This window comes from Natronomonas amylolytica, assembly GCF_037031205.1.
GTDB classification, from domain to species: Archaea; Halobacteriota; Halobacteria; order Halobacteriales; family Haloarculaceae; genus Natronomonas; species Natronomonas amylolytica.
This window is the reverse complement of sequence record NZ_JAYEZM010000009.1, coordinates 57,672-165,144: the sequence shown is the minus strand read 5'-3', so window position 1 is coordinate 165,144 and position 107,473 is coordinate 57,672. Positions and strand designations below refer to the sequence as shown.

The 107,473-nt window shown below is 54.6% G+C and carries 92 protein-coding genes and 6 pseudogenes (1 of these 98 running past the window's edge); 60 read left to right on the top strand and 38 right to left on the bottom strand.

Annotated elements, in window-relative coordinates; all coding sequences use genetic code 11:
- The 6 genes and pseudogenes from U5914_RS13815 to pdxS form a co-directional block, all read right to left on the bottom strand.
- Nucleotides 1-161: pseudogene (locus U5914_RS13815) on the bottom strand (malate synthase); the annotation flags it as partial.
- A gap of 502 nt (nucleotides 162-663) precedes the next feature.
- A complete protein-coding gene (locus U5914_RS13810) occupies nucleotides 664-1,092 on the bottom strand; it encodes a universal stress protein (RefSeq protein WP_336136332.1) in 429 nt (142 codons plus the stop codon).
- 548 nt (nucleotides 1,093-1,640) lie between these two features.
- Nucleotides 1,641-2,960 (bottom strand): aminotransferase family protein, encoded by a 1,320-nt coding sequence (locus tag U5914_RS13805; RefSeq protein ID WP_336136331.1) that lies wholly within the window; start codon nucleotides 2,958-2,960, stop codon nucleotides 1,641-1,643.
- A 223-nt stretch (nucleotides 2,961-3,183) separates the two neighbouring features.
- Entirely contained in the window at nucleotides 3,184-4,581 is a 1,398-nt protein-coding gene (locus tag U5914_RS13800) for an APC family permease (protein WP_336136330.1), read from the bottom strand.
- A 158-nt stretch (nucleotides 4,582-4,739) separates the two neighbouring features.
- Entirely contained in the window at nucleotides 4,740-5,261 is a 522-nt protein-coding gene (locus U5914_RS13795) for an Lrp/AsnC family transcriptional regulator (RefSeq protein WP_336136329.1), read from the bottom strand.
- A gap of 95 nt (nucleotides 5,262-5,356) precedes the next feature.
- Nucleotides 5,357-6,265, bottom strand: a complete 909-nt coding sequence (pdxS, locus tag U5914_RS13790) for a pyridoxal 5'-phosphate synthase lyase subunit PdxS (protein ID WP_336136328.1) — start codon at nucleotides 6,263-6,265, stop codon at nucleotides 5,357-5,359.
- A 583-nt stretch (nucleotides 6,266-6,848) separates the two neighbouring features.
- Here pdxS and U5914_RS16890 point away from each other — a divergent pair.
- Nucleotides 6,849-7,007, top strand: a complete 159-nt coding sequence (locus U5914_RS16890; RefSeq protein ID WP_418766769.1) for a DUF7331 family protein — start codon at nucleotides 6,849-6,851, stop codon at nucleotides 7,005-7,007.
- A gap of 48 nt (nucleotides 7,008-7,055) precedes the next feature.
- Here U5914_RS16890 and U5914_RS13785 read toward each other — a convergent pair whose 3' ends face one another.
- The 3 genes from U5914_RS13785 to xsc all read right to left on the bottom strand — a co-directional run bounded on the left by U5914_RS13785 (nucleotide 7,056) and on the right by xsc (nucleotide 11,285).
- Entirely contained in the window at nucleotides 7,056-8,339 is a 1,284-nt protein-coding gene (locus tag U5914_RS13785) for an amidohydrolase (protein ID WP_336136327.1), read from the bottom strand.
- Between the two features lie 85 nt (nucleotides 8,340-8,424).
- On the bottom strand, nucleotides 8,425-9,510 hold the full coding sequence (locus U5914_RS13780; protein ID WP_336136326.1) for a phosphotransacetylase: 1,086 nt from the start codon (nucleotides 9,508-9,510) through the stop codon (nucleotides 8,425-8,427).
- Between the two features lie 53 nt (nucleotides 9,511-9,563).
- Entirely contained in the window at nucleotides 9,564-11,285 is a 1,722-nt protein-coding gene (gene xsc, locus U5914_RS13775) for a sulfoacetaldehyde acetyltransferase (protein ID WP_336136325.1), read from the bottom strand.
- Between the two features lie 331 nt (nucleotides 11,286-11,616).
- On the opposite strand from xsc, the gene U5914_RS13770 reads away from it, so the two are divergent.
- Entirely contained in the window at nucleotides 11,617-12,381 is a 765-nt protein-coding gene (locus tag U5914_RS13770) for an IclR family transcriptional regulator (protein WP_336136324.1), read from the top strand.
- Nucleotides 12,382-13,219: 838 nt separating this feature from the next.
- Nucleotides 13,220-14,028 (top strand): annotated as a pseudogene (locus U5914_RS13765) (IS5 family transposase).
- A gap of 134 nt (nucleotides 14,029-14,162) precedes the next feature.
- On the opposite strand, the gene U5914_RS13760 reads toward U5914_RS13765, so the two are convergent.
- Nucleotides 14,163-15,101: a sulfide-dependent adenosine diphosphate thiazole synthase gene (locus tag U5914_RS13760; protein WP_336136323.1), complete on the bottom strand. Its 939-nt coding sequence runs from the start codon at nucleotides 15,099-15,101 to the stop codon at nucleotides 14,163-14,165.
- Nucleotides 15,102-15,379: 278 nt separating this feature from the next.
- A complete protein-coding gene (gene panD / locus U5914_RS13755) occupies nucleotides 15,380-15,724 on the bottom strand; it encodes an aspartate 1-decarboxylase (RefSeq protein ID WP_336136322.1) in 345 nt (114 codons plus the stop codon).
- 248 nt (nucleotides 15,725-15,972) lie between these two features.
- On the opposite strand from panD, the gene thiC reads away from it, so the two are divergent.
- Together thiC and U5914_RS16885 are read left to right on the top strand one after the other, a co-directional pair.
- A complete protein-coding gene (gene thiC, locus U5914_RS13750) occupies nucleotides 15,973-17,409 on the top strand; it encodes a phosphomethylpyrimidine synthase ThiC (protein ID WP_336136321.1) in 1,437 nt (478 codons plus the stop codon).
- 164 nt (nucleotides 17,410-17,573) lie between these two features.
- Nucleotides 17,574-18,109: pseudogene (locus tag U5914_RS16885) on the top strand (bifunctional hydroxymethylpyrimidine kinase/phosphomethylpyrimidine kinase).
- A gap of 322 nt (nucleotides 18,110-18,431) precedes the next feature.
- Here the strand turns inward: U5914_RS16885 and U5914_RS13745 are convergent.
- The 4 genes from U5914_RS13745 to U5914_RS16880 form a co-directional block, all read right to left on the bottom strand.
- Entirely contained in the window at nucleotides 18,432-19,193 is a 762-nt protein-coding gene (locus U5914_RS13745) for a DUF7001 family protein (RefSeq protein WP_418766768.1), read from the bottom strand.
- Between the two features lie 128 nt (nucleotides 19,194-19,321).
- Entirely contained in the window at nucleotides 19,322-20,329 is a 1,008-nt protein-coding gene (locus U5914_RS13740; protein ID WP_336136320.1) for an ornithine cyclodeaminase family protein, read from the bottom strand.
- Between the two features lie 223 nt (nucleotides 20,330-20,552).
- The gene (locus tag U5914_RS13735; protein ID WP_336136319.1) at nucleotides 20,553-21,560 is read right to left on the bottom strand and encodes a YeiH family protein; all 1,008 of its coding nucleotides are present in this window, start codon (nucleotides 21,558-21,560) and stop codon (nucleotides 20,553-20,555) included.
- Nucleotides 21,561-21,893: 333 nt separating this feature from the next.
- On the bottom strand, nucleotides 21,894-22,157 hold the full coding sequence (locus U5914_RS16880; RefSeq protein ID WP_418766770.1) for a HalOD1 output domain-containing protein: 264 nt from the start codon (nucleotides 22,155-22,157) through the stop codon (nucleotides 21,894-21,896).
- 410 nt (nucleotides 22,158-22,567) lie between these two features.
- Here U5914_RS16880 and U5914_RS13730 point away from each other — a divergent pair, with 410 nt between their 5' ends.
- The 5 genes from U5914_RS13730 to U5914_RS13710 all read left to right on the top strand — a co-directional run bounded on the left by U5914_RS13730 (nucleotide 22,568) and on the right by U5914_RS13710 (nucleotide 26,850).
- Entirely contained in the window at nucleotides 22,568-23,347 is a 780-nt protein-coding gene (locus U5914_RS13730; protein WP_336136318.1) for a 2-amino-3,7-dideoxy-D-threo-hept-6-ulosonate synthase, read from the top strand.
- 40 nt (nucleotides 23,348-23,387) lie between these two features.
- On the top strand, nucleotides 23,388-24,626 hold the full coding sequence (locus U5914_RS13725; protein WP_336136317.1) for an NAD(P)/FAD-dependent oxidoreductase: 1,239 nt from the start codon (nucleotides 23,388-23,390) through the stop codon (nucleotides 24,624-24,626).
- A 357-nt stretch (nucleotides 24,627-24,983) separates the two neighbouring features.
- Nucleotides 24,984-25,706, top strand: coding sequence for a bile acid:sodium symporter (locus U5914_RS13720; protein ID WP_336136316.1), 723 nt, complete (start codon nucleotides 24,984-24,986; stop codon nucleotides 25,704-25,706).
- A gap of 70 nt (nucleotides 25,707-25,776) precedes the next feature.
- Nucleotides 25,777-26,565: an HAD family hydrolase gene (locus tag U5914_RS13715; RefSeq protein WP_336136315.1), complete on the top strand. Its 789-nt coding sequence runs from the start codon at nucleotides 25,777-25,779 to the stop codon at nucleotides 26,563-26,565.
- Nucleotides 26,566-26,721: 156 nt separating this feature from the next.
- A complete protein-coding gene (locus tag U5914_RS13710) occupies nucleotides 26,722-26,850 on the top strand; it encodes a hypothetical protein (RefSeq protein ID WP_336136314.1) in 129 nt (42 codons plus the stop codon).
- Between the two features lie 344 nt (nucleotides 26,851-27,194).
- On the opposite strand, the gene U5914_RS13705 is transcribed toward U5914_RS13710, so the two are convergent.
- From U5914_RS13705 to U5914_RS13680, 6 genes are all read right to left on the bottom strand, one after another.
- Entirely contained in the window at nucleotides 27,195-27,467 is a 273-nt protein-coding gene (locus tag U5914_RS13705) for a hypothetical protein (RefSeq protein ID WP_336136313.1), read from the bottom strand.
- A 123-nt stretch (nucleotides 27,468-27,590) separates the two neighbouring features.
- Entirely contained in the window at nucleotides 27,591-29,549 is a 1,959-nt protein-coding gene (locus tag U5914_RS13700) for a TRAP transporter large permease (protein ID WP_336136312.1), read from the bottom strand.
- A gap of 64 nt (nucleotides 29,550-29,613) precedes the next feature.
- Nucleotides 29,614-30,708 (bottom strand): TRAP transporter substrate-binding protein, encoded by a 1,095-nt coding sequence (locus tag U5914_RS13695; RefSeq protein ID WP_336136311.1) that lies wholly within the window; start codon nucleotides 30,706-30,708, stop codon nucleotides 29,614-29,616.
- A 691-nt stretch (nucleotides 30,709-31,399) separates the two neighbouring features.
- On the bottom strand, nucleotides 31,400-32,713 hold the full coding sequence (locus tag U5914_RS13690) for an HPP family protein (protein ID WP_336136310.1): 1,314 nt from the start codon (nucleotides 32,711-32,713) through the stop codon (nucleotides 31,400-31,402).
- A 495-nt stretch (nucleotides 32,714-33,208) separates the two neighbouring features.
- A complete protein-coding gene (gene rdfA / locus U5914_RS13685) occupies nucleotides 33,209-33,505 on the bottom strand; it encodes a rod-determining factor RdfA (protein WP_336136335.1) in 297 nt (98 codons plus the stop codon).
- Between the two features lie 78 nt (nucleotides 33,506-33,583).
- Nucleotides 33,584-33,916, bottom strand: a complete 333-nt coding sequence (locus U5914_RS13680) for a DUF8109 family protein (protein WP_472802069.1) — start codon at nucleotides 33,914-33,916, stop codon at nucleotides 33,584-33,586.
- A gap of 612 nt (nucleotides 33,917-34,528) precedes the next feature.
- Here U5914_RS13680 and U5914_RS13675 point away from each other — a divergent pair.
- The 4 genes and pseudogenes from U5914_RS13675 to U5914_RS16950 form a co-directional block, all read left to right on the top strand.
- Nucleotides 34,529-34,714: pseudogene (locus tag U5914_RS13675) on the top strand (DsrE/DsrF/DrsH-like family protein); the annotation flags it as partial.
- A gap of 202 nt (nucleotides 34,715-34,916) precedes the next feature.
- Nucleotides 34,917-35,197, top strand: a pseudogene (locus U5914_RS13670) (DUF302 domain-containing protein).
- Between the two features lie 201 nt (nucleotides 35,198-35,398).
- Nucleotides 35,399-35,722, top strand: coding sequence for a DUF6788 family protein (locus U5914_RS13665; protein WP_336136307.1), 324 nt, complete (start codon nucleotides 35,399-35,401; stop codon nucleotides 35,720-35,722).
- 118 nt (nucleotides 35,723-35,840) lie between these two features.
- Entirely contained in the window at nucleotides 35,841-35,993 is a 153-nt protein-coding gene (locus U5914_RS16950) for a DUF7837 family putative zinc-binding protein (protein ID WP_472802068.1), read from the top strand.
- Between the two features lie 383 nt (nucleotides 35,994-36,376).
- On the opposite strand, the gene U5914_RS13660 is transcribed toward U5914_RS16950, so the two are convergent.
- The 5 genes and pseudogenes from U5914_RS13660 to U5914_RS13640 all read right to left on the bottom strand — a co-directional run bounded on the left by U5914_RS13660 (nucleotide 36,377) and on the right by U5914_RS13640 (nucleotide 43,035).
- Nucleotides 36,377-37,843 carry an orc1/cdc6 family replication initiation protein gene (locus U5914_RS13660; RefSeq protein ID WP_336136306.1) on the bottom strand — a complete coding sequence of 489 codons (1,467 nt, stop codon included), beginning with the start codon at nucleotides 37,841-37,843 and terminating at the stop codon, nucleotides 36,377-36,379.
- A 798-nt stretch (nucleotides 37,844-38,641) separates the two neighbouring features.
- Nucleotides 38,642-40,806: pseudogene (locus U5914_RS13655) on the bottom strand (type B DNA-directed DNA polymerase).
- Between the two features lie 2 nt (nucleotides 40,807-40,808).
- The gene (locus U5914_RS13650; RefSeq protein WP_336136305.1) at nucleotides 40,809-41,114 is read right to left on the bottom strand and encodes a DUF8156 family protein; all 306 of its coding nucleotides are present in this window, start codon (nucleotides 41,112-41,114) and stop codon (nucleotides 40,809-40,811) included.
- 2 nt (nucleotides 41,115-41,116) lie between these two features.
- Nucleotides 41,117-42,061, bottom strand: coding sequence for a hypothetical protein (locus U5914_RS13645; RefSeq protein WP_418766767.1), 945 nt, complete (start codon nucleotides 42,059-42,061; stop codon nucleotides 41,117-41,119).
- Nucleotides 42,062-42,336: 275 nt separating this feature from the next.
- Nucleotides 42,337-43,035 carry a ribonuclease H-like domain-containing protein gene (locus U5914_RS13640; protein ID WP_336136303.1) on the bottom strand — a complete coding sequence of 233 codons (699 nt, stop codon included), beginning with the start codon at nucleotides 43,033-43,035 and terminating at the stop codon, nucleotides 42,337-42,339.
- 174 nt (nucleotides 43,036-43,209) lie between these two features.
- On the opposite strand from U5914_RS13640, the gene U5914_RS13635 reads away from it, so the two are divergent.
- The 5 genes from U5914_RS13635 to U5914_RS13615 all read left to right on the top strand — a co-directional run bounded on the left by U5914_RS13635 (nucleotide 43,210) and on the right by U5914_RS13615 (nucleotide 46,412).
- On the top strand, nucleotides 43,210-43,947 hold the full coding sequence (locus tag U5914_RS13635) for a hypothetical protein (RefSeq protein ID WP_336136302.1): 738 nt from the start codon (nucleotides 43,210-43,212) through the stop codon (nucleotides 43,945-43,947).
- Between the two features lie 760 nt (nucleotides 43,948-44,707).
- Nucleotides 44,708-45,064 (top strand): DUF8105 family protein, encoded by a 357-nt coding sequence (locus U5914_RS13630; protein WP_336136301.1) that lies wholly within the window; start codon nucleotides 44,708-44,710, stop codon nucleotides 45,062-45,064.
- Nucleotides 45,065-45,066: 2 nt separating this feature from the next.
- Nucleotides 45,067-45,399 (top strand): DUF8158 family protein, encoded by a 333-nt coding sequence (locus U5914_RS13625; RefSeq protein WP_336136300.1) that lies wholly within the window; start codon nucleotides 45,067-45,069, stop codon nucleotides 45,397-45,399.
- Between the two features lie 75 nt (nucleotides 45,400-45,474).
- Complete coding sequence (locus tag U5914_RS13620) at nucleotides 45,475-45,843, top strand: hypothetical protein (protein WP_336136299.1); 369 nt, start codon at nucleotides 45,475-45,477, stop codon at nucleotides 45,841-45,843.
- Entirely contained in the window at nucleotides 45,840-46,412 is a 573-nt protein-coding gene (locus U5914_RS13615) for a hypothetical protein (protein WP_336136298.1), read from the top strand. Before U5914_RS13620 ends, U5914_RS13615 begins: the two co-directional genes overlap by 4 nt.
- Before the next feature lie 85 nt (nucleotides 46,413-46,497).
- Here U5914_RS13615 and U5914_RS13610 read toward each other — a convergent pair whose 3' ends face one another.
- A complete protein-coding gene (locus U5914_RS13610; protein WP_336136297.1) occupies nucleotides 46,498-47,280 on the bottom strand; it encodes an HFX_2341 family transcriptional regulator domain-containing protein in 783 nt (260 codons plus the stop codon).
- A 351-nt stretch (nucleotides 47,281-47,631) separates the two neighbouring features.
- Here U5914_RS13610 and U5914_RS13605 point away from each other — a divergent pair, with 351 nt between their 5' ends.
- Both U5914_RS13605 and U5914_RS13600 read left to right on the top strand, forming a co-directional pair.
- Nucleotides 47,632-48,213: a hypothetical protein gene (locus U5914_RS13605; protein WP_222609067.1), complete on the top strand. Its 582-nt coding sequence runs from the start codon at nucleotides 47,632-47,634 to the stop codon at nucleotides 48,211-48,213.
- A 621-nt stretch (nucleotides 48,214-48,834) separates the two neighbouring features.
- Nucleotides 48,835-49,914, top strand: coding sequence for a transcription initiation factor IIB (locus U5914_RS13600; protein WP_336136296.1), 1,080 nt, complete (start codon nucleotides 48,835-48,837; stop codon nucleotides 49,912-49,914).
- A 157-nt stretch (nucleotides 49,915-50,071) separates the two neighbouring features.
- Here U5914_RS13600 and U5914_RS13595 read toward each other — a convergent pair whose 3' ends face one another.
- A complete protein-coding gene (locus U5914_RS13595; protein ID WP_336136295.1) occupies nucleotides 50,072-50,326 on the bottom strand; it encodes a hypothetical protein in 255 nt (84 codons plus the stop codon).
- A 259-nt stretch (nucleotides 50,327-50,585) separates the two neighbouring features.
- Here U5914_RS13595 and U5914_RS13590 point away from each other — a divergent pair, with 259 nt between their 5' ends.
- Nucleotides 50,586-51,206: a hypothetical protein gene (locus U5914_RS13590; RefSeq protein WP_336136294.1), complete on the top strand. Its 621-nt coding sequence runs from the start codon at nucleotides 50,586-50,588 to the stop codon at nucleotides 51,204-51,206.
- Between the two features lie 69 nt (nucleotides 51,207-51,275).
- Here U5914_RS13590 and U5914_RS13585 read toward each other — a convergent pair whose 3' ends face one another.
- From U5914_RS13585 to U5914_RS13575, 3 genes are all read right to left on the bottom strand, one after another.
- Nucleotides 51,276-52,691, bottom strand: a complete 1,416-nt coding sequence (locus U5914_RS13585; protein WP_336136293.1) for an AlbA family DNA-binding domain-containing protein — start codon at nucleotides 52,689-52,691, stop codon at nucleotides 51,276-51,278.
- Nucleotides 52,692-52,777: 86 nt separating this feature from the next.
- Complete coding sequence (locus tag U5914_RS13580; RefSeq protein ID WP_336136292.1) at nucleotides 52,778-53,005, bottom strand: DUF8139 family protein; 228 nt, start codon at nucleotides 53,003-53,005, stop codon at nucleotides 52,778-52,780.
- A complete protein-coding gene (locus U5914_RS13575) occupies nucleotides 53,002-54,726 on the bottom strand; it encodes a DUF2254 family protein (protein ID WP_336136291.1) in 1,725 nt (574 codons plus the stop codon). The genes U5914_RS13580 and U5914_RS13575 overlap by 4 nt, the downstream gene beginning before the upstream one ends.
- A gap of 177 nt (nucleotides 54,727-54,903) precedes the next feature.
- Here U5914_RS13575 and U5914_RS13570 point away from each other — a divergent pair, with 177 nt between their 5' ends.
- The 19 genes from U5914_RS13570 to U5914_RS13480 all read left to right on the top strand — a co-directional run bounded on the left by U5914_RS13570 (nucleotide 54,904) and on the right by U5914_RS13480 (nucleotide 83,048).
- A complete protein-coding gene (locus U5914_RS13570; RefSeq protein WP_336136290.1) occupies nucleotides 54,904-55,407 on the top strand; it encodes a hypothetical protein in 504 nt (167 codons plus the stop codon).
- Between the two features lie 77 nt (nucleotides 55,408-55,484).
- A complete protein-coding gene (locus U5914_RS13565) occupies nucleotides 55,485-56,570 on the top strand; it encodes a metallophosphoesterase family protein (RefSeq protein WP_336136289.1) in 1,086 nt (361 codons plus the stop codon).
- Complete coding sequence (locus U5914_RS13560) at nucleotides 56,567-58,873, top strand: ATP-binding protein (RefSeq protein ID WP_336136288.1); 2,307 nt, start codon at nucleotides 56,567-56,569, stop codon at nucleotides 58,871-58,873. The genes U5914_RS13565 and U5914_RS13560 overlap by 4 nt, the downstream gene beginning before the upstream one ends.
- A gap of 179 nt (nucleotides 58,874-59,052) precedes the next feature.
- Entirely contained in the window at nucleotides 59,053-60,135 is a 1,083-nt protein-coding gene (locus tag U5914_RS13555; protein ID WP_336136287.1) for a hypothetical protein, read from the top strand.
- A 122-nt stretch (nucleotides 60,136-60,257) separates the two neighbouring features.
- The gene (locus U5914_RS13550) at nucleotides 60,258-60,449 is read left to right on the top strand and encodes a hypothetical protein (RefSeq protein WP_336136286.1); all 192 of its coding nucleotides are present in this window, start codon (nucleotides 60,258-60,260) and stop codon (nucleotides 60,447-60,449) included.
- 3 nt (nucleotides 60,450-60,452) lie between these two features.
- A complete protein-coding gene (locus U5914_RS13545; RefSeq protein ID WP_336136285.1) occupies nucleotides 60,453-64,583 on the top strand; it encodes an Eco57I restriction-modification methylase domain-containing protein in 4,131 nt (1,376 codons plus the stop codon).
- Complete coding sequence (locus U5914_RS13540; protein ID WP_336136284.1) at nucleotides 64,580-65,149, top strand: TATA-box-binding protein; 570 nt, start codon at nucleotides 64,580-64,582, stop codon at nucleotides 65,147-65,149. The genes U5914_RS13545 and U5914_RS13540 overlap by 4 nt, the downstream gene beginning before the upstream one ends.
- 15 nt (nucleotides 65,150-65,164) lie before the next feature.
- Entirely contained in the window at nucleotides 65,165-68,134 is a 2,970-nt protein-coding gene (locus tag U5914_RS13535) for a DEAD/DEAH box helicase (RefSeq protein WP_336136283.1), read from the top strand.
- Nucleotides 68,131-68,679 (top strand): TATA-box-binding protein, encoded by a 549-nt coding sequence (locus U5914_RS13530; RefSeq protein WP_049908458.1) that lies wholly within the window; start codon nucleotides 68,131-68,133, stop codon nucleotides 68,677-68,679. The genes U5914_RS13535 and U5914_RS13530 overlap by 4 nt, the downstream gene beginning before the upstream one ends.
- A 159-nt stretch (nucleotides 68,680-68,838) precedes the next feature.
- The gene (locus U5914_RS13525; RefSeq protein WP_336136282.1) at nucleotides 68,839-69,111 is read left to right on the top strand and encodes a hypothetical protein; all 273 of its coding nucleotides are present in this window, start codon (nucleotides 68,839-68,841) and stop codon (nucleotides 69,109-69,111) included.
- A 239-nt stretch (nucleotides 69,112-69,350) separates the two neighbouring features.
- On the top strand, nucleotides 69,351-72,407 hold the full coding sequence (locus tag U5914_RS13520; protein ID WP_336136281.1) for a PD-(D/E)XK nuclease family protein: 3,057 nt from the start codon (nucleotides 69,351-69,353) through the stop codon (nucleotides 72,405-72,407).
- A complete protein-coding gene (locus U5914_RS13515; RefSeq protein WP_336136280.1) occupies nucleotides 72,400-76,038 on the top strand; it encodes a UvrD-helicase domain-containing protein in 3,639 nt (1,212 codons plus the stop codon). The genes U5914_RS13520 and U5914_RS13515 overlap by 8 nt, the downstream gene beginning before the upstream one ends.
- Before the next feature lie 136 nt (nucleotides 76,039-76,174).
- Nucleotides 76,175-77,113, top strand: a complete 939-nt coding sequence (locus U5914_RS13510; protein ID WP_082687311.1) for a ParA family protein — start codon at nucleotides 76,175-76,177, stop codon at nucleotides 77,111-77,113.
- A complete protein-coding gene (locus U5914_RS13505; RefSeq protein ID WP_059059108.1) occupies nucleotides 77,106-77,507 on the top strand; it encodes a DUF7970 domain-containing protein in 402 nt (133 codons plus the stop codon). Before U5914_RS13510 ends, U5914_RS13505 begins: the two co-directional genes overlap by 8 nt.
- 611 nt (nucleotides 77,508-78,118) lie before the next feature.
- On the top strand, nucleotides 78,119-78,883 hold the full coding sequence (locus tag U5914_RS13500) for an SDR family oxidoreductase (protein WP_059059052.1): 765 nt from the start codon (nucleotides 78,119-78,121) through the stop codon (nucleotides 78,881-78,883).
- A gap of 137 nt (nucleotides 78,884-79,020) precedes the next feature.
- Nucleotides 79,021-79,695: a helix-turn-helix domain-containing protein gene (locus tag U5914_RS13495; protein WP_336136279.1), complete on the top strand. Its 675-nt coding sequence runs from the start codon at nucleotides 79,021-79,023 to the stop codon at nucleotides 79,693-79,695.
- 345 nt (nucleotides 79,696-80,040) lie between these two features.
- The gene (locus tag U5914_RS13490) at nucleotides 80,041-80,805 is read left to right on the top strand and encodes an SDR family NAD(P)-dependent oxidoreductase (protein ID WP_059059056.1); all 765 of its coding nucleotides are present in this window, start codon (nucleotides 80,041-80,043) and stop codon (nucleotides 80,803-80,805) included.
- A 156-nt stretch (nucleotides 80,806-80,961) separates the two neighbouring features.
- The gene (locus U5914_RS13485; protein ID WP_059059058.1) at nucleotides 80,962-82,005 is read left to right on the top strand and encodes a zinc-dependent alcohol dehydrogenase family protein; all 1,044 of its coding nucleotides are present in this window, start codon (nucleotides 80,962-80,964) and stop codon (nucleotides 82,003-82,005) included.
- A 122-nt stretch (nucleotides 82,006-82,127) separates the two neighbouring features.
- Nucleotides 82,128-83,048, top strand: coding sequence for a DUF2255 family protein (locus U5914_RS13480; RefSeq protein ID WP_059059060.1), 921 nt, complete (start codon nucleotides 82,128-82,130; stop codon nucleotides 83,046-83,048).
- A 286-nt stretch (nucleotides 83,049-83,334) separates the two neighbouring features.
- Here the strand turns inward: U5914_RS13480 and U5914_RS13475 are convergent, their stop codons facing one another.
- Entirely contained in the window at nucleotides 83,335-84,045 is a 711-nt protein-coding gene (locus tag U5914_RS13475; RefSeq protein WP_336136278.1) for an aldo/keto reductase, read from the bottom strand.
- Nucleotides 84,046-84,064: 19 nt separating this feature from the next.
- Nucleotides 84,065-84,697 carry an IS6 family transposase gene (locus tag U5914_RS13470; RefSeq protein WP_336136277.1) on the bottom strand — a complete coding sequence of 211 codons (633 nt, stop codon included), beginning with the start codon at nucleotides 84,695-84,697 and terminating at the stop codon, nucleotides 84,065-84,067.
- Nucleotides 84,698-84,828: 131 nt separating this feature from the next.
- Here U5914_RS13470 and U5914_RS13465 point away from each other — a divergent pair, with 131 nt between their 5' ends.
- From U5914_RS13465 to U5914_RS13445, 5 genes are all read left to right on the top strand, one after another.
- A complete protein-coding gene (locus U5914_RS13465) occupies nucleotides 84,829-85,209 on the top strand; it encodes a cupin domain-containing protein (RefSeq protein WP_059059063.1) in 381 nt (126 codons plus the stop codon).
- The gene (locus U5914_RS13460) at nucleotides 85,210-86,187 is read left to right on the top strand and encodes an aldo/keto reductase (protein WP_059059065.1); all 978 of its coding nucleotides are present in this window, start codon (nucleotides 85,210-85,212) and stop codon (nucleotides 86,185-86,187) included.
- Between the two features lie 114 nt (nucleotides 86,188-86,301).
- On the top strand, nucleotides 86,302-87,978 hold the full coding sequence (locus U5914_RS13455) for a transposase (protein WP_059059067.1): 1,677 nt from the start codon (nucleotides 86,302-86,304) through the stop codon (nucleotides 87,976-87,978).
- Between the two features lie 286 nt (nucleotides 87,979-88,264).
- Nucleotides 88,265-88,633: a UPF0175 family protein gene (locus tag U5914_RS13450; protein ID WP_336136276.1), complete on the top strand. Its 369-nt coding sequence runs from the start codon at nucleotides 88,265-88,267 to the stop codon at nucleotides 88,631-88,633.
- Complete coding sequence (locus tag U5914_RS13445; RefSeq protein ID WP_059059071.1) at nucleotides 88,630-89,136, top strand: PIN domain-containing protein; 507 nt, start codon at nucleotides 88,630-88,632, stop codon at nucleotides 89,134-89,136. The genes U5914_RS13450 and U5914_RS13445 overlap by 4 nt, the downstream gene beginning before the upstream one ends.
- Nucleotides 89,137-89,179: 43 nt before the next feature.
- On the opposite strand, the gene U5914_RS13440 is transcribed toward U5914_RS13445, so the two are convergent.
- Nucleotides 89,180-90,235 (bottom strand): transposase, encoded by a 1,056-nt coding sequence (locus U5914_RS13440; protein WP_336136275.1) that lies wholly within the window; start codon nucleotides 90,233-90,235, stop codon nucleotides 89,180-89,182.
- Nucleotides 90,236-90,459: 224 nt separating this feature from the next.
- Between U5914_RS13440 and U5914_RS13435 the strand changes: the two genes are divergently transcribed.
- The 4 genes from U5914_RS13435 (at nucleotide 90,460) to U5914_RS13420 (ending at nucleotide 95,413) form a co-directional block, all read left to right on the top strand.
- Complete coding sequence (locus U5914_RS13435; RefSeq protein WP_082687312.1) at nucleotides 90,460-91,119, top strand: helix-turn-helix domain-containing protein; 660 nt, start codon at nucleotides 90,460-90,462, stop codon at nucleotides 91,117-91,119.
- Between the two features lie 55 nt (nucleotides 91,120-91,174).
- Entirely contained in the window at nucleotides 91,175-92,011 is an 837-nt protein-coding gene (locus U5914_RS13430; RefSeq protein WP_197570667.1) for an oxidoreductase, read from the top strand.
- 47 nt (nucleotides 92,012-92,058) lie between these two features.
- Nucleotides 92,059-93,735, top strand: coding sequence for a transposase (locus tag U5914_RS13425; RefSeq protein WP_336136274.1), 1,677 nt, complete (start codon nucleotides 92,059-92,061; stop codon nucleotides 93,733-93,735).
- 439 nt (nucleotides 93,736-94,174) lie between these two features.
- Nucleotides 94,175-95,413 (top strand): phage integrase SAM-like domain-containing protein, encoded by a 1,239-nt coding sequence (locus tag U5914_RS13420; protein WP_336136273.1) that lies wholly within the window; start codon nucleotides 94,175-94,177, stop codon nucleotides 95,411-95,413.
- A 43-nt stretch (nucleotides 95,414-95,456) separates the two neighbouring features.
- Here U5914_RS13420 and U5914_RS13415 read toward each other — a convergent pair whose 3' ends face one another.
- From U5914_RS13415 to U5914_RS13405, 3 genes are all read right to left on the bottom strand, one after another.
- Nucleotides 95,457-96,680 carry a competence protein CoiA gene (locus U5914_RS13415; RefSeq protein ID WP_336136272.1) on the bottom strand — a complete coding sequence of 408 codons (1,224 nt, stop codon included), beginning with the start codon at nucleotides 96,678-96,680 and terminating at the stop codon, nucleotides 95,457-95,459.
- 68 nt (nucleotides 96,681-96,748) lie between these two features.
- Nucleotides 96,749-97,612 carry a hypothetical protein gene (locus tag U5914_RS13410; protein WP_336136271.1) on the bottom strand — a complete coding sequence of 288 codons (864 nt, stop codon included), beginning with the start codon at nucleotides 97,610-97,612 and terminating at the stop codon, nucleotides 96,749-96,751.
- A gap of 222 nt (nucleotides 97,613-97,834) precedes the next feature.
- Nucleotides 97,835-98,134 (bottom strand): helix-turn-helix transcriptional regulator, encoded by a 300-nt coding sequence (locus U5914_RS13405; protein ID WP_336136334.1) that lies wholly within the window; start codon nucleotides 98,132-98,134, stop codon nucleotides 97,835-97,837.
- Nucleotides 98,135-98,270: 136 nt separating this feature from the next.
- Between U5914_RS13405 and U5914_RS13400 the strand changes: the two genes are divergently transcribed.
- From U5914_RS13400 to U5914_RS13375, 6 genes are all read left to right on the top strand, one after another.
- Complete coding sequence (locus U5914_RS13400) at nucleotides 98,271-98,438, top strand: DNA-binding protein (protein WP_004048632.1); 168 nt, start codon at nucleotides 98,271-98,273, stop codon at nucleotides 98,436-98,438.
- A gap of 75 nt (nucleotides 98,439-98,513) precedes the next feature.
- Nucleotides 98,514-99,566 (top strand): exodeoxyribonuclease VII large subunit, encoded by a 1,053-nt coding sequence (gene xseA / locus U5914_RS13395; protein WP_336136270.1) that lies wholly within the window; start codon nucleotides 98,514-98,516, stop codon nucleotides 99,564-99,566.
- A 2-nt stretch (nucleotides 99,567-99,568) separates the two neighbouring features.
- On the top strand, nucleotides 99,569-99,751 hold the full coding sequence (xseB, locus tag U5914_RS13390) for an exodeoxyribonuclease VII small subunit (RefSeq protein ID WP_059058852.1): 183 nt from the start codon (nucleotides 99,569-99,571) through the stop codon (nucleotides 99,749-99,751).
- A 208-nt stretch (nucleotides 99,752-99,959) separates the two neighbouring features.
- Nucleotides 99,960-100,238, top strand: coding sequence for a hypothetical protein (locus U5914_RS13385; RefSeq protein ID WP_336136269.1), 279 nt, complete (start codon nucleotides 99,960-99,962; stop codon nucleotides 100,236-100,238).
- A gap of 6 nt (nucleotides 100,239-100,244) precedes the next feature.
- Entirely contained in the window at nucleotides 100,245-100,664 is a 420-nt protein-coding gene (locus tag U5914_RS13380; protein ID WP_008364408.1) for a DUF7985 family protein, read from the top strand.
- A 27-nt stretch (nucleotides 100,665-100,691) separates the two neighbouring features.
- Nucleotides 100,692-102,425 carry a DUF8186 domain-containing protein gene (locus tag U5914_RS13375; RefSeq protein ID WP_418766765.1) on the top strand — a complete coding sequence of 578 codons (1,734 nt, stop codon included), beginning with the start codon at nucleotides 100,692-100,694 and terminating at the stop codon, nucleotides 102,423-102,425.
- Between the two features lie 5 nt (nucleotides 102,426-102,430).
- Here U5914_RS13375 and U5914_RS13370 read toward each other — a convergent pair whose 3' ends face one another.
- Entirely contained in the window at nucleotides 102,431-103,723 is a 1,293-nt protein-coding gene (locus U5914_RS13370) for a transposase (protein WP_336136267.1), read from the bottom strand.
- A gap of 256 nt (nucleotides 103,724-103,979) precedes the next feature.
- Here U5914_RS13370 and U5914_RS13365 point away from each other — a divergent pair, with 256 nt between their 5' ends.
- The 4 genes in view from U5914_RS13365 to U5914_RS13350 are tightly spaced (at most 2 nt apart) and all read left to right on the top strand, a layout consistent with a single transcriptional unit that may run on beyond the window.
- A complete protein-coding gene (locus U5914_RS13365) occupies nucleotides 103,980-104,840 on the top strand; it encodes a hypothetical protein (RefSeq protein WP_336136266.1) in 861 nt (286 codons plus the stop codon).
- Between the two features lie 2 nt (nucleotides 104,841-104,842).
- Nucleotides 104,843-105,958 carry a TrbL/VirB6 family protein gene (locus U5914_RS13360; protein WP_336136265.1) on the top strand — a complete coding sequence of 372 codons (1,116 nt, stop codon included), beginning with the start codon at nucleotides 104,843-104,845 and terminating at the stop codon, nucleotides 105,956-105,958.
- A 2-nt stretch (nucleotides 105,959-105,960) separates the two neighbouring features.
- Complete coding sequence (locus tag U5914_RS13355; RefSeq protein ID WP_336136264.1) at nucleotides 105,961-107,082, top strand: TraC-like domain-containing protein; 1,122 nt, start codon at nucleotides 105,961-105,963, stop codon at nucleotides 107,080-107,082.
- Nucleotides 107,066-107,473 carry the 5' portion of a VirB4 family type IV secretion system protein gene (locus U5914_RS13350; RefSeq protein WP_336136263.1) on the top strand. Its footprint extends 1,827 nt past the window's final position, so only the first 408 of its 2,235 coding nucleotides appear in the window; its start codon is at nucleotides 107,066-107,068; its stop codon lies off the right edge, out of view. Before U5914_RS13355 ends, U5914_RS13350 begins: the two co-directional genes overlap by 17 nt.

Sequence of the window (107,473 nt, the reverse complement as noted above, 5' to 3'; positions counted from 1 at the left end):
TCGTTGTCCGGGACCCAGACGTCCGGGGCCTGCATGCCACGGAGTCCGATGGCGCTGCGGAGTTTCTTGGCGGAGTCGTCGACGCCCTTCTCTGCGGTCGGGGTCGTAAAGAACGTGCGCACGAACTGCCGGCCGTGCGTTCGCTTGTCGAGTTCGGTCATGAATCATTTGGAGGGAGAAGCCCACCGTTATTAAGTGCATTTGAATTATTTAGGAAATATAAGAGCATTTATTAGAATCTTAGTCAATATAGGCATAATAGAAGGGACAAAATAAGTGAACAACGCTCGTTTTGCAGCTATAGTCAGTCTGGCCAAGTGATCGAACCAGATTCATGTCCCATATGAACCTAGAAATGTACAAGCAATAATTGCATCAACATCAGTTTTCAATATTCCACGAATGAATTTGATGTACGACGGGAATATTCCGCCTAAAGCAGTTCCAGAATCGAAGGAGAACTTGGTCATTATCCTGTCTCTGAGTGGGCGGGTTCCCGCCACAGCGGTTGTTGATCATACCAGCCGCTTTTTCCAGATCATTCAAGCTCTAATACCTGTTTCAATAGATTCTACATTAAATATCATTTACAGTTTGAGGGCCGACGACTACTGACTTCCTAAGTCGCTACAGACGGACTCCACTAGAGAGTGACTATATCAATCATACCCTAGGTACAGCAACTACCGGCTGATTCGCGTTGAGCAGCACTTCCTGTGAGACACTACCAAAAACAGCTTTGCCGACAGGAGAACGCTTCCGACTACCGACCACGATATAGCGTGCGTTTTGTGTCTGGCTATATTTTATGATTTCTTGTGCGGCTTGGCCCACTAACCCGACTGCATTAGCAGTTACTCCACTCTCTAATAGAGCTTCTTCGACGATCTCGGCCGCGGTTTCCTCGATTTCTGAATGTTGGGTGGTTACATGTCGTTTATCAGAACTGGTACGGTCGAGTTCTTGGTACGCCTGTTCAGTCAATACATGGACAACATCCAAATCATCGTTGAAGACATCAGCGAGGCGCTTTCCTTCTTGAATTACACGAGTCGCATCCCCTGAGCGATCGATGGGTACAACTATAGTCATCTCTCAGTATATTTGGTTTTCCCTATTATATAATTGTTCGCATGATGAAAGTGGTAGACAAGAAGTGTCTATTACACCCATCCCCTATCAAACACAAATCCGCATCGGAGGACGTATAGTTCAATACAAATCCGGATGAAGAAGCCTGTTTGTTGTTCAGTGCCAAAATCGTAAAATTCAATTTATTGATATGTTAGTCGATATCCTTGGTTAGTGGGTTTGTGTATCACTCCTCGCCGTTGTAATTCTTGTAACGTTTCCTCAACTAGCGGTCGATCCATCCCATGGTCTTTTGCACCCTCGATAATCTGCCCTTGTTCAACGGATTTAGTTGGTTCCTCTTGATGACGTAATATTCTGACGAGTATACGCCGTTCTTCAGAACCGATTTCTCTTCTGGCTCGATCCATGCAAGAATAGACATTCCTCCAGGATATAAACCCTAGCGTCTGTTCAAATAACCACCAATGTATACAGATCTACGCTAATATATATTCAACATATTCGAGAGTGTTGAAGATATTCTATACCATATTTTTGCTAGTCTATCAGAACACTTCGTCGATAGCTTCGTCAAGAACACTCACAGCAGTTTCAATATCTGTCTCGTCAGTGCAGAACGGGGGAGCTACCATAATCTGGAACGGAGGTCGGCCCGGTCCAAAGAGTACACCGTTCTCACTCGCCTCCGAAATCACATCCTTCACTGGATTGTTCCCCTCTTCGACACGAGGGTCGAACACCGGGTCGCCAGTTTCCGGATCGATGAACTCGACCGCATAGAGGAACCCTCGTCCCCGAATATCTCCAACCACATCATGATGTTTTAGTTCCTCTAATTGCCCTCGAAGGAATGGTGCTCGCTGGCAGACATTACCGATGAGATCTTCGTATTCCTGAAGAGCTGCAACACCTGCAGCGCAGGCAATCGGATTGCCAGCAAACGTTTGTCCGACATCAATTCCTTCCTCTCGAAGGTGGGTTCCAATTTCGTCGTTGACCAAGACACCGGCAAGCGGAGCGTATGCACTAGTAACTCCTTTTGCGAAGGTAATCATGTCGGGGTCAAGGCCTTCTGTCTGACTACCGAACCAATCACCGCACCGTCCAAACCCAGTAATAACTTCGTCAATAATTAGGAGGATGTCGTACTTGTCGCAGAGCTCTCGGACGCGCTCGAAGTAGCCCGGTGGGGCCGTGAATGCACCACTACTTCCTCCTACGACCTCCGTTACTAGCGCCGCAATGGAGTCAGGACCTTGATTGAGGATGACATACTCTAGGTGGTCGATCGCTTGTTTGGCTAACTGATCGGACGTCCGTGCATCGAACGGACTATCAGCTCCATCGAAGGGGGGGAGGAACTTCGTGCTCCCCGTCGTAGCAGCGTGGTCTTCGACAGCGAGGCGTGTTTCAGGATCACCAGTCATACCTCCGGTGGCGTACGTCGCTCCATGATACGACCGCCACCGCGTCAGTACGGTCGATGCGTCTTGGACTTCTCGCGCAATCTGGAGGGCAGCTTCATTTGATTCACTCCCCGAGATGCTGAAGAAAACATCGTTCAGCGAATTCGGCGCGACATTCGTTAGTTGGTTAGCAAGCTCGGTACGAACGTCATTGTCTTTCGCGGAGGACACGTACTGGATACGGTCAACTTGCGACTTGATCGCTTCGTTAATTCGCTCGTTGCTGTGGCCCGCATTGACACAGTACAGCTGAGAGGTGAAGTCTAAATACTCATTACCGGCTGCATCGTAAACGCGAACCCCATCTCCTTCATCCAAGGACATGGATTCGGTACCCGGTGTGTTCCAATGTGAGATCGCCGCACTCTCAGCGGACGCAATCGGTTCTTGCTCCGACATGGTGCATTGTTCTCACTCACCTACTGTAAAATTGTCGGTTTTTTCCGTTTCAGACTTATGTAAACATCTATAACATGGTCTAAGCTACAACTATCACCCCCTATATTAGAGTTTCCAAGCAGTCTAGACTCCAGTCATATTGGGTTTGGAGACCCCCACTGTACACACCAAGGAACTGCTACACAAGTCAAAAGATAAGTGTGCAATCGCTCGCAGTCAGAGATCAGTCATCAGATTTACTCTGTTGAACAGCAGCTATCTCGATGTTCTCTCCCGAAAGACTGCGCAAAACAGTTCCGAGTAGAACCCACGCACCGATTATTGTCCATTCCTTCAATCCAAGAGCCGAGGGGCCACCAGGGGCGTACAGAAGAATGAAGAACGCAGTAACCACAAGAGAGACCACGCCAAACGTTTTACCGTACGGAATCTTGAATGGACGCTCCATCTCTGGCTCTTGTCGCCGGAGCCGCAGGAACGAGAGTACAACGATGAACCAAGCAATAACGATGCCTAGTGAACCAGCATTAATAACTATATTAATCAATTGCGCGCCGAACCATGGAGCAGCTGCCGAGATGGCACCAGTAAGCAGAATCGCATTAGATGGCGTGTTGTAGTCTGGATGGAGCTTTGCCAGTGACCCAGGGAGCATCCCAGTCTCCGCCATTGCAAAGAGAACCCGACTCGCACCGATAACGAATGCACTCCAGCTTGTGAGAAGTGCTCCGATCCCCGCGACAGTCATCAGTTGGCCAGCCATCTCACTCCCCATAAGAGCACTCATCGCAGCAGCTGCGGGTACAGGACTAGCTCCAAGTACTTCAGCTAATAACGCTTCTCCTGCAGCCCAGATTGTAATCACGTAGAACAATGCGACACATGAGACGACAGCAAGTAGAGTAATCGCGAGCGAGTGCGGTGAGATGTCAGCTTCCTCCGCAGCTTGGGGAACTACGTCGAAGCCTACGAACAACATCGGCACCTGAACAGCAACGACAGTGATTCCTGCAAGACCAACACCACCAAACGGTTCATTAGCTACCGGTTGGCCCTTTGTAAACGCTCCCACAACCATGAGAAACCCAGCTACGCAAATTATCGCGGCAAGAACCATTTGAATCTGGGCAGTAAGGCGAACGCCGCGGTAGTTCATATACGTGATACCAAGTACTCCGAGAAGGCCGATACCAACAAGGGGAGCATACACCGGAGCTCCAGCAAAACTCCAGAGCTGGAGCATATCAAGTCCAGGAATCAAATACGATATTGCGACGCCAAATGCAATTGATTGGAAGGCGATCACTCCAAGATATCCAAGTAATAATGACCAGCTACAAGCAAACGATCCCAACGGTCCGAACGCTCGCATACTGTAGACGTGTTCGCCGCCGACCTTCGGCATGGCAGAGACTAACTCTGCGTAGATCAGGCTGATTAGTGCTACTAGAAATCCACCCACTAGAAAGGCAGTGATCCCTCCCCAAGGCCCTGCAGTATCAACCCAGTATCCCATCTGGATAATCCATCCCCAGCCCACAATTGCTCCGAACCCAATCGCAAACAGTTGACGTTGTGAGAGGACCCCCTCTAATTTTCCATGAGTGCCGTTATCTGCCATGCTACACATACTATCCCTGATTGACTTCAATCCACTGGATTAATCTACTACTGCAATAATTTCCACAATATTAAATACTGCTCCAACTAGAAGCTAATAGAAAAATCTATCTTTAACTCAACGCCGTATTAATGTAAATGTCGATTGACAGTTATCCTCTATGTGTCATCGCGTTCGCTTCCGTCGGAATCCGTGCTCCCATTTATATTTGCCTGCAAGGTATCAAGGGAATACGTGCTGAGGATTCGTGGCTCGTTTTTGATCGTGGTGATTGTATATTTTGATTGCGTCCGCTGAACTTCTTCAATTGCTTCAAAATCACTAATGAGCCGTTCTACTTCTTCCCTATTTGGGATGTGGGCGATAACAACGAAATCTCGCTCTCCCATCGTGAAATGAACTTGGCTTACTCCTTCAATCTCGCTCAGTCGCTCACCAATTTTCTTATGGTAGCCTTCTTTGTATTCTGCGACAACTTCAACAATAATAGTGATTCCAAGACCGAGTTTCTCGAGATCGAGGTCGTAAAGGTCGTTTTTGATAATGCCTCGTTCTCGAAGGTTGTTAAGTCGGTAGTATATCGTTGACTCTGGGATACCCGTCGCTTCATGGATATCGCTTGGGCTGTCAGTTCCCATGTCTGAAATCACCTTCAGAATTTCAAGGTCTGTTTCGTCCATTCTTGTAGTTACTACCAACCGAAGTATAATAAGGTTAATGGAATATATAAGTATATAACTTTAACTCCCAGAAGATCAAAGGAGTTAATGATAATTTAGACGCCACGCCCCTGTAGTTTCTCGTCGTTAGATATCGTTTCATTTGGTTGGCCCTTCATACCTTTACCGACGTTCTTGGCAACATCTTTGAGGGTGGCAGGGTCGTCGTAATTATTGACTGCCTCAACAATGGCCTCACCCATCTGGTTAGGGTCTTCTGCACCAAAGATGCCGGAGCCGACAAAGATGCCGTCACAGCCGAGTTGCATCATGAGCGCAGCATCGGCGGGCGTGGCGATACCACCAGCAGCAAAGTTGACAACCGGTAGCCGGCCCATCTCGGCAGTTTCATGGACCAGTCCACGCGGGGCTTCGTGGTTTCGGGCCCACTCCTCGCGCTCCTCGTAGTTCATACCCGAGAGTTTTCGGATGGATCGTTTAATGTCCCGCTGATGGCTGACAGCTTGGTTTACGTCACCTGTCCCGGCCTCACCCTTCGTCCGAATCATTGCTGCACCCTCATCGATTCGGCGGAGTGCCTCACCGAGGTTGCGGGCCCCACAGACGAAGGGAGCGTCGAAGTGACGCTTGTCAATATGGTAGCGTTCGTCTGCCGGAGTGAGTACTTCACTTTCATCAATCATATCGGCACCCGTGACCTCAAGTATCTGTGCTTCGGTGGTATGGCCGATACGACATTTACCCATAACGGGGATCGAGACTTCATCAATGATCTTTTCAAGCGCGCCGGGATCTGCCATCCGGGCGACACCGCCACGTTTCCGGATGTCTGCAGGAACTGATTCGAGCGACATGACGGCGACCGCACCGGCATCTTCAGCGATTCGTGCCTGCTCAGGGGTAACGACGTCCATGATGACACCACCTTTTTGCATCTTGGCAAACCCACGCTTCACGAGTTCCGTTCCCTGCTGGAGGTCTTCGAGTTCTGTATCCGATGTCATTGAGTATGTCTGGGTTCAGTTATGTGACACCCACATTTAACTTTACCGAATAAGTAGCTTTTAGACCAACTCTATGCACAAAATCCAACATTAATATTAGATATTTGCCATATGATACAATTTTACACAACATATGGGTAGATAGTATTCGAGACCTCTGCTGCATTTATCCAGCAATAACTGCCATGCCATGCTTCTTAGTTGTCTCTATAGCTCAAATATAAAGGTATTATTGTATTTAACAGTCATAGATAGAGTAGAAGTTGGAAAATTTTATTATACTGGGGCACAGAGACCCATGTAAGGACCAAGAAGTAAGGGTCCATCAACGGAGCCGGGACAACATGGAATACACAGAATACGACCGCGATTCGGAAGCAATTGAGCCGCTAGTGCCACACTTCGCTGAATCGACGGAGCAGCCATCTGATAGCTCAAAAGAGATATCGTCGGGGGATGCCCAGAGGCCAGAGCATACCCAGTCATCGCACCTCGAACGGACATCCTATTACACTTGGGATGTAGAAATGATTGCCCCACTCGTACCTGTTCTTTCAGGGCCTCACACGGGCGATGAACGGAGATGAAACCTATGTCAACCACACAAGATAAAGCCACGCCAACGACGCCTGTGGAATGTTTCGCGTCGAAGGATTACGAGGGGTTGGTATTATACAACCCAGATAATCCAGAAGCATGGGTCATAACCGACGAGTCGATTCAGCTTATTAATTGGAAATAAGACGTGATGTTGAAGGATTGTACGGCAACTCTCGTATTCCACTCATAACTATTGACATAAATCTTCACAGCGAGCGATTCTACGTATGGAGTCAGCTACTACGTCAACACCAATACCGATAGCATCCTCGTCAAAATCAAAATGTGCCGTGTGATGGCCAGCAGGGCGCGCCGCCCCGATTCCGAGATAGGTTGCAACCCCTCCTAGTTCCTGAACACGTCTAATGAGGTACGATGCATCTTCGCTGGCCCCGAACTTAGCGCGATTAACCACATCCGAAATCTGATTATGGGATTCAGCAGCATCGACAACGGCGTTTATTGCTGGCTCATCCGCCTTGAATGTCGTTGCTCGGCCATACATATCCCAATCAACAGCTACATCGTGCATTCGCGCGCTGTTATCAAGGATATCTTCAGCGCGATCAAGCATATACTGTAGCGCCGCCTCGGTAGAAGCTCGAACTCCCACTCGCATACGCGTTTCCGAAGCGACGACATTGACGGGGTTAGGGGACCTGACACGACCGATATTAATCCGCGTCGTACCGGATGCATGACGGGAAATCGCATAGAGGTTCTGTATTGCAGTTGTCGCAGCCTGAAGCGCGTTCCGTCCATCTTCAGGTGATCTTCCCGCATGAGTTTCTTCGCCAGTGAATTTTACGTTAAGTTTCGCGTTTGCAAGCGGCCTCTCAAACCCCGCGACGACCTTTCCGGTACCATGTCCCATCCCGATATGTAGTGAAAAGAGAGCGTCGACGCCCTGTAGATATGAACTTTGACTCATTGCTAACCCTCCGCGACATCCCTCCTCGGCTGGCTGGCAGAAGATACGTAACGTCCCATCGAACGCGTCGAGACGATCGATCGTCCTTGCGACACCAACGCCAATAGCTGCGTGGCCATCGGGTCCACAGGCATGCATAAGTCCAGGGTGCTTACTCGCAAAGCCCGCACTCGATGGGAAATGTGCTGTATCGGACGATTCTGAGATATTTAATGCGTCGATATCGACCCGGAGTCCGATAACCGGTCCATTCCCATACTGCTTTTCGGCAACCATTCCTGTTGTTTGCCTCATCTGGTGTAAAAAGTATCCCGCCGCTCCTTCGCGTTTCGCCCTCTCCCGCGCTTGATCAAGTTCGGAATCATCTGGCACACCAAGTCGCTTCTCCTCAGGTATCACCTTCGTGCCGAACGCGAGCTTATAACCAAGTTGCTTGAATTCTTCGGCTAAACGAGCTGTCGTATAAAACTCTGTCCACCCCGTCTCTGGATGAGCGTGGAGATCCCGCCGCAATTCGATCAGTGATGTAAACTCGTTTGTCATTAATTCGATAGTATGTATACTTGCTGTGAAAGATTTCGAGAAATCACTCGTAAGTCAAAAAGTTCTGAAGCTGGCAGTCTGGGCCTTAATCTGCGACTGGAGGTGGGTGAAGCGGCTGCTGCTGCTCTTCACGACGTCCCAATAACCCACCACTGATTATGCTGCCAGTAGGGGGGTCACCCCAGTTGACGGCCCGCGCAGAGGTCAGCATTATGATATTATAAATATCTTCTGCTGCCGATCCTCGTGAGAGGTCACTCAAGGGCCGTGAATACCCCTGCAACACTGGTCCGAGAGCCTTAGCGCCTCCAATGCGTTCTGTGAGTTTGTAGGCGATATTCCCTGCATCAAGGTCCGGAAACACGAGGATGTTCGCATCACCTTGGATAGCAGCATCATCGCCAACCTTCCGATCAGCAACTGCAGGTACAAGGGCAGCGTCCGTTTGTAACTCTCCTTCAACCAGTATGTTTGTCCGGTCCCGGACCGTTTCAGTGGCCTCACGAACTTTATTGACAGATTCGTGGTTCGCACTACCCTTCGTCGAGAACGAGAGCATCGCCACCTTCGGCTCCCAGTCAAGCAGACGTCTAGCGGTCTTAGCTGTCGTTTGCGCGATGTCTGCGAGTTGTCCACTCGAAGGATCGATATTCACCCCACAATCGGCGTACAGGAGGCCACCGTTGTGCCCCACATCGAGATTGTCCGTCACCATAAGGAAGAAACTCGACGCAGTATCGATTGCAGGATCAAGGCCGACAACGCTGTTGGCGACGGCTACGACCTCGGCAGTAGGATGTAAGGCTCCAGCTACGACCCCCTCAACCTCATCAAGCCGAAGGAGTAACATCCCTAGTACTAGGTCGCTTCCGAGCATTGTCGCTGCTGTCGATTCAGAAACCCCTCGCAGCTCAGCGTACTCTTGAACGTAGCGATCGTCAGTTTCGCCACTTGGTCGTGTCCGGATCTCGAAGAGACCGGGATCAATCCCCTGTTTTTCACAGATTTCCTGCAAAGATTCCGGGGTATCGAAGACAACGGGGCGAGCAACACCATCGCGTGCAGCATCAGCTGCAGCCGTAAGGACACGCTCGTCATGGTGCTCAGGCAACAGAATACGCGGTGACTCGCGTTTCGCCTGATCACGCAGGGTTGATAACACGTTATTCATTGAAAGGGAAGTGCAGGTGGTAACGTCAAAACGAGAGCTATCGGGAGGTAGCTCTAGTAGTTCGGGTCGCCGGGTTGGCGGTACTTTTCGAGGATGCGTTCGGGGTCGTCAAGTGCATCACGGCGGAACGGTTCAAGCAATTCGGTACCGTCCGTACGGATGTCAACAACCGCAGGTCGGTCGGATTCGATAGCCTCTTCGACAGCTGAACCGATCTCGTCGGGATCCTCGACATGGATACCCTTTGCGCCCATATCCCGAGCGATCTGGGCGAAGTCCGGGTTCTCCGGCAGATCAGTGCCAACGAACCGCTCGTTGTAGAACCAATACTGGTTCTGTTTTTCGGCACCCCATTCCATATTGTTGAAAACAATTGCAACGGCGGGGATGTCCTGACGAACTGCTGTCAGCACCTCATTCATCTGCTGCATTCCCCAAGCACCGTCACCGGTGATAGCGATTGCGGGATCATCCGGGCGGGCGACTTTCGCCCCCATCACTGCGGGATAGGCAAAGCCGCAATTCCCGTATGTTCCGGCAGCAAGGAAGTTGCCGGGGTTGTCGAATTCAAGATACGCGTTCGCCATCGAGCAGGTGTTCCCGATGTCCGTTGCCACCATTGCATTATCCGGGAGTGCTTCTGCGACTTCCCAGAGTCCCCGGCGAGGATGGACCGGCGTCTGATCCTGCTGGGACATCTCTTCGAGTTCCTCGCGCCAGTCGGCGTACGCCTGCTGAATTTCCTCAGCACGTGCATCGGAAGCTCCTGCACTCTCGTCAAGCTTGCTGGTGAGGTTCCGGACCGTTTCAGCAGCATCGCCGACGAGACCGAGTTCGACCCGGGTGGTGCGGCCGATCTGTGAGGCGTCGACATCGATCTGGATGACATCAGCGTCTTCCGGGAACCAATCCATTCCGTACTGCGGGAGCAGCCCGAATCCGCTTAGCCGACTCCCGACAGCGAGAATGACGTCAGCTTCCGAGAGCTGTTCCATTGCAGCCTTCGAGCCACCATATCCAAGGGCCCCGACCGCAAGCGGATGGCTGATGGGGAAGGAGTCGTTGTGGAGATACGAGTTCGCGACGGGCGCATTGAGCATCTCAGCCAGCTCTGCGACTTCGTCGACGGCTTCGGAGTAAATCGTGCCGAGTCCAGCGATAATAGCCGGGTTGTCAGCCTCGTCCAGCAGTTCGGCGGCATCCGAAACGGCGGAGTCAGCGGCCCCACCGATCTCAGTCTGGCGGTACTGGCTCGGGTCGAGCACGTCAACCTCGATCTCACCATAGAGGTTGTCGCGCGGGAAGTCGATTTGTGCCGGGCCTTTGTTCGTGAGCGACTCACGGTATGCTGTGCGAACATACTCCGCGATACGGCTTTTATCTTCGAGACGGCCTTGCCATTCGACGGTATCTTCGAAAATCGACATCGTATCGGCTTCTTGGAAGCCATCTGTGCCGATTGATCCCGTCGTTGCCGTCGGCGAGAGCATAATAACCGGTGAGTGGTTCAGTTCTGCGGCCTTGATCCCAGTCACCATGTTGGTGACGCCGGGACCATTCTGTGCGACACAGAGACCAGGTTCCTGACCACGAAGCGCTTCAGCATACCCATCAGCCATGTGCGCGGCGTTCTGCTCATGGCGGACAGGGATGTATCGAATCCCCGCCTGCGGCATGATATCCAAAAAGTCCATGAACGCCGAGCCAACGATACCGAACATGACTTCGGCATCCTCAGCAACGAATTGCTCAAGGATCGCTTCACTGGGTGTCATCGTTACGCCATCGTGGACAGGACCATCACTGTCTGTCTCTGTAGTGGGTTCCTCTTGCTTCGACATATTTTTCGACTCAACTCTCAGTACAGGTTCATACCACTTATAGGTTGTGCACTTCCACAATCAGCACTGAATTTGGAGATTTGGCCAGCATATAGAGGATGTTTGATTTTATCAATTATTACAACCAGCCAATAGGCACCTTATCCTCTTGGAGCTTCAGTTTTGTAGTCCAATAGATTCTAGTTCTAATCGTGATGATCAGTAACAGCAGTAACTCGTTCGCTTCTGGGGAACTATTATTAGCATTGAGTTTCGATACCTACTCATGAGTGATTTTGAAAATACTGTCGCCGCAACGGAAAACTCGCTAGAAATCCTCAGCCTAATCGAATCACACAACGGAGCTCGTCTTTCTGCGATCGCACGCGAGCTCGATATCTCCAAAAGTACTGCTCACAGCCATCTCAATACACTCCGCAGTTATGGATACGTCACAAAAAAAGGCGAAGTATATCACCTCAGTCTGAAGTTTTTCCACCTTGGACAGCACGCACGAAATCAAAACAAACGTTTTCGAGCTGCAGGTGAGAAAGTCCAAGAATTAGGCGAAAGCCTCAACCATTCAATCGATTTCGATGTTGAGATTGATGGGAGAATAATGACTCTCTTTCATGAAGCTGATGACTCAACTGAAGTCGGGCTGAAAGAGGGTGACTACCTATACGTCCATACTAGTTCTACCGGGAAAGCAATCCTAGCAGAACTCCCCAGAGAGCGCGTCGATGAAATCCTTGATCAGTGGGGGATGCCGACAGAAACGAGACACACGTTGACTGATCGATCGACGTTCATTGACGAGTTGGAGCATGTGAAACAACGAGGTTATGCAGTTATAGATCAAGAATGGTTGGAAGGCCTTCGAGCAGTTGGTGTTGCTGTTTTGCTTCCAAGTGGACAACCGTTTGGTGCATTAAGTGCCGGGGGTCCGACATACCGCCTTACTGAAGAGGCAATTGAGAATAATGTTGCACCCGCCTTACTTCGAGCAGCTGAAAATTTAGAGGAAGAGATTCAAGATATGGTCGTATAACTGGCCATTCAAGATCGTTCCTTAGAAGCAAACTATTATATATCTATAGCAGACTGGCTTAACCCAGGTGTGTACCACAACAATAGATAATCGTGCTAGGAATAACAATCATAACTTTGTTAGTTACCAGATTGCCATCACCAATTCAATAACAATCATAATCTTGTTATGGATTTCTCCGAGTACTATGTGCTACTTAGAATCTACACAACGAACCCATTGTGTTCTGTTATACCGAACTATTAAATACCCTACCTACGTTCCGATCTTCACTGGTCACGCAGAGGACCTTCCAACAGAGAGTCGATGTTAAATTGTAAAAAAGGAAAGATTAATCACCGATGAGTTAGGAATTGAAACTGAAGCGTTAGATGGTAATTCGCATAGGCAGAAACTAGCAGTTGAGCCGCACCACGGCTGAAACTGCGCCAACACCAGGGCTACAGCACCTCAGTTAGGACAGAGCTCAAAGCTGTAGAGAAACTACGGAACAATGGAAATACCACATATCACTACAAAGGGCATCAAGAACAGTCATCCGCTTCTGAATCAAGTAACTGAATCGTTCGCCAGGCTTGAGAGGGGCTGGAAAGCAACCATACTGGGACTTCTCCTCCTAGTGGTACAAGTGCTGGTAGTACCCCTCGTTTGAACAACTATCGCTCGTGATAACCTCTGTACGCTGAATCGTGTTACGAGGTTATCGAGTCTATAGACATTGAGTTTTCTTTCGCTTTGCATGATCTGGTTCGATGTACTATTGAGTGCTCTGTTGAATCCGCAGAAGGCGGCGGGATAGCGTCGGTCTGAAGGTGGAAGCGAAGCGGAAGAGCCGAATGTGCCTAAACTACTCTTCCGCTTCGTTAAGCAAGCCGCGTCGCTGGCTCAAAAGCGCTGTGCCGCCAGTCCAACAGCGGTGAGTGATCCGACTGGCAACGGATTTCCCGGTTGGAAGCATGTTACGCTCCATTTTTGCGGGTTCACATGGAGGCGACGTACCGCGAGATCGTCGATTGGGCGAGCGAGATGGATCGAGTTCGTGGTCTGTTACAGCTCGCTCGAACGGCATTTCCTGCACCCTCAACGCTGTACCGGTCGTTTGAGAGGGTGCCCATGTCGATATGGCGTGGTTTCCTTCGGGAGTCCGCGAACATCTGCGATCCGGGCTCGCATGGGGCCATCGATGCCACATTCTTCGACCGCGAAACGGCATCGAGACACTACCAACACCGCTCGGATCGCCACATACGCGCGCTCAAAACGACGGTCTCATCGATACAGATTCGTGTGCCATCCTCGATATTTACTGCTCGGCACACTGGCCACACGACACGCAAACTGGCCGTCGAGTCGCCCTTCGTAACACCGAGAAAATAGAGAGTCTCGTCGGCGACAAGGGCTATGACGACCAATCGCTCCGGGACGCCCTCCGTTCAGAGGGCGTCCGGCCCTTGCTGCGTACGATTACGCCCACAACGCACGGTTGGACAGCGAGTTATACGGCCAGCGCTGGATGGCCGAGACCGCCTTTTCGGCCATCAAGCGTCGGTTCGGCCCCGCTGTCACCCTCGCACTTGGTACCGCGAATTCCGCGAACTTGTGTTGACCGCCGCAGTCTACAACCTCGAACAAGCGCTCAAACAGTGACCCCGACGCCGTCATCGGATTCAACAAAGCACTATTGAGAAAGATTGCTAGTGGGTAGGCCCCAATGACAGAGCTATGTGATCCTCAAACGGAAGCAAGAGGTATGAACTGAGTCGGAGGTCAGGTCCTTTGACTCAGTCGTCGGCGACAGCGCGAGTCGTCATTTCGACCGGTTCGGCGTCGATACCCAATTCATCAAGTGCTGTTTGTGCTGCCTTCTTTCCGGACAGCAGCATAGCGCCGAAGGTGGGGCCCATCCGCGGCAGGCCATAAGTTGTTGCAGTAGCCATTCCAGACACAACAAGACCGTCGTGGGCGAGGCCGGTGTGTTCGACGACGGCGTCCTCGCTTTCGCCGACCCACATGGAGTCGTGGCCCGGCGAGTCGTGGCCGGGGGCGCCGTAGGAGTCGTCGCCGGTGTTGTCCATGCCGGTGTTGTGCTCTTCGGCGTGTTCGATACCAGGTGCGTTGAGGACGCCGCGTTCCTGCAGTTTGGAGATGGCGACGGCGTCGTGGCCCGTGGCGTCGATGACGAGGTCAGCTTCGACGGCGATAGGGTCGACACAAGTAATCTCCCGCGGGAGGGCGTGGACCGGCGTCCAGTTCATGACGATGCCGCCGACCTTGTGGTCCTCGCGGATGACGATGTCGGTGAATTCCGTCATGTTCTGCATCTTTGCACCTCCATCGCAGGCAGTCTTGATAAGTGCCGAACAAGCCTCGGGGCCGTTGGCGACGTAGAGGCCTTCGCTATCTCGCGACTGCTTGTAGTTGACGTCGAGGTCTTCGAGGACCTCCTGTGCGGGGCTTCGAACGGTGACCTTGTTCATCAGGAAGCCGCCGAGCCAGAAGCCGCCGCCGAGGTAGTTGTTCTTCTCGACGACCATCGTCTGGACGCCACGTTCGGAGAGTTCCTTGGCGGCCATCAGCCCGGAGGGGCCGCCGCCGACGATGATGACGTCGGAATCAGAGAAATTCATGAATTCCTCGGTCCACTCCTGACCGATCGCTCGTGTTACTTCAGCTTCGCCGACATCGCTAAACGGTTCGTGCTGGTAGTCGTTTTCGGTCATACCATTTGGTGTTACCACCCAGTAGTTGAAAAATCTTCCGGGTGGTTGATCTCTATTCTAATCTAAGTCAATATCTAAGCGTTTATTACAAACTATACCACGTCTTTGATGCTAAGAGTTTGATAAGGGGAGATATATTTCGGCTGATCTTGTGGCAGATATAATGGTGGTATCAAAATCCTCTAAGAGACTCTATCAGAGTATTTGGAAAGGACCCGATCGCGAAGGCTTGAACAAGTGATGTAAGTAGAGCTAAGTGGAGTAATAACCAACTACACTTATTCGATCGAAACGATATCGTTGTGTTTGTCTAATAATACAGTCGTTGGGGAATACGCTTCGTCTTGAGCATACATACCATATGAAATTACGATCACGATATCACCGGGTTCAGCGAGTCGACCAGCAGCACCATTCAAACAGATCTCACCAGAATCGCCAGCAATTGTGTAGGTTTCGAGACGTTCTCCATTAGATACATTAACGATTTGAACCCGTTCGTGTTCGCAGATACCGGCAGCATCTAGAAGTGTTTCATCAATCGTAACACTCCCTTCGTATTCGATTTCAGTGGCGGTAACACGTCCTCGATGGAGTTTAGATTTGAACATCTCCCGCTGCATACGGATTAATTCATTAGTGATCTACAAGAGGGTTCGGAATTCTCTCTCCAGGGGTCACTGAAACGGAAATCAGCGACATAGCAGCCCCAATGCGATTGTTGTCCGAGTGTTAGTGATTGAGAATTCTTAGTCGACCTACTCGTTGAGGATTCTATTCAATGATATAGTTTCAGTTGGGTTCGTGGCGCTTAGAATGTATCGATGGTGAGACCCAAGAATTATAACCTAGTAATACAACGTAGTTATTGATGTCACGAACTCAATTGGAACTGGCTCAAAATGGAACGGTTACTCCAGAGATGAAGCGCATCGCAGATCGAGAGAATCGCGACCCAGAATTCGTTCGTGAGCAGGTAGCGACTGGGCAGGCAGTTATCCCGACAAACCACGCACATGACTCGTTAGATCCGATGATAATCGGTCGCGAGTTCGCGACAAAAGTAAACGCGAATATCGGGAACAGTGCTGAGACGAGTGACCTCGATGGAGAGTTACAAAAACTCCACACTGCGGTCCATCACGGGGCCGACACAGTAATGGATCTCTCAACGGGAAATAATCTCGATCAGATCCGCGAGGCGAATATCGGTCATTCACCTGTACCAGTTGGCACGGTCCCGATCTACGAGGCCGTCAAGCGTGCTGGGAATCCCGAAGACATCACCCACGAACTCTTGTTGGAAGTCATCGAGAAGCAAGCTGAGCAAGGGGTCGATTACATGACGATCCATGCAGGAGTCAAGATGGAACATCTCCCCTTGACTGACGGTCGGAAAACCGGTATTGTTTCGCGAGGTGGTTCCATTCTCGCTGAGTGGATAGAGGCCAATGGCATGGAAAATCCTCTTTATACAAAGTTCGAGGAGATTTGTGAGATTTTCCGTGAGCACGACGTGACATTCTCCTTGGGCGATGGCCTCCGTCCAGGTTGCTTAGCGGACGCTTCTGACGAGGCACAATTCGCCGAACTCGACACACTCGGCCAACTCACTGACGTGGCTTGGGACCATGGAGTACAAGTGATGGTCGAGGGGCCAGGACACGTCCCGATGGATGAAATCAAAACGAACGTTGAGCGCCAGCAAGACGTATGCGGCGGCGCGCCGTTCTACGTGCTTGGTCCACTTGTTACGGACGTTGCGCCCGGCTACGACCACATTACGAGCGCAATCGGTGCAACTGAAGCTGCTCGGTCCGGAGCAGCGATGCTCTGTTATGTTACACCGAAAGAACATCTCGGGTTACCTGAAAAACAAGATGTATGCGATGGCCTTGCTGCATATCGTATTGCTGCACACGCCGCAGACGTGGCAAACGACCTCCCGGGAGCACGCGACTGGGACGATGCGCTCTCAGAAGCTCGCTATGCGTTCGACTGGCGGCGTCAATTCGAGTTAGCACTTGACCCTGAGCGCGCCCAGCAGTTCCATGACCAGACACTGCCGGGAGACAATTATAAGGAAGCACGCTTCTGCTCGATGTGTGGTGCGGAGTTCTGTTCAATGCGTATCGACCAAGATGCCCGTGAAAGTGGAGATATGGAAGCAATCAACGATAATACTGACCTCGATGCTTCAGTCGCTGCAACAGTCAATCTTCCTCCGACGGGCGAACACGATACAAGCAAAATCCCCAAACCCCTGACTGAATATTCCGACCCCGAGGAGAGTAACGCTGACGACTAAGGATCGAGTCTCAATCTCCAGAGCGTCGACAAATGTTACAGTGTAATTCAAAGCCTACAAAAAGACAACCTCGGAGGACAAGCGCCCAATGAAACGAAGTCCTGCTCCGGTAGCGGTTCTGGAAGTAGAGCCGGTATCCAAGCCGACCTCAAGACCATGAAGGGCTGGGAGGATTCGGAACAAGTGTTACAGCACAGAATACAGGCGGAATAGAAGCTACACATACACTCCCACCTAAAGAAATCAAGGCACAATTCGATGCTGTTGCTTCCGATTTTGATATCCAAGCTATAAAGGCAGGGATGCTAGCCACCGCTTCAGTTATCGAATCAGTTGCTGAACGAGTCAATACCGTTGACTCACCGTTAGTAGTTGATCCAGTAATGGTGGCCACATTGGGAGACCGACTACTCGATTCGAACGCCAAACCAGCGTACCAATCTCTGATTGAAGAAGCACGTTGGTTACACCCAATGCTGATGAAACAACAGCCCTCACAGGAATTGAGCCAACAGATATCCCATCGATGCATAAAGCTGGGAAGGTCATAGTCGAGATGGGCACTCATCAAGGGCGGCATATTCCGGGGGGAGGAAGTTATAGACATTCTTGTAACAGAAGAATAAAAGAAAAATTTTCGCATCCGAGGATTGATACGGATGCCACTCACGGTACAGGCTGTATCTTTCTAGCGTCATAGCTACGAGACTAGGACAGGGAGATCAGCTTCCTGAAGCTATCGAGGAGGGACAACGAAATTTTATCATTATCTTACCTAAAAGCACAAAGTTTATACTAAACCTTGTACATAACACAGATGGGGCACGCGAAATCTACATCCAAGAGTCAGCAGTCGGCACGCGCCAGGCATATCAAGCATTCTGAAAGCATGGACGATCCCGTCCAGCCCCAACGGGATTTTAAGCACAAATAATCGATTCTGTATATAGTATGCGTCTGCGACGTTTACAGCGCACAATACTACGCTGTACTAAAAGGATCAGTCAGGCCATATCAATGATTCATTTGTAGCACATAACGTGTTCATTACAGAATTCCGGCGAATCTAATTGTGCCTGGACAACACCCGGTTGCCGATGGGCGTTGTAAAGCCGACATCGAGGGTTAGCGCAGAATGGTTTACCCGTTCGAAGGTAGTGATAGGCTTGAAGCACATAGCCCTTAATCGCGTCCGTCGTTCGTGGATCATCCTTCACGAGGAAGTCTCCATCTATTTGGTTCTCAAGCACCTCTCGAGGAGGAGTATTTCCCGAAAACATTGCTTGTCCCTGCTTCGCCTTGTAGTACTCCTCGGGCTTTGCAGGTGCCTCATACAAACCAGGAATCGAAACGATCGAAGGCTGGCCAAGGACATTCACACGCTTATGCCAGCGACCATCATGATCACCCCATGTCCCAACCACACGATCAAGTAGCACGATCTGAAGATGTGATAACCCGGAAAGATCTGTGTTAAGCCGGGCTCGAAAAGCATCCTGAAGTTGCAACCCATCATAAAGCACCCCACCCGATTGATTTGGGTTATCAAGGACGGATTGTTCGTACCGGACAATCCCCGTCATTGTATTGCCAGTCTCAGGAGAATGTGGTGACAAAACTCGTGCCGAAGCGAATTCTCGAGCAAGAGCTTCGTCTGCATACAGGTCGAGGAATCTGTCTTCGACAGAGATTGATGCGTCGATGCGCGCATCGAGCCACCCCGCAACAATGTCCGCATCGGCCTCTGTGCTTGGGGTTCGATAGAGGGTGATTCTCTCGATCATTTCTCAATTAAAATAGCTATTTTCACTAAAAATTCGAGTGAAAATCGGTGATATTAGACCACTAACTATATCATATACGGCCGGTGTCGATGGTGATACGCACCCATCAATTAGTGTTAGCGGACGTTTTAGGCACCAATAAGCTTGATTGAAGTCCCAAGACCTTGTTCACTTGCCGACTCGTATACCAGTTCGGCAGTGGCAATATCTTGGATTGCGAGACCCGTTGAGTCAAAAACGGTTATGTCGGTATCATCAGACGTAGGAGCTGAACCCGTAACAACCGAACTTAGGTCCCCGTGCACGTCTTCTTCGCTAAGTACTCCTTCAGCGACAGGCACGTTAATTTCTCCGCTATGAGAGCACTGCTCCCAGTCGTCGACGATCACGTTGGCATCTGCCAAAATATCCGACTCGAGTTCTTGTTTGCCTTCTGCATCGGCACCGATCGCGTTAATGTGTGCCCCATCCTTGATCCACTCACGCTTCAGAATCGGCTCACGCGAAGGCGTGGTCGTGGAAATGACATCACAATTGGCGACATCTTGCGGCGACCCACTCACAATGTCCACCGTCCGGTGGCTTTCCGCAGTAATGAATTCAGTAATCGCATCATCATCAAGGTCAGAGATGACGACCCGGTCGAGATCAATCACGTTCGAGATCGCGTCAAGTTGGGTGTGTGCCTGCTGTCCTGCCCCGAGGAGTCCAAGCGAGCTCGCATCAGAGGGGGCAAGGTGCCGACTAGCAACACCGGCAACAGCCCCAGTCCGGAACCGGGTCAACTTAGTACCATCCATAATCGCGAGAGGATATGCTGTTTCGGGATCGCTGTAAACTACCACACCCATGACCGTCGGAAGATCGAATTTCTGGGGGTTATCTGGATGGACGTTAACCCACTTGACTCCTGCTGAATCACCGACTGCAGCGGGCATGGCACGGAAGTCGCCATTATGCTCCTTAATGTCGACATACGTTTTCGGTGGCATCGTCGCATCCCCTTTTTCGTAGGCTTCGAATGCCTCTTCGATTGCATCAATGAGGCTTGCCATGTCGATGCAATCCGCCAATTCGTCGGCTCCGATCATGATAGTACTCCGCTCTTCTTGGTCTGACTGCTTCAGAGTGCTCATACTCAATTACGTCATGAATAGCCATTGGCTTAAAATTTTCCCCCATAATCAACCTACTACTAAACTAATACACCAATATTCCCTCCTATAATTGTCGTTAACTTTGTGGAGGGATAGATCCACGCAGGCGTGAATTCAATAGCTTGAATTAACAAAAGCCATATCTGTAAGACAGTAAATTATTGATAATCCTATTTTAAGGGAATGAAGGGCGTTCGGTTGGTTACAAGATTAACGATACGACGGCCAACATTACTGTACTGATTAACAACAGGTGTAATAATACTACAAGCAGCGGACGGGTGCCCGAGGAGCGCATCTCTGAAACTCGGATATCAAACCCTAACCCTGCAAACGCAAGGAGGAATAACCAGTCCGAGACGGAATCAAGGGATGCCAGCTGTTCGGAGGGTACAACACCGAGATTCGAAATCAGCATAATAAGGAGGAATCCAACGAGGAATTTCGGGAATTCCGACCATATATCGCGAATATTAGTCTCATAATCAGATTGCGCGTGTTTGGCTGCATAATTTAGTGAATAAGCGACTGCGACGAGGCCAATAAATGAGTTGCGCACCAATTTCGTGATTGTTGCCCACTGGCCTGCAACTTCCGAGTGTGCAAATCCAGCTGCTGCAACAGGCCCAGTACTGAACATAGCCAATCCTGCCCAGATACCGAACACTTTACCAGATAACCCCAGCATCTCTCCAACTGCTGGAAACGCAACCAACGTTATAGCATCGAATATCAGAATTGTTGCGGCAGCATAGGCGATCTCCTCTTCTTTTGCTTCGATACTTCCTGCAACGGCTACTACGGCCGACACGCCGCAGACACTAGATCCGGCAGCCAAGAGTGAAGACGTTCTTGAGGGCAGGTCAAACAGCTGCCTCGAGAGAAGTTCGACAGTTATCAATCCGAAAAGAACAGCCACAGTAGAAAGGAGAATAATGATTGGACCTGCCGCAGCAACTTTTTTTAGAGTTAGTTGCGCCCCTAATAACACGATACCAGTCTCGAGGAGTAGTTTGTGAAGTTTGATTCCCGCGATCGCCCAATCCGGCACGCCGATTGTATTCGCAACCACCGCACCGGTAGCGATAGCTAAAACCAATTCATTCACGTATGGCAAAGCATCCGCTAGTCCACTTGCTGCGATAGCAATAGTGCCCAGAATAAGGAGCCCAGGAATAAGCCGAGCTTTAGTCATCACTTCGTATTCCAAGACTCTCTCGAATATCTAAAAACAGATCACAGGTTGCCATACTGAGACGGCTTGGGACAAGTCTTCGAATCCAGCTATGAGTCTTCATTTGAGGCGACCCATTCTTGTCTATAAGTCCAATCATCTGTGCCTAACATATTACTTACACTCACTTAACCCATTTGGTCTATAGTATATATTAAATAATACCATATACGGCGAGGATAGGTTCATTTGACCTATCTCATTTTATGCCGAGGAATTAAGACTCGTAAACGAGATTAGATTAGGAATATTACGAAATGAGATATTTTCAGCAATTTTCCTCCCTCCTAATATAATAAAAAAGTAGAGTTATTTCCATACCTCCAGTAGATTTATCCCGATGAGGTGGATCTGATATTCTTGGTAATTGAATTTGGTAACGTCATTTGGAGAGATATCGTCCGGAAGTTCTCGCGACGCCTTGGTTCCAACAGTGTAATATAACGGTGCACGCTCGTCGATCGGGGCACCTTCCATAGTACAAACTGCACGTGCAATAGCCGCACTCGGTGATTCGTCTTCACGGATAATGAAGGTAGAATCCCGCTCACGTCGGTCTTTTATCGAAGACATTGTTGGTAGTTGCATCAGCTACTAGAGCCCCAGATATAACTCTTTCGAATTTAAGCGATTATATTATATTCTTCGGTATGTATCTCCCTATTAGCTAGATTTTAGACTAAGTAAAAGAGAATCCCATAAGCCAGCATGTAATGTATCTTGAGTCCACTTTCATATCTCAATTAAACGTTTAGTCACACAGAGGCCCAGTAGCACCTCATCTGTTCGAATTACTGGACCACAACCTATCCAAAAAACAATATTGCTATTGTGAGAGTTTCTAACCAAATTATTGCAAGATGTAAGACTGCATTAAAGTGCAAATTCAGACAGATTGTTATTATTTTATACAATATATTCCCCAATATCAAAGTTAAACTTTAACACAACAGTTAAATACCCAAACACAGTCCTATCAAATAATGTCAACTGGTGTCAACGCCAGACTAGAACGAATCAGTACTGATGGTCGAATCGTGAGTATCCCCATGGACCATGGGATTACGATTGGACCCACCAAGGGATTGATCGACATCGAATCGACAATCGATGCGGTCACACAGGGAGGCGCCGACTGTATTTTGACACAGAAAGGATTAGCTTCACGAGTACATCCAAACACGAATGGTAGGGGGTATATTGTTCACCTTAACGGATCAACATCTATTGGCCCAGATAAAAACGATAAGCGTCTAACAAGTACTGTAAAGGAAGCTGTACGGGCTGGTGGGGACGCCGTCTCTTACCATATTAATGTCGGGAGCGAAACTGAGCCCCAACAAATCGAGCAGCTTGCTCAAATTTCGAAGACTGCAGGCGAGTTCGGCTTGCCTGTTTTAGCTATGGCCTACGCTCGTGGCCCCGGAATTGCTGAAACTAACGCTGAAAACCTTGCCCATGCAGTACGCCTGGCGGAGGAGGTCGGCGCTGATATCGTGAAAACAGCTTATACTGGGGATGAGAGTTTCAAGAGTGTTGCTAGAGCGACTCAACTTCCGGTTCTCATGGCTGGTGGAGATCCACAAAATGATCGGGCAATGCTCGAAAATGTTTCTTGCGCTATGTCTTGCGGCGCTGCCGGAGTATCGATGGGGCGTTCCGTATTCCAGCATGCAGATCCAGAATCAATGACTAACGCGATTTCGTTGATTGTACACGAATCGGCAACGGTTGAAACAGCAATAGAGCGTAGCGGCCTATAAAACAATGGAGAATCACAATCCCGATCCACGTGTTGCGCGCATGTGGGAGACTAGCCCTGATAGTGAAGCTGATTCCAGCAGCTTTGAGTTAGCAGGCCACAAATCCGAAAATCTATCTGAGAAGATAGTCGTCCTCGGATCCGGCTACGCCGGCACCGGTGCAGTAAAACAACTCGAACACGAATTAGACGGCGAAGCAGAGATCACATGGATCTCTGACGTCGACCACCATCTCGTCTTGCACGAATCCCACCGATGCATCCGGAATCCCGATATACAGGATAAGATTACGTTCTCCTGCGAGGAACTCAAATCAGAATCGACGCGCTTCATCAACGCCCACGTCGAAAATCTCGATCAAGATGAGCGCACCATCTATCTCGACGATGGCTCCACGGTCGACTACGACTACGTCCTCGTCGCTTTCGGCTCGAAGACAGCGTTCTTCGGTATCGAGGGGCTCAAAGAACATTCTCTCACGCTCAAAAACCTTGAGGATGCGCTTGAGATTCATGAAGCAATAATTCAAGCTACAACAGAAGCTACTCGTGAGGATCCCGCACAAGTTGTCATCGGGGGGGCCGGTCTTTCGGGCATTCAATCCGCCGGTGAGATTGCCGAGTTACGCGATGAACGTGACGCCCCAATTGAGATTCACCTCGTAGAAGGTCTCGACAACGTCTTCCCAAATAATGACCCTAACGTACAAGCCAAACTTGCTAAACTCCTACAGGAGAAGGGTGTAAACATCATGACCGGCGAATTCATTGGCGAGGTTGATGAGGACGCCGTGTATATCGGAGATGACACCGAACTCAAGTATGATGTCCTCCTGTGGACTGGCGGTATCACAGGACAGACCTGTACCGAGAATATTTCTATCGACAAAGACGAGCGCTCTAATCGATTGAATACCGAAGCAACGTTCCAGACGAGTGATAATAGGGTATTCGCCGTCGGCGATGCTGCACTCGTCGATCAACCCGGCCAAGAGGAGCCAGCCCCACCCACTGCCCAAGCCGCTTGGCAGGCTGCCAAGGTCGCCGGCACAAATCTCGCACGTACCGTCCACAATCAATCACTCAAAACATGGACGTACACAGACAACGGCACGGTAATTTCAATCGGCGACGATGCCGTCGCACACGGGGTCAAATATGCCCCTGTCAAGACGTTCGAAGGGACTTTCGCTGAATACTTAAAGAAAGGAATTGCTGCACGATGGTTATTCAAGATCTCTGGGCCAACCTCTGTTGCAAACGCTTGGTCATCAATGTGAGGCATTTCTCTTTGTTTCATGGATAGCAATAACAACGCAAATGTGGTAAGATGATAACGACGTATTGCATAAACGATATTGAACTCAGACCCCATCACTATATATAAGTCTGTTTTTGAACCAAATCTACTATATTTGATTGAAAATCTGGATATACGCACCAATGCTCCGCCATCTCAGGATGAGTCTCGATCGGTTTCGGAACCTCCTACTTGTACTGATTGCAGTCGGTACAGGGGTTCATCTCCCGAAATTCGGGCCGTTCTGGAACCGCTGATTACGCCGTTAGTTATCTTTCTCGTCTACAGTTCCGTCAGTGGCTGGGAGTTAGGCGAGGGGGGACCGAATTCGTACGGCGTGCTCGTCGTTCTGTCGCTTTGTTTCTCCTATCTTCTCTTACCAGCCGTCGGGATACAGGTTGCCGACGCCCTTCTGACTGATAACGCGGCTTTTGGGATGGCAATCGTCCTGTCTGTTCCAACAACTGCCGGGAGCGCTATCGTCTGGACGCGATTCTCGAACAGTGACGTGCAGCTTTCGACAACCATCTCGCTCGTCTCGCTCCTGCTTGCGCCGGTGGTGACGCCGCTCGTTCTCTCACAGCTTGTCGGGTCGCAGGTAGCGCTCCCGGTATCAACCATCTTCGGCAATCTGTTGCTAATCATCGGCGGGGGCGTGCTCGTAGACGTCGTCATCTCATCGGATGCTATCTCCTCGCAACTCGTCCACGATGGGTCAACACTCACTATCGCACTACTCATCTATACGAGCGTCTCGAAGGTCGGTTCAGTGGTCCTCTCCGCAGAGGTCCTGCTGTCTCTAATAACCGTCTCGATTTTGCTTCTCGGCATCGGACTGGGAATTTCGGTGGTGAGCCTGAAAGTTCTTCAATACAGCACGGATGAGATGCTCCCGCTGTTCTTCACGAGCAGCCTGAAGAACCTCGGTATCGCGCTCCTCGTCGCGTTCGCATACAACAACTCGCTAGTACTCGTCTCGGTCATCACGTACTACGTCATCCAGCAAGTGGCCGGCGCACTTACTGCCGATATCGTCACATCATCACTCTGTTCGAGATAGTGAATTGTTGTTGAGAGTACTGTCTTGATGGTAAACCTATTACAAATGGACAACATCAGTCAGAGTAAGCGTGCACGTAGAATATAACAGGCCAGTAGAACTGGTTGTATTCGATCTGGCAGGGACGCTCGTCGACGGATCGGCCGATATGAGTGAACAGTACCCCAAAGATGACGGTCTCGGGGTCAAAGCACCAGTGATTGCGTTCGATGAGGTCCTCTCAGAATACGGGATCAACCTCTCTTGGGATCGGATACGAATACCGATGGGTTTCGATAAGAAGACCCATCTCCGGGAACTCCTCGCGATGCCAGATGTCAGCCAGCAGTTTGAGAGCGCTCACGGTCGCGAATGGACTGACACTGACGTAGAGAAAATGTACGACCACCTACGCGACACGCTTGCGGAGACAGTCGTCCGTGAGGGGCTTTCTGATGTCATTGGCGGCGTTCTCCATACACTCGCGAAACTCAAGCGCCAAGGCAAAAAGTTGGCTACTACTACCGGATATGGTACGGAAGCAGCTAAGGCGCTTCTCGAGAGCCTGCAAATGAGACAGGGAGTCACATTTGATGCAACGACCAATTCAGATGCTGTTCCGAATGGCAGACCAAGACCTTGGATGGTCTATGAGGTGATGAAGTCTCTCGATATCTATCCACCTGCTGGCGTTGTCAAAGTCGGTGATACTGTGAAGGATATTGACGAAGGAAACAATGCAGGAGCGTGGACTGTTGGCGTGTACGAGACTGGAAACGACGATTTCGAGTCGCTTCGTAACGCGGGTGCTGATTTTCTAATTCCCTCCGTCGGGGAACTACCATCAGTTATTTCGCAAATTGAGAACCAGAACATCTGACCACGTTTGCAAGCACCTTAGCCAAATCACCCAATGACTTGCAAGTTCGTCAACCTGCGCTAACTATACAGGGTTTTTAGAGAATTAATTATAATCTCTGTATAGTAGTGCCCCATAGTCAAAAATGTTTATTATATTGTAGTATAGCCTAGTCCTATGGAGCTAACTATAGAGCAGTTTGAACAGTATCAGCGTGATGGATTTGTTGTTGTCGACGAACTACTAGACAAACAGATGGTTGAGCGGTTTGAGAGAAACCTAGGTGTTGAGGCGAATCACGTCTAGATTTCAGACATCGGTCACCATCTCGTCTTGAACGAGATCCTCCGTTGTATCCGTGACCCGAATATCAGAGAGAAGGTTGCAATTCCACTGTGAGAAAATAAAAATGCCCGAACTTGATTCACCCAACGAGGTAACGAACGTCAACTATGAGGACCGAATCATCGAGCCAGCAGATGGGACCGACGTCGACTACGGTTACTCCTCGTCGTCAGCGGTGGCGCAGGATCGACCGGCATCCAGTCGGCGGATGAGACTGCAAAACTTTGAGACACTCACGATACTCCCACCGGGATCCATCTCATCGAGGACTTCGACAACGTCTTTCCGAACCACGACGCGGTGATTCAAGAGAAACTTGTCACTTTCTTTAAAAACATTGTAGCCCGTCGGTTGTTCAAAGTCGGCGGTGTGAATTCTATTTCCAGGGCGTACTCAATGATATGGTTTTCAGCGGCTTGCTTCTTTCTACCACCAACGTCTGCGTTTCCTGATTGCAGGGAGTCGGTCCGTTCGTGGTGCATATCGGTCGTGAGAACCTGCTCACCGACGATTGCAGCGTCATCACTCGCCAACGGAATGCTCTCAGCTAACAAGGCAAGTGCAGCCAGCCCACTCACACTATCCGACTCGAGATTACACAGTATAAGTCGTTTAGTTCGATTGTTTGCGGTTATGGGTTCTCCCGGGGAACCGGGATTTGTTTCGGATGACGAAGGTCGCACACGAGAGAGTGAGAAGTATCAGACGTAGCCGAGTGCTCGCGGCAACCACAATGCGATATCGGGTACTAAGATGACGAGGAGCAGTAACACAGCCTCAATAAGGAAGAAAGTAACAATATTCTTAGCTATCGTTTCAATATCGGTATTTCCAATTGGAGCTGCAACAAAGAGTGTCACTCCGAGTGGCGGAGTAATCATCCCCATCGCCAACGTCATGATCATTACGATCCCAAAGTGCAGGGGGTCGATTCCGACTTCGATTGCCAGCGGCGCAAACACGGGGGCCCACAGCAGGATGTTCGCGATAGACTCGATGAAGAGTGCGAGAATTGAGAGGATTGCGACAATCAACAACAACATAATCACGCTAGTAGTGGTAGTCGCCAGCAACATTTCACCAATTTGTCCTGGCACACCCGTGATTGCCATTACTTGGGTTATTGGCATGGCAGCGCCGATAATAAAGAGCGTAACACCAGACATTGTGGCTGCGCTGTAACTCGCCTTGATGAACTCGTCTAAAGATATCTCACCATAAACCAAGGTTCCAATAGCTATCGAATACAGTACAGCTACGGCACCTGCTTCTGTAGCAGTAAACACCCCCGAGAGAATCCCCCCGATGATTATCAACGGCATTATGAGCGCCAGACTAGCGTCTTTAACGATGACCGCTGCCTCTCTCGCACTCGGTCGATCACGGTGTTCGACCTCGGGGAATTTCTCCCAATCCGTGCGGTATCCGATGATATACGTCGCGATTATGAGTCCCAGTCCCATAAGGATACCAGGAACGACACCGGCCATAAATATGGCAGCGACGCTTACAGATGGAACCGTGATCGCGTAGATAATCATGATGATGCTCGGCGGGATGATTGGCCCGATAACGGAGGACGAACAGGTCACCGCGCACGTGTACCCCGTATCGTAGCCTTCATCTTTCATCGAGGGGATAAGTATGCTCCCTACAGCGGCAGTGTCGGCAACGGCTGACCCCGAAATGCCAGCGAAAAGCATACTCGTAACGACATTGACGTGCGAGAGACCCGCCTGAAGCCGACCCACGATGAGGTTCGCGAAATCAATGATTCGTTTCGTGATACCACCGATAGTCATGATCCGTCCAGCGTAAATGAACAATGGAATTGCTAGAATCGAGAACCCGCTGATTCCCTGTCCCATCTGCTGGACCACCAGCAGTGGCTTGAGAATCGCCAGTGCACTCGGGAAGAACAGGAGGAATATTAGGACGCTGAGCGCCATTGCGAACGCGATGGGGGTGTTGATCACGATGAGTGTAATCAGGATGAAGAAAATGATAAGTATTTGAACTATACTACTCTCCGGCGGCGCGAGGCTGAGAACAGGAATGACAGCTGCCGTGGCACCCAGTAGTAGAACCGTTCCGAGGGCAACATTACTCCCCTCGTTAAGATCGTCGATCAGTGTGCTGATACCTCTCCGTCCTGCCTCACAGATGAGGTAGAGCCCACCGATTGCGAGCGGAATACGGGTCCAGAACAGCGAGACACTGGTGATGCCGAGGACTTGGTAGACAGTCTGGCTGCTCGCCTGCGAGAGCGCTAACTGAGTCCCAAACCACAGCATCGCGCTCCCTAGCATGACGACGAGTCCATTGATGAGTAGAGTGGCCCCACGAGCGATGCTCGGTGGGAGCTTTTGATGTACGTACTGGACGCTCACGTGGTCTCCGACGTAATACGCGACAGCGCCACCGACGTAGGTCACCCAGATGTTCATGATGATAGAGCTTCCACCGGGCCACGAGAGAGAATTATTAAGGACGTATCTAAAAAAGACGTTGAGGTTGATAAAAGCAACAATCGCCAGAAGTGCGAGAATTGACACCCATTTCAGGACGTTGCGTATAGCCCACTCAAAGCGGCTAAGTAATGTCTCAGCTTGTTCCAACCTAACAATGAACCCGGATTGGGCCAGATTAACAGTACTCATGAATGTGTAAGTGTAAAACCTTTATGTCCAGTTATCGTCATTCGATATCTGCCTATAGAACGGTTCAGATATCGACTCCCGGTGGCTGGTAGTCTTGGTACGAGAGGACTTCAGAAACGATGTTTTCTTCGACGCCTTCCTTTCCAACCCACTCGTCATACACAGAGCTAGCAGCACTCTGCCATTCACTTAGTTCTTCATCCGTGGGCTGATAAATTTCGATATCCGGGTTTTCCTCCTTGATCAGGTCCTTCGCTCGTTGCCCCTGCTCGAGGTCCGATTCGATCTGCTTGGGAGTCACTTCACTGATGGCCTCATTCAACGCTGTCTTCTGACCATCTGTCAGCCGATCCAGCGAATTTTGGTTGGCGTGTACGACAGCTGGACTGTCTTGAGTTGCCGTCTCTACAGTGTACTCGATTTGCTCGTACATGCTGGAGTTGTATAGCCACCAGTAGTGGATATGAATCCCGCTAACAGTCCCCTGCTTCATCGCGGAAACCGTCTCACTCCACGCGATCGGACTTGGACTCAATTCCCACTGGTTGATAGTCGCCCGTTCGATTGGCGATTCCGTGACCCGTAGTCGTTTATTCGTGTTGTCGCTAGGAACCTTGACATCAGTGTTCGAAGTATAATGAACGTGCCGCATACTGCCACCGTTACTCCCCCAGTACGCTTTGATGTTAATATTATTGAGGTCTTCGTAGGCTTTTTCGTTTATTTCTTCAACAATATCGGCATTGTTGAAGAAGTCATACATATCTTGGTGGGTCTTCCAGAGATACGGGAGTTGCGAGAACAACCAAGCCGAAGTCAGGCCAGCGAGGTTGTTGACTGCTGATAGTCCCATATCTAGGGTTCCAGAGTCGACTGACTCTGTGATCTGAGGGGGGCCCCCCGCCTGTTGACAGCAGACGACATCGAGCGTCAGTTCTCCATCTGATTTCGATTTGACAGTATCTGCAAGGAGTTCCGCGCCCTCGTAGTGTGCACTCTCCTTGTTTCCAGAGATAGCGAAAGTTAGCTGAGACGTTCCGTCATCGCCACCACCCAAACTGAGACATCCGGCCATGCCCGCAACGCCGAGACTACTCGCCCCACCAATCTTTTTCAATACCTCTCTTCGATCACGGCTTGTTACATGATCGTTTGCCATAGTACATCATACCCAACCAACGCCCAAGTGTATATAATTTCCGATTTTGGCCATTATGTGCACCTTAGATACGAAGTATAGTCTGAGAGTTAGTCTTAGCTCCAATTACGTCTAGCTATAATGGGTCTCGACTCTGGTCGGATGCGAACATCTCACTCTGCAAAATAGAGGAGAGAGCAATTCCAGTATCAAGTAATCACGACTTTCTTGAACAACTCAATCACGAGCGCAGCAATCGAGTCAGGACCGAGATACCGGATGATGTATTTGAAGGATCCACAGCCTGTTCTGCGTTTCAGCGTTGAACGATTATCGACGCTGTCGAAGAGTGGGAGGAACTTGACGTTGTATACTCTCCCCGTGTTTTAAACCAAGGGCCAGATACCAAGGCCACCAGTCATGTATTCGCATAACACCCACCGTGGTATGACCACCATCGGGTCGTAACGGTTTTCGTGTCCTGCTGTTCCCGAGCAATTTGGGTCGCTGCTTCATCTGCCTCGCTTCCCGACATCGCGAAGAAAAAGACAGATACTTTCTCCTCTTCCTAAGGCAATGCCTATTGACATGTGGATTAATTTTACTTTAAGAGTCTGCATCAAGGTTTGGTGGTGAAATAGCGGTATTCGGCCGTTTACGGTGCAGATCTCCAGAAGAGCCGTTCACGACTACAGCGGTGGCGTGTCACGGTTCAGTTCTGATTAGTATGAATCACCGCGACATCGCAGTCGATTCCGTCAATCCGCTCGAATGTGGGTGGTGAGAGCCACCGGGAGGTAGTGCTCCGGTCCGTACTCGCACCGATGACTATCAGATCGTAGTTCTGCGCGCGCTCAGAGAGATATTCATCAATGGTTGCTTGCGCAACGTGTGTCTCACAAGGGCACCGGATCGTCTCCACGAGGCTGGAGAGCATCCGTTCAGTCGGACGGCGTTCGCTCGAGCGCGAGATACACGAGCAAACGCTCACCCGTCCGGTGTCACCTGCAATCCGCCGAGCGGCTCCAAGCATCGTCTGTGCGATGACACCAGCTTTTCTGACGGGCACGAGGACGCGCTCCCAGTGGACTTCTGAGTCCCCCGGTTGATATGCGATAACATCGAAGTCACTCTTGAACAACTCTTGGATGTGCGGTGACGGTCCAACATTTTCGTTCTCAAAAGGTGTGACGATGAGATCACTCCCCTGCTCTACGGCCATGTTCAAGACGGCATCAGCAGATGACTGCTCGGACATTATGGTGCAGATCTCACATGAGGCATTGGTCTCCGTCTCAATACGTTGTTTTGCTGACTGAATGCTATCCGTGTCCCGTTCGTCAATCTCGGAATTAGAATCTGATGTTTTAGGGACCATATCAAGGAGAATAACCCTTCCATCGGGATTGTTCGACGTCAGTCGCGATGCGAACATCGCGGTCACTTCGATCTGGCCATCGACTACTGGAACCAGAACGTCGCTTTTCGCCTCAACCGACCGATTGAAATACTGTTCCCGGTGGTTGTAGAACAAATCTCGCCACCCGGTGAACACGACGGCGACGATGACAGTCGAAACGGCGACTGCGACGACATAGTTCAGCGGGTCTGTCGGAACGACCAGAACCAGTAATGCGGTCGAGAACGCAGACGGTTCCTCTACGTCCAGTGCCCACGTAACAATCGCGGTGAGAAGAACACTCAGCGCAGCACTATCAGGTGCAACGTGAAATTGGCCGAGTTGTACATGATAGAGGAAGGTGGCTGAAAACTGAAGAACCGCTAGTCCACAGACCGCTCCAACAGTCAGTCCCACCACGAACTTCCAAGCCGAAGCATGTTGACCGCGCGGGTCTGAGAACAGTGTATAGGTTCCCGACGCGAGTGGCGGAAAAAGGAAAAACGAGAGTTGATCGATAGAAGTGAGCAGCCAAGTGATTGTTCCGATGAGAAAGGGAACGAAAAGCACGACAGAGACATGAACGATGCTGTTTGTCTGCCGAAGCCAGTGCTTAAGTTCGTGCATCTCTTGGCGTTCGAGACGATGAATACGCCTATGGAGATCTCGATACCGCATCTGCATCCGGTCAAACATTGTTGGCCTGTCGTAGGATATTCATCACCGCAATTCGTCACCCAATCTGTCGACACATCCGAGGGAACAGTCCGTCGGTAGCCACGCTATGAGTACACATTTGGGTTTGACAAACACGCCAGAGTTAATAATTATTTCGGAGTTTTAGATATATATTGTAGTAAAAGACAAGATAAGACAGTGTATTGGCTTCCCAGGGATGTATGACCGGGCCGTTCGAGATAACCCATCAAAAGTGTCGTTCAACCATTTCTCTTCGTCACTTTCTGGGTCAGCAAGTGTTTCAACGAACGTGACGAATGAGTACGGAATGATGACGTGGGGTTCGTTCTTTATCGTCGTTATAGTATACTTGGACTTCTCGCGTTCGAGCGGGTCCGTCTCATCGGGCGTGAATTCGGCACCTTGGTGGTCCTTGAGATAGGATTAGAACGCTTGATAGGTGACGAAATCACCTTGCAAGTCGTCTACGTCGACCCCGTCGCGTTCGAATCGTCCGCGAACGCGCGTGCGGTCGGCACTGCTGACTCCGTCGTTGGTCAACAGCCGGTAGGTGTTCTCAGTTTCGCTTTCTAGATGCTGGATGCTAGCCGAATCGAGAGCCGATTCGAGGAAGTGGCGGTTGAAGCAGTCAGCGAGGTCCCGGAGGCTCCGCCGGTCCTCGTCGGCAGTCCGCAACTGTTCGAGTTCCGCGCCGATCCCTTGCAGATCATACTCCTCGATGAATCCATGTGTGACTTCACGCTCGTCAGAGGCCAGTATCTTTCGTCCGGCCGACGAACGGAAGTGGTGTTCGGTTACCTATTCGGTTTCCTGTAAGATGTCCATGAGCCGACTTTTGCCGAGTTCCTCGATGAGTACGGAGAGTTCGAGAATATTCTCCTCGCCCAATTCCTCGACGAGGGCCTCAATCTCGTCGGCCGTGAACGTGCGGGCGAGACTGACCATCGTTTCTACGACTTCGTCGGTTGGGTCGGCTGCCTCCTTGCTAGACGCTATCGTCAACGGCTGGTTGACAAACTCGCCCTCCTTGTAATAACAGAACCGCAGCTGGTTCTCGGCGGCGTCTTCCGGCGTCACGATCTGAACCCCACCGTGTCCATCCCCCCACTCGTCGATCGTTTGTCCGAGGATTGTTCTATATCGTATCTATCAAACGTTATACGCTTATGTATGTAAGCAATTTGGTGTGGGAAGACCATATAAAATTACAGTAAAAAAGATCACCTACATGCTTCCTGCATATCGCGATCGAGATCAGCGCTCAGACAGCCCATTTTTCGCCTGATACTGGTTTTCAATAGATATTCACAAGCGAAAGTTATCCTTACAAATTTTTTCCGCACGCAACGTCTCGTCAGATGTCACCTGGCGTGACGATCGCGACATCATCCCCGACTTTGCCACGGTCATGTGACGAACGCGGCTATCACATTGACATCCTTCAGCTGTTGTCGAAGTACTTCAGGAAAATCCGATAAAGACGAGTAAGCTGATCACCCCGAACGGCACAAAACCCCCGCAAGGGGTGCGAGCACTAACTCTGTGTCAGATCCAGCACCGCTGATGGCAAACCTAAGACACCCAACTTCAGGATTGACTTGCTTGGCTGACGCCAAGCAGAAGACCCGCGCCTTTAGTTCCGGGAGGAGGTTGTGGATGACTTTAGATCAGTCACGGGAGTGTTACCGACAGCGATCCCGTCCACTCTCGATCTGTCTGACCCAATACGAGATCGACATCCCGACAACCGTCATCGAGGAACTGTTGAAAACCTCGCTGGATATGGGGTGTCGAACTGCAGGCCTGCCAGATGACGATCGACCTGATGGGTTACGTAGAAGACGATTTCTACGACGTGTCACACTTAGCGTGGGGGCCGCCACAGCCTTGCAGCGGATGGAGGACGCCGACATCCAGCTGTTTGTCTGATTCCCTCGGTTGAGTAGCGTCTCTATTGCGAATCTATCTCCTGTCCGATCGGTTCTTCGAAAATCCCGGAGAAGCAAACGACTAATAGACTTTGAGTAGTATTTCCTATACTCTAGACAAGCAAGTTGACGGTGGTTTCGAGGCAACGATTTAGCGAGTGACTGCCGCGTTGAAGGACTAAGGATTCGGAGTTCTCTGTGACATCGACGTCCAAGAGACGTTCAAGAAAAAGCTCCACAAGGAGTACTGGCAGTATTGCATTCTGGTTGCCTGTATCCCGGCGTTGGCCCACGAGGTCTCCAGAGCGAACTGGCGCTTGGGACGCTTATCCCGTGCAACGTAGTCGTCTATGAGACGGACGATGGAGGTGTCAGCGTTAGCGCGGTTGACACCCTGAAACTCCTCTCGATAGTCGATAACGACCTTGATTCAATTGCGGCCGACGTTCGAAGTCGGGTCGAGAACATGCTGGGTACTCTTTGATGGAATACCTTCGACTCAACACTAATCTTCAGGTGTCACCTGCGGTTCGGTTCTGATCAGGGGAAGCCTGTATTGACCAGTTCTTGAATGCACTATATCGACCGAACCGTGTTACATTCAGCAGACGTTGAAACCACCCCATTATCTTAACCAACAAAACTATGGATTAGTGAGCCGTGTTGGTTAACACGAGAGCAGCCGATGTCCTACGAACCCCCAACTCCACCAGCAAGCCTCCCGACGGAGACCGTTAACACGCTCAACGAGTCCACACCAGAGCGTCTTCGGGACGTTGCTCGCTACGCTGAAGACTTGGCTGAACACAAGGAGCGCGAAGAACGGCTCGAGAAGGGGTCAGACGAAGACAAAACCCAAGAGCGCCCAGACGACCTTCCGGATGATGTCCCGTCGAAGGCTACAATTACGATTAAGGAGATCAATAACAATCGTTACTATTACTGGCAATGGAGAGAGGGTGATAAAATCCGGTCACAATATAAGGGCCCAGTCAGCCCCGATGAGTAATCACCGTTAGTTGTTTTCACGCAATCACAGGTTACTCGAGCGGTTAGTCAGACCGCTGGCTGACGAACTCTTATAGGAATTGCAGAGAAACTGTCGTGTACAGGACCGAGACCACCTTATGGCCGCGGATAACTCGGTACTCGGACAATGTCCATATTGTGACGCCGAGATTCCGCCATCGTATTTACTTATTGAGTACGAGACCGGTGCTGGCGAGAAAGCCTGCTTTGCCGAATGTCCAGAATGCCTCGAAGTCGTCGCCCCTGAATGATATTTTCCTCACCGTAAAAGGGGATACTCCCCTCATAGAAAATTAAGTCTGAAATCCAGATTCGGCCAGAACACATCGATAGAGGGGTGTTCAAGGCCAAACGATAAAACTGAACACATCGATAGAGGGGTATATCCCGTCGATAAGCCAGTTCAAAGAGGTGGTAAGTGGCGCAACTGAGAAGAAAATAAGTCTTGAACTCAGATCTCGTGATATCATCCAATCTAAAAGATAGCGTTGATTTACAAATCGATAGGGGGGAGGATTTACCGTTGACTAGAAAATTTGAGTGCAGAGCCCAGATTGTGTTATGATATCATTCAATCGATACACATCGATAGAGGGGTGTCTCCTAAGAGAAAATACCGAAGTTAGTAAAGCTGTCAGGTTTGATTCCGGATTTGAGCCCGTACAACTGATTGAACTTCCTCGGTATCGACCATATCGATTCGAGAGTCTTCGCAAAGCGTCTCCAAAATCGTTTCCGGCCGTTCACCGAACTGAAATTCCAGAAACATCCCAGAACTCGGGCCGTGACTTCGGCGCTCGAAATCCACCAGCGAATACGTCGTCAGTTCCTTCATTTTGTTCACATACGTCTCTTGGTGATACTGGTCTGCATCAATCGTCTCCGTCAGGAACTGATAGACTCGATACCCGGTCGTACTGCGGGCGGAACCGTCGTCCGTTTGTGCAGCAACGGCTGCGGTGGCGTAGAGACAGAGCTTCTTTTGGGTACTGATACCGCGAACGACCTCCAGGACACGGTTCTTCTCAACTTTCTCTTGGGCTTCGCGGACGTGCTCTTCGCGAACGCTTGTATCCCCCTCACGTTCGGCAAGCTCACCGGCGACACGAATCAAGTCTATCGCCTTTCGTGCATCACCATGTGTCTGCGCGGCGAACGCTGCTGCAAGCGGGATGACGTCTTCATCGACGACGCCGTCGTGAAAGGCGTCCTTTCGTCGACGGAGGATTGCTTGTAGCTGATTGGCGTCATAGTCATCGAAGTGAACATCTTCCGGCGTGAACGAACTTAGTGCCCGACTGCCGACGGCCTCCATCATCTTCGCGTCGTTGGAGATAGCGACCACAGAGATATGAGCAGTCAATTCGTCGTTTGCACTAGCTCGCGAAAGCTGATACAGAAGCCGTGAGAATGCAGGTTCCTGCTTATCCCGGCGACCGACGAGCATATCGAGTTCGTCGAGCACGAACACAACAGAATCGAAATGTTCGTTCACAATTCGATAGAGTTCGTCCCACTTTTCTTTCGTCGCGACGCCGTGTTTCGGAACCTCAACCTCGACACCGGCTTGATTAGCTGCCTGCTTCGTTAGTTCGTAGACTGCGACGCCGAGCGTATCGAGGTCTTGGCAGTTGACCTCAATTGTTCCAAAGCTGATGTCACGAGTCTCACAGAGTTGGCTAATATTGTTACAAACTGCCTTCGTGATGAGCGACTTACCCGTCCCGGATGGACCATAGAGAAAGAGATTCGGAGGTCGGTTGTCACCAAGCGCAACACGGAGCATCTTGGTGACTTCTTGAAGCTGTTCGTCGCGACCGACGATTCGATCTTCTTCAACGACGTAATTTGGATCTAGTAGAGACCGGTCGCGAATCAGCCCCTCCTGTTCGTCGAATTCCAGCAACATATCTTCAATCGACTGAGAGGAGTCGTTGGAATCGGGGTAGGACGGTGACGAGTCGTCTGAAACCGAGACCGCCGATTGCTCCGAGCTCGATTCTGAGTCAGTCGAACCTGACGATAGGTCCGTTTGAGTTGTAGTCTCGTCCTCCGGTGTTCTCACGTTACTTGGAGAACCATCGGAGTCGTCAGTACCCATACGAAGCCCCATACAGCCAGGTACCATAAAGATTCCCCACCCCTATCGAAGTGTATTCCCGGCCCTCAGCACTTATATTCCCCTATATGCGAATATTCAAGTGGAGATGTTTGTGGATAGCTCTAACGCCTGACGAAGTGTTCAGCAAGTTCATGATACAGACTAATCGCGCGTACCTCCGTCTTCAGGTGGGGAAGGAGGTCGGTGGAGACACACCCCTCTATCGATGTGTTCGATAGCTCGAAGGAGAGGGGGTCGAATTCCAAGCACACACGAAACGAATCCACGAGAGATTAGCTATATCACGTGATTTCTAGAAGAAGAGATGATAACATGAGGAACACGTTCTTCACTAGCTGATTAAAACGTCGTCGGCTTCCCCTTCTTCTTCTAGCTTTCTAGAATACACACTCACACACCCCTCTATCGATGTGTTCGATGTATTTGTTTGACCCATGGTTGCGTTCCTTTCCAACCGACAAATTCTTTCCTCAGTAATGTCCTCGTCTCCCGTCAAATATAGCGGTTTCAGAGGCTCTAATTAAGAATGTCAGATGATCCAATCCTTGTTTACTCTCGATCGTTACTCGTACCCTTCCTTTCTGACTAGATAGAACACATCGATAGAGGGGTGTCTGTCTCCTCGAATCCCTGTTTCTGTTTTGCTATTATATGCACTATCATTCAAACATATCGATAGAGGGGTGTCCCCTCCTTCCTTCTCGCCATTCGTGACGTCTGTCGACCAAGTCGCCACCGGGTTTAACCAACAAACTCCCTCGTAGCGTCCTTTGTTGGTTAACGCTCTGTCCGACTCGTGAACGCCGCTAGCCCTAAATCTCGGGTCTCGGCAAGTTCCTGACGAATTTCCGAACGGTCCCATCCTAACGGAGCGAGAACGCTTTCGACGGCCCGAACGAGTTCCTTCTCGTAATATGATGAATCGTAGGATTCGATTTCTTCGTGAGCCAATACGACCCGTCCTCACGATGTTTTCTCATCGTCGACGACCACGTATTCAATGTCCTGCCCCGGATGTACGGCGAGGCTCTGATCACGAGCACGCTGTAAGGCTGCCACATTCTGCGTGCTTTGAGTGTATTCTTCGAGTGGCTTGGAAATACGGTTCCGTTCGACGAGCTTTTCGACTGGTACTGTTCCGGCGTGAAGCCGGTCGATTGCGTTCTGGAGACACCCGAGGACTGCCTCTGACGATCGGGTCGAATCGAATTGTTCGAGACAGTATCGCTGGACCTCTTCGATAAAAGCCGGTGTCGACCGCTGTCGGGATTCAATACCTCGAATTTTGAACTCGTCGTTGCCAGCGACCTTCCCGAAGTACTTCGTCAGCGCGCCGGCGTCACTCTCGCGCTGCGGGACGAATGCCACCCAGTCGTAGTGGGCTTCGTGTTCGAGGCGTATCTCAACGATTTCCGTTATTTTCGTCGTGAGCGTCTCGAGGTTTTCGCGGTCTTTGTCATCGACGTCAGGATTGGGTGTCACTCAAATCGAATCGATAATGCCGTGAACAACCCGCCACCCACCGGCTTCTAATCGTTGTTTTGCCGTCAACAGAATCTCGCGAGCGAACGCGTTAATTGCCTCGTGGCACTCGATTCGGCCGAACTTCGTGTTGCTAAATCCTTGATACCCGAAGCAGGCAACGAGGATCCACTTCAGCGCTCCCGACCGCCCATCGAGTTCCGCCAGTCGGTCCTTGTCGGGTTCGTCCCCGATTCTTCTCGCGACGGATGGCTGTTGATCTCGTCGCGGGCGTCGATGATCGGTTGTAGCACATCGACGAGGTAACCCCGGTCGTCGCAGATCGAGTACCTGAGGCCGGGGACGTCGTCGCGGTCGCTGTGGCAGTCACACCGGATGACGTCCGGTGAGACGTTCCGGGTACAGATGATGTTCGGGTAGAGGCTCGAAAAGTCCAGTTCGTGGACGTTCTCGTGGAGGCCAACCTCAGGGGCGAAGATGAATCCACCGCGGTCGGCGTCGTGGAGCGTCCCCATCGACTTGTAAAATTCGTGGCGCCAGGAGTTCCACGGGACGAGGACGCCGCGGTCGTGGGCCTCGGTGATCTGGATCGCGGTGAGGACGTTCCCGATCGACGCCCAGGCAAGCTCCTGGACCGGTTTCTTCGAGCGCGACACGAGATCGAGGACGCCGTCGAGGTTCGTCTCTCCATAGAAGAACGTGTTCGACTCGTCGATAATCGCCCGGCCGGGCACGTTGTACCGCGCCGGCGAGTGGCCGACGCGACCGTAGCTCGAGTACGTCGACCGGCTCGCAAGCTGCTGGTAGTCGACATCTGACCACCGACTCAGCGAGAAGTCGTCGACGCCGGCGTCCGTCGCCATCTCGTACAGCGTCGGGACGATCTCGCTGGTTGAGCAGACCAGGACGTCCGGATCGTGCGCTTCGAGTGCCCCTTGGACGGCGGTCAGGATATCCGTCGGCGAGCCGGTGACGGTGTCGCCGGCGACGGACAGTTTCTCGTAGACGTCGTTGCTCGTTTCGGTCACCGGAATACTGAGCCGGAGCGTCGACAGCTCGCTCGTCGGCGTCGGATCGGCGCCGGTCTCCAGACAGTACCGGAACTCTCGCGAAAAGTCCACGTTGAAACAGGCGAGGTCCCCGACTGGATAGTCCGACAGCTGGCGCGCTTGCCGGGCGAGTGGAGTGACGCGATCGATGTGGGCAACGTCGACTGCGAGAACGGCCTCCTCGTCTCGTCGAAAGCCGGGGCGTCGCGCAACCAGTTCGGTCGCGACGACATCCGGGTGCTGGTCGTACACCGATTGGAGCGTCGTGAGGTCGATGTCGGACGCTGGGTCGCGAGCGGCGACGTAGAAGCGTGGGGTGTAGTCATCGCGCTCGGTCGCGACGGCGCCGTCGGCGGTTGCCTCCCACTCCAGGACGCGGCCGTCGTCCAGAAAGTCGATACTGAACGGCATCGTCACGGGTTCGAGTCCGGTGGGGCACTCTCTTGATCATCGCGTGCTGCGACCGCGGCTTCGAGCTCCTCGAGACGCTCTTCGTGGTCGTCGAGGCGGGCCTCCTGTTCGAGATCGATGCTGAGCAGCGCCGGCAGCAGCGGATTTTGGTGGTTCAACAGCCCGCTCGCGTCGGCGTGGTCGCGGGCGTACTCGAACAGCTGGTCAAATCGTGGCTGGTCGCGACGCCGCAGTGCCCGGCGGAACTCTGCCCACCGCTCTTCGATGGCCCGGAGCGCATCCCGGTACGTCGGGTTTGTGCGCCCCATCGCTATCGGCCTCCTGTCCCGGTCGCGGTCCACGCATCGAGCAAGGGGTCCGCAGTGGCCGCCACCGTCTCACCGTCAGCTGTGACGCCTGTCCCGACACCCTCCGGGGTCGGCGTCGACGGCGTCGACGTTGTCGGTTCCACGCCGACCTGCGTGGCGCGTGCCGCGAGCAGCTGCCGCCAGTACGCGAACGTCGTCTGGTAGTACGCGCCGTCGTCGACGGGATAGACGAGCGTCTCGAAGTCCTCGCCGACGACCCGTGGCCCCATCCGGGTTTGCTCACACTCCAGGTGGTGGTGGGCGACCGTCGCGATTGATTCGGTGAATTCGTTTCGTTCGTTTCGCGTAACGAGCACCGGGATGTCGTACCCATCGGCGTAGGTCGCCAACCGGGCGAGAGTTCGGGCCTGGAGGGTTTTTGCGTGGATCTCGCCAAGGGTATCGTCGGCGCGGTACTGGGTGTCGACGGCCGGCGCGACGATGAGGGAGGGGGTGTGGGGCGACGTGTTCTCGTCACGACTTGGCGCCCCTCGACCGGCCGTCCCGTCATCGGCGGTGGACGTCTGAATTACCTTATTCACCGCTGACGGGAGATCACAGACGGCGCCGTAGTGCTGGTAGGCGGTAAATCCGCGTGCTACGTGGATTCGGTTGAGTAGCCGTTGACTGGGCGCGATCTGGGCGAGTGTCGTCGTCGTCGCGTGACCATTTGCGTCGACCCAGAAGGCGGGCCCGTTGTGCAGGAGGAGATGGTCGAGTACGAGCGACTGCAGGATCGGGACGCCGCGGCCTCCCTCGACGTCGAGCAGCGTGATACCATCGTCGAGCTGCGGCAGCAGCATTTCGTCCGTAGCCGGATCGGCCTGGTCAGCGAGGGACCGATTGCGGTCAGCCCCCCGTGTCGGCTGGTCCACCGCCAAGCGATTCGACGTTGAGTGTTCTCCCATACTCGACTAGTTGTCTACGTTCCCGATAAGCCGCGGTGTGGCGCTTCCGCGTTTCAAGGAAGGGCTGGAAGGTATGTAGAACTGGACTCAGGCAACGGATTTCTGCCATCGTTCGACCGTTTCCGAGAACGTTTCCAGAGAGGAAGACGGCCAGCATCGTCGGATTAACCAACAATCCGACGGGATCACAGCTCAACTGTTGGTTAAGACTCTCTGAACCTATGATGATATCGCTCTCACGGAATTCTGCTGACGGCCCCGCATATCCCCCGAGCCTACGATCTGATGTGATCGACGATTGTTCTCAGCGCGGTTACATCGTCGTTATTGTACTGTTTGAGTCGATCCCAGTCTGGTTCTTCGCCATCGAGGAGGTATCGCGTGTACTTGCTCCCCACCACAAATCCATCGACGGTTGGGTCTCGATATTCAAACCCGAGTGCATTCGCTACGACGTCCAATTTATGCCGATTGAATGGCCCGAAGAGTTCCTGTTGGGCAGTTATCCCGAGGTCATGTGCTCGCTGCAGATGGTCGATTCCCTCAGTGATGCCGTGTTCGTCGAATCTTCGACTTAGACACTGTTCGTCGAAGTAGTTCCCTCCGTAGTAGATGATTGGCTTGGTGCCATGTTCATTAAGGTACTCAGACAGCTCCTGAAGGAGTGCTGACTCGTCGTCCGGATCGAAGAATTGTCGGTACGTATCGTTCTGGTAGCTGTAGGTGCCGACCAGCCAGATCCGATCCTGCTGAAGATCCGTTTCAATGTCCAAGAGGAGAGGCTCCGTATCGTGAAGGTCGTCGAAGGCGGACTCGTTTAGAATCACGACCTCATCGTTTTCGAAAGCCTGTCGATGAGCAATCCACCGGTCCACGTGCCATGACGAGGCTCCTGGGAGGGCTTCGAGTTCGGTACGCCGTTCTTCGGTAATCTCATCTGGGCTAGTGATCCCTAACTCACTGAACTGTTCCACTCGGTTTCTCCCGACCTGGACGAGATCAGTCAGCCGGACTGCGATATCGATCCGAGCTTTCCGAATAAAACGAAAGAGTGGAGGCCTGAGTTACCTGAGCTATTTGAAACGGAGTATTCGGAGTATTGTGAGTGGATTTCGGGTGGCCCTAACCCGAGTTATGAAGAGTTGTTTGTGAAAGATACGGTCGATGGTGTGGATGGGCCTTGGGTATTGCTTGATGGGACGATTCGACAAGCTTCCTCGGATGCACTTAGGATATTTACCTTCTTGAGAGGGGTTCTAATCTCTGAGGAAGATGTTTCTGGGTTGAAACAGCAACTGCGAGAAACTGAGTACCCAGGAAATAGAAACATTCCAGATACGCCAGAAGATTACTACACATACGCCGGTGAAATCCCATGGTCTGATCGGTACGGCCCCTATTTCCGTGAAGACGATGGTTCAGCAAAAAGAAACGTAGAGCAAGCTTTTGGCTCTCACAGAGGTAGTAGCAACGGCGTGGAGGTAGAGGTCCCAGTACACGTCTTTGCCTGGGAGTCCCATCACAGCCAGTTAAATCAAGTAAGTGGGATGAGGTTCCCTGCACCTGCGCTGTGTGAACATCTAGATTTGGTTAATCATAATGATACATTCGACTTATTTGATTTAAATGGAAACAGGGCTACGATCTATAGAGAATTCCAATGCGATAACGCACGGTACGATTCTTGGCTACTGTATCTTCGTAAGGACTTGCTAGAAAAGTATCTTGAGGAGACCGAGCAGACAATTGCTCTGCTTCCTTGGGGTGAACGCACTTTGGATCATCAAAAACTTCAGGCGAGATCTGATGAATTATCTGAGCTACATAACAACTATGAGCACATCAATAAGGAGGTTTTCTCATATCACGAAATCATCGGTAATTAGTGAGCAGTAATGAGCAGAAACCCGGCTACCCACCTGCTGACTGTGTACATCTAATTTACCGCCGATTCTCAACCAGAGGTGCGAACAAACATCGGCAGCTTCTGCACCTATCCCCTATATTCAGCAAGCCGGTTGTGAAAGTTCGGTAGATTTCAGCAGACACACTCCTCTCAGTATGTCGAAAATTATACTGCGGACTAGAATCAAGTCCTTCTGAACTCCCGTCGAGCAATTTTCGGCGGCTAACACGGCCGGAATCGAGGGAATAGAGGGTATTTCACGATTCGAGGTGCCGAGCCGAAGAGCCTCGAGAGATATACAACAGGGGAAGCAGCGGTTCCCGGGTATCCAGATACGTCCGAAATTACCTTCGTTATCCCGTCGTCGAGCAATTTTTGAGGTTAAAGTATCATCCCGGAACTCGTCGAGGTACTTTTTACAGCCTCAAATCGGCCCGACGGGGTTCTTCTGCATTTTGAGCGCGTTATTTCGCCTTGCATATCGCGGTTTTTGTCCAAAGAAAGAGGCGATATGCAGTGTGCGAAGGCCGCCGGCTCTCTCAGGCCGAGGGGCCATCTGTGGAGTCCTGACTTTCGGAATGTATCAATTTGAAAGCACAGTCTCGTGTACTGAGTCACCGTGGCGATCGTCGTCCCAACGACCAGCCTGATGTATCCGGTTTGCCTCCTTGAGAGTCCTGTCTGTGAGTTCGTCTCATGGGTCCCTGATGTTGATGACGGCGGCGCGCGTCCCGTAGGATATGGACTGTCCTGCGTGCGGTGGCCCGGTCACGCTCGAGGTCGGGCCGGACCAACCGCCGTCGACGTCACTGTCCGACGCGGTTCTCGATGCTGCTGAAGACGAGCGTCTCGACGTCGTCCGGACGTGCTGGGACTGTGGGTGGCAAGAGGAGCGCCGGCTCCGCGTCGAGGCAATCGATACGACCGCCGGCGATGCAGACGCGATCGAGCGGGCCGGCCTTCTCGAGGAGATTACCGATGAACTCGCGGCCATCGAGGATCTCGGGACGCTGGAGGACACGCTCGCGGAGGTACGTCGACGGCGACGACTGGAGCCAGCGGCGGAAGACACGAACGAGAACGTGACGGAGAAGTAGTGATGGCCGACTCTGAGCCCCTCTATGACGTTCGTGAGCGAACCGGGAACCCGGAGCATCCATCGGTTGATGACGTCGTCAACCCCGTCCTCGAGCGGGCGGAGAGCCCACGAGGGGATCATCAAGATGCCCACCTGGACGAAGCGATGGCGACTGTCGTCGACAGATATGGCTCGGAGACTGTCCGGACTATTATCCATCGGACTCTCGTTGAGGAGTATCCGTTTCGAACTGCGACGGCGGACCTCGACGTCGACAATGTCGACGGCGTCCGAATCGGGACAACGGCTGTCCAGGTTCTTGAAGAGATGAACGCGCGACAGGATGATTCCTGATTTCACCCCTCGATGTGCAAGCTGTGTGCAGACGCCGAAACGGTTATCACTCTATGTGCAAGATATGCACATAGGATGAGTTCGAGTGACGAGCCGCGACGCGTTCACTTCCAGTCCCCGGAGTATCTCGTCGACCGGCTTGACGCGATTGCTGACCTCTTCGATAAGGATCGGACGGACCTGCTTGTCGAGGCCATCCGTGAATATATCGAGGAGACCGCCGACAGCGAGACGTTCCAAGAGCTGGTCGCGACGAAGTACTACGACGACCAGCTGGAGTTCGAGACCGTCAAGCAGCTGGTCGGCGCCGAAACTGCTCAGCGGCTGCGGCTGCTCAAGGCGGACCTCGACGACGAGCCACTCGATCTCGCGGCCCCTGAGGACGTCGACGTCTACGATGGCGACGCGACGGCGGTCGACACCGCAGCCGACGACGAGCGATGAGTGAGCAGCGACTTCGGACGATCGTCGCTGACACGAGCGCACTGGTCAGTCTAGCCGTCCCGCGGGCCGACGACACGTACGATACTGCCACCGAGCCCGACCCGCTCCAGTATCTGCTCACCTCCTGTGACGTGTTCGTGCCCCCGGAGGTTGTCGCCGAACTTCAGGATCTTACCCAGTATCAGGATATCCACGGCGCCGCAGCGACGAACGTGCTCGCAGCTCGTGACTTCTACGCCGTCGAGGATCCCTACGAGCGTACCGAAACCCCGGACTCGCGGCCGACGTTCGGTCTCGACGACGGCGAAACCGACGGGATCGTTCTCGCGAATGCACGTGACGTCGACGGCTTTCTTACCGATGAGTTCGGCGGGACGAACTTCCCGCTCATCCACGCGGTGCTACAGGGACCGCGGATCGTGCCGACACCGCGGCTCATCAGTGAGTACGCCCGGAACGGCCATCTAACCGACGAAGCGGCGAGGACGCTGCTTTCCGTGATTAGTCCGAATCGAAGCTGGGATACCAGTCCGTACGTTGCCCAAGTTCGAGACCGTCTTGAGGAGTAGTTCAGTTGCGTGGGCCGGAGGTTGTTGTACTACCCTGCGGTTTAGCTATTCCTATAGAAATACCTATAGTCAATATCAGGAGGAGTTATTCTCTCTCTTTGTCTACCACATCCTCAATTTCGTCCCAGTCGATATCTCGGTCAATCAACCATCTAAACGCTTCCAGGGCTGCGCGACCATCCTCAGTAAGGGTAAGGATCTTATTGCGACCCTGTTTTGATTCGGCGATGTAGCCTCGCTGTTTAAGCGGCTCAACAATATGAGCATCTAACAGCCGGTATTTGCCTTTTCCAGCGACGTTTCGCGAAATGTAGTCCAGGTTCAGGTGTTCGCTGAAATGGATCACATCTCCTTTCGTTGGAGGCCCCTCTCGTTCGGTAACACGTTCAATGAATTGCATCACATCTACTTGCTCCGAATCGGGTGCATCAATCGGATAAGTCGGTAACTCAGTCGTCTCCCGAATATCGTCAGGATCATCCTCGTAATCACGAGCTCGCACATAGTATGGCGTACATTCCAAAACCATTGAGGCGATCATCCCAGCAATCGCTGTAACCTTGCTGCCGGTTGAAACATTTACGTAGATTTCGTCGCTTTGGTGTTCGGAGATGGATTCAGCAATCGTCCCCATTGAGGAATAGAGGTCAAAGATATCGCATTCTTTCGGTTCCATCTCGATTCCACGGTCTTCAAGCGCATTGATAGCTGCTTGTAGATGTTCGTCGCCCTCGTCGCCTTCTTGGTCTTCCTCGTGTCCAATCAGCACGACTTTATCAGCACGGAATTCTTCGGCTGGTTGAACGAGACGTTCGTACTCGTATCCAACCGGCATAATGTGGACTCGGTCAGGAACGTTCAGCCCCATAGATGGCATTACTACTGTGCTACACAAAAAGTTATGCTACTACCATACTATCGGACTATTCGGTACGATAGTACGGAAGTACGGATAAGGTTTTTATGTGCGACTAACGTACCAACGGAAAACGTCGGGGACCCCGACCTAATAGAACGATACGACGACAGAATGATGCCCTCCATGAGTGCTGCCAGGCAGGCATGGAGGACAGTGTTCGGCTCGCCCATCAGCCACCCTTTCGCTCCGCCGTCAAGGGGTTTGGGGCCCTTACGGTGGGTGGGGTATTGGGCTTGGCCTGGATTTTGGCGGCCCTAATGATATACCTTACCCTTCGCTTAGGCGGCGAGCATCTGAGGTATGAGTTCGACTTCGGACACTCCATCCGACGACACAGAACACACACCGTGGGATGAACTCACCACGGCACGACAGCGAGTTGCAAAGACGATCGCCCACGTCCATGGGCCACAGACGTTCGAGCGTCCCGCGCTCCGCGACGACGTAGAGGACGCAGACGACGTTGAGGAGGCCATCGACGACAAGGAGCGAGTACTCACTTCTCTCAAGTATACTCGCCTCCTGAACGACCTCGTCGACGACGGCTATCTCGTACTGGAGTACCAGGGTGGGCGAAACCCGATCATCCTGGATGTCGAGTACGACGCAGACCGTGACACCAGAAGTGCGGCCCCGTTCGGAGACACCAGCGCGCTGCATACGCTGGTAGCCCAGGTCTGCGACCGCGAAGGAATCACTCGAGACCTCCTCGAGGAAGTCGACAACCCGTACGACTTCAACGAGGTCAAGGCGAAAGTGAACGAGGTCGTCGGTCGAACTGTTCTTCAACCGTACTCTGACCCCAGCAAGTATCGCTTCACGCAGGAGGCGTACGCTGTGGTGTTCGAGAAGGTCGAAGACGCAAAGGACGACGACGAGTAGGGCCTACGCCCTACTGTTGAGACAGCTGCGTCGATAGACTCTCGTATGTGGTTTTGAGTCCGGCAGCAACCGATTAGGAAAGCCCTCGGCCGCTCGACGCCCCGCGACCCACGCTGCGCGCCTCGTGGCTGCGGTGCTTGCGGGGTCGGGGGACGACCGAGGCGGCCTCGCCCTTTCTGAGTCCGCCAGGTAGTGGCCTGCTTACTCATCGACGACATCGGCTGTCCGGTGTGTCTCCAACGGCTCGCGCCGCTCGCCGCTGCCGCCCTCCGCGTCGCTCGCGACCGACCATTCCGGGCGTGCGGGCGCTCTCCGCACCGCCCGCGCCCGTTCCGGGCTAAAATGAATCTGGTCTCGACGCCAGCGGGAAAGCGCGGGGGGTTGCGCGGCGTGGCTGCTCACCCCCCACGCTTTCTCCGCTGGCCGCTCGCTCCGGGCGGGTCGGCGCGCGGCGCTGGTTGTGTCCCTCCGTGCGGGCGCGCTCTCGCTCGCGCCCAGGAGGGCGCTCGCGAAGGCGCGAGCGAGAGCGCGCAGACGGCTCTGTCGGTCGTGACGTCGAGGAAACCCCGTGCTGGAACACGGGGAGTCGGGCGCTGTGGTGAGCGCCTTCGGGAAACTGCAATGACGAGTAACAACGCGAGCGAAAAGACGGTTTCGGACGTACAGAGTACGACCACCGAGGAAGGCGGTCACGAGCCGACGGTCGAACACGAGCCGTCGGGCCGGTCGGCCTGTCCCGAGTGTGAGGGCCAGGTGATCACCGAAGACGAGCAGTCATTCTGCACGGACTGTGGGCTGATCGTCGCCGACGAGTGGGTGGACCTGAGCCCGACGCTGAACGACTTGGGCCTGGTCGGGGACGCTGACCAGAGCATCGAGACGGTGGACCCGCTCCGGACGGACAAGGGCCTGCACACGAAGATCGGGCGGAACACCGACGGTCGCGGTAGTCCCCTGAGCAACGAGCAGTGGGAGAAGGTCCAGCGCCTCCGGAAGTGGCACAAGCGGATGCAGTTCGGCGAGAAGCGCAAGCGAACGAAGCGGCTCAACGAGGGGCTGCGGGACGTCGAGATGATCGGCGGCAACCTGAGCTTGCCGGACCACGTCATCAAGCAGGCAGCGCAACATCTCCGGAGTGCCTCGGAAGCGCGGTTGCCGGGCGGGCGGATGGCCTGGGAGGCACTCGCCGGCGGCGCCGTCCTCCTAGCCGCGCGGGCCTCATCGGTCGACCGGGACGAGATCGATGTCGCGGTCGCGACGCACACCAAAGCGCCCCACGAGCGGGTGTGCGCTGCGGCGCGGAAGATCCGGTGTGAATGCGGGTTCGACGCGCCACTCATCAGGCCCAACGCCGTGATGGAGGTCGTCGACGCCCTCGATGACGACGCCATCCCCGGGGCGCGAGCCGTGCGGACGTGGCGACTGGCTCAACACCTGATGAAACTCGGCGACCAGGTGCCGGTCGGGCCGGGGACGCCACGGTGTACCGTCGCGGCGTCGGGGCTGTACGCGGCGGATCGGCTGCTGTCGCGCAAGCACCTCACGCAAGCGCAGGTTGCCGCGGCGGCGAGCACGATCGTGCCGACGTCCCGTAACCGGATCGCGCGGTACAGTCGGGAGCTCGTCGACGCCTACGAAGCCGAACACGGCACCGACGACCCGGGTGTCGGCCTCGAGGAGGAACGGGACACCCTGCGCTGAGCGGGGCGCTCCCCCGTTTTTTTAGTGGCGACCACCGCCCGTGGACGCCCCGCCGCCCCACCCACCGCTCCGTGCTCGCTCCCTGCGGTCGCTGCGCGCGCAGCCACAACCTCGCTTGCAGCCGTGTCATACACCTCTCGGGACTTCTGTTGATCCTTTAGAAGAGGGTTCGTTCGGGGGACGAATCCGAAAGCTGCAGTGTATCCACTAGCCGGGTTGCCGGCAGGGAGAGGGGAGTGTGGGGGAAACGGGCCCTCGCCCGATTAACGACCTTCTTGCCCCACTTGGCCGCTTTTGATTTGATGCTGTACTTCTCGTTCAGCCTCGCCGCAATCTTGTGCATCATCTGTTTCGTAATGTAGATGAACACCTCCTCGACGCCGCCCGTGACCGCCACCTTGCCCAGTTTCAATAGCGCCTTCCCAACCGGCTGGGAGTCAAACCCATTCCCCTCCGGGGATTTGAACCCCGACTATCTCCCCTGAAGGCGGACACGGGTATGTCTACGTTAGACGTCCACAATAATCGAAGTTATGGTCGGTCTGAGAGGGGCATACCGACTATTTCACCGTCGGCTCTCTCTACTCGAGCTGATTCCAACAGGGACGCTCTCGACGGTCCTATGATCTCTGTAGGTTTGTCGTACCCACGAGGAGCGGAGTGAGAAACAAATGAAGGCTGTTCCATCATATACCGTCGATAGAGAAACCGCAGCGACGCTCCGCGAATGGCTGTTCGAGAACGCTGTCGAGAAACACGGCGAGTCCGAGATCTCCGAGCCACTCGCTGAACTGGCGGCTGCCATCGACGGCGTGCTCTACGAGGAAGCGGAGGCCGTCGAACTCGGTGCGTGGGCACAGACAGTTTCTCCCAGTCACCGAGATGCATCACACGTCGATGGGAGCCCAGTCGGTGAATCCCGATCAGATGACGCACGCGAACCAGCCGAGCCTGATACTCTCGAGAGCATCAGCAGGCCAAATCGCATCTACGATACGCTTCCCGATTCGGCCTGGCAGCTCGATCACGATCAGTCCACGACGAACGGGGAGCGACCGCCGACAGCAGCGTCTCACGGCAAGGCGACACCGGCAGCGAACCCCCGTACACGACGGCAACAGCACCGTCCGTCAGTCCGGTATCGCACCGCGTACAAGTGCTCCGTGTGCAGCAGCGTTCGCGAGTTAGAAACCACGCTTCGAGTCTGTGCGTTCGTCGACGAGTGTTCCAGCTGCGGAGCGGTCGCTCGCTTTACTGCAGACGGAATCCCCACGCCGCTCAGCGAGAGCTAATTACAGCATGTTCATCAATAGTTACTGATCAACAAGATTCGGTCGTTTAATCTGGTTGGTTAGTATTATTCAGTATGTATCTCTCTCGCTCTCGAAATCCCCCATTTCAAAAATCAAATCCCAAAGCTCCTGTGTACCACGATCACGGCGTTCCCAAGGGAGGCCGAATCCTTCCATAATCAGAGTTAAACAGCGGAGCAATGCAGAAAATTCAGATCCCTCCTCGTGATATAGGATTCGCGTTCCTGTTCGAGGAATCTCAACAACGTCTTCGTATGATATCGGTGGGCCAAACTCCTCAATAAGATCACTGAACCACTCGCTTTCGAACATCAGTACTGTCCGGTTTCCGTTTCTGATGCGGGCTTTGAAATGCAATTCTCGTGTCGCATTATCCATCCAGCTGTATTCATCCAGTAGATTCAGATAGGAGTTCAAAAGGACGAACGTGTTGAGAAGGAGAGTCCCACCATCAAGAAATCGGATATAATCGACATTACCATCAACAGATTGATCGAGGGCTGACCATGCTCCGTATGCTGGTTCAGGAAATGAGAGCTTAGGAACAGCAAGAAGTGCTTTTAAGCCCCCATCATCGAAGAATTTGACCGTTTCAGGTGCGCTCGCTGTATCTATTCGGCCACTATCCTCTTCCTGGAACCATTGTTGAGCTACCACCGCGTCACTACTTGAACGATAAGCAGCGTAGGTCCGCCCCATCCCAAGTGATCCTTCGGCAGTTTCTTCATCAGTCTCCACATCGTCGAACTCTGGTAGAACTAATTCAGATTGCTCAAGAATTGATTTGAAACCCTCAATATCATCCAGCACCTCAGCACAGATCGGGTCCCCCAGTGTAGAGGGCACCCCATATATCTCAAGGAATGGCCAGCCATCGGCCTGATGTTCTGTTTCCCCTGATTGTCCTCGGGTTAGAGTTATATCTGGATGACAAAATTGTTGTACTCGTTCGTTCCACTCATTTCTTCGTTCATACAGTTTGTCGAGGGTCCAGCGATCCGTTTCAGGCGAGATCGGGTCACTCCCCTCGCCTGTACGTGTATAGATTTTCCCGCTGCTGTGTATGTGGGGTGCGTTATGACTTTCGGGAACTTCAATCAGAACGATCACGTAATCATCGTAATCCGGTCGCCGTATCACCCGACTGGTGAAATTCGGTGATGGGTTTAGGTGATCCCGTACAATATTTCGTATGGTCTCTTTTGGATTGGGATATTCCTCAACATTAACCCCGATCTGTCCCGAGGCTATATTTGTGAGATCTTCTTCAGCAAGGCCAATAAGGAAATATCCACCGTGAGTATTTGCAAATGAAGCAATAACCTTTGCAATACTCTGAGAATCGGGAAACCTCCGCTTGTATTCAATATAGGTGCCTTCGGACACGTTCTCTTCTGAAAGGCGATCTAAATCCTCCAATTCGACATCCTTCAGAGGCTTTCCAAATGGGTCGAAATCGATCATAATGTCACTCTATGCCAAGTACAGATAGACCTTCGGCTGAGTCTCCCCTTCCCGCCCTAATCCATCAAATTCTGGATAACGTGCCCTCAGGGTGGCCGGAGATCGCGCCACCGAACATCCGTTTTTGTCCCGTCGTTCAGCTGAACACGGTACAGCACGGCGTCGCGATCATCACCCGTGACGGCGCCGACGTCGTCCTCTAAGATAGCGATGATCTCGCCGTGGCGCCCGTGGAGCCGGTTATAGTCCGGGTCCGTCTCATCAGGAATATCGATTCGGACGCGATCACCCACCTCGAACTGGTAGTCTGTCATTCTCGCTCCCGGAGGTACTCCGTTCGTTCGTGGACGTCTTCCTCGAACTCGACGAGCCACTCCTCAAATGGTGTGTCTTCCTCTTCAGTACTAAGGAACCGTTCAATGAACCCCTCCTCTGCATCTGTCGACGCCGGGTTGACGGTCCTGACCGAGATGTTTTGCCCCTCCGGCTGTTCGCCCGCCTTCAGGAGTTCGAATGCCCTATCGACGATGGCCGGATCATAGTCCAGTCGGAGACGTCCGAGATTATTCGTCCACATCCCGAGGCGGCCGTCCTCGAGCTGGTCAACGCGATACGCGAGTTGAAGCGTCGTCATACAGCACAGCGTTGCCAGATCGTCGATCCCAGCATCAGCAGCGCACTGCGTGATCCGATTCCAGCCGTCATCGATTGACCCCTCCACAAATGGATACTCCTCTTCTGAGACGCGATACCGCAGAACTGTCTCTGTGAAGCTGGCGTATTCGCGCCAAACGTGTCGAAGTGGCTTAGCTTCATCAGGAAGCGTCCACTTCCTCTCCTCTGTTGGGGAAATCCAATTGATGTCCTGATCTTGTACACCAGGACCGTACCGGTTGACAAGAGCCTCGAATATTTCGACGATTTCTCGGCTGTAGTAGTCTCCAACGACGTGGTAGGTCACGTTCGAATCCGGTCGGCGTCGCAAGAGGAGCTTCATTTGGAAATTCAGTGGATGGAAGACCGCTCGAAATGTCGAATAATCGGCGTTGCTTGCTGTGCCTTTCGTCAGTTCGAGCAGTGAATCTTTGACCGGGCTTCGAAGGCGGTTCCCCTCCCACGTCAAGGGGGCCGCATCGAACGCGTCTCCGAGTCCCTCAGCAGCGTCCTCGGCGACGTCAGTAAAGCCGTGGTCGAGCCCGTCGAGAGCGACCGCTTCGACATCGTCGACTGCGTCCGAAACCAGGTCGTATTGCTCGTGGGTGTATGCCTGCTCCAAGATCGGCGGGACATACTCCGTGAGGACCTCAGTCGAAACAACCGATGCGTACTGTGCGGCGTCTTCCTCGGTGTGCTCGCTTTCAAGGTATTCGAACGTCCGGATGAGAACCGTCCGAAGTCCGTCGATCCCCTGTTCTGCGGTTTGGTATTCGCCCAGCTCAATCGCCCGAGCAATCGTTCGGAACAGTGGCCGAATCGGATGGACCTCAATTTCGGTGAATTCCGTTGCGGTGGCTGGAAGGTATTCGTCCGGTGCGAGTTCCCGTTCGACCAACACCGAGATGAGATCGTCGGGCGAGCTGCGCTGGATCATCAGCTGGATGAATTGGTAGAGCGCAAACGTAGAGACAGCAGCAAGCGCAAACGCGATTCCGACGACTGCGTTCAGTAGGCGGCTGTTCTGTATCGGGAGCAGATAGACGACCAGCAGGTTGAACGCAATGGCACCAACGAAGAGCGCGAACGTCGTACGGAACAACGGCTCCTTGATGAACAGAGAGGTGAGGCGGGCCGAATATCGCGTCACAACGAGTTGTAGGGCGACGACGGTCACAGAGAACACGATTGCCAGAACGGAGGCTTCTGCCGTCGCTAACGTCGTCAATAGCGCCCTGATATTCTCGGTCTGAACAGCCGGGTTGAGCAGTGTGGTCAGCGTCGCGACCACCGCAACCGTAGCGAGCGTGAGGAGAGTGTATCGAACTATGAGTAGGTGAGTCCACTCCGGAAGTACCCCTCGCCAGTTGCGGGCATTCATAAACTCGTTCTTACCCTGGCCTGCTCACTGTCACTACATAATTCTGTCAATCTTAGCACGGCCGCCCTCTATCATCGAATTTGAAAGTCTCAGTGGGGTGAAGGCCTTGCGATACGTCTGTTTTGATATCGATATGCCGGCGGTACGGTTTTATTGGAACGCTATCTGAAGAGACATATGCCGGTAGATACTGACTCTGAGGAGTGGAAACACGCAGGCAGATATGATCCAATCACCGTCGAGATCAACTCACTTCTCTCAAACAACGAGGACCAAGCATTCTCAATCAAGGAGATAGAGGAACACCTCCTTGAGGATCATCAGCACCTATTTCCTAACCAGTTGGTAGGCGACGATGCTCTCGAAGGAGCAAAAGCAGCCCGGCAATCGATTATCGCCAATATTCTTGAATATCGATACTGGCGCTCAGAGGTGGCTTTCCAGTACATTTCCGGAGATAGAGATTCAGACGCTGGACTCTACTTCACCTGGGATGGTCCAGGGCTCAACCCCATTGCAGAACTTGATGAAGTGAGTGATCCAAATCCGGATTCACCATTTGGAACCCTCTCAAGTCGTTTTCGACAGATCGAGAGCGACCTCGACGAGGAAGTATCTGAATTGGAAGAACGGCTCTCTCATATGGAGTACCGGCTTCGTGAAGAGCTCGATACCTACTGAGGCGGGACACAAAGAATCAGCTTACCCTAACGCCTTTTACTCAGTCGTGGAATTGAGTGAGATGACACGGTAATTAGATGGTACGAATCCTACATACTGCAGATATTCATCTCACACCAGACGCTGATGAACGCCAGGCGGCGTTAGAAACTGTCCTTTCACAAGCGGATACCAGTGATGTCGATCTCGTTACGATCGGTGGCGATCTCTTCGATAGTGACGTCGCTGCGGAGCAGCTACGGGAATCCCTCCGAGAATTATTTTCTGACCGTTCGTATCCCATCCTGACGATTCCAGGCAATCACGACGCCGATGCGTTCCGCAGTAACCTCTTCTTCGGCGAATCGTTCACGCCCGCAACCGAGACGCCTTTCGACCAGTTCGTCATCCACGACACTCGAGTTACCGCGCTTCCGTATACACCTCAAGCGACCGAGGAGCTACTCGTTGGGTTACGTAATCGGGAGCCATTCGACGGCCCGGAAGCCCTTCTGTTACACTGTAGTCTGGAAGCACCTGTTCAAGGTGGCGTCGGAGACGAGGGCGAACAACGGTATTTCCCCATCACTAAAGAGGAACTTGCCGAATTAGATTTCGACTACTATCTCGCCGGGCACTACCACTCACAGCACCGAACTGAACTCTCGAATGGAGGAACGTTCGTCTATCCCGGCACTCCAGCGTCGGTAACACGGAAAGAGACAGGTCGACGGACGAGCGTCCTCATCGACACCGAAGCAGCCCAGGACGTCCAGCTCCAGGCCCTCGACTCGTTCCACTATGATACACTCGATCTCCGGGTCACTCCCGGGGACGAGGAGCGTGTCCTCGAAGAAATCCAATCGCAAGTAACCATCTGGAACAACCGGCACGTCGAACCGAAGATCAGCGTCGACGGGTTCACTGAGATGGATGAAACGGCGTTCAGTGAAGCCCTCTCTGATGTGAGTGGTGACATCTACGTCGAGAACAGCACCCGAACAGTCGAACATATCCTGTCACATCCCCTGTTCGAGACGTTTCAACAGCGGCTCGAGGAGCGTGAGCAACTCCACGCTGTCGAGGAGCGCGACGATTACGATGTGGAGGGCTTTCAGGACGACGTCTGGGAAGAAATGCTCGCGATCTTCGCCGATCTGGCCGCGGAGGGGAAGCTCACATGAAGCTGACCGACATCCAAATCGATCGCTACGGGCCACTTCCCCGCTTCACTCACGAGTGTGGAGACAACTTCGAAGTCTTCTATGGGCCGAATGAGTCCGGGAAGACACTGCTATTAGAAGCCGTACTCAAATTACTCGAGCCGGATATTGAAAGCGCGATTCCGCACGTCTCCCGAGTTGACGAATCCCCGAGCGGCCATGTTGTCGTCGAGACCGGCGGCACCGAACAGAAACTCGGCGACGGATCGGTCCTCAGCGATCTGGTGGACCTCTCGCCACAACATCTCCGAAACATCTTCGTCATCCGGGATAGTGACCTGCAACTTCGCGATGAACACGAGTTCTACGATTCGGTCACCCAGCAGATCGGCGACCTCCACACGAACGAGATCGACGCGATCCAGTCTCGACTCGTTAAACATGGACGACTGACCAGTGTCAGTGGCCGAGGGCTGTCGTCGGCCCGCAGCCGATCGAATGCAGCAGATGTGCGTGATCAGGCAGACGACCTCGCCGTGGACATCCAGGAGTATATCGCTGACGCCGAAGCGAACGATATCGCAGCAGCCGAGCGAGAGGTCGTCGCCGTCACAACTGAACTCCAGCGGTGTGAAGACGAGCTTGAGACACAGGAGGCCGCCGAAACGTGGGACACCCACGCGACACTTACGGAACGGCTGACCACGTATAGAGAAGCAATCGAGCAGCTCGACGATGAGGTGTCCCAATCGACCCTCAGAGAGTTAGAACAGCTCAACCGCGAGATCGTTGCAGCCGAGGACGAGATTGAGGACCTTGAAAACAAGCGTTCCTCGCTACGTGAGGAGCGGACACAGCTCAAGACCGAGAAAGACTCCGTCGAAGCAGAGCTGGCACCGTTGGAGGCACGGGCCGACGATATTGATGAAGTTGAACAAGCGCTTGCGTCATTCAGGGAGTCCCACGGTGAGGCGGTCGGGGCATCCCGGGGGATGCGTTTCGCGAAGTACACTGCACTCGTTGGGCTCGGACTGGGCGGGGTCGCAGCAATCGTCGGGAGCACGATTGCGGGCATTCTCCTTGCGGTAATCGGCGCCATCGCTGCGGGCTGGTATGGCCTGCAACATCGATCAGTAGCGGACGCAGAACGAGAGCAGGAACAGGTTCTCCAGCAAGCGCAGGACGCAGGGCTCGATGTCACTACCACCGACGAAATCGGGCCGGCGATCAGAGCATTTCGCGACGAGTTAGCCGGCTTGCAAGATCGTCGCAACGAACTCGAACGACAAATCGAGGTCAAGGACGAACTCATCGACGAGCGTAACGACGACCTCGAAACAGAGCGGGAAGAGCGACGCTCGAACCAAGAGAAGAAACAAACGCTGCTCCAGGAGGTAGACGCGGCTGACATCGAGGAGTACCGCGAGCGTGTGACCGCACAGGAGGCCCTCGAACGGAAGCGTGACCAAGCAGCGCAGAGCCTCACGGACGCACTCGGCACGCCAAGCACGACGGCGCCAGATCCAGAAGCGAAACTCGAGTACTGGGAATCAGAACTCGATGCGATGGTCGCGGACGTCGATGAGAGCGTGGACGCGGACGAGTACGACCCGGATCGACTAGCCACACTTAGCGAGCAACAGGAGGAACTGACCCAACGTCGCGATGAGCTCACAGAGCAGTTAGAGACGCACGACCGACGACTGCGTGAGTTTGACGAGCGGATTCAGGCCCTCGCTGCTGAGTCATTCCTTGATGAATCCGTATCGCTGCCGTCGCGCTCTATCGAAGGGCTTCAAGACGTCGTCCACGACTTGAATCAGTTGGTAGAGCAGATCGAGCGTGACGCAGATATTGCCCGGGAAGTGCTCGATATCTTCGACGGCATTGAGGCGGAAGAGGAACAGAAGATCACGGACCTCTTCGGCACTGAAAGTCGGGCTACGGACGTGTTCCAGGCGATTACTGACGACCGATACACGGGTGTTACCTACGATGCTGACGAGAGGGTCCTGCAGGTCCACAGAGATGGACAGGAAGTCCTCACACCCAAGCAGCTCAGCCACGGGACGACCGAACAGCTGTACTTCTCGGCTCGTGTTGGGCTCGCAGAGCAGTTACTGAGCTCTGAACCTGGATTCTTCCTTCTGGACGACGCCTTCCTCCCAGCAGACCGCACACGGCTCCAGGAAGGATTCGATGTTCTTCGAGAACTCGCTGACGATGGATGGCAAATCCTCTACTTCACTGCCAAGGACGAGGTCGGAAACGATCTCGTTGAGACGCACGACCTGCATTGCCGGATGCTTGACCCGCTCAGCTGAAACGTGCTAATAGATGGATCTCACGACTTCTGCGGGTCGAGACGAACCGTATAGGGCTCTTACCAAACACCGAAATGCAGTTGGGAGCCTTTGTTTGGTAAGACAAAAATACCAGTTCACATTTTACATACCCAAACCTATTGACAATCTTTATTCCACGACCCTCGGTGACTAGTCTCATGGGATTGTTCAGTCGCTTGTTCGGAGGGGATGGAGACTCTAATTCAAAGAACGATCCAGAACCGGAGATCGTGATTGAGGATTCATTGGACAGCGAATTCATCCACGGACAATTCCGCGGCGAACGGGTCACCTTCTCATCGGTGTCATCGCCAAACGGCGGGTGGAGATGTTTATATGGACGCTCTGGAATGAATGGGGGTACCCCAATCGTAGTGATAACGGGGGATGGAGAGGTTCAACACGCATTCACTGTAACGCGGGCACAGGACGTTGTCGTCGCCGATACCGGTCATGTTGCCGTCACCGACATCGGAGAACCCGACGATCAGAATCTCGGTGGGACGTTCGATGTCGTCGCCCCTGATGGTCAGCCACGTATTGAGCACGAATTCGATGCGAACATCTGGGAGTGTGCGATTACCGACGACGGCCAGTACGCCTCCACAGCGACCCACAATCCCGATCGCTCAGTGTACATCTTTGACGTCGGGTCAGGCGAGCTGGCCACCAAATTCGAGACGCCAGATCTCAACAGTCCAGCACAGGAGTTCGGAGAGATTGACGGCGGGATTGTTCTATACCTCTTAGACGAGGACGAACGGTACCGGGGTATCGACCTCGACGGTAATACAGTCTGGAAGAGCCAGTCCCTCAAGAATCAGGACCGTATCAATGAACTTCTGGGCAGCAGTGACGAGGCAGATTTGGAGGAGGCTATTGAACTCCTTGAGGAGGCATACGAACTCGTCGACGACCAGAACAGAAAGAAATCGATTGCAAATAAACTGGCAGATGCCCACTGGGATCTGTCGAAAGAGATCCGCAAAGAGGACGGGGACACCGACGCATGGTGGTCACATCTTAACCAGGCGAAGCAGTACTATTACGAAATCGTATCCTGGCACGACGGAAGGAAGGGGGTTGCCAAGGTCGAGCGAAAACAAGCGACGTACCACTTGAAGGAGGGCGACGAGGAGACAGCCCTTCAGCTGTTACAGAGTATCTCTTCACTCGAGGAGGAGTACGACGTTCAGCTACTCACCGACGCTGACAAGGACAAAATCGAGAAGCTCTCCTAATGCGATCCAGGTAGTGACTCCAAGATTCACAGGCTCGGTCGGGGTGATGCGCAGCTGAGGGCGACGTGAAATAGTCTAAGTAAAGACTATATTGGGGGGCTGAAACAGGCTTAGTATCCGAGATGACTCGTAAATCAATCGCCCGGAATTCGGGTAACTCCGGGCGGGTCAACATCTCCGGCTCCGAGCTCGAAGAGCTCGAGGCCGAGATCGGCGACGACGTCGACGTCGACGTTGCCGACACGAAAGACGTCGCTCACGCGCTTATCGACAGCAAGGACGCGGATCGGTTTCTCATCGTCACTCCTCGATAATTCATGCAAACGGCACTCACCTATCGGACGAATCGCGACCTGTTCTCGAACTACTACCTGGACGAGCACCTCCCCGAAACCGAGGCGTGGGACGAGCTTAGCGACGAGGAACTCCGCGAGAAACGAGCTGAAATCATCGACCTCTGGGAGAGAGAACAAGATACCGTTGCCGAACGTACTGAGTCATCGCTCGAAGAGAAATTCATTCGGCCGCTATTCCGGAAACTGGGAATCCCATTCGAAGTCGAGGAGACAGTACAGCGAGGACAACGACGACCGGACTACGGTTTCTTCCCGAGTGAGAACGCAGCTCGAGACGCATTCAGCCGAAAAAAAGAGAGTGGCGATTTCTACAAGGACGCCGTCGCCGTCGCGGACGCCAAGCGCTGGGGTCGGCCACTCGACACCCGTGGGAGTGGGGAACACGAGCGGGACTTCGAGAATCCAAGCTACCAGATTCACGTCTATCTGCAGGAGACGCCAGCGCAGTGGGCCGTCCTCACCGATGGGAAGAAATGGCGGCTCTACTACGGCCCGACGAGCCACCGCCTGGACTCCTACTACGAGATCGACCTACCGACCGTTCTCGAAAAGGGCGATCTTGAGGATTTCAAATACTTCTACCTCTTCTTTAGGCACGGCGCGTTCCTCGAGGACTCCAGCGGCGAGTGCTTCTTGGACGAAGTCTACGACGAGTCCAACGTCTTCGCCCAGGAGTTGGGAGAGGACCTCCAGGACAACATCTACGAGGCGATCAAGGTCCTCTCGGAGGGATTCATGCAGTACCCGGACAACGACCTCTCCCAGGATGATCTCGACCTTATTCACGACAGTTCGCTCATCTACCTCTACCGGCTCATCTTCGTGCTCTACGCAGAGAGTGAGGGTCGTGACCTGCTCGACACGAACAATGAGATCTACGAGGAATCCTACAGTCTGAATACCCTCAAGCAGGACGTCGCTGAAGAACTCGACAGCCCGAATCCGAAGTATCGCGACTGGCAAGACAACCTTTGGGACCGACTGGACGAGCTGTTCAAACTCATCGACCAGGGCAGCAAGTCGCGCGGTATCCCGGAGGAAGACCTCTACATCCCGGCGTACAACGGTGGGCTGTTCAGAACTAACCCTGATGAGGAGGACAGCGTCGAAGCCGGGTTTCTCGCAAATCACCAGGTGGGCGATGCCTATCTCGCTGAGGTCATCGAGCTCCTCACCCGGAGTCAGAACGGCAACGGCGGCGGGAAGATCTTCGTCGACTACTCGTCGCTGGACGTCCGCCACCTCGGGAGCATCTACGAAGGGCTTCTCGAGTATCAGCTTGACGTCGCCGACGAACCGCTCGCGCTGGAGGATGGTGAGTACGTCCCCGCCGGCGAGGGTGACCAGGTGATTGTCGAGGAGGGCGAAGTCCATCTTTCGACTGGTTCTGGCGAACGGAAAGCGACGGGGTCGTACTACACGCCGGAGTACGTCGTTGAGTACATCGTGGAGGAGACGTTGGAACCGCTCGTCACGGATATCTCAGAGGATCTTATGGCCCAGAGCGCTCGGGATGAGGGCGGTTTCGCAGCGGAATTCGCAGAACGTATCTTCGACCTCAAAATCCTCGATCCAGCGATGGGGAGTGGTCACTTTCTGACCAGCGCTATCGACTACCTTGCTCGTGAGATTATCGATGCTCAGGAGCGGCAGGCCGCACAGCAGGGTATCGAGACTGTTGATGAGGAACACGACATCAATTGGGCTCGCCGGCAGGTCGCCCAGCGCTGTATCTATGGAGTTGACCTAAACCCGCTGGCCGTCGAGCTCGCGAAGGTGTCCCTCTGGCTCCGGACGCTCGCGGCTGAACAGCCGCTCGCGTTCCTGGACCACCACCTAAAGACGGGTAACTCGCTGGTCGGAAGTGATATCGAGGAAATTGAGGAATTGGAGTCCGATGCTGGTGGTGACGGGCAGAACGCGACACTCGCTGACTTCGGTGTGGCTCGGAAGGGGACCATCGAACAGCTAATGCGAATCTATCAGGACTTCATCGCCATTGAGAACCAGGAACTTGCTGACGTTAAGGAGATGGAGGAAAAGTACGATGAATTCGAGCGGAACAAGCTTCGGCAACGACTTGAGGCGATGACGAATGTTCATACTGCCGAAGAATTCGGTTTGGATGAAATCCCTTCTGACGCCTATCAACGAATGGCTGCGGCCTTGGAAGATGATGACAAGTGGGGAGAAATTGCAGAGATGCAGTGGTTCAACGATGCTCAACAATGGGCCAATCAAGATAATTACTTCCACTGGAAACTCGCTTTCCCAGAGGTATTCTATAGTAGAGAGGGCGAAAAGCTTGCAGACCCCGGATTCGATGCAGTAATTGGGAATCCACCCTATGTCAGGGTGCAGAACCTGCCACACAGAATTATCGACTATATCAAACAAGAGTTTGAGACTGCTTACAGAAGAGTTGACATCTCTATCGCGTTCTTTGAGAGAGCTACTCTACTCTCAAAGAAGAGTGGCGAGCTTGGATACATATCGTCAACTCAATTCAGAAATTCAACATACGGGGAAAAGCTGCGAGAATTCTTAGGGAAAAGAAACGTCAGGAAAGTCGTTGACTTCGGCGATTTAGATGTCTTTGAAGGGGCAACTACGTATGCTGGTATTTTCATTTGGAATCCACAATTCAGGGACAGTACTTCTGCTCAGTATTATTCTGTAGATCACTTGTCAGACGATTTGATGACAAAACTCTATAATCCGGACGGTGAACTTGTCACTCAATATGAAACAGTACTACCCCCAGATCAGGAGTGGGGCTTTTCAAACAAGGAAGAGCGCGAAGTAATAGACCAGCTAGAGAGTCATAGAAGGCTGGTTGATGTGGGTGAATCTGTAAGTGGAATAATTAGTGGTCGGGATAGCGTGTTTTTATTAGATCCAGACGAGGTAAGGGAGTTTGAGATAGAAGATGAAATTCTGTTAGATGTAATTCGCGGTAAAGATCCTGATCGATGGCATCTCAAGGGTGCTAGTAAACAAATCATCTACCCATATCGTGAGGGCGACAACGCTACAGTCCTAATGGATGAAGGTGAGCTGGCCGAGAACTTCCCGAATGCCTATTCCTATCTAAAGGAACATGAGGACGACTTAAGATCACGTAAGGACTCTCGGACTACCCTAAATGACGAGAACTGGTATCAGATAACGCGACAAGGGCGGCTTTCAAAGTATAAGCAAAGGAAGATTGTGACATCAGGGGAATCGAAACGGAATCAGTTCTGTATTGATAATGAAGGTAGAGGATATAGCTTCGCTCGTATCTATGGTGTTCTCGCGGACGAAATAGAATTGGATGTTTTATTAGCTATTTTGAATTCCGATATAATTGAATTCTATTTACATAAGATTGCCCCACTCAAACGAGGGGAATATTATAGCTATTCCTGCGATTATTTGGATAAGGTTCCCATCCCTGAAGGAAATTGCGAAGAACTGAATCCTCTAGCAAAAGAGGCACAGGAGGTAAAATCTGAGATGGAGCAACAAAATCTTGAGATACAAGATTATGTTAACCTGAGCTCAGGAGATACTACGCTACTTGATTTGGCTGGATATCAACCAGCACCCGGGGTTAATGAAACCCCTCTTTCGAAAACGAAGGAGGAGTTGGAAAGCCTAAGGGTTGGAGACATTAGAATAGATCTCGATGATCATGTCTCAGTCTCTCTAACTGCTCGATATAAACCCGAAGACGACGAAATTGAAACCGACCAGTGGGGGTACACTGAAACAGACCCAATAGCTGCGATGAAATTTGTGGGGTTCACCGACGCGGAGAAGGTGTATCTTGCAGAGTCGCTGAAGACCATTATCAACGAGGGCGGCGGATTTGCCAATTTCCGAGAGACGGCGACTACGACGATGTCTCTCCTTGATCGTCTCTCGAACATTCAGCTTCCTCATCCGGAGGAAGCGAGTAACCAAATTCAGGCGTACTATTCCACATACACTCGTCAAGAAGAGCTATCGCAACGTCTTGAAGAAGTTGAGAAGGAAATAAACACAATACTTGTTGATGAGTATAGTCTCAGCAACGATCAACGTGAGCTGATCAAAGAGTCAAAATGAACTCAAAGGATGGATCAGTGCTGAAAATTGTTAATATCGTTGCCTCAGGAAAGCTAAATAGAGAATTTGATTTAGGGCCTCTATCTGCTGAGATTGATGCTTTTGAAGTTCAATATGAGCCTGAAACATTTCCTGGTCTGCTAATCCGGTTTGAAGAAGAAGGACCAGTGGTAATCATCTTCTCGAGCGGTTCATATACAATGATGGGTGTAAACTCACATATAGGGCTTGACGACTTGTTCAGCCGGTTTATAGATAGCTTATCTAAATTAGGAATAGACGTTTGCGCTGAAAATTCACGCCCAACAGTTCAAAACCTGATTTGTAAAGGTCAACTTGAGAGAGAAGTCGACCTTGAATCGCTTACTATTGAGTTAGGACTGGAAAATATCGAATATGAACCTGAGCAATCCCCGTTTCTATATTACTGGCCAGACAGCTACGACTGCCTAATAACAATACCAACCAATGGTGAAGTGATAATTACTGGAGTTCAAGACGTTGAGGATGCTGAGGAAGCATTCTATCACCTGAAAGGTTTAATTGAATCTCTATTCGATGATTAGAGTTTGCTGCCAATTATGACTGATTTTCAGGTCGGCGACCATATCAAGTTCGCCGGCGGGCGTGGAGAAATCACGAAAATTGAGGAACGGCCCGACAGCGGCCACCTCCTCCACGTCTACACCTCGGAGGGACAGCTCCGCAAACTCCCCAGCGGCCTCCCTCACATCGAGAAACTCGATTCGCTCGTGGACCGCCTCGCAGCAGGGCAGTCCGACGTCCCGATCCACTACGACCTTCGTGAGCGGGCGATCCGGCTGGATCTCGCCTACAAGTACGACCGGTTCCTCTCGTTGACCAGCAACCGCATCGAGATCGAACCGTACCAGGTACAGGCCGCCTACGAGATCCTCAACTCCTACGACCACCGGTATCTCATCGGCGACGAGGTCGGCCTTGGGAAGACTATCGAAGCCGGGATCGTTATCGAAGAGCTCATCGCACGCGACCGGGCCGACCGGGTGCTCATCGTCGCGCCGGCGCCGCTGACCGTCCAGTGGCAGGAGGAGATGCGCGAGAAGTTTGACCGCAACTTCGTCATCTACGACCGCGAGACGGTCCGTACACACCGGAAGTCCCACCCCAACCAGAACGTCTGGAAGCAAGAGGACCTCATCATCACCTCCATCGACTTCGCGAAGCAGACCACGGACGACTCCGAGTCAGACCGCGTCTCCGTCCTCGATGCCCTCCAGAATCTCGACGAGGAGTGGGACGTCGCGGTCTTCGACGAGGCTCATCACCTTACGGCCAGACGCTCGAGCGACGACTCAATCGAGCGGACACAGCGGTATCAGGTCGGTGAAGCCGTCGCCGATAACTCCGATGCACTGCTGCTACTCACTGGGACCCCACACAAGGGGAAATCAGACCAGTTCTACTTCCTCGTGAGTCTGCTCGACCCGTATCGCTTCAGCCACGAGTCGCAGATCAGTCCCGAGGCGCTTGAGGACCTGATGATCCGGCGGCTGAAGGACGATATGTACGAGACTGACGGGACTCGCATGTTTCCCGAGAAGAACATCGAGGCGCTCCCGGTCGAGATGACTCGTGAGGAGCGGAAACTGTACGACGATGTCACCGAGTACATCCGCGAGTACTACAACCTGGCCCAGCAGGAGGAGAACCAGGCGGCGGGGTTCACGATGGTCATCTACCAGAAGCGGCTGGTCTCGAGTATCTACGCGATCCGGAAGTCCCTCGAAAACCGGATGCGGGCGATTCAGAACGACGCCGTCGCAGAAGACCTCCCTGACGAGATTCAGGACCTCATTCCGCGGTATAGTACCGAACCCGAGACGCTCACCGACGCAGAACGCGCTCGGGTCGAGAAGGCGCTTGAGACGGTCACGATTACGCTCAATCAGTCACAAGTCCAGCAGGAACTGGACCGCGTGAAACAGCTCTGGCAGCAGGCCAAGAACATCGAGACGGACTCGAAGGCCCGATTGCTCCGGCAATTCGTCGACCGCATACTCTCAGAGGACCCCGACGAGAAAATCCTGATCTTCACTGAGTACACGGACACGCTGGAGTATCTACGTGACGGGGTCTTCGCTGACCACGACGTCGCTCAGGTGTACGGCGACCTCGAGCAGTCCCGTCGACGGGAAGAGATGAGCAAATTCGAGGAGGAAGCCAACCTGATGCTTGCGACTGACGCCGCCCAGGAGGGGCTCAACCTCCAGTTCGCCCACATCATGGTGAACTACGACCTCCCGTGGAATCCCATCCGGATCGACCAGCGGATGGGGCGGCTCCACCGCTACGGCCAGGAGCACACGGTCGAGATTCGGAATCTCTTCTTCGCCGATACCCGCGAGAGCGAGATCCTCAACCTGCTCATCGAGAAGACGAATCAGATCGAGTCGGACCTCGGGATGCGCTCTGATGTCCTCGGTCGCGTCCTCGAAGATGTCGACTTGGACGAGACGATTATGGCGGCTATCGCTGAAGGCGAGCCGACTGAACGTGTCGTCGCCGATATCGAGGCGACCATCGAGGAGAAACGCGAAGCGATTCAGACTGTCGAAAACGAGTTCCTAATTCGCGACCGCTTCGATCTCTCTGGTGAGGACGATGAGATTCTCGACGTGATCGAACGCAGTCAACACGGCGAGGTGTCTGAGGACGATATCGAGACGCTCGTGCGAGTGTTCTTCGACGAATTCGGCGGCTCTATCAAGGGTGTTCGACCCGGACCCGCCCGGATGGAAGGGGACGTGTTCCAGTTGGATGTCCCTGACGTCCTGAGTGGAAATCAGGTAGCACGACAGTACCCACGGGCCACGTTCACCAAGGATATCGCGATGGAGGAGGATGATGTCGAGTTCATCTCGCTTGACCATCCTCTCGTCGAGTCGCTCATCGAATTCTGCTTGGACAGCGACCGGATCCAGGGTGAAATTGCGACGAAGGTCGCTGCGACGGCGTCTCGAACGCCTGGAATCCTGTTCAATTACCGACTTGGCTACGTCTCCGGTGCCGGCGACGTGGTGACTGAGAAGTTCGTTCGCCTCTACGCTCGCCCGGATGGCAGTGTAACGACGGATGTTCCTGAACTCTCGAAGACGGTCGCTCCCAGTGACGTCTCGTTGTCGCACGAGGTTGATCGGCTCTCGAGTATGGCTGAGGACCTCTGCGAGGCTGCAGAGATGGAGGCATGGACGCACGTTGAGTCGTTCGCCGAGGAGGCCCGAACCGAACGAGAACGGGAGATCGAAATCAAACGTGAGCACGCTGAGCGATACTTCGAAGAGCAAATCGAAGAATGGGAAGAGCGGTTAGAGCAGTACCAACACCGTGCTGAGCAGGGTGCGGATATGTCCGCGCCGATTGGGAACGCGAAGCAGAAGGTCGAGAGTCTACGACGAGAACGTGAAGAGGAGCTATCCAGGCTTGAGGAAGAGAAGCACGTTACTCCCCAAGAACCGGAATTAGTAACAGCGGCGTACGTCGTCTCTCCTACAGAGGCAAAGGACGAATGATCTCTATTGCGAACGCTGTCGGGTCGGGAGATTTGGGTGTGGAACTCGACGTCGCCGAGGTCGAGTCCGATTTGGATCTGCCATACACCGAATACGACCCTTCGAACTACCATGGTCTCTATCTTCGGCTTGTTGAGGGTGGTCCGCTCATCACGGTTTATCGGAGTGGGAAATACATCATCAGTGGGTGCTCTACGTTCGAACAGTTGTACGAGACGAACGACGCGTTCCTCACGACACTGTCCGAGTTGGACATCGTAGATGCAGAGACTGAAACCGGATTCACGGTACAGAACGTTGTCTGTACGGCACAGCTGGACGACCCGGTCGATCTGAATACACTCTCTATCGCGTTGGGCTTGGAATCCGTGGAATATGAGCCAGAACAGTTCCCCGGTCTCATCTATCGGCCCGCTGACCACCCGGCCGTTCTCTTGGTTTTTGCCAACGGGAAAATAGTCATCACAGGGGCTTCTGACGTGGACACTGCCGAGGATGCGTTCAAGCATCTTCAGAAACAGGTGACGACCTACCTCGAACAGTAACATCTCTGCATTCTATGCGAAAACACGTCTCTCGCGGTTCGTAGAACGACGCTTCTGAACACCTGCTTGTCGAACTGGTTGTCGGAGGTGGTAGTAGTCGATAGAATTCTCTCCAAGCCCGTCAGGTGTGCTCGTCTTCAAATCGCCCCTCATCCAAATATGACCTCAGACCCAGTGGATATTCTCGATGACCTGGCTGACCAGGTCGCCGAGGAATTCGAGGCGTACAGACAGCCGGACGAATTCAAAGACGTATCGCTTGTCATCGACAATAACGATCCAGACCGGCCAACGCTGATCGTTCACGTCGAGAGAGAGGACGCCGATACGCTGGCCGATAAAATCGAGAACTTCCTGCAAGAACGGGGAGCTCGAACTCAGCGCGAACGACACTCGGACACAGATGTCCGAGTGCTAGCGACCGTCGGCTGAGTTCTCAGTCCTCTCTGCTTTATTTTGGTCCCTCTCGGTAAGCCACTCCTAAGCTGTCAGTCTCGCCAAGAGTGAAGTGAGACCGATATCTTGGTAGGGAGTGTTCGATGGATTCAACGCTTCTCACCGGCCCGAAACACGCCCGATTGGAACGACGGGCATTTCAGCGGGCTGATGACATCGCCACCGATTCGCTGGGGAGTATTCTCTACATAACGCGGAACGACGCTCGCCGGGGTATGGTCGAGGATCGCTGGGCCGCGTCCCACGCACCCCTCCGTCTTCGTGCCGAGACGCTCGATGCGGTCGTTCGGGAGTGGTATGAGGAGCTCCACGGTCCGGTTCAACCCCTCTCCGGGCAGCTGAACCGCCGGCTGGCGGAGTATGCGCTTGACAGAACGACAGCTCAAACAGATGGCGCTCTCGCCGGCGAACCGGCCTCGGCCGCTCTCGCGGATTCGTTCAGTAGTCGTTTCTCACTCTTCGATGACGCCGGTGTCGGGACCGCCGACGCACTGGCGGCGGAGTTCGAGGGCTCAGCCCTCGATGATCGTATCGCGGCAGCTACTGTCGACGCGTACCGCCACTACCAGGACCTCCATGCTGACTACGTTGATGAGTGGGTCTGTACCCGAGGAGAGATGTTCGACGCCGTCGCGACGGCGGACCAGTCATTATCGACGCTCTCCCCGGAACTGGATGTCGTCGTCCTCTCCGGGTATCACGAGTTCCGTCCTGTCGAACGACGCCTCATCGAACGCCTCGTCGACGAACTTCCAATGATCGCGCTGCTGCCGCTCCACCAAGATGGCCGGAGCGGAGTCGACGCCGTTGCGGAGGACGCCTTAGAGGTCTACGAAGCACTTGACTTTGAGACAGTAGAACTCGAGCCCGTCGACGAGTCAGGGCGGGCCTTCGGAACGATCACGGAAGCGCTCTATCGCCCGGACCCCGACACCGTCCCTTCTCCAGACGCTCTGGGATGGCGTGAACTCCCGACGCCCGAGCGCGAGATTCGCTTCGTCGCTCGCGAGCTCCGGACTGAGTTGGCCAATGGTCGCGACCCCGACGACTTGGCCGTCGTCGTCCCCGGGACCGAGGCCTATTCGGGGTACGTCGAGGACACGTTCGATACGTTCGACATCCCGCACGTCACGACCGCCGCCTCACAGCTGAACCGGACGTTCACCGGGAGCGTTGTACACGACCTCCTGAACCTCGCCGAACCCGACCCCCGTGCTGAGGACCTCACGTCCCTGTTAGCAAATCCATTGGTCAACGTCGTCGATACCGACCAAGCCAACGCTCTCACGGCAGCTGCTCGCCGGCGCGACACGGTTTCTGTGTCACCCCTGCTCGATGACGTCGACGACCAGGCGGCGGCACTGATCGAGGAGCTGCTGGCCACGCTAGAGACGCTCCGAACAGGCGACGTCGAGGACGCAACCGAAACGCTCCGACGACTGTTGGATGACCGGTTCGACCTTGAGGGGGCGACGGAGGACTACGCCAGCGGCGCCGAGCAAGCCGTCGAACAGCGAGCCTACGACCTCGTGGACGAGGTCCTCTCCTCGTTCGAGTCGCTGGGGGCGGTCAATAGCGATCTCTCCCCGTTGGCACTGTTCACCCGTGCGCTCGATGGTGTGCCGATCCGGATTCCGCAGCGCGCTGCCGGCGGCCACGTCGAAGTGATGGGGTTGCTCGACGCTCGGATGCGCTCGTTCGAGAGGGTGTTTCTCGTGGGCCTGACGAGCGAGCACTTCCCGGTGACGCCGGAACGCCCGGCCTTCTTCGAGGAGATGACCGACGCCCATCCGCGGTTCGACACCGGCGACGAGCGCCTCCGGGGGCGCTATCTCTTCGCGACGCTGCTCGCGAACGTCGACGAACTCACGATCACCACACCAGAGACGGGCGACGATGAATCCGCCGTCGTCCGGTCGCCGGTCCTCGACGATCTCCAGCGCGTGACCGGCATCGAACCCGAAGACGGCGTCGACGACCGCGTGGGCTCTCGCGAAGACCTTCAGCGGCACGTCGCTGCAACGGCCGACCGGCGTGCGGCAGTCAGCCGCGCCGGCGACCGAGGTGATCTCTCCCCCGAGCAGACCAAGCGCACGGATCGGGGACTCCACTGTGCGGCCAACAGGGGAACGGCTGGCCTCTCCGACCACGACGGCGTGTTGGATCCCGAGACAGTCGATGAGGTATACCCTCCGTCGGAGCGGGAACCCTACAGCGCGAGTCGCATCGAGCGATACGTCGAGTGTGGGTTCAAGTTCTACGCCGACGAAGTGCTCGGAATCGAGGATCCCGACGACGTCGAAGTCGTCCCCACACCCCTCGAAACCGGGTCGTACGTTCACGACGTCCTCGAACGGTTCTTCGCGGATCTGCAGGACGAGACCGGGGACGGTGTCGATCTCACGGACTTCGACCGCGAGGACCTGGCGACACACCTTCGCGAGATCGCCGTCGAGGAACTCCGGGATGCTGACTTCGAGTACGACGGCCTGTTCTACGAGCGGTGGAAGGCGGAGCTGTTCGCGGGCCTGTGTGACGGCGAGAGTGCTCCGTACGAGGCCGGGAGCAAACCCCACGACGCACCGGAACAGGGGTTGTTCGCTACCTTCCTCGACAACGAACTCTCGCGGGACGGCGCCGCCCGCCCACACCTGTTCGAAGCCCCGTTCGGCGAGGGGCTTCCTGACTCGGATGCTGGACCGTTCACGGTTGAGCGGCCGGACGGCTCGACTGTCTCGATTCGTGGATACATCGACCGGGTTGACGTGAGTCGGGATGGCGAACAATCGACGCTCACGCTCTACGACTACAAGACTGGTCGAGCACCGTATATGACGAAGACGACCGGCGGCACGAAGTTCCAGCTCCCCATCTATCTGCTTGCTGCGGCCAACGTCGTCGACGGTGATCTGTTCGAGCAGGGATCGCTTTCAGCGACGTATTATCAGGTGCGACCCCCCAACGACCTCAAGGTCCCGCGTGGGGTCGAGTCGAAGTTCGATTCAGAGGTCGAACTCCGCCGGTTCCTGAACGATGTCGTTCCGGAGTGGTTGGGCCAAATCGACGAGGCGATCAGCAACGGACGGTTCCACACGACGCTTCTGTCGGCCAGCGGAGCGAACTGCCGATACTGTGACTACCGTCGGGCCTGCGATGTCCGCCATCACCGCAAGCGAGAGTTTGTTGACGAGGTTCACGAGGACGACGCTGCGTACGTTCCGCTCCGTGTTCGCGACGACGAGGATATCGAGGCGGTGATGAGCGATGACTGAGGAACCCGCGGAGATTCAGCTCACGGAGGAACAGGAGGACGCGCTCGTCCAGGGCCGGAATGTCGCGATCACTGCCGGTGCTGGGACGGGGAAGACGACCACGCTCACCGAGCGGTACGTGACGATACTGGCCGAGAACCCGTCACTCACGCCGGAGAACATCGTCACGATCACCTTCACGCGAAAGGCTGCTGCCGAATTGACTGAGCGCGTTCGGGAGGAGGTGTACGACCGGCTCGAGGCTGTCGACTCACCAGAGGCCTACCACCGCTGGCGAACCGTCCTTGACGATCTGGAGGATGGCTACGTCCACACCATTCACGCGTTCTGTACGCGGCTCTTGCGAGAACGGGCCGTCGAGGCTCCGGTTCCGCTCGGCTTCGACGTGCTTGACGAAGACGGCGCCGCGACACTCCAACGTGAAGTCGTGACGGAGTTCCTCGAACGCCACCAGGACGATGATGACGTCGCGCTCCTCGCGCAGCTCTGGGGTCGCGACCAGCTGGTCGATGTACTTGCAGGATTACTCGATGAGCGCCCACAGAGCGAGGCCGTCCTCGAGGAGTGGCGTGATGCGGAGGTCGCCGACTACGTCGATATCTGCTGGGAGGTCGTTTGTGACCTCGACGTCGCCGACGCCCGACAGACGCTGTATGCGGACGGACTCCTTGACCAGCTACGAACGGTCGCGAACCGCGTCGACCGTGAGGGTGCGATCGCCGACGAGGACGGCCTTGGGGTCTACCGGACCTTCACCGAGGTAGCGACGACACTCCCTGCCACCCCCGAGGAAAGCGATCCTCGCGACTGTCAGCGGGCAATCCTCGAGCTCTACGAGGCCTGTGAGAAGAACAACGGCGGCCTGTACAGCAGTTCGGGGTACGTCGTCGGTGACCGGGACGAGTGGGATGAGTACGGTGACGTCTACGACGACCTGAAAGACACCATCGACACGGTCATCGATGCCGTCGAACCGCACGCGGATGCGGTCGAGACCACGCCCGGTGAGCTCGAAGCGAACAGCGCTCACTACGCGCTGGCTCTGATGCGGGTCTTCGACGACGTCCTCGCCGCCTACGCCGACGAGAAGGACCGCCGGGATACGCTTGACTTCCCCGACGTGATCGAGACGACCCTCGAGTTCTTGCGAACGAACAATGCCGTCACGGAGCGGCTTCGAGAGCAGTTTGCGGCCGTGATGGTCGACGAGTTTCAGGATACGGACCCGCGCCAGTGGGAGTTGGTCAAGCTCCTCACGGGCGTTGACGAGCAGGCGGCGTCGAACGTCTTCCTGGTCGGCGACGAGAAACAGAGTATCTACGGATTCCGTGGGGCCGACGTGACGACGTTCGGGGATGCGCGCAGAGAACTCCAGACCGTCAACGAGGCTCGTGGGGTTGACGACGTTCCCGACAGCGATGCCGAGAGTCCGACCGACCTCGAACTCTCCGGGAATTTCCGGACGCTGGACGAGCCGCTATCGTTCCTGAACGAGCTCTTCGAGTACCTGTTCCAGCCGGAGGGTGACAGCCACGAACCCCACGAAGCCCCACCGCAGGAGTTGACCACACAACGCGACCGTGTCGAGGACATCGAGGGTCTGACCGGGAGCGTTGAGTATCTCGCTGTGCCCGACGACGCCGATACGGCAGCGGAGCTCTTCGGCGACGACCATCCGGTCGCCGAAGGTGCGCTGGACCACACTATCGAGGCCGAGGCGCAAGCGCTCGCTGCTCGACTGACCCACCTGTTCGACGATCCGCCGAGAGTCCAAGACCCCGATACAGGTTTCCATCGTGACGCTACTCCCGACGACACGGCTATCCTCCTGCGCCGGCGAACTCATCTGGATCGGTATCAGCGCGCCCTCGAGGAGTACGACATCCCCTACACTGTCGTCGGTGGCGTCGGATTCTACGATACGCCTGAGGTCCAGGCGCTCACGAACCTGCTTCGAGTACTCGGTGATCCACAGGACGACGTCTCCCTCTATGGGGTACTTCGGTCGCCGCTGTTCGGATTCGGGGATGATCGCCTCGCACCGGCTGTCGCAGAGGCTGATTCAGTGTGGGACGCGCTCGCCGAGACGGACGATCCACAGATCGCGGACGCGTTCGACCTCCTCACGACGTGGCGGACCCTCAGCGGCTGTGCGACGCCGTCTGAGGATGGCGTCCTGCCGTGGAACCGCCTGCTGTCCCGGGTGATCGACGACACGGGGTATCTGGCGAGTGTGAGTGCTGATGAACGCGGTCGACAGGCCGTCGCGAACGTCGAGAAGTTCCGCGACCAGGTCCGTACTTGGAGCGAGAATGGTGTTCACACAGCTGCCGGGTTGCTCCATCGGATTGATCGCCAAGCCGAGATCGATCCCCGAGAGGGGGAGGCTGACATTCCCGGTGATGTTGAGGGAGTTCGGATAATGACGATTCACGCCGCGAAGGGACTCGAGTTCCCAATCGTCACTGTTCCCGATCTCGGAAGTGACCTCAATTTCGGGCGGTCCGTCGATGACCACGGCTATGTCCGCCTCGTCAAGGGGACGACTGATGCTCCACCGATTCCTGCCGTGGGTGGTCCCCACCCCAACGATGCGTTCTCAATCGAAAAGACGGCAGTCCACGAATATGCTGATCGTCGCTCGCTCCCGCAAGAGCGTGCGGAATCCAAACGACTGCTCTACGTGGCCTGTACCCGAACTCGGGACCACCTGCTGTTGTGTGGGACACACGATATCGATATCGATGAGTCTGGACACATCGAACTCGGTGAGCCAGATGATTTCGACGACGCCAGCCGATGGCGGGATTGGCTCCAGCCAATTCTGTTTGACGACCAAGAGCTAGTCGCTGAGGCGGTTCACGAGGGAGCTACGGACGCTCGAATCGGTGACGCTTCATACACTATTCAGACGCCACCTCGGCCGGTTGAATGGCAGTCTGAGGCTCCGAGTGAAGAGGTAGACCCTGCGATTACTGTCCCCTCCCCGCCAGAACAACAGGCCGCTGTTCGCGTTGCCGCGACGACTCTCGTCAGTGCTGTTGCGGATGCCTACGAGGACGGACATAGCTACACGACGGGGGATGAGACAATCGGATTGAGTCCGACCACCTTCGGAACTGTTGTCCATCGGCTCAATGAGCTCCGTCCTCCACGGGATGAGTGGCCCTCGTTCATTCGTCAGTTGAGTCGTATGGGAGGTGAGGAACCGACGGATGGCGACCTCCAAGCAGCCGTGAGCCATGCCCAGGATGCGATCCGGTTCGTCGATGAAACTGAGGCGGACCTCCCACTCGAAGCGACCTATGACGAGTACTCAGTTGTCGCTCGTCTCGATGATTCCCGCATAGTGGGTGATATTGACCGTCTTCTGGTCACTCCTGATGCGTATCATATCATCGACTACAAGACGAACGATCTTTCGTCGACGACGACTGATACCCTCGCTGACCACTATCGGCCGCAAATGCTTGCCTACGCTCTCGCGCTCTTCCAGCACGATCCCGCCCGGCAGGTTCGTGCTTCACTCCGGTTTACCGATGTTGGGGTGGAAGAACGGTTTGAGTGGCAACGGAGTGAACTGACTGATATCGAATCTGAACTTCGCTCTATGTTGGAGCTCGTCTCCTGAGCCACATTTACTGATTCTATCCTAACTATTCTAGAGTAGTAAACTATTCTGGAATAGCGTGTAGCTTTGGAATAGAATACTATTCGGACTATTCACCACAGAGTTAAGTTTAGAGGGGTTGATACTGCTGAATAGTATGAGTGGCTCAGATAGTAAGAATAGCATAGATAGAACGAATAGCCCAAATAGCCCATATGATTCGGTACAGACCGATGGGAACTCTCGGGCTGTTTCGGTGTGTATGCTGAAGGGAGGCGTCGGCAAATCGACGATTGCGGTCAACCTCGCCCGACAACTGGCCGCACACGAACACGATGTCCTCCTCATCGATCTTGACCCGAACGGCCACGCGTCCGTGGGGCTGGGGTTTGACGACCAGTACCACAACACCGAGGAAACCATCGGCGACGTCTTCTTCAACGATGCTAACCCGACTTCAGTTGTCTACGATACCAGCTATGAGTTCGATATCCTCCCGTCCAGCGAGGACTTAGAACAGGTCGAGCGGGAGATCGTCGTCGGCGACGTATTCCAACCCTCTGCGCTGCTCAAACGGGAAGTCGTCGACCCACTCCTTGGGGACACGTACGATTATATCGTCACAGATTCGCCGGCGTACCGATCCCGACTCACGGACAACGCGCTCGTCGCGACGGCGAACTTGGTGCTTCCGCTCGCCCCGGGGAACGAGGCGATGGCCGGCTTGGAGCGAACCATCGAGCGACAGATCTCACCGCTTCGGCAGCATATGGACGTCGACGTTCTGTCACTGGTTCCGAACATGTTGAGCGGCCGTATCGACCAGCAGACTCAAGATCGACAGCTCCTCGAACGTCTCAACTCGCACGATAACCTTCAGGACCGCATCCCGAATTTCGCGAGAATCACGGACTGGGAGGCTGTCGACGCCGGCGATCTTAAACCCTCTCCGGGCATCCGGGACCGAACCAGCATCACGAAGGCCTATGGCGAGCGCAAACCCCTGCTGGACTACGACCCTGACTGTGACCAGTTGCAGTGTTTCGACGAGTTGGCGCACATCGTCGAGGCAGGTGAGGTGGTCCGCCATGTCTGACGACGATCCGTTTGCCGACCTCGGGGAGACACTCGAAGATGAACCGGACGACGAACCCCAGGATACGGATGACGCGTCTGAATCGGGAGGCGACGAGGAGACGCCCTCTCAGGAACCCGTCGAACGACGAAACCCGATGACCGATTCAGCGTTCAGCTATGAGGCCGCTAAACAGCGGCCTTTCTACGCCCGGGAGGCTACGATCGAGGACTTCGATTCCTGGCTGAAGTATGAACTGGAACGCGAGCTCAACCAGCAGGGCTACCAGAACATCGTCGTTCGAGAAATGACTGATGCCCTTCTCCGAACCGTTGTGGAGGAAGATCTCGTAGATGAAGTGGCCGAACGGTTCGAACAAGCCCGCGAGTCTGCTTCTTCAGAATCGACTGAATAGCGTACTATTCCAAAATAGAAAACTATTCTACAATACCCCAATAGCAACCTCAGAATAGTCTGATTCCGCCTCTATTCGGTGGACTCAGTTGAGACCGTCGGCTCACAGTAGTTGAGACTGGCATTCTCAATGCATACGCTCGCGTCTTCAGCAACACTACCAGCATGATGTGGGTGGTTGCGATTGATCCAGTGCATGGATCGACCCCCTGTGACTCCCAAGATGATGTTCGCGCCGTGGCTGCGGGTGTCACGCTTGAACCAGACGCTCACACCGCGTGGCCTACCACCTGCTTGGAAAACGGCTGATCGTGACGAAAGGCTGTGGTTTCGTCTAACGCGAGGGAAGGACAACCAAGCAAATTTGACCTGAGGGCGTCGTCTGTTTTCTATCAGGCGAGACACACTGGCACGGCACGACGCCCGACAATGCGATGACCCACATTGCCATCCAAGCGGTACAGGATGGAGAAGCTGCGACCTGGCTGGAGCACGTCATTGACGAGGAGTACAACCAAGCCGATAACTAGGATATCGAATCTTAGTGCAATAGTTAAACGCACTATCTGAATAGCATCAGACCTAATCCTCTATCTGTCCTCCTTTCGGATGATGACAACCGATTTCGGTGCTGAACTTGAGGGACAGGTCGCAATTGTTACCGGGGCATCGTCGGGCATCGGCGAAGCAACGGCTCAATCTCTCGCATCGCGGGGTGCGAGCGTCGTCCTTGCTGCGCGGCGCGAAGATCAACTCGAAGAACTCGCATCCAAGATAGAAGACGAAGACGGTGATGCACTCGTCGTTCCTACTGACGTCACAGATGACGAGGACATCGACAATCTTGTCGAGTCGACCACCGACAAATACGGTCGCATCGACATCCTCGTGAACAACGCGGGGTATATGCCACTGACACATATCGCGGATGCAGACCGTGAAACCCTCCAAACCACTATCGACGTCAATCTCCGGGGGCTCATCACCCTCACGCACGCCGTCATTCCGACGATGCTAGAACAAGAGAGCGGACACATCGTCAATATCTCCTCGGTCGCCGGCCGGTTCCTGATGGCAAACTCGTCGCACTACAATGCGGCGAAAGCCGGTGTGAAGATGTTTGGCGATGCACTCCGTCTGGATGTTGCGGCGGAGGGTATCAGAGTGGCGACAATCGAACCCGGGTCAGTTGCCACGGAACTCATGGAGGACATCCCCGACGAAGAACTCAAGCAGGAAATCGAAGAGTATGGTGCGTCGATGCGTCCACTCCGTCCCAAAGATATCGCTCGGACGATCACATTCGTCGCCACGCAACCAGACCACGTGGACATCAACGAGGTCCTGATCCGTCCACTCGATCAGGTCCAGCCCTAAACCCCGAACAGAGGTCGATAATGGGGAGATGAACGCCTTCGACAGAGCGAGTGTCATAGCGGCACACGAGACTACTGAATGAAAAAGCGCCTCAGAAAAATAACAGATAAGCCTGGCCAGCACGTACTCCCTTGATAATGACGATTACTGCTGAAATTCACCTCCGTTCACCGCTGTTGCCGCTCGTCAGCGTTGCCGAATTGGAACAGACTGACGGAGTACAATGCCCGCACGTGATCGGGCTGGAACAGGGCCTCCAACAGTTAGTTGTTGAGATTAATGCCGCTGAACCCCTCTCTGAGGAGACGCTCTTGGAACTCGATGACGTAATCGAAGCGACCAATCTCGGAACCGCGAGGGGAAAGGAGGTGTACAAGCTATCAGTCGTGCTTAGAGAGCCCATCGCGGAAGCGTTCAAGAATACCCCCGATGCGGGGCTTGTTGATGCAATACAGATCACCCCCGAGGGCTGGTACGAACAGAAAGTGTTCAAAGACTATCCCGCGTTTAACACGTTCAGGACGAGTTGTGAGGAACACGGCATCTCGGTCGAGATCGGCTCTATTACACAGGATTCCTCAACGTCCGAAGAATCGGCACCGTACGGATTGACGGAGCGACAGTACGAGGCACTGTCACTCGCTATGTCTCGTGGCTACTACGAACAGCCACGCCAGACGTCGGCGAGAGAACTCGCAGACGAGCTGGGGATCTCTCAACCCTCGTTGTCAGACCTTCTCGGCCGCGCTGAGCGCCAACTCATTACCGCGACACTTGGCCCCTCTCCCCGTCTGGAGATGCTTTCGCAGTAGGAGCTACTAACTCCAGCGCTTCGAGGGATATCCCTCTACTAATCATAATGTGCCGGAATCCCTTCTGGAACACCTCACGAGTTCCGTCGTTAGCGTCGATTCACGGAGGGTCAGACGAGAGGATCGGCAGCATCGAATCCGGGATCGAATCTATCGAGAGCATGAACAGTGAGTTTCCCATCACCTTTGAGCTCGTGAACGAGACCACTGCCTGATTGCTGTCTCCTCCTTCCAATCGCTGGCATGGTTAGAAATCGACACATCACCCATCGAATTCAGAACACGTTTAAATACCCTTTCTGTATAGCACCGAATCTAACTCGTTCTCTACCTTCCTTTCAGTTGATGTCAGCAGATTTCGATTCCAAACTTGATGGACAGGTGGCGATTGTGACTGGCGCGTCGTCCGGGATTGGAGAGGCCACGGCCACGGCCCTCGCTTCACGGGGGGCGAGCGTCGTTCTTGCCGCCCGCCGCAAGAATGAACTCGAAGCACTCGCCGATCAAATCGAATCGGCAGGCGGTGATTCACTCCCCGTTCCGACCGATATTACTGAAGAAGACGACATCGACGCACTTGTCGAAACGACTCTTGAGGAGTTCGACTCAATCGATGTCCTCGTGAACAACGCCGGGGTGATGTTGCTCGAACCCGTCGAACGAGCCGATCGTGAAAACTTCCGCCAGATGGTCGAAGTCAATCTGCTGGGACTGATGAACCTCACCCACGCCGCACTCCCAGTGATGCAGGAGCAGGGCGCTGGCCACATCGTTAACGTCTCTTCGACAGCCGGTCGGGACGCGAACGCGAATAACTCTGGCTACAGCGCGACGAAGTTCGGTGTCAACGCATTCTCTGAGTCTCTCCGGCAGGAAGTCACTACCGAGGGAATTCGAACGACAATCATCGAACCCGGCGCGGTTGAAACCGAGCTCCAAGAACACGTCCCTGACGAAGAAATTAAAGAACAGATTGAAGATGGCTTTCTCGACTCGATCACACCGCTCCAGAGCGAGGACATCGCAGATGCGATTGCGTACGCCGTGACCCGGCCTCAGCACATCAGTATCAATGAGATGCTCATCCGACCAACCGATCAACAGCTCTAACGATACCCGCAGATCGTGCGATCCACATTGGTGGCGATTCCTCAAACGTTTTCGCCGAGAAAGCTTGGCCTCGATCCGTGCAGGCATTTAAACACCCTTTCGAGATAGCATCGAATCTATGCGATACGAGCCCTGAATTGAGACTAGATTCAAAGTATGAAGGCAGCAACCTACCGAGGTCCAAGCGATGTCCGTATTGAAGAACATCCCACCCCCGAAATAGAGGAACCGACAGACGCAGTCATCCGAGTTACGCACACTGCGATCTGTGGGTCGGATCTCTGGTTCTACCGTGGCCAAGAGGACTACGAAGAAGGCGCGCCTGTCGGCCACGAACCGATGGGGATCGTTGAGGAGGTCGGCAAAGATGTCCGGTATGTTGAACCAGGCGACCGCGTGTTCGCTGGGTTCGCTATCAGTTGCGGCGAATGCGAGTTCTGTCGCAAAGGACTCCACACTGCGTGTCCGAACGGCGGTTTCTGGGACGGCCCGGGAGTTGGTGGCGCACAGGCAGAGAAACTCCGTGTCCCACAGGCGAACGGTACGCTCGTTCGCGTTCCAGACCGGTACGCAGACGATGAGGACACGCTCGAAGCACTTCTTCCACTGACGGACGTGATGGGGACGGGGCATCACGCCGCCGTCTGCGCGGACGTTGAGGCCGGCGACACGGCCGTCGTCATCGGTGATGGTGCAGTCGGGCTCTGTGCTGTCCTCGCCTCGAAACGGCTCGGCGCGGAGCGCGTCATCGCAGTCGGCCACCACGAGGACCGTCTCGAACTCGCCAAAGAGTTTGGCGCGACAGAGACCGTCTCCAGCCGCGGCGAAGAAGCCATCGAGGAGATCGAAGAGCTCACGTACGGCGGTGCGAATCACGTCCTCGAATGCGTCGGTGCGGAATCCTCGCTGGAGACTGCCGCGACCGTCGCCCGCCCTGGAGGGAGCATCGGCTACGTCGGCGTGCCCCACGTCGAAGACCCGGCGTTCCTCGAACCACTGTTCTTCAGCAACGCCTCGTTCACCGGTGGCCCCGCTCCTACCCGAGCGTACGCCGAGGAACTCATGGAGGATGTTCTTCAGGGCACTCTGGATCCGTCACCCATCTTCACGAAGACCGTTGATCTCGATGGCATCCCGGAGGGATACGAGGCGATGGACGAGCGAGAGGCGATCAAGGTTATGGTGAATCTCGACGAATAAAGTGCCACATCCTCTCTAACTCACAGATTATGAACGACCGGGAGTCAGATAGCTGATCTAACGCCACTACAACTAGGACCGAACCCGAGTATGCTTCCATCAATTTCGAGCAGATGTCAACAATGAACCAATGGCCAGAAGACGAACTGACCGAGATCGTGGAGTCTGATGACCTGCACATTGCACCGTTCCGTGAGGACGGCGAAACCTACGGCACACCAACGTGGATCTGGAGTGTCGCTGTAGAGGGCGATCTCTACGTGCGCGCCTATAACGGCCAGGATTCGAGCTGGTACCAGGCTGCCGTTCGGGAAAACGCTGGGCGGATCGAGGCGGCCGGGACGACGAAGGACGTCTCGTTTGAGTCGGTAGAGGACGAGGAACTGAACGACCGCATCGACGACGCCTACCGCACGAAGTACGAAGGCAGCCCGTACCTCGACTCGATGATCAGCGAGCGTGCCCGGTCCGCGACGGTCCGGGTCCGCCCGAGAGATATCTTCGATCGGATGAAAGCCGGTGAGCCGGTCCCACTAGACGACCCGGAGTATCCGAAGGTCTTCGAGGAAGTAGAGAGAACGATAGGCCTGACGAGGAAGCTGAATGCGGCGACAGACGTCGACGAAATACGGCACTACCTGGGGAAGATTATTCGGGAAGAAGTCGACGAGAGCACCACGATTTTTCCACCGTTTCACATCAACGTTGGAAAACACACCAGCCTAGGGCGTAACGTCTTTATCAATCACGCCTGCTCGTTTCTGGACTTGGGAGGTATCACCATCGAAGACGAGGTCCTGATCAGTGCGAACGTGAGTATTACATCCGAAAGTCACCCGGTGGAACCGGATCGTCGAAAGACGTTGGTGCCAAGGGAGGTCGTTGTCGAACGCAATGCGTGGATTGGTGCCGGGGCGACGATATTGCCCGACGTAACGATCGGTGAAAATTCGGTAGTAGCCGCCGGTGCCGTAGTAACGAAAGACGTGCCTGCCAACACCGTCGTCGCGGGAGTGCCGGCAGAAGTAGTTCGGAAACTGTAACGGAAATTCTGATAGTCGCTACGCGGGATCGGTCCCTGACTGCTGCGCATCTGCATCGCTGAACCAAAACCAATGAGGGGAACCCTATGACACGACCCGTCCTCGTCGCTGTCTCGTTCGCCTTTTTTGCGGCCGCACCGAACTCAAGATATCGAGGTCCGAGAGGTCGGAGCGCGCTCCACCCTGTCCCAACTCGAAGCACTCGCTGATCAGATCGAATCGGCAACACCAGTGAAGATGGTAGATCTTAGTCTCTCAACCTACTCGGCAGCAAGACGCTCTCACATTAAAGGTCGAAGATCGCGTCCATTTCAGTGGTAGTTAGCTCGAAGTCGAAGATGTCAATATTCTCCTCTTGGTGCTGCCGCTTCGAGGCTTTCGGTATGGCAGACACGTTCTCCTGCTGTATCAGCCAGCGACGCGCGACTTGTGCCGGGGACTTCCCGTACCGTTCGCCGATTCGAACCAGGGTCTCGTTTTCGAGCCTTCTCCCGACGGCCAACGGACTGTACGCGGTCAGCATTATGTTATTATCCACGCAGTGTTCCAAGAGTTGCGATTGGTCTGTGAATGGGTGATACTCGACCTGGTTCGTGACTATGGGCGTATCTGATGCTGCTTCGGCTTCGCGCAGTTGCCGAATGGAGAAATTGCTCACACCAATATGTCGGACGCGCCCCGCTTCTTGTAACTCATTCATCGCCCTGATCGACTCCTCGACTGGGACGCTCCGACTCGGTTCGTGAATCAGTAACAGATCGACAGACTCCATTTTGAGTCGATCCAAACTGTCCTCAAAAGAGTCATGGAGGTCGTCGTACGCGAGATTTCGACTGAGAGTTTTCGTCACCACGAATACCTCGTCGCGGGCGATGTCTGCTTTCTCGACGGCAGCTCCAACCGCGTCTTCATTCCCATACATTTGCGCCGTGTCGATATGACGATATCCGAGCTCCAGCGCAGTCTCTACTGCGTTCCGAGCCTCTGTAGTGCCCATCCGAGCGGTCGTGTTAACTTTAGCATCGGTTCCACCAGACGGCGAAGGCTTGGAGCCACGATTCTGCGGTCGGTGGCTCCACGTTGCTGAACGTATTTGAAAACGAAGACGTTCGGCGTTTTACCTCACGAAAGACACGTTCGACGCTGTTCCGATTTCCGTGGCGAATTATCTGAAATCGGAGCCCGAGCCGCTCCAACGCAGCTTTGAGATAGTGCGCTCCATCGACGAGAACGGTCGCTTGCTCGACCTGCTGTTTCTCGTGGAGTTCACGAAGGAACAGCACGGTAAGTTGCGTGGTTCTCGTCTGAAACAATCTGACGTGGAGGAATTCGTTAGTTTCGGGATCGACGGCAGCGTACAGCCAGTGTCGTTCGCCATTGATCCGAATCACTGTCTCGTCGACCGCGATCTGATTCGGAGCCCCGTCGCCAGCCGGCTGTAGATCTGCCTTCTGAATCCAATTGTGAATCGCGGTACGACTCCGTTCGACACCCAACCTCTCAAGATACTGTTTGGTATTCGAAAGTGAGAGACCTGCAAGATGGAGCTGAATACCGACTTCAATGATCTGCTCGGGTGTCCGCTCTCGCTCCACAAACTCCAAGTCGATCCACTCGATACCTCCGCTGAGGCGGTCGAATTCGGCCATAGATCATCCGAACCAACGACCGCCTCACTCCTAACTTAACACGGCCTTCGGAACACAGTGAAAATATTTAAATGAACTTTCAAGATAGCATCGGACTCAAGCAACTGACTGTCCTCAATTAGATCTGAACCATGGACGTTTCCAACGTTCCGTCCGCGGACAGGGAAGAATCGGACCACCCAGTGCAGGTCGGCTCGCCGCTGATTACGGACGGCCTCGAGAGTGCCTTCGACGGGACGACCGTCAGCGCCGCGGAAGTGACCTTCCGCCCGGGCGAGCGCACCAAGTTTCACGCCCACGCCGGCGTGCAGATTCTGTACGTTACTGGAGGTATCGGGATGGTCGGCAACCGCGAGGAAGAATGTGAAGTGTCGGAAGGCGATCTGGTTATCTTCGAACCCGGGGAGGAACACTGGCACGGGACGAGCGAGGATGCCGACAGCGAGTTCAGCCACGTCTATTTCCTCGCCGAACCCGACGAGGGCGAATTAGAGATTCAGGAGGTGCCCTAAATGGAGTACACGACCCTTGGATCCACCGGGATGGAGGTCTCGAAGATCTGTCTCGGTTGCATGAGCTTCGGATCGAACGCGCAAGAGGATTGGATCCTCGGAGAAGAAGGGGGCCGCGAGATCATCGAGCGAGCGATCGACCTCGGTATCAACTTCTTCGACACCGCCAACGTCTACTCCAGCGGCACGAGCGAACAGATCTTGGGGAACGTCCTTTCGGACTACGACCGGGACGAGCAGGTCGTCGCGACCAAAGTGCGGTTCCCGGGCGCGACGGACCACCGGAACGCGGCGGGACTGTCTCGGAAGACCATCGAGCAAGAACTCCAACACTCACTTGACAGGTTAGGGATGGATACCGTCGATCTATATCAAATCCATCGGTGGGACTACGACACGCCGATCGAGGAGACGCTACGAGCCCTTGACGACGCGGTCCGCCGCAATCAGGTCCGATACATTGGTGCCTCGTCTATGTGGACTCACCAGTTCCAGGAAGCGCTGCACACCAGTGACCGTCTCGCGCTCGAGCGGTTTCAGGCGATGCAGAACCACTACGCGCTGGCCTATCGGGAGGAAGAGCGCGAGATGTTGCCCCTCTGCGAGAAGGAGGGCATCGGGGTTATCCCGTGGTCGCCGCTCGCCCACGGTTACTTCACGCGTCCTCACGAGGAGATGGACGCGACCACACGCGGCGAGACCCACGACCCGCTCTACGACCATCCCTACCGAGAAGGTGGTGGCATCGAGATCAACGAGCGAGTGGAAGAACTCGCCGAGGAGAAAGGCGTGACGATGGCGCAGATCGCCCTGGCGTGGCACTTCCACAAGGACTGGGTGGATGCACCGATCGTCGGAACGACAAGCGTTGAGCACCTCGAACAAGCGGTCGAGGCGCTCGATATCGACCTGTCGGACTCGGATATCGAGTACCTCGAAGACCCTTACGAACCGGTCGAAGTTACCACGCACGAGTAACGGCCACCACAAATTGGGATCGAACGACATCAAGACGATTTGTCCGTTCTACAGCAGTTTTCCGAATGGGTTCCCAAAACAAGCGCTCATTACAGATCGAATATCGCTGCTCAGATGGTAAGCACACCCTCCTCGCGTCGCGCTGTCTTCCGGCGTATCGCTCAGACCTCCTTCTACGACTGGCCCGCCTATACGGATACCCCACTGTACGACTGTAGTTCGACAGGCGCGCTCGCCGAAGATGTTCGAACCCTCACAAGCGTGTGGTTCGACCACGATGCTCACGAGTCCATTGAGGAATTCGTCTGCCACTGGCCGCTTGCTTATGTCGAGTTCGACGCTCATGACTGCTACACTGGCCATACACGGTATGAGATGGAGCAGTTGTTCCGGGCGTTCCTGATCAAAGCCCTTCAGGGCTGGGCGCACGAAACCGCTCTCGTCACGCACCTCGAGAATCATCCTGACCTCCGTCAGCGATTGGACTTCCAGACAGTCCCCGACCAGTCGACGCTGTGGCGCAGCTGGAACAAGCGCTTCAGTGCCGACCTCCGTGAAACAGTCAAGAGAACGGCGCAGACGATCCTCATTAACGCACAGAATGCCGGTGTTGCGGTTCCCCGCGACCCGAAACAGAAGCTCCAGTACCATGACGGCGAGGCTGTTGAAACCGATCCGGACGACCAGACTGTTTTGGAAGACGCAGCGAAGATCAGTGATCACGTCAGCCGCGTCGTCTTCCCGGCATTCTCGCTGAACCGTGGCGAGGGCTGTGAGATCCACGAGAACGCCTACTGGGGGTTGCAGACGTTTCTCGGACTTCGCGATCGGCTAGCTGCCAACGAAGGAGCTCGCAGTTTCGTCTATGAATCGACTCGGGATCGGACACCGCTGGGACACGCCCATCGGGAGCACATCCGCGACCTCTCGATTGAAGAGGTTCGAGAGATGTACCGGCAGGCCATCACTCAGCTCCTGAACGAAGCTGGCGAAACAGAGCAATTCTGTCGAGCGGGGATCGTCGCGATCGACATTACCGAAGCTGCCCCCTTCACAGGCGATAGAACGGGCTACGAGGACGAGATCATCGGGACAAAGGAGAACACCAACGAGTATGCCTATCAGTGGGCGACGGTGCAGTTGGTCGGGAATGCCGTCCCGATCGTGCTGGACGCGCGCCCTGTCCGAAAGGGGGAGACACGACTGGAAATCGTTGAGGACTTGCTCGATTCGGCTGAGGACCTCGTCCATGTCGATAACGTCCTGATGGACCGGGAGTTCGATAGCCAGCACGTCTTGGAGATGATCAGCCAGCGCGGGCTCTCCTACGTCGTTCCCAAGCGGATGCAGACCAGCGAGAAAGCCCAGGTCAAGCGATTGCTTCGATGTGATCAAGACCGCTACGAGACCGATCGGAAGCTTCACCTCGGCAAGAACGAATGGCACGAGACGACGCTGATCTACCGTCGGAAAGAAGACTCCGAGCACGACGACCACCGGCAGTACTCGGTGTTCATGACGAATTGCGGGAGCGGTCACCTCACAGAGTACGGGTTTCGGTGGGAGACCGAGAGCGGATACAGGTCGATAAAGCGGTTCATGGCGGCGACGACGTCGAAGAATTTCGGGCTCCGATTCTTCTACTTCGCATTCGCGTGTCTTTTGTACTCGATTTGGCGAGCGGTCGATTTGCTCGTCCAAGTCGAGTTGACGGGTGAGTACAAACACTCACCCATTGTGACGGCCGACAATACGCTCACGCTGCTGAAGAAGGAAACCGGAATCGGATAGAGAGATACTCTGTCCGCGGCAATACGGATTCCTGAGTGGCAACACTGTCGGGGATCTTGAAAATTCACTGGTCTAGTTGGTAGTACGACACGAGAAGACTATCGAGAGTAGATCCGAAGCAGCTTCGTCTCGAAAATTCGCCCGAAACCACACATTACAGCCCCGCTAAACCCACTGTAGTCTCAACTTCCATCGGCTCACAGAAGTTGCGACCGGCGGTCTCAATGCATACGGTCATCACAGCGGAGTTCATAAATAGTATGAAGGCGTAGTTCCGGGTAGAGCAATGGCACGAATCACCGGCTCCTATCCAGACGACTTGGACCTCCTCATCGAGGGAGCAGTCGAGGCAGGTGTGTTTGGCGGTAAGAGCGATGCGCTGCGAGAGTTCGTGCGCGAGTACTTCGAAGACCACGAAAATGAGCGCATTGCGGCTGCGGTCGCCCTCTACGAACGCGAGCGGATCACACTCGGTGATGCTGCGAGACTTGCTGATGTCGACCGCTGGACGATGCGGGATATCCTCCGTGAGCACGGCGTTGAGCTCCGCCTCGGACTCGTTGACGAAGACGACGCAGCCTACGAGGTCGAGGCAGCGAGCGAACTCGAATTCGATGATGACGACCCGGACGACGAGGAGTCACATGCGAAATGACAGGTGACGATATTCCAGCGAACCCGAGCGTACTTGACACGACTGTCCTTTCGAATTTTGCGTATATCGACCAGCTGTGCGTGGTTGCAGGGCTCTCCGGGATCTGTACGGTACCGGTCGTTCGCGAGGAACTCGAAGATGGTGTCGACGATCACCCATATCTTCAGTCGGCACTCGATACACTTGAGGAGGAAATTCCAATCGCGACGATCTCGAAAACTGTCGCAAACAGAGAGGCGGTCGTCAGTGGACATCTTGATCCAGGTGAGGCACAGGCGTTCGCCTTTGCAGACGCACAGGACGGCCGACTGCTGACCGACGACGGGGATGCACGGTCGTTTGCCAAAGAACAGGGCGTGACCGTTGTCGGCTCGGTCGGTGTGCTCTTTGCTGCTATCGATGCTGGAAAGATAAACGAATCGACCGCTGATGAGTGGCTGTCGACGTGGATCGATGAGATCGGGTACTACGTTCCATACCGGTCGATTTCGGAATACTGGTGAGCTACGCTTATATCTAAGTGTAGAGGGCGTCACAGAATCATTGTCACACCTCGACTGAAGTCTTTCCGGGATTGGCACCTCGTTCGTAATTGGCGATAGCAATTGCCAGGCGCAAGCAGAGTGCCAGAAACACGTGTGACTTCACGTGGACGCGGCCTCGGACGCGCGGCGTCCCGAGGCCGCACTCTTTGCTTGCGCCAATCGTTCGTTCGACCTGTGTCCGGCGATTATACGTCTCTTCTAACACTGATTGCTTCAGGTGAACGTCCTCGCTGTGTTCCTCGATACGGTCTTCGATCCTGTACTTGATGTCGAGTGGATCGTCGGTGTTTCTCGGATTGTACGGAGCTACCGGCACGACGGCCTCGTCAACGAGGTCGTCGTGCCACCCAAGCATATCAAAGCCCCCATCACCGAGCATCCAGATCGGCGTTTCGACGGCGAGCGCGTCATGGGTGACGCGCTTCGCCGTCTCCTCATCGACCTGCTTTTGCTGTGTAAAGGCCGCTGCTATCGGCAGTTTCGGCCCTGTCGAGACGATCAGGCAACCGTAGCCGAAATAGTAGCTATCCTCATCTTCCTCATCCTCCTCGTCTTCGTCTTCGTCATCTTTGTTCTCTGTGTCGTCTGATTCAGCCGTTGGGTCGTAGTTCCACGTAGCGTCGTCATCGTCGGGATGTGCCCGCACATCTGTCGAATCGATTCGGAAGGTGTTGTCGAGCAGGTCGCGGTCGGCGACCTGCTCGACGAGCTTGTTGAATGCGTCCTCGGCGACCAAGGCGAAGTCCGTGAAGAACCGATGAATCGACTGGTAGGACGGAGCACTGTCGAACCCACACTGTCGCCAGATCAGCTCATCGTGGAGTTCTCTGGTGACTGCTTTGACGCCGTAGATGTCTCGGCTGAAGCAGTAGAGCACTCCCTTGAACAGTTCTGGTGCTTCGTGTTCCCGTGTTCGCCCCCACGGGTCGGGGGCGAACACGGGGAACTCCTCTAAGAACGAGAGATCAAGATGCTCGAACAACGCCAACGGCACCGTATCCAGGTCTTTGAATAGCTCTTCGAACGAAGGATGATTCTGCGGGGTTGTGGCGCTCATGTACCATTTGCCACTCCCCGCTCACTGGTGTGTCAACCTTTCTGTGACGCCCTCTCTAAGTGTAATGAAATCCCCATCGCCTATCCTAGTAGCGATCCCGAATATTTTTCCTCCCAAAGAATTCACCATAACGTTGTGTGAGGTGCTCTCAAACAGATTTCCGGGCGCTCTAAGAGACCAAAATCTACGTGAATGCTTTTATATTCTCATGTATAACCGGCGATATGGCTATCGTCGCAGAAATCCTTCTCGGAGGGCATTCATTTCCGCTGGTTGGAGTCGCAAATGAAATCCCCAGTGGTAGAATTTCGGTCTCGAAGCTGAGTTTACGATCAGATGACGAACTACTGTTCATCGTCAGTGTTGACTCCCAGTCTCGCACGGTCTTCGAGCAAGAATTACGCACGCAACCTGAGATAACTGATGTTGTTCAGATCGGGGAGGCAGCAGACGATTGGTTCTACAAAGTAATTGCTATCTTCAACTCTGGTCTTGATGCGTCATATGAATTTGAAAAACACGAGGGTGTAATGATGGATGGGACCATTACCAGCGACGGATTTCGAAAAGAGAAAGTGTTCTCAGACTATGAAGCACTACAGACACTTCGAGACCGGTGCGATGTTCTTGGTATCCCATTTGAGTTGTTGAGGATCGCCGTCGATCCCGAGAACCCAGGAGAGCGTGATACATTCGGGCTCACCGATAAACAGTACCGAGCGATGTCCCTTGCCTTCGCTCACGGGTACTACGACTCCCCACGGCAGATGACGACACAGGAACTCGCTGAGGAACTCGGAATATCTGCTGCATCCGCATCTGATCTTCTGAGGCGGGCAGAAAATCAACTCATCAGTCAGACTCTCGGACCAACCATATCTTAAGTACCCTTGTATATAAGCATAAAATTCTCTCTCTTTACGTCTCTATTAGGAAGTGATGCCATCACTGACTGACCAAGTTGCGATTATTACTGGCGCATCTTCGGGGATCGGCGAAGCAACAGCAGTGGAGTTAGCTGAAGAGGGTGCCTCAGTCGTTCTTGCAGCCCGCCGTGAAGAGCGATTAGAGACTGTCGCAGATCGCATCAAATCAAACGGTGGTGATGCACTCGTCGCACCCACGGATATCACTGATGACGGGGATATCGTCTCTCTTGTTGAAACTGTTCAGGACGAGTTTGGCCGAATCGACATTATCGTCAATAATGCTGGGTTTGGGCTCTATGGGAGTGTTGAAGAGACCCCTCTCGAAGACGCACGATATCAACTTGAAGTCAATCTATTCGGCCAGGCTCGCCTCACCCAGCTTGTCATCCCCGGTATGCGCGAGCGAGGATACGGCAAAATCATTAATATCAGTAGTAGTGGCGGGAAGGTTTGGGCACCACTAGGTGCGTGGTACCATGCCTCGAAACATGCGGTAGAAGGCTTCAGCGACTGCTTACGCTACGAACTTGATCCACATGGTATCGACGTAGTCATAATTGAACCCGGCGCTATTGATACAGAATGGGGGGAGATTGCGGTTGAAAACCTACGAGAATATAGTGCGGATGGGCCATACGCCGAGTTGGCCGAGTCATATATTGAGGCAACTCAAGACGTGGACTTCAGTAGTGAGCCGGAAGCTGTCGCTAACACTATCACAGATGCAGTCCGTTCAAATAGCCCGAAGAATCGCTATACGGTGGGTATTGACGCAAAGCTAATGATCCCCCTCCGTAGGTTTGGTGGAGATCGCCTCTACGATCGGATTATCGACTACCAGTTCTGAACGATATCTGGTATAAAATCCTGTGAATATTCCTTCAGCTTTGTAGAATGGCATTGTCTTGTAAGTCCCGACGTAGGGTATTTAGAGAGATTGCATCACAGTCATACGTTAATTGGCTGGTATATGATTCTACTCCGCTGTACGATCGCACGTCTCTCTATGCACTGGAATCGGATATTCGTGTCGTTGCAGAAACATGGTTCAAACAGGACGAACACAAGGCAGTCGAACCGTTCGTTCACTCATTGCCACTCGCATACATCCGGTTCGATGCCCACGACCGATACGCAGGTCCGACGACCTATGAGATGGAGATACTGTTTCGGCTGTTCCTGCTGAAAGAATGCTACGGCTGGGACCACGAAACTGCCCTCATCGAGTACCTCACCCAACACCCTGATTTCTGCGAACAGATAGGCTTGGAGTCGGTGCCGAACCAGTCGACACTGTGGCGCAGCTGGCACCATCGCTTCACTACTGATCTCCAAGACACCGTCAAGACCGCGGCTCGAACAACCCTCACCAAAGCGCAGAACGCGGGTGTCGCTGTTCCACGAGAGCCAGAACGACAGAGCCGCAGTCGCGGTGACGAGAATGAGGAATCAGACCCCGATAACCAGACAGTATTAGAGCAAGCAGAGACAGTCACTGAGCAGGTGAGTCGCGTCGCCCTCCCCGCGTTCTCACTGGACCGTGGTGAGGGGTGTGAGATCCACGAAAACGCCTACTGGGGCCTCCAGACCTATCTGGGCCTCCGTGAGAATCTCGCCGTCAACGAGGGCGCTCGGAGCTTCATCCATGAATCCTCTCGAGACCGGACGCCGCTCGGTCATGCTCATCGCGAGCATGTACGCGGCCTCTCAATCGAACAGATTCGAGAGATGTACCGGCAAGCCGTTGGCCGACTGCTGGACAAGGTAGCAGAGACTGAGGAGTTCTTCCGGGCCGGCATCGTTGCCATCGACATTACTGAATCTGACCCCTTCACCGGAGATCGAGCCGGGCACGAAGACGAAATCATCGGAACCAAAGAGAAGACCGACCAATACGCCTACCAGTGGGCCACCATCCAGCTGGTCGGGAACGCTGTTCCAATCGTATTAGATGCGCGCCCAGTTCGGAAAGGGGACACGCGCAAGGAAATCGTCGAGGACCTCTTGGACTCGGCTGAGGCAGTTGTTCACGTCGATAATGTGCTGATGGATCGGGAGTTCGATAGCCAGCACATCCTGGAGATGCTGAGTCAGCGCAGCCTCTCTTACGTAGTCCCCAAGCGGATGCAGACCAGCGAGAAAGCCCAGGCTAAGCGACTACTCAAACGGGGGAAGGACAGGTATGAGACCGACCGGAAGCTACATCTCGGCAACAACGAGTGGCACTTGACGACGTTGATCTACCGCCGGAAAGAGAATTCCGAACACGACGATCACAGACAGTACTCGGTGTTCATGACGAACCGAGGCAGTGGCCTTCTCACTGAGTACGGCTACCGGTGGGAAATCGAAAGCGGCTACAAATCGATCAAGCGGTTCATGGCCGCCACAACGTCGAAGCATTTCGGACTCCGGTTCTTCTACTTCGCGTTCGCGTGTCTCCTGTACTCGATCTGGCGAGCGGTGGACCTGCTTGTACAGGTCGAATTGACTGATGAATACGACCACTCGCCAATTGTGACAGCCGACAACACGCTGACGCTGGTGAAGAAGGAAACGGGAATCGGATAGTGAGGGTACTCTCTCCGTGGTAGCGCGTCGTCTGAGTGGCTACACTATCCGGAGTCTCGGGAATCTCCTGGATTAGTTGCCTGAGAAACAAGAACGGCCGTTCAGAAAGCGATCTGAAGCAGATTCCGCTTGTCGATTCTGCCGAAACAACGCATCACAGGCCCGCTAAACCCGGTGTAGTCTCAACTTGGGCGGCTCAGATTTGGTATAGCGATATATAATTTATAAGTCCGGTTTCTTGGCTATTAACACTGCTACTGCCGGAATTCGGTACTTCAGGCAAATACACGTCTGGACGTGATTACACGAATAATCACGACCACTTTCAAGTACCCCGCCGCCGTCGGTGAAGCACGAATGCTGCAACCGCCTCACGACGGCGCTTCCCCCAGGGTAGAGGCACCGAGACCGGACTCGCAGGACGGTGGAGGGCCGGTGGATGTCTGACCGAGCACTTTCGACGCCGCTCGACGATAGCTTTGAGCGTTACCTCCAGGACAAGGGGAAAGGCCGCGGTGGCGACGGCGGGAACTATCGACGAAACGCTGCGCGTGAGCTCGAGCGGTTCGCCGAGTGGGCCGCCGGCGACCGCGGCGCCGACGACTGGACCGGGATTGTCGCCGACGACATCGACCGCGAGCCGACCTTCGACGATCTCGACGAACGCGTGTTCCGGGAGTACGCCCGGCATCTCGGTGGGGATCGGGGACTCAAGCAGAACACGGTACAAACCTATTACCGCTATATCTCTGCGTGGTGTGGCTGGTGCGTTAACGAGGGATATCTCGAGGCGCATTACGCGCAGCGGGCCGGTGCGATGGCGCCGCTGCCGGAGGACGACGGCCGTAAGCCCGGCGACCAGCAGGCCTGGACGTCCGAACAGCGCCACGCCCTCACCCGCCACGTCGACGAACGGGCCCGCGACGCCGTCGAGGCGTACACGACACTCCCGGAGGATACTGGCCCCATCGATAAGCAGCGAGCGCGCTACGCAGCGCTGAAGGCGGCTCGTGACCGGGCGCTGGTGTTCGTTCTCGCGTACACAGCTGTCCGCGTCGGGGAACTGCTCCGGGACCCGAATGACCCGCGCCGGCGCGGCGTCCGCTGGGAGGACCTCTCGCTCGACGACGGGAGTATGGACGTCTACCGGAAGAAACAGCAGTGGGACGCCGCGAGTCTTCCCGACCCGGTGATTTCGCCGCTGCGGAGCTACCGTCAGCTGATGGACCCGCCGACGGAACGCTGGCCGGTGTTTCCGACGTTCGACCAACGGACGCTCGCAGAACTCATCCAGGATGAGCTAGCCGAACGAGGGGAACGCCCGGAGGCAATTACTGAGCACCGTGAAGAATACGTTCGCGACCTCTTGCTGGCGCTCGATGAGGATATTCGGCCGCCGTCAATTACGACGGACGGCGCACGGTCGATTCTCCAACGGCTCTCGGAGGCCGCCGAAATCGACATCGCCCATCCGAAACACGATTATCTTGCTCCGCACGGTGGTCGCCGAGGGATGGGTGAGGTGCTTGTCCGCGCGTTCGGGTACACGGTAGCGGCCCGGTATCTCGATAATTCTGAAGAAATGGTACGAGAGCGGTACTCTCACATCGAGGCCGGCGAACTCGGTGATGTGGCCACGGAAGCTCTCAACGAAGTCGACTCTCTGAACCGTACGTAAACGAGGAGACGAGACGAACTTGAATAAGTGACTGATTTCCCGTTTATGGAGGAATCCAACTTGTGTGGTCGCGGAGAGTAGTCTCGGGAGTCTCCATCGTCGCACCGCACTTGGGGCAGTAATCTTCGATCGCATCCTCGTCGTAGAGATAGTGATCGCACTCGGGAGGGCTGGCTTGGAAATACACGTCGTCCCAGTCGAGATCAGGCTCTCGACCGTAGAGACAGAATGTACTGTGTCCTGACCGCCCTCGATGGTTCGTCACTAACCGAACGGGACAGTACATGCACTCGCGGAGTTCGATTAACGGCTGGTCGGAATGGTTCGTCCAGAGCGTTTCTCGCCGCCCCCATTCGTGAAACCCCTTCGGCCCCCGACAGCGCTCTATCTCAGGTCGTGTCGCAAGCAGCTTCTCCACCTGTGCAGAATGGTACTGGCTTCCTGCCCACTTCCAGAACGGGTCTCGGTCGTACTCACGGACAATCGCGTTCTTGAGCGCTTTCAGGGGAAAGTCGGGGCCGTGCTCGTCGCTCGCGGTGTAGGTGTAACTGCCGTCGGGTTCGTGAAGCCGGCGTAGCTCGCAACCCTGGGCAGTACAGATATCGTACGTAATCAGGTCATCCTGTCCGCGGGGATGGGCATAGGGCGGCACGCGCTCCCACGCATGTTCGCCGTTGTAGAGGAGCGCTTGGCAGTTCGTAAATCGGCTGGCTTTGCTCGTTCGTTGGGCGTATCCGGAACCGTCGTCTTGCTCAAATTCGGCACCGATCGTATCGTAGTTGAACGTATCGAGAAGGACTGTTGCCGCGCGTATCCAGACGACCGAGTACCCAGCGGCCAAGTAGTCATGCGTCACCTGATGGACGTCCTTGTCCTCGTGACTGTGCTGTACCTCAACGGCGAGGCCTTCCCCGAAATAAGGGTTCCAATCGTCAAAGGTCGCGAGTGCGTCGGCCCGGCGTTCGGTCACAGGTGTCGGCACCTCGGCCACGTCGACGTCCACCTCCGTCTCGATGCGGGCGGTTTCTCCGAATTGCTGATGCAGAGCGACCTCAACACGGGCGACTGCGCGTTCATGGGTCTCTGACTCGCCGCCATTCGAGCAGCGCTGGCCGGCGTCGTCTGATACGTGGTAGAAGTGTCGAGACTTGCCCGGCGCCGATCGCGGGTACATCGTCCCGCCGCATACTGGACAGGTGACTTCTTCTCCATCGTCGACAATAGCGGGAACGACCGGGCGACCGTCACGACGACCGCGGAAGGGCATACCGGCAAAGAACATCTCGGTAAGCAAATAATCTCTCCCAGCTGTAGGCCAGTACAAGACGGAACAGGTTAGAGCGGGTCCTCAAGTCCGCAGGAGATACACTTCATGCAGCCGTCCTCACGTTCCCAAATGTGATCGCAGTACTGGGAGTCCGTGGTCGTCATCTCAGAGAAGTCCTCGAACGGATCATTTGAGATGACCTCCTCTCCGTTGTGCTCTTTGAGACGGGCCCCACACCGGCACCGATAGCGGTTCTCTCCTCGCGGCTCCCAGACGTGTTGATGGTCTTCTTTCTTCTTCTCCTTTACTCGCTGTTCAAACGCTGCTTGAGCAGCTCTGTCAGCAAGATCGGAGCTCGTCTTGATGGTCGACTCATCGTAGATATAGGCATCAACAGCTCTCTCTTTCCAGCGCTCAAGCCGACAGTGTTTACAGAAATCCCGGTCGTGGAGGTCACTTCCTCCGTATTTCCAGGTATGGTCACAGTCCGGATTCGGGTCGGAGAAAGTTAGGGAATCACCGTTCACAAACCGCTCTAGATACTCTTCAGGCGGATCTACCTCTGGAGGGTCTGCCCACGAAGCTGCGAAGGCGGTGTCAGCCCGTTTGTCGAATGCGACGACCATCTCCTCAATACGGAATCGGTCGTTCGTAAAATCGTCAGGGCTGGCCCAGTAGACGCTATATCCGGCCGAGAGATAGTCGTGCGTGACCGCGTCGAGGTCTTTGTCTTCGTTCGCGTATTGTACCTCAACGATCAATCCACGCCCAAGGTAGTCGTTTTCGTCATCAGCGGGAAATTCGACGAGGGCATCTGCCCGGCGAGAATCAGTAAGCGTTGGCGTATTGGGGACGTCGACGGTGACCTCGGGTCCGCAACGGACATATTGGTCAAATCGCTGCCGCAACGCCGATACTGCGAGGGATTTCATCTTTCGATGCGGATCCGACTCTCCTCCGGAGCAATTGGCCGTCGAATCCCCTGAGCCCGCAGTAACGTGATAGAAATGGCGGGCGCGGCCATCATCAAATGGGCCCCGTGGTCGCATCGTTCCGCCACAGGCTGGACACACGACGTCAGTACCGTCCTCTACCTCTTCAGGAAGAACTGTTCCTCCCTCCTCGTCTGTAGAAGACCGTGCGATAAATGGCATCTAGGTCGACGGAGCGACTTCTTCTGTAGACTCGATATATTCGTCTTCCCACTCTCGACGTGCCTCAATTTCGCGGGAGCCTCGCTGCGTTAGCGAGTACAGATTGGTTCGCTTGTCGAGTTCGCCTTTCTTGAGGAGCCCTTTCTCGACGAGGTCGTCGAGATTCGGGTAGAGCCGGCCGTGGTTGATCTCCTGTTCGTAGTAGTCGTCGAGTTCGTCCTTTACTGCGAGCCCGTGTGGTTCCTCGAGCCCGGCGATCACGTACAAGATGTCCCGCTGGAACCCAGTTAGATCGTGCATCCGTCCGTTCCCTATTTTTGAGGGGTGGCATATGTTATCTCTGGTGCTCAAAGGCCATTATTCGATACGACGAGGCGAGAACCTTGCGTGAGAACTTCGAACCTTTATATGGTGGACAAGAGAAATCCGCGATGGAATGTCTGACCTAATCGTCAAAGCAGCCGTGAAGGATGCACTCTCGGACCACAACGTCTCGGCAGATTTCTACGACGCTCTCAACGAAGAGGTCGCCGAACTGCTCGACGACGCCGCAGAGCGTGCCGAGGCCAACGACCGGAAGACGGTCCAGCCCCGCGATCTGTAGGCCTGCGTAACGGAGCCAACCCCACCACTCGAACGTAGCTTTTTGAGGTTCCTGTTCAGAAGTTAGGAAACGGAGATGGCGGACGCACCGGATACCGAACGGCAGGCGGTCGAACCCAATGCGAGAGAGGTCCTTAGCGTGTCACAACTGAACGACCGGATCGCGTCGGTCGTCCAGGACACGCCTGCCCTCAACGGAGTCCGCTGTATCGGGGAGGTCACTGACCTCCACAAGAACAGTACGGCGCTCTACTTCACGCTGACCGACGGCGATGCCGAACTCCCCTGTATGATCTGGGCGAACCGTTACCGGGAGATGGACGCCGACCTCGAGGACGGGACCGAAGTCATCCTCGAGGGCGATATCGACTACTGGGTCGAAGGTGGGAAAATCGACCTCAAACCGTGGGAGGTGATCGTCGTCGGCGACGGCGACCAAGCGGCTGCCGTCGAGCGACTGCGAAGCGAACTCGAAGAGCGTGGCTGGTTCGACGACGAGCAGAAACAGCAACCCCCGGCGTTCCCGGAGCGGGTCGGCGTCGTCACGTCCCTTCGAGGAGACGCCCGGCACGACATCCAGAACGCGATCCACGGACAGGACCCCACCGTCGACATCCTGGTGAAGGACGCAACCGTCCAGGGGTCGAACGCGCCGACGTCCATCGCGAACGGCATTCATCATCTCGACCGCTCGGAGGACGTCGACGCCATCATCGTCGGCCGGGGCGGTGGGAGCGATTCGAACCTCCAAGCCTTCAACACCGAGCGGGTTGCGGAGGCAATCTTCACCGCCAATACCCCGGTGGTCACCGCGATTGGACACACCGATGACCGACTCATCGCGGATCAGGTGGCGGACGTCGCGACGATCACGCCGACCGCCGCCGGCGAGTATATCGTGAACTCCCGTCAAGAGTTCCTTGCGAGTGAGATCGAGCCGCTGGAGCAACAGCTCGACGCCGCGTACGAGACCTTCCAGCAGGAGCACGAACACGAACAGGAACTCGCCGAAGCAGTCGATGAGGCGACCGCATCCGGGGGCCTCCAACCGATTTACTACAAAGTCGCCATCGCTGTGCTGCTGTTGCTGTTACTGGTCATCACCGGGCTTTGGCTGGGGGTGATCTAACCGTGGCAAAAGACGCCGAAATCCACGATCGGGTGAGTCGCGTCGAGGAGATCATTGAGCAGCTCGACGCGGACGAATGCGACCTCGATGAAGGTACTGCACTCCACGAGGAAGGTGAAGAACTCCTGGCCGAAGTGCGAGAGATCCTCGACGAGGGGAGCGGCGAAGTTGTGGAGCTCGAGTAAGCGAGCTGATTCTCAGTCTTAACCAACAGACTCCCCACAGCACTCGCCAGGTGTTGGTTAAGTCTTTTCTACGAGGGCAACAAGTAGTTTGGTTATAATTTACTCAACAAATTTGCAGTTATTGCTGGCCAGAAAGCATTTAGGTATCATCCAGCTACCGCGCCAATATGTACCGGGACTCAGCCGGTGCATACCCATACCCGCATGTATGATTACGAGGTCAGTCACCATCGAGGACATCGATGACCTGTACTTGATGTGGAACGACCACATCAACGCCTCCGCCCTCTATCGCCGCGCCCTCCGCGAGGAAATGGAAGTCCGCGGTGTTGACCCCGATGAACTCCGCGATCTCCTCGAACGGGCCCGCGAGCAGGGCTACACACTCGAAGAAATCGCAGAGGACACCAACCGCTTCGACGACCTCCAGTCGCTCGTCGAAGAGCAGCAGAACCAGCCCACTGCTGGAGACGCCACCGAAGATTAACCCGCTATGTCACAGGACCAGACTCCCTCCGACCCTGAGCGTAGCGTCGAAAACCAGTCACCGCTGACCGGGAAGATACCTCGACAGGCAGCGCTCACCGTCGTCCTCCTGAGCCTGTTCGCTGTCCAGCCGGTCGCCGCCCAGAGTAACGCGGTCTGTAGCGCAGACAACCTCCCGAGTATGATTGAGGGGTTCTTCCAGCTGACCACCGCGCTGGGGATCGTCGGCCTCGCCATCGTCTGGCAGGCGGACTCCCTCATCGAGATGTTCACCCTCAATCCCGAGCAGAAGAAGGGCCTCAAGCGCCACAAACGGTCGGCGATGAAATCCGCGGTTGTCCTCGTCGTCCTCGGCCCGCTGTACACCGTCGCCGGGTCGATGATGGGCCTCCCGCTGGCGCAGTGCGTCGACCTCGTCCCCTGGTAACCACCCCGCAGTCCCGGTGCGAGCCCTATGAACCATCGAGAGCTCTCCGTGCTCATGGCCGGCTTGCTCGCGACGAGCCTAGTCACGGGTATCGTCGCCGCTGACCCGCCACGACCAGGTACGGAGGGGAACGGGCTCACGGAAAACGAGTCGGCAACGCTGTGGTCACGTGATGCGGACAGCTACATCAGCCAGGAGGAGTACCGCCAGCGCTACGGCGAGGACCGCTCCGCCGTCCATCAGGTCGCCAACGGGACGGACGTTACGTTCAAACGGCCGCCCGCGACCGCGGCGACGTGGACGCGGAACGACTTCGAGGACCTCGACGCCGCCGGCCCAGATACGTCCGTGCATCCGCCGCACGCGGACCTCGAGGACGGCGTCTTCATCGAAGATGCTCACGCAACGATCTTCGCGGTCCAGCCCTCTACTCGTGGCCACCTCGAGTCCGGTGAAACCCCACTCTACATCGCGCCGAATGGGACGATGCGCGGGTTCGTTGATTACCGCGTTCGCGTACCCAACGGGAGCTCCTCCGGCAACACGACTATCTCGTGGTCGCTCACGGAGCACGAGATCGAAGCAGTCCGGGTGAAGACGGACGGCGAGACCATCGCCGAGCGTGACGGGGCCCATACGCCTGCCCTCGACTACCAGATCGAGGACGACTGGAGTGCAAATCTCACGCTGGAAGCGGAGATTAGCGTCCGGCTGAAGAAAACCGTCAGAACCGACCTGGGTGACCGAACGGACGTCGACGTTACCTATCGGACGGAATCACGCAACGTCTCCGATTCGATCGCCGTCGAGATTTACGACCTCTCGGCGTACCCCTACTACGCCGAGTATCCGAACGGCGATGCCGGCGTGGCCATCTTCCAGTCGCGGCCGTGGCAGGGGTACACGCTCACGGAGGACGGTGAGGCACGGGTCCGTGGCATCTGGCGGTTCTACACCGCTCGGAACACCAACTGGGACACGCTCGTTCGGTCGAATCGGACTGCTAGTGCGACCGTTCAGTCAGACGCGATTCCGGTGTACGTCCACGCCTATCCCTCGCGGATCGGGCCGCGTGCCGAGCCGGTTCGAGACGGACCGGAACTCATCGAGACCTGGGGGACTGACCGCCCGTCGCCAGTCGGCACCATCGGTGAGAACATCAATATCGACATCGTCAACCAGTCGTACACCACGACGTACGGTGTCGCCGTTCGAGCCGAGAACGTCGATCGAGAGGCGCTGCACGTTGCGGGCATCGTCCGGGGCGTGAATGCGTCAATCGTCGAGCCGGACGCCGGCTCCGAGCGACAACTCCGTCGCAGCAATCTCACTGTCCAGGTCATCCAGCAGAATCAGTCGCAAGCGACGCTCAGGGTCGAACTCCGGGACAATCAAACCGGTGCGCCGATTGCGCTCGACGATAGCCGTCAATATCCAATCGGCGGCACCACCCGAAACGGGTACATCACGGTCGCGGATCAGCGGGTCGAAACCAACGCCTCAGGGGTGGCGATCGTGACCATCGACGAACCGGGCATCTACACGGCTCGGTACCACCCTGGCTCGTGGCTCGGTCACGACCCGGCATACGTGAGTGATACCGCGACGGCCCGCTGGCACCCACTCGGGACGATCGACGGCTGGTTTGCGCTGGTGTTCGAGGTTGGCTGGCAGCTCCTGCCGTTCTTCGTGATGTTCTACGCTGGCAAGCGTCTCCTGCGGATGCTCGGCCCAGAAGATATCTTCGGACAAAACCCGTGACATCCTCATCCACCATGAACGGTAGAGTCCCCTACAAAGGAAGTCTCGCGGAGCGAGGAGGTTTCGGAACTGTACGCCGAGAGAGTCATCTGTCGGGGTCTCCGACTCGTCTCTCGGTGTCCCGTGGTGCTGTCACAGGCACTCCCGTCCCGTGGCGAGTCACCGCCCGCCGGTTTCAACGGCAGGCTCTCTCCCCACGGGTCGAGACGGTTGGCGATGTTAACCGCCGCGTTCAGATCTGCCTGATACGTCGTCACCCAACAGCTGTCGTTGGTACAACGAAACTCCGCCTGACCCGAGCGCGATCCGATGTGGGAGCACGCATGGCACGTCTGCGACGTGTATGCCGGATTGACGTACTCGACAGGGATGCCAGCATCGAGGGCTTTGTCCTCGATACGGTCCTGCAATCGGGCGAACGCCCATGTGTGAAGACGACGGTTCATCCACTTTCCGCAGTCCAGCGACTCACGGATATACGACAGATCTTCGAGGACAATTACTGGCTTCTCAAACTGCCCGGCGTACTCGACGGCCTCTCGGCTCGCCTTCTCGACAATATCCGTGAGTGCGTTCTGGTGGTAGTTGGAACGCTCGTCAATCCGCCAATCGGCGGCGTTTCGCTCTCGAAGACGACGGAGCGTCGTGAACATCTCTTTCCGAAGATGTCGCGCGTGTCCACCGTCAATGAACAGTGGGTCTTGTGGAGCACCGCGCTCGACGGCACAGCCGACGAGCAACGCCGACTCACCCACATCGAAGCCGATCGGTGTAGGCTCTTCAGGCGGTTCTTGCTCCGGTACACTGTATTCGACGGTGACGTTCAATGTCCACGACGTTCGGGTTTGGCGCAATCGGAACTGGCCTACAGACACGTCACCATCGTAGAGGCGATCCCACAACTCCCGCTGATCGGGATTGATGCGAAGCGGTATCCAAAACGAGGTCCCGCGCCCAGCTTGTGGAACGCTCCAGCAGAACTCGTGGGTCCGATCGGGCGAGTGATCCAATTCCCAACCCCGGTTCGTGAACCGGACTGGGTGATCGTCAGTCAATTCCTTGGCGTTGTACGTATTGTAGAGTTGCGGGACGTAGGACTTGAGCGCGTCCTTAGCGTAGGACGTGAGGTTGTAGTCCGTGACGATGTTGTTGACTGCCGAGCGCGTCTCCGCACCACTATTGAACGCGTCCGAAAGGGCACGGCGATACGTGGCCACGGTTCGCTGAAGGCGTCGCTCTTTGTGTGTCGTTGGAGGTACGAGCGTTGCCTGAAGCGTTTTCGTGACCGTGGTACCCACACTAATGTTAACGAAGGGATGATAGTTAAGGATAATGAATTACTAAGTTCCAGAGTAGATGCCGAACCTGAATATCGAGGTCAGCGAGGAGGAGTACGAGCAACTGAGCGAAGTCAAAGACGCTCATGGGCTTACGTGGCGAGGATTGGTGTTACAAGGAGCAAGAGCGCTCGACAAAGAAGGGCCACTCGGATAGTAAATACACGGTCCCGTGTTCGTAGCCGCTCCGTCCCACAGAGATCTGTTCCCTAAAACAATGACTCAAAAACACTCACAGCTCAGCAGACGGACCGCCCTCCAGACAATATCTACTGCCGCCCTAGCCAGCATAGCTGGGTGCATGAATTCAAATGGGAACTCCGAATCCCCCAGTGACGGAACTCCCTCTTCGAACGATCAGGGTCCACTTCAGCGCGTTGTAGTCGATGGGACAGCGATCAAAGTAGAACTCTCGGAAGAGACCGATGTTAGCCAAGTCAACCTCATCCAGCCGAATGGGGAACCGTTTGGTCAGCGTGACGTAGCAACAGGAGCACAGCAAGTTTCGTTCGAGATTGGAACCTCATACACTCCAGGAGAGTATCGTGTTCTCGCGCTAGAGGGCGAGGAGACTGTACAAGAGTCTGCTCTTTCCGTTCAACCGGATCTTAGCATTGTGGAGATGGGGATCGGGAAGAACCAGCCTGAAGAGATGTGGGATAGCTCGAGTGACAAAATCGCAAAAGAGGCCTTCGTTTCTGTCGAAAATCAAGGGAATGGTCCGGATGCAATCACGCAGCTCCTCTATGTCGGTGATGTTCCATATCCCTCGGATGATGAAGGGACGAACTACGATGAAAACGACGATGTCAGTGGCATATACGATCCAGAAGAAGATATAGAAGTTGACGAGGTAGTCATAGAACCGGGAGAGCAGCTTACACTGTACAGTTACCGTTCACCGTTCGCATTCGTTCGAGGTGAGGGAACTTCGTGTGAGAGTGAAGAACAAACCGGGAGCTTCGAAATCATTCTAGAAACACGGGTAGGGACTAACCGCGTTTCCAATACTTACAGTATCCACTACTCCGCTTCAGAAGAGTTCGATAATTGTGAGATTACGATTAGTGAGGGCTAACTATGGTGGACCTGATTGATGTCGTCTTAGAGGGGTTCAAAGATGTCGTCGATTGGGTTATCTCACTCTTCATGGAGGGACTGAACACTGGTTATGAAACCCTCACTGAGGAGATGTTCGGGACTCCAACGCCTGAAACGGAAGGCGCGTTTGTCTTTGGTGCGCCAACAAACGGACCTTGGCCTGCAATCCGGGATGCGTTGGTCGGTGGTGAGATTATGCTTATCTCACTGCTTCTACTGGTGATGTGTGTTCAAGGGCGACACACAATTCGGATATTCAATATCGGAAGTGCGTACGAGGCAAGGCGGACGAAGAAGACTGCGTGGGTTGGTGCATTCCTCATCATCAGCTGGTACTGGGTCAGTATTCTTGGACTCTACATCGTCGATGGGTTCACGATAGCGTTGATGCCGAGTCTAGAGACCCTAGGTGATGCGATGCTGAATTTCCTGAAAGAATCCCTAACCAATCCCGGGCTTGCGTTCGTGTTCGCAATTGTTGGCGGTCTCTCGATGTGGGCACTTGAGGCTCTCTACTACATTCGGGAGGTGTTACTTTACGTGTATGTCTACGGGATGCCGATAGCTTTCGCTCTCGCCTATGGTAACGTTCCAGTCCTTTCGGACATCGCGATGGGATTCTCTAAGCGGTTTGTTCCTTTGGCGGTTCTACCCCTTCCAGCAGCAGTCGTGTTCAAAGGATACGATCTGCTCTATTCGCAGGGAGCGCTCACGCCAAATAGTGCGTTTCTGAAGTACCTAGTTGCGTCCTCACTACCGCTTATCGCGGTCTATCTCACTTGGAAGACGTTCAAATACGCAACCCCGCTGACGGCGAAAGTTCTCGGCGGTGCCACCAAGGGAGCGGCCCTTATCGGTGGCGTAGCTGCCGGTGCGTATGCCGGGGGCGCGGGCGTCGCGACCACCGCCGCTCGGTGGGGACCGAAAGCCGCAGCCGGCCATGCCGTCGCACAGAAAGCTGCGGCCCGCGGTGGTCATGGCGAGGGTGGAGATAGTACGCCCTCGTACCGACGCACCGAGAACGACCCAGGTGGCACTACGTCGGAAACATCGGGTGAGGAACGCGGAATGGACTTTGATAGAGGTATCCACTAAACATGTCCATCGACGAAGACGCAGCCGCACGGCGCATCATGGACCAGTTCGGTGAGGAGAGTCGCATCCCCTACCTCAACATCGAGGAAGGCGACGTCGGCGTACTCATCGCCTTTCCGATCGTCGGCCTCTTTATCGCTGGCCTCACCGGCATCGAATCACTCGCCCTGCCGTTCGTCGCGGGTGGCTTCGGGTTCGGCGTCGCGATCGTCTACGTCTCGCCCGACCACCTGAATGCGTGGACATGGACCAAAGACGTCTATCGCTACGTCAAGCGCCCCCAGATCACGTTCAGCGCCCCGGAGGAAGCCGACAGTAATACCAACGAAACAGAGCGCAACGAGGGCGGGCTCGCGAACTACACGCCATTCAAGCCCGACGAGCGGACGCAGGACCTCACGAATATCGAGCGGGCGTGGCCGGGCGCTGGCGCGATCCAGCGCGCGGACGGCACGATGGAGGCGTTCATCGAGATCGACCCCGGCAACATGGACTTCGCGATGTCCGACGACTGGGCACAGCTCCAGGACGCCGGCGAAGAGTTCGCCAACAAGGAACTGGATTCGAAACTCAAACTCCACGCCACGACCCGCTCGTTCCCGGTCGAACAGATTACGGAGAACATCGAAGACCGCCTGAACGACGAGGACGTCAAAGAAAATCCGATCTTCCGGGAACTCCTCGAGGAGTATCGGGAGACGCGGCCGAAGGAGATGCGAGAACGGGGCATCCAGCAGGTGCGGTACTACATCGGCGTCGAGGTCACGCCGCTGGAGGTCTACGACCGCTTCCGCGACGAGGGTACGCCGGCCGAGAAGCTGACGCAGTTCCCCGTCATCGGGTTCCTGTTCAACCCGTTCGTGACCCGCCGCGAGGACCTCACCGACGTCGAGCGCCGCGCCCAGATGTTCGAGAAGCTGGATAGCCGGGTCAACGATGTGCGGTCGGAGTTCATCCAGCAGGCCTCGGGCTGGTCCGCACGCCGGCTCAGCACGGTCGAACTCTTCGTGTTGAATATGGACTTCTGGAACGGCCGCGAACACGACTACGACGACGCAGAGAACGTCGTTCGTGAACAACCCATCATCGGCCACTCGCGCCGGGAGGATGCCCACGATGCGTAACCTCGTCCTCCAGACGGGCAGCGGAGCCGTCGGCCAGCTCACGGAGTGGGTCACGAATCCGACCTCAGCTGAAGGTGCGGCTCTCTACATCCTGCTCGCGGTACTAGTCGGGATCGGCGGGAAATTCCTCTGGGACTGGTACACCGAAGACGACGAGGAAGAGGTCGAGTTCTCGGATCTCCTCGACGAGGAGACCATCGAACAGGGCGCGGCCGAACGCCAACTTCTCGACGACATCGCCGAGTCACACAAAACGGTGACCGCGCCGGCGGCGATTGAGTGGGAGACGCGCGCGGCACGGGTCGGCGAGCAGTGGACGACGACGCTGTACATCGCTGACTACCCGGACTACCCCAACGACGGCTACCTCTCCGAGCTCTTCGAGATGACG

What these genes read in the sequence shown, in the direction of transcription:
- U5914_RS13810 (WP_336136332.1), bottom strand. Translation starts at nt 1,092, where the DNA reads ATGACTATAGTTGTACCCATCGATCGCTCAGGGGATGCGACTCGTGTA.
- U5914_RS13805 (WP_336136331.1), bottom strand. Translation starts at nt 2,960, where the DNA reads ATGTCGGAGCAAGAACCGATTGCGTCCGCTGAGAGTGCGGCGATCTCA.
- U5914_RS13800 (WP_336136330.1), bottom strand. Translation starts at nt 4,581, where the DNA reads ATGGCAGATAACGGCACTCATGGAAAATTAGAGGGGGTCCTCTCACAA.
- U5914_RS13795 (WP_336136329.1), bottom strand. Translation starts at nt 5,261, where the DNA reads ATGGACGAAACAGACCTTGAAATTCTGAAGGTGATTTCAGACATGGGA.
- pdxS (WP_336136328.1), bottom strand. Translation starts at nt 6,265, where the DNA reads ATGACATCGGATACAGAACTCGAAGACCTCCAGCAGGGAACGGAACTC.
- U5914_RS16890 (WP_418766769.1), top strand. Translation starts at nt 6,849, where the DNA reads ATGAAACCTATGTCAACCACACAAGATAAAGCCACGCCAACGACGCCT.
- U5914_RS13785 (WP_336136327.1), bottom strand. Translation starts at nt 8,339, where the DNA reads ATGACAAACGAGTTTACATCACTGATCGAATTGCGGCGGGATCTCCAC.
- U5914_RS13780 (WP_336136326.1), bottom strand. Translation starts at nt 9,510, where the DNA reads ATGAATAACGTGTTATCAACCCTGCGTGATCAGGCGAAACGCGAGTCA.
- xsc (WP_336136325.1), bottom strand. Translation starts at nt 11,285, where the DNA reads ATGACACCCAGTGAAGCGATCCTTGAGCAATTCGTTGCTGAGGATGCC.
- U5914_RS13770 (WP_336136324.1), top strand. Translation starts at nt 11,617, where the DNA reads ATGAGTGATTTTGAAAATACTGTCGCCGCAACGGAAAACTCGCTAGAA.
- U5914_RS13760 (WP_336136323.1), bottom strand. Translation starts at nt 15,101, where the DNA reads ATGACCGAAAACGACTACCAGCACGAACCGTTTAGCGATGTCGGCGAA.
- panD (WP_336136322.1), bottom strand. Translation starts at nt 15,724, where the DNA reads ATGCAGCGGGAGATGTTCAAATCTAAACTCCATCGAGGACGTGTTACC.
- thiC (WP_336136321.1), top strand. Translation starts at nt 15,973, where the DNA reads ATGTCACGAACTCAATTGGAACTGGCTCAAAATGGAACGGTTACTCCA.
- U5914_RS13745 (WP_418766768.1), bottom strand. Translation starts at nt 19,193, where the DNA reads ATGATCGAGAGAATCACCCTCTATCGAACCCCAAGCACAGAGGCCGAT.
- U5914_RS13740 (WP_336136320.1), bottom strand. Translation starts at nt 20,329, where the DNA reads ATGAGCACTCTGAAGCAGTCAGACCAAGAAGAGCGGAGTACTATCATG.
- U5914_RS16880 (WP_418766770.1), bottom strand. Translation starts at nt 22,157, where the DNA reads ATGTCTTCGATAAAAGACCGACGTGAGCGGGATTCTACCTTCATTATC.
- U5914_RS13730 (WP_336136318.1), top strand. Translation starts at nt 22,568, where the DNA reads ATGTCAACTGGTGTCAACGCCAGACTAGAACGAATCAGTACTGATGGT.
- U5914_RS13725 (WP_336136317.1), top strand. Translation starts at nt 23,388, where the DNA reads ATGTGGGAGACTAGCCCTGATAGTGAAGCTGATTCCAGCAGCTTTGAG.
- U5914_RS13710 (WP_336136314.1), top strand. Translation starts at nt 26,722, where the DNA reads ATGGAGCTAACTATAGAGCAGTTTGAACAGTATCAGCGTGATGGATTT.
- U5914_RS13700 (WP_336136312.1), bottom strand. Translation starts at nt 29,549, where the DNA reads ATGAGTACTGTTAATCTGGCCCAATCCGGGTTCATTGTTAGGTTGGAA.
- U5914_RS13695 (WP_336136311.1), bottom strand. Translation starts at nt 30,708, where the DNA reads ATGGCAAACGATCATGTAACAAGCCGTGATCGAAGAGAGGTATTGAAA.
- U5914_RS13690 (WP_336136310.1), bottom strand. Translation starts at nt 32,713, where the DNA reads ATGCACGAACTTAAGCACTGGCTTCGGCAGACAAACAGCATCGTTCAT.
- U5914_RS13665 (WP_336136307.1), top strand. Translation starts at nt 35,399, where the DNA reads ATGTCCTACGAACCCCCAACTCCACCAGCAAGCCTCCCGACGGAGACC.
- U5914_RS16950 (WP_472802068.1), top strand. Translation starts at nt 35,841, where the DNA reads ATGGCCGCGGATAACTCGGTACTCGGACAATGTCCATATTGTGACGCC.
- U5914_RS13660 (WP_336136306.1), bottom strand. Translation starts at nt 37,843, where the DNA reads ATGGGTACTGACGACTCCGATGGTTCTCCAAGTAACGTGAGAACACCG.
- U5914_RS13650 (WP_336136305.1), bottom strand. Translation starts at nt 41,114, where the DNA reads ATGGGGCGCACAAACCCGACGTACCGGGATGCGCTCCGGGCCATCGAA.
- U5914_RS13645 (WP_418766767.1), bottom strand. Translation starts at nt 42,061, where the DNA reads ATGGGAGAACACTCAACGTCGAATCGCTTGGCGGTGGACCAGCCGACA.
- U5914_RS13630 (WP_336136301.1), top strand. Translation starts at nt 44,708, where the DNA reads ATGGACTGTCCTGCGTGCGGTGGCCCGGTCACGCTCGAGGTCGGGCCG.
- U5914_RS13625 (WP_336136300.1), top strand. Translation starts at nt 45,067, where the DNA reads ATGGCCGACTCTGAGCCCCTCTATGACGTTCGTGAGCGAACCGGGAAC.
- U5914_RS13620 (WP_336136299.1), top strand. Translation starts at nt 45,475, where the DNA reads ATGAGTTCGAGTGACGAGCCGCGACGCGTTCACTTCCAGTCCCCGGAG.
- U5914_RS13615 (WP_336136298.1), top strand. Translation starts at nt 45,840, where the DNA reads ATGAGTGAGCAGCGACTTCGGACGATCGTCGCTGACACGAGCGCACTG.
- U5914_RS13610 (WP_336136297.1), bottom strand. Translation starts at nt 47,280, where the DNA reads ATGGGGCTGAACGTTCCTGACCGAGTCCACATTATGCCGGTTGGATAC.
- U5914_RS13605 (WP_222609067.1), top strand. Translation starts at nt 47,632, where the DNA reads ATGAGTTCGACTTCGGACACTCCATCCGACGACACAGAACACACACCG.
- U5914_RS13600 (WP_336136296.1), top strand. Translation starts at nt 48,835, where the DNA reads ATGACGAGTAACAACGCGAGCGAAAAGACGGTTTCGGACGTACAGAGT.
- U5914_RS13590 (WP_336136294.1), top strand. Translation starts at nt 50,586, where the DNA reads ATGAAGGCTGTTCCATCATATACCGTCGATAGAGAAACCGCAGCGACG.
- U5914_RS13585 (WP_336136293.1), bottom strand. Translation starts at nt 52,691, where the DNA reads ATGATCGATTTCGACCCATTTGGAAAGCCTCTGAAGGATGTCGAATTG.
- U5914_RS13580 (WP_336136292.1), bottom strand. Translation starts at nt 53,005, where the DNA reads ATGACAGACTACCAGTTCGAGGTGGGTGATCGCGTCCGAATCGATATT.
- U5914_RS13575 (WP_336136291.1), bottom strand. Translation starts at nt 54,726, where the DNA reads ATGAATGCCCGCAACTGGCGAGGGGTACTTCCGGAGTGGACTCACCTA.
- U5914_RS13570 (WP_336136290.1), top strand. Translation starts at nt 54,904, where the DNA reads ATGCCGGTAGATACTGACTCTGAGGAGTGGAAACACGCAGGCAGATAT.
- U5914_RS13565 (WP_336136289.1), top strand. Translation starts at nt 55,485, where the DNA reads ATGGTACGAATCCTACATACTGCAGATATTCATCTCACACCAGACGCT.
- U5914_RS13560 (WP_336136288.1), top strand. Translation starts at nt 56,567, where the DNA reads ATGAAGCTGACCGACATCCAAATCGATCGCTACGGGCCACTTCCCCGC.
- U5914_RS13555 (WP_336136287.1), top strand. Translation starts at nt 59,053, where the DNA reads ATGGGATTGTTCAGTCGCTTGTTCGGAGGGGATGGAGACTCTAATTCA.
- U5914_RS13550 (WP_336136286.1), top strand. Translation starts at nt 60,258, where the DNA reads ATGACTCGTAAATCAATCGCCCGGAATTCGGGTAACTCCGGGCGGGTC.
- U5914_RS13545 (WP_336136285.1), top strand. Translation starts at nt 60,453, where the DNA reads ATGCAAACGGCACTCACCTATCGGACGAATCGCGACCTGTTCTCGAAC.
- U5914_RS13540 (WP_336136284.1), top strand. Translation starts at nt 64,580, where the DNA reads ATGAACTCAAAGGATGGATCAGTGCTGAAAATTGTTAATATCGTTGCC.
- U5914_RS13535 (WP_336136283.1), top strand. Translation starts at nt 65,165, where the DNA reads ATGACTGATTTTCAGGTCGGCGACCATATCAAGTTCGCCGGCGGGCGT.
- U5914_RS13530 (WP_049908458.1), top strand. Translation starts at nt 68,131, where the DNA reads ATGATCTCTATTGCGAACGCTGTCGGGTCGGGAGATTTGGGTGTGGAA.
- U5914_RS13525 (WP_336136282.1), top strand. Translation starts at nt 68,839, where the DNA reads ATGACCTCAGACCCAGTGGATATTCTCGATGACCTGGCTGACCAGGTC.
- U5914_RS13520 (WP_336136281.1), top strand. Translation starts at nt 69,351, where the DNA reads ATGGTCGAGGATCGCTGGGCCGCGTCCCACGCACCCCTCCGTCTTCGT.
- U5914_RS13515 (WP_336136280.1), top strand. Translation starts at nt 72,400, where the DNA reads ATGACTGAGGAACCCGCGGAGATTCAGCTCACGGAGGAACAGGAGGAC.
- U5914_RS13510 (WP_082687311.1), top strand. Translation starts at nt 76,175, where the DNA reads ATGAGTGGCTCAGATAGTAAGAATAGCATAGATAGAACGAATAGCCCA.
- U5914_RS13505 (WP_059059108.1), top strand. Translation starts at nt 77,106, where the DNA reads ATGTCTGACGACGATCCGTTTGCCGACCTCGGGGAGACACTCGAAGAT.
- U5914_RS13500 (WP_059059052.1), top strand. Translation starts at nt 78,119, where the DNA reads ATGACAACCGATTTCGGTGCTGAACTTGAGGGACAGGTCGCAATTGTT.
- U5914_RS13495 (WP_336136279.1), top strand. Translation starts at nt 79,021, where the DNA reads ATGACGATTACTGCTGAAATTCACCTCCGTTCACCGCTGTTGCCGCTC.
- U5914_RS13490 (WP_059059056.1), top strand. Translation starts at nt 80,041, where the DNA reads ATGTCAGCAGATTTCGATTCCAAACTTGATGGACAGGTGGCGATTGTG.
- U5914_RS13485 (WP_059059058.1), top strand. Translation starts at nt 80,962, where the DNA reads ATGAAGGCAGCAACCTACCGAGGTCCAAGCGATGTCCGTATTGAAGAA.
- U5914_RS13480 (WP_059059060.1), top strand. Translation starts at nt 82,128, where the DNA reads ATGAACCAATGGCCAGAAGACGAACTGACCGAGATCGTGGAGTCTGAT.
- U5914_RS13475 (WP_336136278.1), bottom strand. Translation starts at nt 84,045, where the DNA reads ATGGGCACTACAGAGGCTCGGAACGCAGTAGAGACTGCGCTGGAGCTC.
- U5914_RS13470 (WP_336136277.1), bottom strand. Translation starts at nt 84,697, where the DNA reads ATGGCCGAATTCGACCGCCTCAGCGGAGGTATCGAGTGGATCGACTTG.
- U5914_RS13465 (WP_059059063.1), top strand. Translation starts at nt 84,829, where the DNA reads ATGGACGTTTCCAACGTTCCGTCCGCGGACAGGGAAGAATCGGACCAC.
- U5914_RS13460 (WP_059059065.1), top strand. Translation starts at nt 85,210, where the DNA reads ATGGAGTACACGACCCTTGGATCCACCGGGATGGAGGTCTCGAAGATC.
- U5914_RS13455 (WP_059059067.1), top strand. Translation starts at nt 86,302, where the DNA reads ATGGTAAGCACACCCTCCTCGCGTCGCGCTGTCTTCCGGCGTATCGCT.
- U5914_RS13450 (WP_336136276.1), top strand. Translation starts at nt 88,265, where the DNA reads ATGGCACGAATCACCGGCTCCTATCCAGACGACTTGGACCTCCTCATC.
- U5914_RS13445 (WP_059059071.1), top strand. Translation starts at nt 88,630, where the DNA reads ATGACAGGTGACGATATTCCAGCGAACCCGAGCGTACTTGACACGACT.
- U5914_RS13440 (WP_336136275.1), bottom strand. Translation starts at nt 90,235, where the DNA reads ATGAGCGCCACAACCCCGCAGAATCATCCTTCGTTCGAAGAGCTATTC.
- U5914_RS13435 (WP_082687312.1), top strand. Translation starts at nt 90,460, where the DNA reads ATGGCTATCGTCGCAGAAATCCTTCTCGGAGGGCATTCATTTCCGCTG.
- U5914_RS13430 (WP_197570667.1), top strand. Translation starts at nt 91,175, where the DNA reads ATGCCATCACTGACTGACCAAGTTGCGATTATTACTGGCGCATCTTCG.
- U5914_RS13425 (WP_336136274.1), top strand. Translation starts at nt 92,059, where the DNA reads ATGGCATTGTCTTGTAAGTCCCGACGTAGGGTATTTAGAGAGATTGCA.
- U5914_RS13420 (WP_336136273.1), top strand. Translation starts at nt 94,175, where the DNA reads ATGTCTGACCGAGCACTTTCGACGCCGCTCGACGATAGCTTTGAGCGT.
- U5914_RS13415 (WP_336136272.1), bottom strand. Translation starts at nt 96,680, where the DNA reads ATGCCCTTCCGCGGTCGTCGTGACGGTCGCCCGGTCGTTCCCGCTATT.
- U5914_RS13410 (WP_336136271.1), bottom strand. Translation starts at nt 97,612, where the DNA reads ATGAAATCCCTCGCAGTATCGGCGTTGCGGCAGCGATTTGACCAATAT.
- U5914_RS13405 (WP_336136334.1), bottom strand. Translation starts at nt 98,134, where the DNA reads ATGCACGATCTAACTGGGTTCCAGCGGGACATCTTGTACGTGATCGCC.
- U5914_RS13400 (WP_004048632.1), top strand. Translation starts at nt 98,271, where the DNA reads ATGTCTGACCTAATCGTCAAAGCAGCCGTGAAGGATGCACTCTCGGAC.
- xseA (WP_336136270.1), top strand. Translation starts at nt 98,514, where the DNA reads ATGGCGGACGCACCGGATACCGAACGGCAGGCGGTCGAACCCAATGCG.
- U5914_RS13385 (WP_336136269.1), top strand. Translation starts at nt 99,960, where the DNA reads ATGATTACGAGGTCAGTCACCATCGAGGACATCGATGACCTGTACTTG.
- U5914_RS13380 (WP_008364408.1), top strand. Translation starts at nt 100,245, where the DNA reads ATGTCACAGGACCAGACTCCCTCCGACCCTGAGCGTAGCGTCGAAAAC.
- U5914_RS13375 (WP_418766765.1), top strand. Translation starts at nt 100,692, where the DNA reads ATGAACCATCGAGAGCTCTCCGTGCTCATGGCCGGCTTGCTCGCGACG.
- U5914_RS13365 (WP_336136266.1), top strand. Translation starts at nt 103,980, where the DNA reads ATGACTCAAAAACACTCACAGCTCAGCAGACGGACCGCCCTCCAGACA.
- U5914_RS13360 (WP_336136265.1), top strand. Translation starts at nt 104,843, where the DNA reads ATGGTGGACCTGATTGATGTCGTCTTAGAGGGGTTCAAAGATGTCGTC.
- U5914_RS13355 (WP_336136264.1), top strand. Translation starts at nt 105,961, where the DNA reads ATGTCCATCGACGAAGACGCAGCCGCACGGCGCATCATGGACCAGTTC.